The sequence below is a fragment of the Dyella telluris genome (assembly GCF_014297575.1).
Taxonomy (GTDB): domain Bacteria; phylum Pseudomonadota; class Gammaproteobacteria; order Xanthomonadales; family Rhodanobacteraceae; genus Dyella; species Dyella telluris.
Window position 1 is genome coordinate 853,434 of record NZ_CP060412.1, and the last position, 113,476, is coordinate 966,909.

Below are 113,476 nucleotides of genomic sequence, written 5' to 3' on the forward strand. Positions count from 1 at the left end.
TGCGTGCTGCTGGTGCATCTGCGTGGACGCACCCGGCTGCGCTTCGACCGCCAGCTGGTGGATCACTCGGCGGTATTCGCCCCGTACAACTTGCTGATGTACGCGTTCTCCGCCGTGCCGGCCCGGCCCATTCTGGACCGCCGCGGCTTTCCTCAGCTGGACCTGCTGCAGGCCAACTGGCAGGCCATCCGCGAAGAAGCGCTGCACCTGTTCGACGAGGGCTACATCCGTGCGGCGGAGAAGAACAACGACGCCAGCTTCAACAGTTTCTTCAAGCAGGGCTGGAAGCGCTTTTACCTGAAGTGGTACGGCGAACCACTGGCCTCCGCCGAAACGCTGTGCCCCAAGACGGTGGCCTTGCTCAACTCCATCCCCAGCGTGAAAGCGGCGATGTTTGCCCTGCTGCCGCCGGGCAGCAAGCTCAATCCGCACCGCGATCCGTTCGCCGGTTCGCTGCGCTACCACCTCGGCCTGATCACTCCCAATTCGGAAGACTGCCGCATCTTTGTCGATGGCGAGATCCACAGCTGGGGCGACGGCAAGGACGTGGTGTTCGACGAAACCTACGTGCACTGGGCGGAGAACCGCACCGACCAGACCCGCGTGATCCTGTTCGCCGACGTGGAGCGTCCGCTGCGCACGGGTTTCATGAACGCGATCAACCATCGCGTCGGCGCCTTCATGGGCAAGATCACCGCGTCGCCCAACACCGAATCGCCGGAAGAGAAGACCGGTTTCGTCAATCGCGTGTTCGCCCTGAACCAGCGCAGCCGCGAGCGCAACCGCGTGTTCAAGAAGAAGCACCCCAAGCTGTTCCGCGCGGTGAAATACGCCGGCATGCTGGTGCTGATCTGGATCATCTTCCTGGCGCCCTGGCCGTTCTTCCGCTGAGCTGTCACGAACCATGACGCTCGCGCGTCCATGAAGTATCCGTCCCACAGGAGTACGCCATGGACCGCGCCACCGCCACCTTCCAGCAACACCGCCCGCGCCTGCTGGGCCTGGCCTATCGCATGCTCGGTACCCAGGCCGATGCGGAAGACGTGCTGCATGACGCCTGGCTGCGCTGGCACCAGCAGGACACGGACACGCTGGACGACGCTGAGGCCTGGCTGGTCACGGTCACTACGCGCCTTTCGCTTGACCGCCTGCGACGAGCAAAGACCGAACGCCAGCACTACACCGGTCCGTGGCTGCCCGAGCCGCTGGTGGAAGAGGCGGAACAGCCCGAAGCCGAGCTGGAGCGCGTCGAAAGCCTCAGCCTTTCCTTTCTCGCCCTGCTCGAACGCCTGAGCCCGGAAGAACGCGCCGCGTTCCTGCTGGTCCAGGTGTTCGATTACAGCCACGCCGAAACGGCGGCCATGCTGCAGATTGCGGAGGACGCCTGCCGCCAGCGCGTGCACCGTGCGCGCCAACGCCTGCGTGAAGGCCGGCCACGCTTCACCCACTCCCCGGATGCGCAGCGCCGTTTGCTGGAGAAATTCCGCGACGCGCTGGAAAGCGCCAGCGTCGATTCGCTGCAGGCACTGTTCGCGGAAGACGCCGTCCATCTTGCCGATGGCGGTGGCAAGGCCACGGCCACGCTGCGGCCGCTGCACGGCGGCGAGCGACTGGTGCGCCTCTACGGCATCATCGCCCAGCGCTACCGCCAGTGGCCCATCGTGCATCGCATCCTGTGGATCAACGGTGCCCCCGCCCTGCTTACCTGGGTGGATACCAGGCTGGCCACCGTGGCGTGGATCGAAACCGACGGCGAGCGCATCACCAGCATCCACTCGCTGCGCAACCCGGAAAAACTCGCCCGGCTGGAAGCTGTCACGAATCCGCAGGCTGGCACGTCCTTGTACTGAAACGGCCACTGTGGCCGGCACTCAAGGAACCGTCATGTCCAAGCGCCTCTCTTTCATGAAGTCCCCCAAGGCCATCAAGCCGCTGTTCGACTTCAGCCAGGCCATGCACCAGTGCGGGCTCGAGCGTCCGCTGATCGAACTCGTGCTGATGCGCGCCTCGCAGCTCAACGGCTGTGCGTACTGCATGGACATGCACAGCAAGGATGCGCGTGCCGGCGGCGAAACCGAGCAGCGCCTGTACATGCTGCCAGGCTGGCGCGAAGCGCCGTCCATCTACAGCGAGCGCGAAAGCGCCGCGCTGGGCTGGACCGAAGCCGTCACCCGACTGGGCGAGCACGGCGTGTCCGATGAGATCTACGACCGCGCCCGCGCTTCCTTCAGCGAGGAAGAACTGGTCAGCCTTACGGTGACGATTGGCCTGATCAACACCTGGAACCGCATCAACGTGGCGTTCCAGACGCCGGCCGGCAGCTACAAGCCGGCGGCCCAGCAGGCCGCCTGACCGCGGCGATCAGGCACCGCGCTTTTTTGGGGCGGCCAGCCACGTGCAAAAAAAAAGCCCCTCTCGCAGAGAGGGGCTTTCGGGGTCTTGCTACGCTCAGGCCTTGACGCGCTTGACGATGGCGTCGCCAAAGCTGGACGTGGTGCCCTTGCCACCGATATCCGGCGTAACGCTGTCGCGGTCGTTGGTCATCACGTCGCGGATGGCCTGGCGAACCTTGTCGCCCTTGTCGACCATGCCCAGGTGATCGAGCATGTCGGCCGCGGCGAGCAGCAGCGCGCACGGGTTGGCGATGCCCTTGCCGGCGATGTCCGGTGCCGAACCGTGCACGGCTTCGAAAATGGCCGCCTCGGTACCAATGTTGTCGCCCGGGGCCAGACCCAGGCCGCCGACGAGACCGGCGCACAGGTCGGACAGGATGTCGCCGAACAGGTTGGTGGTGACGATGACGTCGAACTGCTCCGGCTTCATCACCAGCTGCATGCAGGCGTTGTCAACGATCATCTCGTTGAACTCGATCTGCGGGTATTCCTTGGCGATTTCGCGCGCCACATTGAGGAACAGGCCCGACGCGGTCTTGATGATGTTGGCCTTGTGCACGGCCGTCACCTTCTTGCGGCCCTTCTTCACGGCCAGTTCGAAGGCGTAGCGCACGATGCGGCTGGAGCCCTTGCGGGTGTTGCGCACCATCGAGATGGCGGTTTCGCCGTCTTCCGACACCGACTGTCCTTCGGACAGGTAGGCACCTTCGGTGTTCTCGCGCACCGTGATGATGTCGATGTTCTCGAAGCGCGCCTTGGTGCCCGGGAAGCTGATCGCCGGACGCACGTTGGCGTACAGGTCGAAGTGGCGACGCAGGGTGACGTTGATCGAGGTGAAGCCGCCGCCCACCGGAGTGGTCAGCGGGCCCTTCAGGGCCACCTTGTGCTTGGCGATGGCGTCGAGCGTGGGCTGCGGCAGCAGGTCACCGCTCTTTTCCAGCGCGACCATGCCGGCATCGACGAATTCGTAGGACAGGCCACAGTCCAGGGCATCGAGCACGCGCACGGTGGCGTTCATGATCTCGGGGCCGATACCGTCGCCCGGAATCACGGCAATGGTCTTGCTCATGGGGACACTCCTTGGGGATAAGAATCGAGCAACCCTGAGGTGGGGAACGACAGGGTTATAAATCCCGTCAATTATCCCCGATGAGCTGCAACGCGGCCATAGCAGAAGGCCGGACCGGCGTTGCAAATCCTCGCATGCAGCATTGAATAAACTCGCACGCGTCAACGGGACGGCAAGGAGTACCGCCCCGTTGCCCGGGTTCAGACGTGGCTGGCGTGGTCCGCCTCGGGCGTGGCGCCCTCGCCCGACTCCAGCTGGTCGAGGAAATCGACCGCGCGGCGCAGGTGCGGAATCACGATGGAACCGCCCACCACCAGGCCGACGCTGAAGGTTTCGAAAAATTCTTCGCGCGTGACGCCCGCTTCCTTGCACTGGGCCACGTGGTAGCTGATGCAGTCGTCGCAGCGCAGCACCATGGAGGCCACCAGACCGAGCAGCTCCTTGGTCTTCACGTCCAGGGCGCCGGGCTTGTAGGTCTGCGTATCGAGCGCGAAAAAGCGGCGGACGACCTGGTTGTCCTCCGAAAGGATGCGTTCGTTCATGCGCTGGCGGAAGGCGGTGAACTCGGCGATGCGGTCCTTGCTGCCCTGATCCTTGGTGTCGCTCATGCGTTGGTCTCCAGCAGTTCGGCCAGCTTGCCGCTGCGATCGGCGGCGACCAGGTCGTCGAAACCGCCCACGTGATGGTCGTTGATGAAAATCTGCGGCACGGTGCGACGACCGCCGCTACGGGCCAGCATCAGCTCACGCTGCGACGGGTCGGTATCGATGCGCACCTCGTTCCACTCCAGCCCCTTGGACTTGAGCAGGTTCTTGGCGGAAACGCAGTACGGACACACCGCAGTGGAATAGACCTCAATCTTGGGCACGACACACTCCGAAAAACGGGAAACCCTACGCGATCCCTACATGGGGGCCGCCGCGGGTGTAAACAACGGTGAAGACGGGTGAACCGACACCGTAAGCCGGTGTCAGTAATGGTATTGTCGCTGACCTGGGCATCCGGTTCCACGCCCCGCTCCGGGACAGATCGTTTCCCGCGATGGCGGCCGGGGGCCGCCCGCCCGGGTGGACCCACGAAAGCGAATCACATGACCAAAGCAACGTCTGCCGGCAGGAAGCCCATGAGTCGTTTCACCCCCACCCGCCTGCTGACGGCGCTGGTCTGCGCCGGTCTCACCTTCGGTGCGGCAGCGCAGGACAAGGACGTGCGCCTGCCTGACCTGGGCAGCTCCGCCAACGCCCTGATCTCGCCCCAGGAAGCCCAGGACTACGGCGCCGCCATGCTGCGCCAGATGCGCGCGCTGGACATGGTGCTGGACGACCCCATGCTGGACGACTACATCAACGACCTCGGCTATCGCCTGGTGTCGGGCAGCGAGAAGCCCAAGGACCACTTCTCGTTCTTCATCGTCCGTGAAAACGTGATCAACGCCTTCGCCGCCCCCGGCGGCTATATCGCGGTGAACTCCGGCCTGATCATCATCACCAACAACGAGAGCGAACTGGCCGGCGTGATCGCCCACGAAATCGGGCACATCACGCAGAACCACCTGCAGCGCGCCTTCGAGGCCTCCAAGAAGGACACGCCACTGATGGCGCTGGTCCTGCTCGGCGCGATCCTGGCCGGCGCGGGGGCGGGTGCGGGTGATGCGGCGGGCGCCATCCTGGCCGGCGGCCAGGGCCTGCTGATGCAGCGCCAGATCAACTTCACCCGCAAGGACGAGATCGAGGCCGACCGGGCCGGCATCCAGACGCTGGCCAATGCCGGTTTCGACCCCAATGCCATGGCCTCGTTCTTCGGCCGCATGGAAGACACCCTGCGCGTGGGTTCCGGCGGCGATATCGGCGACGTGCCATCGTTCCTGCAGGACCACCCGGTCACCCTGGACCGCATCAGCGATGCCAAGGCCCGCGCCGGCACGCTGATAGCGCGGCAGAAGCAGCGGCCGGATGGTTCCACACTGGACAAGGCTCAGTGGGAAAAAAGCACCGCGCCCATCGCCTTCGTGAAGGACGCCACCTCCATCGCATCGCGCGATGGCAAGGGTGGGCTGGATACCTACCTGTTGATGCGCGAACGGGTGCGCGTACTGTCCGGCGACGCGGGCCAGCTGGCTACCTACTACGCCAACAATCTGCAAACCGAACACGGCTTCGATACGCCCTCCAACCGCTATGGCTACGCACTGGCGCTGACCCGCAGCAATCGCGGCGCCAAGGCCATCGACGAACTGCAGCCCATGCTCACGGCGCACCCGGACAGCCAGATCGTCCGCCTGGCCATGGCCGATGCCAAGCTGCAGGCAGGTCACCGCGCCGAAGCGCTGGCCCTGTATGCCGAGCTCAACGGGCAATCCCCGCGCAATCGCGCCATCGCCATGGGCTATGCCAAGGCCCTGACCGACGGCGGCACGCAGGACGAAGCCAAGCAGGCGGCGGTGATGGTGATGCCCCTGCTGGACAACAACGACGAGCCGGAGCTCTATCGCACCTTCGCCCATGCCGCCGACAAGGCCGGCGACCCGATCCGCGCGGGCGAAGCCTATGCGGACGCCTCCTACCTCTCGGGCCGCCCGTTCGATGCCATGGAACAGCTCAAGCGGCTGCAGCAGCGCCCGGACCTGGACTACTACGCCCGTGCCCGCATCCAGGCCCGCATCAACGACCTGACCCCGCTGGTGATGGAGCTGCGCAAGCGCCACGTCCAGACCGACGACAACCCGGACGGCCGCACCCAGCAGCTGCAGAACCGGGAAAACTGCCAGGGTCGGCTGTGCTTCAGCGGCACCAATAACGCGCGCTGATTTCGCCCTACGACGAGACCGCCGGCACGCCGTCATGTTGTGACGGCGTGAAATGTCATCTGCGCGTAACATTAGACCGTTGCAATAATTGCGTCATAGCCCTCCCCCAGCGGACTTATACGCGTGCACAAGCGCATCCTGATTGTCGAAGACGAAGCATCGATCCGCGACATGGTCGCCTTCGCCCTGCGCAAGGCCGGCATGGACGCCATCCACGCCGCTGACGCGCGCGCGGCCCAACTGGCCATTGCCGAACAGGTCCCGGACCTCATCCTGCTTGACTGGATGCTGCCGGGCACCAGCGGCCTCGACCTTGCGCGCCGCCTGCGCAAGGAAGAGCTGAGCCGCGAAGTACCCATCATCATGCTCACCGCCCGCGGCGAAGAGATGGACCGCGTGAACGGCCTGGAAGCCGGCGTGGACGACTACGTCGTCAAGCCGTTCTCCACCCGTGAGCTGGTGGCCCGCATCAAGGCCGTGCTTCGCCGCAGCCAGGGCGACGACGGCTCGGGCATGGTGGAACTCGGCGGCCTGCGCATCGACGGCCCGGCGCACCGTGTGTTCGCAGGCGAAGACCCGGTGACCATCGGGCCGACGGAATACCGCCTGCTGTATTTCTTCATGACGCACCCCGAGCGCGTGTACTCGCGCGCGCAACTGCTCGACCATGTGTGGGGTGGCAGCGTGTACGTCGAGGAACGCACGGTGGACGTCCATATCCGTCGCCTGCGCAAGACGCTCGAACCGTGGAAGCTGGACGACATGGTGCAGACGGTGCGCGGCGCGGGTTACCGCTTCTCCGCCAGCGTCTGAGTGCCTGGCCGGCGTTCCTGAGGGATATGCCGGCCGGACTTCAAGTTCCTATTGCGGGAACGCAGGCTTTTGCCGATGCTGGCGCACCGCTGGCCCGGCAACTCAAGCGAATCTCCCATGCCAAACACCTTCGACCGCTCCTGGAAGCTGCCGGCCGCACTGGTCGCCGGACTGCTTGCGGGCGCGCTCGCCGGCTGGCTCGCGGGAGGCTTGTCGGCCATCGGTATTGCGCTGGTCGCCGTCGTTGAAATCGTCTTTCTACTGACCCGAATCCGTCATCAAGCAACGTTCATGATGACGCAGGATTCGTCGCCGACCACTCTCAAGTATGACCGCTTCATGACGCGTTCCCGCCGCATCGCTTCCAGTCTGCGCGACCTTCGCAGCGCCGCCGGCACCCTGCCGGATGCCGTGGTACTGCTTGATAACGAGCAGCACGTCCGCTGGTTCAACCATGCCGCCGAAGACCTGCTCGGGTTGCGTCGCCCGCAGGATCGCGGCGCGCACCTGGACGAACGCCTCAGCACCACCGAGCTCGCCACGTGGCTGAAGGAAGGTGCGCGCGAGCCGCTCAACGACGTGGCCGCGCCGGGTCATCCGAACCGCCACATCAACGTGACGCTGCTGCCGTTCGGCCGTCGCCAGCGCCTGCTATTGGCGCGCGACATCAGCCACCTCACCCGGCTGGAACAGATTCGCCGTGACTTCGTGGCCAACGTATCGCACGAGTTGCGCACGCCGCTCACCGTCATCCACGGCTACCTCGAACTGATCGATCCGGAAGACGTGCCGGAACTCGCACCGGTACTCAACGAGATGCGTGCACAGTCCAAGCGCATGGGCCAGATCGTCGAGGACCTGCTCACGCTGTCGCGTCTTGAAACGCAGGAGCACGTGCAGGACGAACGCGTGCAGATGACGCCGCTGCTCGCCACCATCCGCAAGGAGGCCGAAGCGCTGAGCCAGGGCCGCCACCAGGTCACGGTGGAGAGCAACGCCGAAGCCGACCTGCTCGGCTCGGTGAAGGACCTGCACAGCGCGTTCTCCAACCTGGTGAGCAACGCCGTGCGCTACACCCCCACGGGCGGGCGCATCACCATCCGCTGGCGTCGCACGTCCGAAGGCGCGGTCTACTCCGTCTCCGATACCGGCTACGGAATCCCGGCCACCCACCTTGCCCGCCTGACCGAGCGCTTCTATCGCGTATCGTCCAGCCGTTCGCGCGAAAGCGGCGGCACGGGCCTGGGGCTGTCCATCGTCAAGCACGTGCTGAACCTGCATCAGGCCCGCCTGGATATCCAGAGCGAGCCGGGCCAGGGCTCCACGTTCTCCTGCTGGTTCAGCAATGAACGCCTGCTCGCCCCCGGCACCGCCGACATCGAATGAGCACGATTGAAGCGCCCTTCGGGGTGCTTCCGGCAAGAAGCCTGAACGACCGTCACAGTACGCGGCAGTGCACCATGTAACAAATCGCGGTATCGGCCAGAATGCATGGATGCGTCGCAAGCCAGCCACCCCATCGCCCGTCCTCGACCGTGCCGCCCCCGAGCTCTACCTCAGCCGTGAGCTGGCGGCGCTCGAGTTCAATTTCCGCGTACTGGCGCAGGCTCGCGACCTGCGCATCCCGCTGCTGGAACGCCTGCGCTTCCTGAGCATCGTGGCGAACAACCTCGACGAGTTCTTCGAGGTTCGCGTAGCCATGCTCAAGCACCACCACATGTTCGGCTCCGCCGCACCCGGACCCGACGGGCTGTCGTCCGGCGATTTGCTCACGCGCATCCGCAAGCGCGTGCTGGACCTGGTCGACCAGCAGTACGACACCTGGCAGCACGAACTGCGCCCTGCTCTGGATGCCGAGAACATCCACTTCCTCACGCGCGACGACTGGACGCCGCTCCAGAAGCGCTGGCTGCAGGGCTATTTCGAAAACGAAGTGCTGCCCGTGCTGTCGCCGCTGGGACTGGACCCGGCGCACCCCTTCCCGCGCATCCTCAACAAGACACTGAACCTGGCCGTGGTGCTGAAGGGCCGCGATGCTTTCGGGCGCGAAGGCCACATGGCGCTGGTGCGTGCTCCGCGCTCGCTGCCACGCATCATCCGCTTGCCGGACGAGGTGTGCGACGGCGGTGATCACTACATCTTCCTGGCCGAGCTGCTGCAGGGCTTCGTCGACCTGATGTTCCCCGGCTTCAAGGTGGCCGGCTCGTACCAGTTCCGCGTCACGCGCAACAGCGAGCTAATGGTGGAAGAAGCCGAAGTGGACAACCTTGCCCGTGCGCTCAGCGAAGAGCTGATCGGCCGCGGCTACGCGCGCCCGGTGCGGCTGGAGATCGGCAACGATTGCCCCAAGGCCATCGTCGCCATGCTGATCGCCAACTTCGAGCTGGAAGAAACGGACGTCTATCGCTGCGACGGCCCGGTGAACATCATCCGCGCCGGCACCATTTATGACGGCCTGGATCGCCCGGAGCTGAAGTTCCCCCGTTTCATCCCGCAGCTACCGGCAGCCTTCAACGGCACTCTCTGCAAATTCGACGTGCTGCGCCAGCGCGACGTGCTGCTGCACCACCCCTACGAATCCTTTGCCGCGGTGATCGACCTGCTGCGCCAGGCCTCGCAGGACCCGGCCGTACTTGCCATCAAGCAGACGCTTTACCGGGCCGGCGTGGACACGCCATTGGTGGACCTGCTGGTGGAAGCCGCCCGCAACGGCAAGGACGTCACGGTGGTGATCGAGCTGCGCGCGCGGTTCGACGAAGAGGCGAACATCCGGCTGGCCACCCGCCTGCAGGAAGCCGGCGTACAGGTGGTCTATGGCGTGGTCGGCTACAAGACACACGCCAAAATGCTGCTGATCGTGCGCCGCGAAGACGAGGTGCTGCGCCGCTACGTGCATCTGTCCACCGGCAACTACCACCAGTCGAACAGCCGCAGCTACACCGATATCGGCCTGATGACCTCAAACCCTGGCGTGGGCGAGGACCTGCACAAGATCTTCCAGCAGCTCTCGGGCCTGGGCCCGGTGATCGAGCTGAAACACCTGTTGCATTCGCCCTTCACCCTCTATCGCGGGGTGCTGGAAAAGATCGAGCGCGAGACCGCGCACGCGGAAGCGGGCCGGCCTGCGCGCATCGTCGCCAAGCTCAATGCGCTCAACGAGGCGCAGGTGATCCAGGCCCTGTACCGCGCCTCGCAGGCCGGTGTGGAGATCGACCTGATCGTGCGCGGCGCATGCACGCTGCGCCCGGGTGTGCCCGGGGTATCCGATCGCATCCGCGTGCGCTCCATCGTGGGGCGCTTCCTCGAGCACAGCCGCGTCTACTGGTTCGGCAACGATGGCGCGCCCGAGCTGTACTGCGCCAGCGCGGACTGGATGGAGCGCAACCTGAAGCGCCGTATCGAGGTGGCCTTTCCCATCCTCGATGAGGCACTTGCCGCGCGCGTCTACGAGGAAACGCTGGCCAATTACCTGGCCGACAACACCGAAGCCTGGCTGCTGGACGACAGCGGCCACTACACCCGCGCCGAGCCCGGTGAACAGCCACCGCACAGCGCGCAGCAGTGGCTGCTGGCGAAACTGATACCCAGCGTGGTGTAGCCACGCTGCAAATCCGCGCTACTCGCCCCCGTCCTCGCGTGAGAGAATCCACGTCTAGCAGCCCGGAACGAGCCCCCGCATGAGCCAAGGCGATCAGATCCAGATCAAGGACGGCGAACTGATTGCTGCCGTCGACATGGGCTCCAACAGCTACCACATGGTGGTGGCCCGCGTAGAACACGGCGAACCCCGCGTGATCGACCGCCTGCGCGAAACCGTGCGCATGGCCGCGGGCCTGCGTGCCGACGGCACGCTGGATGCGGAGCATCGCGCCCGCGCGCTCAACTGCCTGGCCCGTTTCGGGCAGCGCATTGCCGGCGTGCCCTCCATCCGCGTGCGCGCCGTGGCCACCAACACCGTGCGCCGACTGGCCTCGCCACAGACCTTCCTCACCGCCGCAGAAACCGCGCTGGGCCACCCGGTGGAAATCGTCTCCGGCCGCGAAGAAGGCCGACTGATCTTCCTCGGCGCCTCGCACGACCTGCCCGCCTCGCGCGAAAGCCGCCTGGTGATCGACGTGGGCGGTGGCAGTACCGAGTTCATCATCGGCCGCGGTTTCGCGCCGATGCACACGGAAAGCGTGCAGGCCGGCTGCATTGCCTCCACGCTGCGCTTCTTCCCCGGCGGCAAGCTCAACCGCAAGCGCTGGCAGCGCGCCAACAACGAAATCGGCGTGCTGCTGCAACAGTTTTCCGAGGACTACCGCGAATCGGGCTGGATGGAGGCCTACGGCTCCTCCGGCACGGCCAAGGCCATCGGCTCGGTGGTGCAGGCCATGAAGCTTTCCGACGATGGCATTACGCCCGCGTCGCTGGCAGCGCTGCGCGATGCGCTGCTGGCCCAGGGACAGATCAATGCCCTGAAGCTCCCCGGCCTGGGTGAAGACCGTGCACCGGTGATTGCCGGCGGCGTGGCCATTTTCGAAGCCGCTTTCGAAGCGCTGGGCATCGAACGCCTTCGCGTGTGCGCCAGCTCGATGCGCGAAGGCCTGCTGTGGGATCTGCTTGGTCGTGCCGGCGGCAGCGATCCGCGCACCGCCAGCATCGACGCACTGGCCAACCGCTATGGCGTGGATCGCGCCCAGGCACGTCGCGTGGAATCGACCGCGCTGATGTTCTTCGACCAGATCGCCCGCATCTGGAAGCTGGACGCCGAGGCGCGCGAATGGCTCTCCTGGTCGGCTCGCGTGCACGAAATCGGCCTGGCCATCGCCCACAGCCAGCACCATCACCACGGCGCCTACATCCTGCGCCATGCCGACCTGGCCGGCTTCTCGCGGCAGGAACAGCAGCTGCTGGCAGCCATCGTGGAGTCACACCGGCGCAAGCCGGACAAGGCCACCTTCCTGGCGCTGCCGCAGCGCTATCGCCTGCTGGCCCGCTACATCACCGCCCTGCTCCGCCTGGCCGTACTGTTCCGTCGCGCGCGTCGCGCCGAATCGCTGCCACCGATGCAGCTGGCCGCCACCAGCCAGCGCATGCGCCTGACGGTGCCCTCGTCCTGGCTGGACCAGCACCCGCTCAGCGAGGCCGACCTGGAACAGGAGCAGGCCCCCATGAACGAGCTGGGGCTGCTGCTGGAAGTCCATCCTTCCTGACCTTCACCGGTACGGCCGCCGTGCCGCCCCGGCCAAGAAACCGCTATGCCGCGTATGATGTCCTGATGCCACACGCCGCCCGACCTGCCATGACCCGACTCCTGCTCGCCGCGCTCCTCCTGCTGCCATCGTCCGCCCTGCTCGCCCAGGCCAAGCCTGCCGCGACGACACCCGCTGCCACGGCACACCCGGAGGTCGTGCTGCATACCTCGCAGGGCGACATCACGCTGGAGCTGTATCCGGACAAGGCGCCCAAGAGCGTCGCCAACTTCCTGCAGTACGTACGCGACGGTTTCTACAGCGGCACGGTGTTCCATCGCGCCATTCCCGGGTACCTCGTGCAGGGCGGCCTTTACACCCGCGACCTGCAGGCCAAGCGCACGCGCTCGGCCATTCCCAGCGAAGCGGACAACGGCCTCTCCAACCTGCGCGGCACCGTCGCCGTGGCGCGCGGCGCGGATCCCAATTCCGGCACGGCGCAGTTCTTCTTCAACCTGGTCGACAACCGCCGCCTCGATTTCGTGGGCAACCAGAGCGGCCTGACCTGGGGTTATGCCGTGTTCGGCAAGGTCATCAAGGGCATGGACGTGGTCGACAAGATGGCCGCGCTGCCCACGCGCGGCCTCGGTCCGTTCGCCGGTGACGTACCCAATCCGCTGGTGGTGATCGACAGCGCCACCGTCGTGGGCGAAGAGCCCGCGGCCGCACCGGCTGCCGCTCCGCAGCAGCCGACCGCCGAACCGGCCAAGAAGGCTGGCGGCAAGAAGGGCTGAGGCACGATGGCAACGCTGTTCATTTCCGACCTGCACCTGGACGACAGTCGTCCCGGCATCACGCAGCTGTTCGAGGCGTTCCTTGCCAGCGACGAAGCGCGCGCCGCCGATGCCGTGTACATCCTCGGTGACCTGGTGGAAGCATGGGTCGGCGACGATGACGACGCCGAACTGCCGGGCCGCATCGCACACGCCACCCGGGCGCTCGGCGAACACGGGGTGCCGGTGTATTTCATCGTGGGCAACCGCGACTTCCTGATCGGCAAGGCTTTCGCCGAACGCGCCGGCCTGACCCTGCTCGACGACGGCACCGTGCACGAGCTGTACGGCCGCCCGACCCTGCTGATGCACGGCGACGTGCTGTGCACCGATGATGTCGCCTATCAGGCGCTGCGCACGCAGGTGCGCTCGCCCGCGTGGCAGGCGCAGGTGCTGGCTCTTCCGCTGGAAGCCCGTCGCGCGCTCGCCGCCAAGGCACGCGCGGAGAGCAAGGCCCACACCAGCAGCACCATGGAAACCATCATGGACGTCAACGCCGCAGCCGTGGCCGACGCCATGCACAAGGCCGGCGTCACGCGACTGATTCATGGCCACACCCATCGCCCGGCCATCCACCGGTTCGAGCTGGATGGACAGCCCGCCGAACGCATCGTGCTGGGCGACTGGTACGAACAGGGCTCGGTGTTGCGCGTCACGCCGGATGGCGTGGAGCTGCAGGGCCTTGCCCTGTCTTGATGGACGTCGATCACCCGCCGCGTGCGACGGGTGATCTTAGGCAGACGCGATCAGTGTGACTGCAGCGCGTTGTGGAAACCCTGGCTGTTGAGCAGGCTGTTGCTCAGCTTCAACACGGCATTGGACAAGGTCTCGTAGTAGTTGTCCGCCTTGTACGACCGACCGAAATTGGTCGCACCGCCACCCGCTACGCCCTGCCACAACACCTTGCCCGCCTTGTCGGTCATCGTCACGTAGACGGTGATGTTGCCGACGTACTGGTCGGTCTCGTTGACGAAGAAGTCGCGGATCTCGCCGGACACGACGACATCACCGCCCGTGTCGACCACGTCGAGGCCCGCCTTGCCGAAGGTTTCCTTCACGTGATCGGTCAGGAACGCCGCCACGTTGTCCTTCGTGGTGACCTGGCGCACCGGATCCTTCTCGTGGTTCTCGGCAATCAGTGCGGGATTCTTGCGGGCATCCGTGAACCCGTTGAACTGCACTTTCACGTTGCCGATGCCGTTGAGGTCGATGGCACCGAACTCGGCGAAACTCTGCGTCGGCGACCACACCAGCGGAATGTCACTCAGGCTCTTGGAAGCCATGGCACTGCCGGACGCGGCCAGCAGCGCTGCGAACACAAGACGCTTCAACATCGATCTCCCCCTTTCCATGTTTCGATGATGGTGCAGGCGGATGCGCCTGCATCCGCGCGGCCCGTAACCGGGCTGCCGGGCATTCTAGTCGAGGACGTGGCGCCACCGCCCCAGAAAAAACCGGCTGCACAAGGTGCAGCCGGCGTTCTTCCTTGCAAGCGCCCGATGGAAGCGATCAGCGGTGTTCGTCGGGCCCGCTGTGATGCGGCGCCTGTGCGTGCGGCTGAGGCTGCGCATGCTGCTGGGGCTGCGGATGCGGTGCCGGCGCCGGGCGAGGTGCCTGTTGCGCGTGATACTGCGGAGCCTGTGCGTGGTACTGCGGCGTCGGCGCGCGGTTCTGGGGCGCCTGGACAGCCCGCGATTCGTGCGCGGCGTAGGACGGCTGCGGCGCACTTTCCGCGCGATAGCCGCCGCCCGGAGTGGGCGTTTCACGCGTATAACCGGCATGGCCTGCCGACGGCGCACCTTCATTCGGGCGCCCGCCATTCGGGCCATGGGAAGCCCCGTTCGCGTGCGGCGCGAAACCCGACGAATGCAGGGCCATGTTGTCGCGCGGCTGCTGCACCGGCGCATTGGCGCGCTGGGCATTCATCGCCGCGGGCGTCGGCTGGCCCGTCGCGCCGCGCGTCGGGCCTTCGCCCGCGCCATTGAACGCACCGGCACGCGGTGTGGCCGCCACCGCCGGCGCGCCGTGATTGAACGACGCGCGCATGCCCTGATTCTGGCTGGCCATGGTGCGCTGCTGCTCCTGCGCCGCCACCGGACCGGCGTGGCGCTCGCGCGCGAAGCCCTGCTCCTGCGCCGTCGGTCGCGCGGCAATGCCGCCCTGTCCGCCGTTGAAGCTCGTGCGGTTGACGTTGACGTTGTTCACCACCGTGCGGTTGTAGACGTTGGTGATGTGCACGTTCTCGATGTGGTTCACCGAGCGGTTGTAGTAGAACGAACCGCCGCGCCAGTAACCGCCTGCATAGCCGACACCGCCATAGCCGTAGCCGTAGTTGATGCCGCCGTAGAAGCCCACGTGCGCACCCCAGTAGCCGCCATGGAACACATACACGCCACCGGCCCAGCCCCAGTAACCCGGGGTCCACAGCGCGCCGACGTAGGGCGGCATCACCCAGGTGCCCGGAACCCAATAATAGCCGTCACCATCCCAGGCCCAGTAGCCCGGCACCCAGATGTAGCCCGGCGCGGGAATCGCAGGCTGCGCGTATACCGGCAGCGGCGGCGGTGCGATGCCCACCGAGATGCCGACGGACACGCTGGCGTTTGCACTCCACGGAAACGCCGCCGTGGTAGCCAGCGCCATCGCGACGACCATGGAGCGCAGCAGGCCGCGATGCAGCAAAGCCCCGCGGCGATCAGATTGGATCCTCACCATAACGCCTCTCCCGTGAAGTGGGTCCTCGGTCAAGGTAACGCGGGAGTTGCCTTGCCGTCGTACGCCATGGAGCGCCACGGGTTCGGCGGGATTCAGCAGCTTGGCTGGTGAGTGAATGGTTTCTTGCGTGGTTCTGTCGATGAAGTGCGCGTTATGACTTGGTATGGACCAGGCGTGAAGCGAATGCGTGGAGTCTGGTAAGCACCTGGCCCTTTGGGCGAATCGGGATTTGTGCACGCGAGAGCCGCCGTCGTGGGCCTCGCCGGAACGAGAAGCGCGAACCATTCCTCTCGCTCGCAAAGCCGTCATTCCGGCGCAGGACGGAATGACGGAGTTGAGCGTGCTGCCAGAACCGCACATCTCCACACCAGACGCGCAAAAAGCCCACTAGGGGCTTCGTTGAATGACGCTGTTTCGTGGAGGTCGGGATTGTTCGGCTCATCCATGAGCCTCACCCTTCCGCGCTTCGCGCTCCAGGGCCAGCCTGCGGCTGTCCAAATTTGCTCCAGGCAAAATTGTCGACTGCGGAGGCAGGATGCCGAAGCGAACATCGGCACCGCCGATGGCCCGAAGGGCGAGGTGCAGGATGCACCGAGTTACCAGAGGGTTCGTCCACACTTCTCTCTCCGCCAGATACGCAAAAAGCCCCACTAGGGGGCTTTTTGCGTATCTGGCGGAGAGAGAGGGATTCGAACCCTCGATAAGGCTTTTGACCCTATACTCCCTTAGCAGGGGAGCCCCTTCGGCCTCTCGGGCATCTCTCCGTTTTTTTGCCCGCATCTCTGCGGAGCCGGCAAGGATACTAACCGGCGCGCTCAAGGTAAAGCTTTTATCGCCTGTCAGTGTTCGCCAGTACCGCCGGAGGCGTCGCCATCCGGCTCGTGCTCGTTCTTGATCCGCTGATAGATCTCTTCACGATGCACGGCAACGTTCTTGGGTGCGTTAATGCCAATGCGCACCTGGTTGCCCTTGACGCCTAGAACGGTAACGGTCACCTCGTCACCGATCATCAAGGTTTCACCGACCCTGCGGGTCAGAATCAACATGTTTGCCACTCCATGAATACTTTGGTCACAGGCCCACAGACGGTTATGCCTCACCCCTGAGCTAACCGCCTGAACAGTTCGACGATTGTACCGCCGAAGGCCCTACCGCCTTCCCCGGTTTCATGCCACAGACTAGGCATCCCCTGTGATGCCATGTCGCGCGACACCGTCGCAACCATCGGTGCCGGCAGTGTCTGGGATACTAGCCGAGCGTCCGATGGCAGTGCAATGCGTAAACGCCAACGGAGTATGGTCGGTTGACCCGCCAGTCAGGAGGCCAGTCGCTGACCAATCCAGCCCGCCAGGCCATCCAGGATGCCGGGCAGTTCCGGGGTGTCTGAACCGCCGCCCTGAGCCATGTCCGGTCGGCCACCGCCCTTGCCGTCGATCTGGCTGGCCACATGGGCAACCACGTCACCGGCCTTCACCCGGCCCAGTGCCTTTCCGTTCACGCCGGCCACCAGGGACACGCGGCCGTCAGCCGCCCCTGCCAGCAGCACCACGCAATCGACGAGCTGCTGCTTGAGGTTGTCCATGCTGTCACGCAGGGCCTTGGCGTCCAGACCTTCCAGGCGGGCGGCGACGACCTTGATGCCGTCGACGTCCTGCGCCGTGCCGGCGAGGTCGGCCGTCGCCGAGCCGGCAGCCTTGGCGCGCAGCGATTCCAGCTCGCGCTCCAGCTTTTTCTGCTTGTCGAACAGCTGGCGAAGTTTCTCAACCGCCTCGTCACCATGGGACGAAAGCAGCTGCGCGAACTCACCCAGGCGACGTTCCTCGTCGGCCACGTAGGCCAGCGCACCAACACCGGTCACCGCTTCGATGCGGCGCACGCCCGAGGCCACGCCAGCCTCGCTGACAATCTTGAACAGGCCGATATCACCCGTGCGGCCCACGTGCGTGCCGCCACAAAGCTCGGTGGAAAACTCGCCCATCTTCAGCACGCGCACTTCGTCGCCGTACTTCTCGCCGAACAGCGCCATGGCGCCGAATTCGATCGCGTCGTTGTAACCCATGTGATGCACTTCGGCCGCTTCGTTGCGACGCACTTCGGCATTCACCAGGGCTTCGATCTCGCGCAGCTCTTCCGCGCTCATCGGCTTGAAGTGCGCAAAGTCGAAGCGCAGTCGCTCCGGCGCTACCTGCGAGCCCTTCTGGGTAACGTGCTCGCCCAGCACCTTGCGCAGGGCAGCGTGCAACAGGTGCGTGGCCGAGTGATTGAGCACGATGGCCTGGCGGCGCGTGCCGTCGACATTGGCCTCCACCACATCACCCACGCGCAAGGCCTGCTTGCCGTGCCACTGGCCGGCATGGCCAAAGAACACGCCACCCATCTTGAGCGCATCGCCCACGGTGAACGAACCTGCGGCAGACACCAGCGCACCGGTGTCGCCCACCTGTCCACCGGACTCGGCGTAGAACGGTGTACGGTCAAGGATGACAAGACCTTCCTCGCCATCGGTCAGCTGATCGAGCTGCTTGCCAGCACGCACAATGCCAACCACCTTGCTGCCCTGGCTGGTCAAAGCGTCGTAACCGAGGAAGACGGTCGGCGCCAGCTGGCTGGCCAGCTCGGCCGGCATCTGGCCCTTGGCTTCGAACTTGCCGCCTTCGCGGCTGCGCTCCTGCTGTTCCTTCATGGCCTGCTCGAAGCCGTCCATGTCCACCGTCAGGCCGCGCTCGCGCGCGATATCGGCGGTCAGGTCGATCGGGAAGCCATAGGTGTCGTACAGGCGGAAGGCGTCGGCGCCGGGAATGCTGTCGCTCGACCTGGCGGCCACGGCGTCGAACAGGCGCATGCCGTTCTCCAGTGTTTCGCCGAAGCGGCGCTCTTCCGTGCGCAGGGCGTCTTCGACGAAGGCCTGTTTCTGCGCCAGTTCCGGATAGGCCTCGCCCATCTCTTGCACCAGCGGCTTGACCATCTTCCAGAAGAAATCGCCACGCACGCCGAGCATCCAGCCGTGGCGCAAGGCGCGACGGATGATGCGGCGAAGCACATAGCCACGGCCTTCGTTGGAGGGCAGCACGCCGTCGACAATGAGGAACGAACAGGCGCGGATGTGATCGGCGATCACGCGCAGCGACTTGTTGGCCAGGTCCTTGGTGCTGGTCAGTTCGGCAGCCACCTGGATCAGGTGCTGGAACAGGTCGATTTCGTAGTTGGAGTGCACGTGCTGCAGCACGGCGGCCAGGCGCTCCAGGCCCATGCCGGTATCCACGCACGGTGCCGGCAGCGGCGACAACGTGCCATCGGGCGCGCGGTCGAACTGCATGAACACGAGGTTCCAGATTTCGATGTAGCGGTCGCCGTCTTCGTCCGGCGAGCCCGGCGGGCCACCCGCGATGCCTTCACCGTGATCGAAGAAGATTTCCGTACATGGACCGCACGGGCCGGTGTCCGCCATCTGCCAGAAATTGTCCGACGCGAATGGCGCGCCCTTGTTGTCGCCGATGCGCACGATGCGCTCCGCCGGCACGCCCACTTCCTTGTTCCAGATGTCGAAGGCTTCGTCATCGGTGTGATACACCGTGACCCACAGCTTGTCCTTCGGCAGCTTGAAGACGCCGGTCAGCAGCTCCCACGCGTAGGTAATGGCGTCGCGCTTGAAGTAGTCGCCAAACGACCAGTTGCCCAGCATTTCGAAGAAGGTGTGGTGGCGCGCGGTATAGCCCACCGCATCCAGGTCGTTGTGCTTGCCGCCGGCACGCAGGCAGCGCTGCACGTCGGCCGCGCGCACGTACGACAGCTTTTCGCTGCCCAGGAACACGTTCTTGAACTGCACCATGCCCGAGTTGGTGAACAGCAGCGTCGGGTCGCTGGCCGGCACCAGCGAGCTGGACGGCACGATGGTGTGGCCCTTCGAGCGAAAATAGTCGAGGAAGGTCGAGCGGATTTCGGCGGTTTTCATGCGGCTGGGGAAGACCTGGCGGAATGAGGCCACGTCCGGGGAGCGGCACCGAAGCGACGCCTATCCGCCCCACCAGCGGGGAGCTCAGGCGTCGTCGTCGGCTGCGTCGTCCACGTCGGCGTGGGTAACACTCCGTACTGTGGCGGCGGGAAAGCCCCGACGCAAGAGAAATTGCGCCCTGCGGGCCTTTTCGTCGCGATCCGGCGCCGATCCGGCGCCAAAACGCCGCCTCAGCTGGGCCAGCGCGCTGGCCTCCCAGTCCACCTCGGCCTCGTCCAGCACGGCCCGGATCCGGGCCTCGGACAGGCCGTGGCTTTTCAGCTCGGCCCGTACCCGCATGGGGCCGTAGCCCTGCGAGACCCGGCTGCGCACCAGTACCCCGGCGAAACGATCGTCGTCCTGGTAGTGCTGCTCGCCGAGGCGGTCGATCGCCGCGCCAGCTTCTTCACCTTCGTAGCCCTTCTGCCGCAGCTTGAGCTTCAGCTCCCGCCGCGAATGCTCGCGGCGCGCAAGCATGCCCAGCGCCTTGTTGTAGGCACTGGGCTTGCCGGGCTTGTCATTGCGATCGCTGGCCATGGTTCCAGCCTGCCCCGGGGCAGGCGATCAGACCGGGGCGGCAAGCTTGGGGGCGGCATGCGACTCGCCTGCCCCATCCGGCACGCCCCGGGCGCCGATCAGGCTTCTTCGGTTTCCACCGCCGGCAGCGGCGAGGAACCGTTGCTCACCAGCAGGCGGGCACGCAGTTCGGCGTCCACTTCGTTGGCGATGGCCGGGTTGTCGCGCAGGAACTGGCGGACGTTTTCCTTGCCCTGGCCGATGCGGTCGCCCTTGTAGCTGTACCAGGCACCGGACTTGTCGATCAGGTTCTGCGCCACGCCCAGCTCGATGATCTCGCCTTCGCGCGAGGTGCCCTCGCCGTAGAGGATCTCGAACTCGGCCTGGCGGAATGGCGGCGCCACCTTGTTCTTGACCACCTTGACGCGGGTTTCCGAACCGATGACTTCCTCACCCTTCTTCACCGCGCCGATGCGGCGGATATCCAGGCGCACCGAAGCATAGAACTTCAGCGCGTTGCCGCCGGTGGTGGTTTCCGGGCTGCCGAACATCACGCCGATCTTCATGCGGATCTGGTTGATGAAGACCACCAGGCAGTTCGACTTCTTGATGTTGGCGGTGAGCTTGCGCAGGGCCTGGCTCATCAGGCGGGCGTGCAGGCCCACGTGAGAGTCACCCATTTCGCCTTCGATTTCAGCCTTGGGCGTAAGCGCGGCGACGGAGTCGACCACCACCACGTCCACCGCGCCGGAGCGCACCAGCATGTCGGCGATTTCAAGCGCCTGTTCGCCGGTGTCGGGCTGGGAGACCAGCAGGTCTTCCACGTTCACGCCCAGCTTGGCGGCGTAGGACGGGTCCAGTGCGTGCTCGGCGTCGACGAAGGCCGCCGTGCCGCCGTTCTTCTGGCAGTTGGCGATGACCTGCAGGGTCAGCGTGGTCTTGCCCGACGATTCCGGACCGTAGATCTCGACGATGCGGCCGCGCGGCAGGCCGCCGACGCCCAGCGCGATGTCCAGGCCCAGCGAACCGGTCGAAACGGTCTCGATCGCTTCGTCGGAACGGTCGCCAAGGCGCATGACGGCACCCTTGCCGAACTGCTTTTCGATCTGGCCGAGGGCGGAGGTGAGCGCCTTGCGCTTGTTGTCATCCATCGTCTTGAATCCTGGAGGTTGGCAGTGAATGTGGAGGCATGATGCCCGCGGCTGGTCTCACGGGCTGCGATCTCAGGAGGGGAAGTATCCCATACCGGTCAACCCGGTCCCTGCCGTCGGCGCCCGTCAGTCCGTCAGCGTCTTGAGCACGCCGCTGAGCGCCGCGGCGACGGTCTGTCGGCGCACCGCCTCGCGGTCGCCGTCGAAATGGAACAACTGGGCATAGGCGTAGCCACCGCGCCGTTTCCAGCCGATCCAGACCGTGCCGACGGGCTTGTCCGGCGTGCCGCCGCTGGGCCCGGCAATGCCGGTCACGGCCACCGCGACGCCCGCGCCAAAGCGCGACAACGCACCGGAGACCATCTCCAGCGCGGTCTCCTCACTGACCGCCCCGGTACGTTCCAGCGTGCGGGGATTCACCCCCAACAGGGCTTCCTTGGCTTCGTAGCTGTAGGTAACCACGCCGGCATCGAACCAGGCCGAGCTGCCGGGCAGATCGGTCAGGGCCTTGGCGATCCAGCCGCCGGTGCAAGATTCGGCGGTCACCATCATCAGGCGCCGCTGCTGGGTCGCGCTGGCCACCTGTTCGGCCAGTGCCTGGAGTTCGGCATCGGAGGGTACGGACAACGTCATGGGGGATCCCTGGGGAGTGGGGGCAAGCTGGTCGTTCTACCGCGTGGGGGCGATCCCGCCAAGGGTTGGAGTGCCAAGCCCTTGATGGGAATGCCGACCGCCAACTTACCCTCAACGTCGCCCCCCTTCACCGTCATTCCCGCGAAAGCGGGAATCCAGCGCCTTTCTGGGGCGATCCGTACAAAGCCAAGTCACTGGATTCCCGCTTTCGCGGGAATGACGATGAGGGATAATGCGGCGTCGACAGGGCCCGCTGACGCTCAGCTCCCCCAGACGGTTTCGGCGTACTTGAGGAAATTCAGACCCAGGATCTTTTCGATGCGCCCGCCGGAATAGCCCTTCTGCGCAAGCAGCTGGGCCAGCTTGTGGAATTGCTGCGGGCCGCGCAGATCCACCACGAAGGGATAGGTATCCGGCCGCTCGCCCGCCGCACTGATGCCCGCGGCCTGACGCTCGGCAATCTCTTTCGCCAGCTGGGCCTGATAGGCCTTGAGGTCATCGATCTGCGTCACCGTGCCGTCGGTGCCGATGCCCACGTGGTCCTCGCCACACACGTTCACGGCGTGATCGATGTGCGCCACCACGTCCTCGGCGCGCGCGTGGCCGGACGCATTGACGAACGGCATGAAGTAGATACCGACAAAACCGCCCCGCTCCGCTACCAGGCGCAGTTCCGCGTCGGTCTTGTTGCGCGGCAGGTCGGTCACCGCACGGCAGCCGGTGTGGTTGATCGAGATCGGCGCCCTGGATACACGCGCGGCCTCCAGGCAGGTGTGCTCGCCACTGTGTGAAAGATCGACCATCACGCGGCAGGCGTTGAGCCGTTCCACCACGTCGCGCCCGAATGGGGTCAGGCCGCGATTCTCCGGCGCCATCGAACCATCGCCCAGCTGGTTCGCCGGGTTGTAGGTGAGCTGGAACACGCGCACGCCCAGGTTGGCGAAAACATCCACGCGCGTGGCGTCCTTGCCCATCATGGCGCCGTTCTGGAAGCCGTAGATCAGGCCGATCTTCTTCTCGTCGTGGGCACGGCGGATATCCGCGGCGGTAAGTACCTTCAGCACATCGCCCGCATGCCCGCGTACCAGCGCATCGGTGGCGGCGATGTCGCGCACGCTGGCCTCGAACGGGTCGTCCGGCCCGGATACATAACCCAGCGTCACGTTCACTGCCGTCAGGCCGGAGGCATGCGCCTCGGCCAGCACACGCGGCGTCATGCCCGGAACCAGCGAATCCGCGCCCTGGTTGGGATCACCCAGGCCGCCCAACGCATTGATGATGATGCCGCTGTCGGAAGTACCAACGCCCTTGGGCGAAGCGCCCAGCGTTTCCAACGGCAGCAGCGATGCCGCCGCCGCGCAGGTCATGCCGGTAAGGAACGTGCGTCGATCAATCGTCGTCGTCATGGCCCATTTCTTCCCGGGTAACCGGCTTGTAGTCGGCGCGCGGATACTCGTGCCCGCGCTTGACCGTCAGGCGGATGCTGTGGAGGTTGCCGATGTCCTTCAAGGGGTCGGCGGACAACACGGCGAAGTTCGCCAGCTTGCCCGCTTCGATCGAGCCCATGTCCTTCGCCTGTCCCGCGGCCTGCGCGCCCACCAGCGTGGCCGAGTGCAGGGCTTCCAGCGGAGGCATGCCCACATCGTGGGCAAGGAAGAAGATCTCGTCGTAAACGGACGGCCATACCTGATCCACGCCGCCATCGTTGTCGGTACCCGTGGAAACCGGCACGCCCGCTTTCCATGCCTGGCGAACCAGCCGCGTGGTGGTTGGCCCCGTGCAGCGCAGCGGCTTGCGATCGGGGTGCGCTTTGCGCTCGGCGTCATAGCGCACGAACAGGCTGCCGGTGGCATCGAGAATCGTGCCGTGCTTCAGCATGTCCTTGTAGAGCCCCGCGATCACGGGATCGTCGCCGCGTGGCGCGAGCAAGGCGTCGTGGAACGGCGTGTGGTCCTCGTAGGACTTCAGCATCACCGGTTCCAGCTGGTAAGCGAGATAACAGGCATGGCTCACCACATCGACACCGGCGTCGATGACATCGGCCGGACGCGTGGGAAACACCGCACTGTGCGCCCACACCATGATGTGCTGCCGGTGGGCTTCGGCGGTGATTCCCTTCACCAGCTCCGGCGGAAGATCCGCGTAGACCTTGATGGCGGTGGCGGACGTGCCGCGAGCCAGGGTCACCGCTTCGCGCAGGTCGGTCTTGTCGTTGATCTCCTGCATCCACGGGCTATGGCCCGGCGTCACGCCATAGCTGGCGGCGCCCACGCGGGGGTCGGCGAAGAAATCCGGGCCGGCCATCAGCGCGGCGTAGTAGATATCCGGTGCGGGAATCTCGCCGGCACGCGCCTCGCGCGCCAGCTCGCCCACCGAACGCAGGTCGTCGGCCATGTCCCGAACGGCAGTGACGCCCGCATACAGATTGCGACGCAGGATGGCCTGGGCGCGCTTCGCGTTCGGCGGCGTGGCCATGTGCACATGGCTGTCGATCAGGCCGGGAATGACGTAACCGCCATGCAGGTCCACCGTGTGCACGCCGGCCGCGCGCGCGCCTTCCAGCGTGCCGTGCGGCCCCACCGCCACGATGCGTTCGCCGCGCACCAGGATGTCCTGATTCGCCCGTGGCGCGGCGCCGGTGCCGTCAATCACCGTGCCCCCCGCATAGAGCGTCACGGCGTCGGTCGTCGAGGGGCTGACGCCATCGCTCCCCGCAGCAAAGGTGGCGGGAACGGACAGCGCAAGAAGCAGCGCCGCCATCAGGCGTGAAACCGGTCGTTGGTGGGTATGCATGAGCGGCGATGCTACACATCGCGTTTGCGGCATCACAAGCATGCCGAAGGTACGACCTGCATGCGGGTTACCGGGCGAGCGCGCCGATCAACGCCTGCGTCAGCGGTTTCAGGTAATAGCTGCCTTCCGGAACGGCCTGCACCGCCACGCCATGCCGCGCCAGCGACTCCACCACCAGCGGGCCCACGGCTGCCACCACCGTTTGCGACAGGGCCGCCTGCCAGGCACCCCGCTGCCCGAGCCGGTCGGCCAGGCGAAAGAGCCGCTCCACCTGCTGCAGGCTGGTGAAGGCCACCGCGTCGATGCCGCCCCCGGTCATGCGCTGCATCAGCGTGGTCACCGCTGCATCGTCAGAGGCATCGGCATAGCGATAGGGCGCGACCGGGCGCACGATGGCACCGGCCGCCGCCAGGAAGTCCATCAGCGGCGTGTTGGGATCGGTGCCGTACAACTGCACCCCTACGCGCCGGCCATGCAGGTCAAGCTGCTGTAGATACCCGATCATCCCCTGCGTGGTGGCGGGCTCGACCACCACGTCAGGACGCAGGCCCAGTTCGCGCAGCACGCGCCCCGGCTTGGGACCGCGAGCGATGATGCGCATCGCGGCAAGCTGCTCGACGAATGGCGTGCGCAACCCCGGCTCGTGGCGGTCGATCGCGCCCAGCAACCGATGCAGGCCCTCGCCCGTGAACACGAGCAGGTCATCGCAGGTACCCGCGTTGATCTCGCGTATCCATGCCAGCACCGGAGCGGGATCGGCGGCATTGCGGATATCCACCAGCGGGCAGCGCAGCACGCTGGCGCCACGACGCTCCAGCAACGCGGCAAACACGTCCAGCTCCCGCGATTCGGGAACGGCAATGCAACGGCCGCCCAGCGGCCCTTCCGTGCCCACAGCCTCATGCATGACCCTGCACCTCCGGGACTGATGGCCCGCCATGGCACCGCATGCAGCCCATCAAACCGCCTCCATCTCTACCGGCACCGTGCCAACCTCATGCCCGGCATCATCCACCAGTTCGCCGTACCACGCGTGCTGGCGTGCGAACGCCGCGACCTCGCCGATGATCAGCAGCGCCGGTGTCTTCAGCGCGTGGCGACGGGCCTGCGACGTCAGCGTGGCCAGTGTGGCGACCATCACGCGTTGTCGCGGCAGCGTCCCGTTCTCGATGATGGCGCAAGGGGTTGCCGCATCGCGCCCACGGGAGATCAGTTCTGTTGCCAGCGCTTCAAGCTTCTCCACACCCATGTAGATCGCCAGGGTCTGGCGGGGATGGCCGGACACCTGGTCGCCCAGCGTATCCGCCGCGTCCTTGCCGTGCGCCGTGAGCAGGCAAAGCGACTGTGCATGGTCGCGATGCGTAAGCGGTATGCCGGCGAATGCCGCACAAGCGACGGCCGCCGTGATGCCCGGCACCACGTCGCAGTCCACCCCATGCCGGCGCAGGTAGGCGAGTTCTTCGCCGCCGCGCCCGAACACAAAGGGATCGCCGCCTTTCAGGCGCACCACGCGGCGCCCTTCGCGCGCGTGGGCCAGCATCAGCCGATGGGTATGTTCCTGCGCCACCTGCCGACCACCGCATCGCTTGCCCACGTCAATGCATTCAGCATCGCGCCGTGCCATGGCCAGCACCTCGGGACTCACCAGCTGGTCATACAGGATTACATCCGCCTGCTGCAGCTCACGCAGCGCCTGCAGCGTCAGCAGGCCGGGGTGCCCCGGACCCGCCCCCACCAAGGCCACCGAACCCTTGCTGCCCGGCGGCCTTTCGTCCTCCAGCGCCTCCTGCAGGGCTTGCCCGGCCTGCCCCGGCTTAGCCTGCCGTAGCAGCGACAGCACCGGACCATCGTGCAGCCAGTCGTAGAAGCCTCGTCGTGCAGCGGTATCAGGGAAGCGACCCACGATGCGTGCACGGTGCTGCTGCGCCAGTGCCACCAGCGCCCCCAGCGAGTGGTCGAGCACGCGCTCCAACTGCTCGCGGATCCGGCGCCCGATCGCCGGCGCGGCGCCGGCCGTGGATATCGCCACCGTCAACGGTGCGCGATCCACCACGGCGGGCACATGGAATTGCGACAGCGCGGCATCGTCCACCACGTTGGCAAAGGTGCGTCGCTCTTTTGCCTGCGCCGCGATGCTTGCGTTGAGCGCGCGATCATCCGTAGCGGCGATGACCAGCCACATGCCGTCAAGCCAGGCCGGCTCGAACTCGCCATGCCTTCCCTGCACTTTGCCAGCCTCGATCCACGCGACCACTTCTGGCTCGAAACGCGGGGCTCCCACCCATACGTCGGCGCCGGCATCCAGCAAGGCCTTGGCCTTTCGCAGCGCCACGCTGCCACCGCCTACCACCAGCACGGGAAGACCGCTCACATCGGCAAACAAGGGATAGAGCTTCATGCTTCGCCTCCGTACTGTCGTCGGGTCATGTCATGCCTCGGTCGCCGCGCGCGATTCGGCGATCAGTCGTTGCAGCTCCGGCACGCACGAGCCGCAATTGCCACCCGCGCGCAGCGTCGCCGTGATCTTGGCGGTGGTATCCAGTCCTTCCTTGCGGATGGCCTCGCAGATCGTGTTCCTGCCTACGCCGAAGCACGAGCACACCACCGGGCCGGTATCAACGCCGGCCCCCGGCGGCTCGCCGATCAGCAGGCCGGCGCGATCGATATCCTCCAGGCGTTCACGCGCGAACAGGCTCGACAGCCATTGACGCGAAGGAAGATCCGGCCGCGATGAAAGAAACACGCAGGCATCGATGCGATCGTCCAGCACGTGCACCGCACGATAGACGCCGGTAGTGCGGTCCTCGTACTCCAGCCAGTCCGCATCCGGGTCGTTCACACCCAGCCAGGCCCTGGCCCAGGCACCGCAATCACCGGGGCGCTCGCGATGGGCCAGCTCGTAGCGGAAGAAGCGCTCGCCCTGGATAAGGGTCCAGTAGCTCAGTTCCGATGCCGGCAGGAAACGACGCCCGAATGCAAAGCCATACCAGCGCACGGGGAAGGGCTCGATGCGCACGGGCGTGTGCTTGAACTCCGGCTCACCGGATACCGGATCCACCACCGGGTTCACCACGCCCCCCACGCGCGCATCGGAGGCGAACTGATCGTTCCAGTGAATAGGCACGAAGACATGGCCGGCAAGCACATCGCCACCATGCCGCACACGCGCCACCATCGCGCCCCAGCGGGACTGCACCCGTGCAAGCTCACCTTCGCGCACGCCGCTGCGCAATGCATCGTGCGGATGCATGTCGATGTACGGCTCGCTGATATGCCCGGCCAGCCGGGGTGACTTCCCGGTGCGCGTCATGGTGTGCCAGTGATCGCGTACTCGCCCGGTGTTGAGTACCAGCGGGAACTCGGCATCCGGTGCATGCACGGGCGCACGGGCCTTCGTGGCGACAAAGCGAGCCCGGCCGTCAGGGTGCGCAAATCGGCCGTCCGAAAGTACGCGTTGCGTTCCCTCGCCATGCTCATTGACCGGCCACTGCACCGGTGCCAGGTTGGCGTAACCCTGCGGCGTGAGCGCCGACATGCTCCCGAGATTCAGCACCCGCGGTGCAGCAGGCAGTCCGTCGTCGCATGCCTCGTGATTGCGGAAGGAGGTAAGCCGCGCATGCTCCACGAAAATCTGCTGCGGCGTCTCGAACTCGAAACCTTCCACGAAACCAAGGCGCTTCGCGACGTCGCACACGATGCGCCAGTCAGCCCTCGCTTCACCCGGCGCCGGAAGAAACGGCCGCTGCCGGGAGATGCGCCGTTCCGAGCTGGTCACGGTGCCATCCTTTTCGCCCCAGCCCAGCGCCGGCAGCAACACATGGGCATGCACATTGGTGTCGGTGCGTTCGATGATGTCCGAGCACACCACGAATTCGCATGCATTCAGCGCGCGCTTCACACGGTCGGCGTCCGGCAGGCTTACCACCGGGTTGGTGCCCATGATCCACAGCGCCTTGACCTCACCCTCCAGCACGGCATCGAACAAGGCCACGGCCTTCAGGCCGGGTTGCGAGGCCATGCGTGGCGACGCCCAGAACGATTGCACGATGTCCCGGTGCACGGGATCGTGCAGCTCCATGTGCGCTGCCAGCATGTTTGCCAGCCCACCCACTTCGCGTCCGCCCATGGCGTTGGGTTGCCCGGTGATAGAGAACGGGCCAGCGCCTGGCTTGCCGATACGTCCTGTCAACAGGTGACAGTTGATCAGGCTGTTGACCTTGTCCGTGCCGCTGGACGACTGGTTCACACCTTGCGAGAACAGTGTCACGGTCTTCTCGCAACGCGCGAACAGGCGATAGAAGGCCAGCAGATCGGACAGCTGCACGCCACACGCCTTTGCCACCACGGCTGGCTCGGGCGCGTCGTTTTCGGCGGCAGCCAGCGCTTGTGCCAGCCCCAGGGTGTGCGCGTCCACGAAGCTCGCATCCATCACGCCATGCTGGAACAGGAAGCTGAGCAGGCCGTTGAACAACCACACGTCGGTGCCAGGCTTTACCGGCAAATGCAAATCCGCGGACTCGCACGTGGCGGTGAAGCGCGGATCGATCACCACGACGCGCGCACCCGCCTCCTTCGCCGCGGCGATGCGCTGGAACACGACCGGATGGCACCATGCCGTATTGGAACCCACCAGCACGATCAGCTCGGCACGGTCGATGTCCTCATAGCAGCCTGGCACCAGATCCTCGCCAAACGCGCGCTTGTGGCCTGCCACCGCCGACGACATGCACAGCCGCGAGTTGGTGTCGATGTTGGCCGTGCCGAGATAGCCCTTCGCCAGCTTGTTGACGACGTAATAGTCCTCCGTGAGCAACTGCCCGGAGACATAGAACGCCACGGCATCGGGCCCGTGCTGCTCGATGACACGGCGGAAGCCGTCGGCCACGCGGTCGAGTGCATCGTCCCAGCCGGTGCGGAAAAACGCCCCGTCCGGCCCGCGCAGCTTCGGGTGCAGCAAGCGCCCCTGCAGGTCCACCGTCTCCGCCAGTGCCGCGCCTTTCACACATAGTCGCCCATGGTTGGAACCATGCGAGGGATCACCCGCCACGCTCACCGTGCCCAGCGCATCTACACCTGCCAGCACACCGCAGCCCACGCCGCAGTACGGACAGGTGGTAGCAACGCGGGCGCTCAAGGCTGCCCTCCCGTTGCCTGGCAATAGGCCTGGCCGAACAACAGGCGATCACGCCAGCGCGCGACATCCGTGCGATGGTTGATCAGGTCGACGTACCAGCTTCCATCGCGCGCGTCGCCGTAAAGCACGGCGCCCACCAGTCGCGGGCCGTCGAGCACCAGCCGCTTGTAGATGCCGCGCCGGGGATCGCGCATCACCAGGTCCTCCGTGCCCGCACCGCCCATGAAGTCGCCGGCGGAGTAAAGGTCGATGCCGGTCACCTTCAGGCGCGTGGCGGTTTGCCCGGTGCGATAGCGACGATGGCCGAAGCGCGCGAGATGGGCCGCGCAGACGTTCGCCTGCTCCCACACCGGCGCAACCAGCCCGAAGGTCAACTGGCGATGCTGCACGCATTCACCCACGGCATAGATGCTGGGGTCGTAGGTCTGCAGCGTGTCATCCACCACGATGCCGCGCTCGCAATAGATGCCGCTTTCCTGCATCAGTGCGATATCCGGTTGCACGCCGATGGCGATCACCACCAGATCGGCCTCCACGCAGCTGCCGTCGGCCAGCCGCACCCGCTCGATGCGGTCCTTGCCCTCGAAGGCGGCGGTCTCCGCACCCAGCCGAAGGGCTAGCCCCCTGCCCTCCAGATTCCTTGCCAGCAGCTTTGCCGCATCGCCATCGAGCTGCTGATTGAGCAGCACGTGACTGCGATGGATCAACGTGACCTGCATGCCACGCCGTGACAGGCCGTTTGCAGCCTCGATGCCCAGCAACCCGCCACCGATGACCGCCGCGCGCCGGTGCCGGCCCGCCGAGGCGACCATGTGTTCGACATCGTCGATGTTGCGGAACGACACGATGCCGGGCAGCTCGTTGCCCGGCACCTTGAGCATGGCGGGACGCGAACCGGTGGCGATCAGCAATCGGTCGTAGGCACGCTCGATTCCGTCACGCGAACGCACGACACGTCGTGCGCGATCCACCGACACCACCGGGTCACCCCGATGCAGTTCGATGCCCCGCTCGGCGTACCAGGCCGGCTCGTTGAGCATGATCTCGTCGGCCTGCTTCTCGCCGCTGAGCAGCAGCGACAGCAGGATGCGGTTGTAGTTGCCGTAGGGCTCCGCACCGAACACGGTGATGTCGTAAAGATCCGGCGCAAGCTGCAACAACTCCTCGACCGTACGCATGCCGGCCATGCCATTGCCGATGACCACCAGGCGTGGACGCGGTCTATTCATGCATCCCCACGCCTGACCTGCACCGTGTCGCCCTCGCGCCGCACCTGCCATGCGTGCACGGCCAATGCCGGCGATTCCAGGCATTCGCCCGTGCACAGGTCGAAGTGCTGCTTGTGGATGGGCGAGGCGACCACCACATGCCCGCCCAGATCGCCGACCAGTCCACGCGACAGCACTGCCGCGCCGGTCGACGGATCGACATTGTCGATCGCATAAAGCTCGCCGCTGGCCATGTGGAACACCGCTACCTGTTCGCCGTCCACCAGGGCGCAAACGCCCGTATCGGGGACAATGTCGTCGATCGCGCAGACCGACATCCAACCGGCACAGTCTTTGGTCGCCATCACTCACTCCGTTTCCACGACGGCGGGGATACGCCCGCGGCGCGCCTGTTTTTCCGCTGCCGTCGCCGGGCGGATCTGCCCACGTTCGGGCACGAAGTCCACACGATCATCGCCGGCATCGCTGTTGACGAAATGCTTGAACCGTCGACGTACCAGTGGATCAGTGACGGCCCGCTTCCACTCGCATTCGTAGGTATCGACGACCTGTTTCATCTCCGCTTCGAGTTCCTCGCCGATGCCCAGGCTGTCGTGGATGATCACGTCGCGCAGGTAGTCCATGCCGCCATCCAGGTTGTCACGCCACACACTGGTGCGCTGCAGGCGATCGGCGGTGCGGATATAGAACATCAGGAAGCGGTCGATGTAGCGCACCAGCGTGTCGCCATCCAGATCGCCGGCCAGCAGCTCCGCGTGCCTCGGCTTCATGCCGCCATTGCCGCAGACGTAGAGGTTCCAGCCCTTTTCGGTGGCGATGATGCCGACGTCCTTGCTCTGCGCTTCCGCGCATTCGCGCGTGCAGCCCGACACGGCGAACTTCAGCTTGTGCGGCGAGCGCAGGCCCTTGTAGCGGTTCTCCAGATCGATGGCCTTGCCCACCGAATCCTGCACGCCATAGCGGCACCAGGTGGAGCCCACGCAGGATTTCACCGTGCGCAGCGACTTGCCGTAGGCGTGTCCGGATTCAAAGCCCGCGGCGATCAACTCCTCCCAGATCAGGGGAAGCTGTTCCACCCGGGCGCCGAACATGTCCACGCGTTGGCCACCGGTGAGCTTGGTGTAGAGGCCGTACTTGCGGGCGATCTGGCCGATGGCGATCAACCCGTCAGGCGTCACCTCGCCACCAGCCATGCGCGGCACCACCGAGTAGGTACCATCCTTCTGGATATTGGCGAGAAAATAGTCGTTGGAATCCTGCAGCGAAGCATGCTCACGCTGCAGCACGAACTCGTTCCAGCACGAGGCCAGAATGCTCGCCGCCACCGGCTTGCAGATATCGCAGCCCAGCCCATGGCCATGCCGCGCGAGCAACTCGTCGAAGCGATGGATCTGGCCCACGCGCACCAGGTGATAGAGCTCCTGTCGCGAATAGGGGAAGTGCTCGCACAGGTGGTTGTTCACCGCCATGCCCTGGCGCTTCATTTCCGCCTTCATGATCTGCGTGGCCAACGGCACGCAGCCACCGCAGGTAGTACCTGCGCGCGTGGCCTGCTTCAGCGCACCGATGGTGGTGGCTCCCGCTGCCACGGCCTCGCACAGCTGCGCCTTGCTTACGTTGTTGCACGAACAGATCTGCGCCGTCGCGGGCAAGGCATCCACCGCCAGCCCCGGTTTCGTCGTGCCCTCCACGAGCGGGAGCATCAGCGATCCCGGCGAATCGGGCAGATCCAACCCGTTGAGCATCATCTGCAGCCAGGCGCCATAGTCGGTGGCGTCGCCCACCAGAACGCCGCCGAGCAAACGCTTGCCATCGCCCGAGACGACCAGCTTCTTGTAGATCTGCCGGTGCTCGTCGCTGTATTGATACGAACGACTGCCCGGCGTCGCGCCGTGGGCGTCGCCGATGCTGGCCACGTCCACGCCCATCAGTTTGAGCTTGGTGGACATGTCCGCTCCGGCGAACTCCGGCAGGCTGGGCGCCTGGCTGCGCACCAGCAACGCGTGCAGGTGATTGGCGACCACGCGCGCCATGTCATAGCCGGGCGCCACCAGTCCGAACACCTTGCCACCCCATTGCGCGCACTCGCCGATGGCGTAAACGTCGCGATCGCGCGTGCGGCAGAAGTTGTCCACCATGATGCCGCCACGCTGGCCCACGCCCAGCTCGCTGCTGCGCGCCAGTTCATCGCGCGGACGAATGCCTGCCGAGAACACGATGAGATCGGTTTCCAGATGGCTGCCGTCAGCGAACGTCATGCGATGGCGCATCGCTTCGCCATCGGAGATCCCCAGCGTGTTCTTGCCGGTGTGTACCACCAGGCCGAGGTCTTCGATGGTCCGGCGCAGCACCTGGCCGCCGGCATCGTCCACCTGCACCGCCATCAGGCGCGTGGCGAATTCCACCACGTGCGTTTCCAGCCCCATGTCGCGCAGCGCCTTGGCGCATTCCAGCCCGAGCAGGCCGCCGCCGATCACCACGCCGTGCGTCGAACGCGTGCCCCAGTGGGCGAGCTCATCCAGATCGTCGAGCGTGCGATACACCAGGCAGCCCGGGCGATCATTGCCGGGAATGGGCGGCACGAACGGCGTCGAGCCGGTCGCGATCACCAGCTTGTCATAGGCAATGACGTCACCGTCGCTAGTGGTCACGCGCTTGATCGCGCGATCGATGCCCACGGCGCGAGTGCCAAGCCGCAGCGACATGCCGGCCTGCTCGAAGAACCCCGGCGTCACCAGCGAAAGATCATCGGCGCTCTTGCCGGCGAAGAATTCGGACAGGTGCACGCGGTCGTATGCCGGCCGGCTCTCCTCGCACAACACGGTGACTTCCAGCCCCGGCGGCTGCAACGACGCCAGTTCTTCGAGCAGCTTGTGGCCAACCATGCCGTTGCCCACGACGACCAGTTTCATTCCCATCCCGATGACCTCCGTGGATTCAGTCGATGGCCATGACTGGCCCGCCTGCCTGTTGCAATGCCTCCCGGTAAAGCCGCTCTTCGTCGGCCGTGTGCTCGCGGCTGAAGCGCACCGCCAGCGCGCACACGGAACCGGCGATCACGAAGCAGCCCAGCACCAGGAAGCTCTGTTGCACCGAGCCAGTGAATTTCTGCAGGAACCCCGCAGCCACTGCGCCCACGTTGCCGCCCGCGCCGACAATGCCTGCCACGCCGCCAAGCGCCCTGCGATCGATGAAGGGCACCAACGCATACGTGGCGCCGCAGGCCATGTGGGTGAACAGGCCGAACGAGAGCATCGCCGCGATGGCCTCGCCCGCGGCATGCGCACTGGAGAACCACAGCAAGCCAAGCCCTTCGCAGAGCATCAGCACGCACAACAGGCGCGCACGTGCGGAAAGTCCGCGCTGGCGCGCGAGCCGGTCAGACGCCAGTCCACCCAAGGCACGCGCAAACAAGGCGAGCAGGCCGAAACAGCCCACGGCCAGCCCCGCCCCGCCAAGACTCAAGCCGAAACGGTCGACGTAATACGCCGCCGCCACGCCGTGCACGAACAGCTCGATGCCGAAGCAACCGGCGTACGTCACGAACAGCATCCATACGCGGTAGTTGCCCGCAGCCTGCAGGAACGCCGACCACCCACCCCGCTTGCCGCTGCCCACCGCCACGCCACGCGCACGCAGTTCGCGGTAGTTGCCCTCGGGACAGTCCTGGGTGCAGCGCCAATACAGCACGCCGACAATCACCATCAGCGCGCCCGGCAACAGCATCGCCACGCGCCAGCCGGCGCCATGCGCCACGCCCAGTGCCACGACACCGGCCAGCACCATCGGCATCACCGCCTGCGCCGCGCCGCCGCCCGCATTACCCCAGCCCGCCGTCGTGGCATTGGCCGTACCCACCACATTGGGCGCGAACATCACCGACGTGTGGTACTGCGTGATCACAAAGCCGGCACCCACCATGCCGATGGCCAGCCGCGCCACCAGGAATGATGCATAGCCTTGCGACAACGCGATGCCGAACACGGGAATGGCACCGAGCAGCAGCAAGGCGGTGTAGGTCCGTCGCGGCCCGAAGCGATCGCACAACGGCCCCACCAGCAGGCGGCCGAACACGGTGACCGCGACGGCCGCGATGGTGATGTTGGCAATCTGGTCCTTGCCCAGCGCGAACTCGCTGCGCACCAGCGGCATCAACGGCGCGATCGCAAACCACGCGAAGAAGCACGCAAAAAAAGCCATCCAGCTCAAATGGAACGCCCGCATCTGCGGCGTGCGCCACTGGAACAATTCGATCCGCGTCGCCTTGCCCGACATACCACCCCCGCCCCGAAGATGATGGAATGCTCCCTGCCGGCCGCCATGGCGGCCGCAGCCCCTCCCCGGGGCCTCCTGCATGTTGCTATGCAACACATATGCCACCGGCAGGCAGCACGGAAAAACGGGGACTTAGGCGGAATGCCTCAGGAGAAAGCCCATCGCCCTGCACCAGCGAGCGCCCTGTACAGGGCCAGTTGCACCATTGCAGTGCAGCAATACCAAGCACACGGACAAACAGGGGCCAGCCCCGCCCCGCGGCAAGCTCAACAGGGCGCTCGCTTGATCAGTATCGCGGCGAGGCGGTGCTGCCCGTATCAGTTACATCGATGGCCAGGCGACAGCGGCCGGCCCATGACGATGTCGAAAGCCGCCTGCCCCATCGCCGCATAGCCCTGATCGTTCGGATGCAAGCCCGCATCGCCTGCACACACGGTGGCCATGCCGGGCGGCAAGGGGTGCTGTGCCGCCGCGAGGGGCGACGGCTGGTACCGACCCGTCAGCACGTCGGCAAAGGGCAGCACGCCGTCCAACTTGGCATCGTGTTCGATCCACCGGTTCACCTGCTGACGCACGGCTTCCTTCTCGGGCGTGAACCAGCCGGGGCTGGGAAGCCCGGCGAATGGCGGCACCGTGCCCACATAGACGCGCAGGCCGTGCTGATGGGCGACGTCCGTCAGCATGCGCAGCCCGGCGATGAGGTCGCCGGCCAGCACGCCGTTCGGCTGGCCGGCCCGGTCGATGCCACGGTTGATGTCATTGGATCCCAGCAGCACGAGCACGTCAGTGACGCCGGGCTGGTCGATCACGTCACGCTCGAATCGCTTCAGTCCGGACATGCCGGCTTTCGGGTTGCCGATCTGGTCGGTGGTGAGTTCGTCCGCGCTGATGCCCATGTTGGCCACAGCCATGGGCGCAGGCGTGCCGGCCACATTGGCCAGCGACGAAAGCACGCCAGGCCAGGTGGTGGCCGGCGTCGTGGCGAATGCACCATCGGTGATCGAATCGCCAAAGGCGACGATGCCTCGCGTCGACTGCGGCACCTGCACGTCGACACCGTTGAGCACATACACGTGCGGTGAGTTGTCGGCGTCGGGAAGATCAAACGGTTGGCGGCCGGCGAGCGTCAACGCATCCACTGCGTTCCCCGCCACGATCGTCGTGGTGGGACCGTGCTCCATCGGGTGCACGTCAGCCAGATGCGCACCCTCGGCGAAATGCAGGCTGACCACCACCGTGGACAAGGCAGGCACATCCAGTTCCACCGCATCGCTGGTCGACAGTCCACCCGCCGGAATGATCAGGCTGTCTTTGCCATCGAAGCGCAATGCCCGGTCGCTGGCCTTGACGATCTGCGTGAGATCGCTGGAACCCGGCGCACCCAGCGCGACATGTGCCGATGCCACGGTCAGCGGCGCGTCGCCAAAGTAGTTCGACAAGCGGATACGCAGCTTGCCGCCGCCCACGCTGGTCAGCACGGCCTGGCGCACGGTGAAGCCATCCCGCCCCTTGGCTGCGGCGGGCTCACTGCGCGTCTGCGCTCCGTTTTCATGCGCCTCGGACGACACATTGGAGGTCATCGCCTGCGCCCACGTCGCGACCCACTTCTGTGCAGCCGCCGGGGCCTCGGCGTGAATCGGCATGCCGGCGAATGACAAAAGCAGCAGGACCATGGCGGCAGGACGCCACCAGCGCATGCATGCATGAATGCCGTGCAGGGCGACTCGCATCGTTCGTGCTCTCCATCAGTGGTGGTCAGCCGCATCGTGGTCAACCGCGCGCAGCAGCGCGTCGCGGCCCGCATCCACGGTGCGTCCCGACCCGGAAGGGCCACCTTACCAGTCTCATGGGTGACATCACGGACATCGCCCGCGAGGGGCCCCAAGGGCAAATGCAGCATATCCATGCATTGGGGGGGACGAAGAGGGAGCGCAACCAGGGGGTATCAGGCGATACTTGTCGTTCCCGGATGGCGGAGCGGCCTGCGCGCCGGTGCCGCGCACATGGCCCGGAAGCATGCACGAGACCTGCCGCACGGGGCCCTGCATCACGCCCCCATCCACGGAAAAAGCGGGCATGATCGCCCTCATAACCAACTGAACAGCATTGAAAATGATGGAAAACACGACCTCGCAGAGCAGCAACGACATCCATGGCGAGACGGTCGCCAAAAGCGAGGCAATCCACACGCCGCTCATGCGCCAGTACCTGGGAGCCAAGGCGGAACACCCGGATGTGCTGCTGTTCTTCCGCATGGGCGATTTCTACGAGCTGTTCTACGACGATGCGCGCAAGGCCGCGCGCCTGCTCGACATCACGCTGACCCAGCGTGGCCAGTCCGCGGGCCAGCCCATTCCCATGGCAGGCGTGCCGTATCACGCCGTTGAAAACTATCTGGCGCGCCTGGTGCGCCTGGGCGAGTCCGTGGCCATCTGCGAGCAGATCGGCGACCCGGCCACGTCCAAGGGCCCGGTGGAACGCAAGGTGGTACGCATCGTCACGCCCGGCACCGTCACCGATGCCGCGCTGCTGGAAGAGCGTCGGGACAACCTGCTGATGTCCATTTCCGCCGGCGCGCACGGTGCCTACGGCCTGGCCTGGGTGGATCTGGCCAGCGGCCGCTTCCTGCTCAGCGAAGTGCCGAGCGCCGAAGCGCTGGCGTCGGAACTCGCACGCCTGCAGCCGGCCGAAACGCTGGTGGGCGAAGACGTGGCATGGCCGAAGTTCGTCAGCACCCTGCCCGGCCTGCGCCGTCGCCCACCGTGGCACTTCGACGGCGACGCGGCGAAGCGCGAACTCAATCGCTTCTTCGGCACGCGCGATCTGGGCGGCTTCGGCGTGGATCGCCTGCCGCTGGCCGTTGCTGCTGCCGGCTGCCTGCTGGGCTATGTGGAAGAAACGCAGAAGAGCGCGTTGCCGCACATGACCGGCATGTCGGTGGAAAGCGCCAGCGACACCATCGCGCTCGATGCCGCCACGCGCCGCAACCTGGAGCTGGATACGCACCCCAGCGGACGCACCGAGCACACCTTGCTCGGCGTGCTGGACGAAACCGTGACGCCGATGGGCGCGCGCCTCATGCGCCGCTGGCTCAACCGCCCGCTGCGTTCGCGCGACCTGCTGCGCGCACGCCACCAAGCCATCGGCACCCTGATCGATCACCGCCAGCACGAACCGCTGCGCGAACAGCTGCGCGGCATCGGCGACCTGGAGCGCATCCTTGCCCGCGTCGCGTTGCGTTCGGCACGCCCGCGCGACCTCTCCACGCTGCGCGATGGTCTGGCCGCCGCGCCCGCGCTGCGCGCGCTGATCGCCACGCTGGACAGCCCGCTGCTGCACGCACTGGTGGATCGCATCGGCGATCACGCCGACAACGCCGCCCTGCTGGCCCGCGCCGTGGTGGCGCAACCGCCGGTACTGCAGCGCGACGGCGGCGTGATTGCCGACGGCTACGACGCGGAACTTGACGAACTGCGTCGTCTCTCCACCCACGCCGACCAGTATCTGGTCGAGCTGGAAGAACGCGAGAAAGCCGCCAGCGGCATCAATACGCTGAAGGTCGGCTACAACCGCGTGCACGGTTATTACATCGAGATCAGCAAGGGCCAGGCGGACAAGGCGCCAACGCACTACACGCGCCGCCAGACCACCAAGAATGCCGAGCGCTACATCACCGAAGAACTGAAGGGCTTCGAAGACAAGGTGCTCTCGGCCAAGGAACGCTCGCTGATGCGCGAGCGCGCCCTGTATGAAGCCCTGCTCGACACGCTCACCGAACAGCTCGAGCCCCTCAAGAGTGCTGCCACCGCCATGGCCGAACTCGACGTGGTAGCCACGCTGACCGAGCGTGCGGTGACGCTGGACTGGGCCGCACCCGAGCTTACCGACGAGCCCGGCATTGCCATCGAACGTGGCCGCCATCCGGTGGTGGAGAAGGTGCGCGACGAGCCGTTCGAGCCGAACGACCTGCAGCTGGATGACGGCCGCCGCATGCTGGTGATCACCGGTCCCAACATGGGCGGTAAATCCACCTACATGCGCCAGAACGCGCTGATCGTGCTGCTCGCGCATATCGGCAGTTACGTGCCGGCATCGCGCGCGGTGATCGGCCCGATCGACCGCGTGTTCACCCGCATCGGCGCGGGCGACGACCTTTCGCGCGGCCAGTCCACCTTCATGGTGGAAATGAGCGAAACGGCCAACATCCTGCACAACGCCACCGAACACAGCCTGGTGCTGATGGACGAAGTGGGCCGTGGCACCAGCACCTACGACGGCCTGGCGCTCGCCCGCGCGGCGGCCGTGCACCTGGCCGCCGCCAGCCGCTCCTACACGTTGTTCGCCACGCACTACTTCGAGCTGACCGAGCTGGCCAACGAGTACGGCACCATCGCCAACGTGCATCTGGACGCCGTCGAGTACGGCGAGCAACTGGTGTTCATGCATGCCGTGAAGGAAGGCCCGGCCAACCGCAGCTTCGGCCTGCAGGTGGCCGCGCTCGCGGGCCTGCCCAAATCAGTGATTGCCGATGCGCGCCGCACGCTGGCCGAACTGGAGCGCGGCATGTACCAGCATGCGTCGGCCGCCAGCCCCGGCACGCCGGCGCAGGAGTCGCCGCAGATGGGCCTATTCGCCGCGGCGCCGTCGGTGGTGGAGCGCGCGCTGGAACACATCGATCCGGATGCCATGACCCCGCGCGAGGCACTGGAAGCGCTCTATCGGCTTAAGGCGCTCAACTAGGTGTAGACGAACGAGCGCGTCTGAAGTTTCAGACGCGCCTGATTCTGACGTCGGGAGGGTGTGCCTATGCTTCGCACTCGCCTCCGTGGAACGTCACGCCCGTGCCGAATCTCGACGAACATCTCTTGCTGAGGTCCGGCTGGCGCAACGCGCTGGCCTGGTGGGTCTGGCTGCAAGAGAATCTCTCGCTCGGCCACCTCTTGCTGTATGCCGCGGTGGGCGCCGTGCTGGGCCTGTCACTCGGTGTCATGACGGCGCTGGCCCTCAGACGGTTGGGCCTGTTGCGCCGCTCGCACGTGTTCTGGCGGGTGCTGACGGCTTGCTACTTTCTCTATATCCCGGCTGTCTTGTTCATCGCAGGCGCACAAGCAGGACTTTGCGTAGCAGGACATCGCGTCTTCAATGACCAGATGGAACGATATCGCAGCGACATCCAGCATTTTGCTGGCAACATGCTCGGCGACATCAGACAAAATCTGCAACACGCCCTGGGAGGGTCAGCCGACCTGAGCCAGGCTTCGCTCAACGATCTGATCGATCGCTCCGTCGACCAGGCGGTTGCAAAGGTGACTGCCAGCGAGCAACGCACGGGAGCGAGGGCAATGCTCAACCAGTTGATGCTCAGGGCAGTGAACGCACCGAGCGCTCGCGTCGCGCTACGTCATCGCGTGAAGGCCGCCATCGAATCGGTGGGCATGGACAGTGGCGAATCCGCAGCGTTGATGAACACACGCCTGGACGGACTGAGCAACGGCCAGTTTGTGGTCGATCTGATGGAGGCACGTATGCGTGGCTATCTCAGGAACTTCTACGTCGGCGTCGCCATCCATGCGTCGCTATGGCTGTTGCCGCCGGTGCTTGAGATCGCACTGGCCTGTGGGCTGATGCGGCGACGCACTTCGGCGCTGGCCCCCGAGGCCTGATCGTCAGAAACACCAAACTTCAATGCGGATATTCGGATCTGCGCGCGTTGCCGATGGCTTCCAGTACCGGCGTGGGCAGATGGTCCAGATTGAGCACGACCTTGCCCGAATGCACCGCGCGCACGGCAGTAAGCGGTATTTCGAAATCGCCGCCGTTCTCGATATAGACGACGAGCATGTTGCCGCCCGGGAGCACCCGGCGTACCGAACCGATGCCGTCTTCGCCATCGGCCACGAAGATCAGGTCGCCTTCTTCGATGCGTTCTGCCACGACGCCGTCTCCGCTACAGGAAAGTGGCGGCATCGTGGGCCAGATCTGGTCGCGCATGTGTGAAAGTGCCGGCCCGGCGTTCAGCGGGGCGTCGGCCATGGCCGATAGGTCACAACTATGGACCTCATCAAAACAATCGAATTCAACCTATGGGCGCACTGGCCTACAGTGCACGTCAGCCAGCCATCGCCAGCGAGCCTCTTGGGCAGGATGAAGGGTGGCGCCCATAGCGGCGCCGCCCTTTGTCTTTGGAAAGGCCGGCCTCAGGCGGCCAGTTCGGGAACGCCGATGGGCGCAGGTTCGTCCGAGGCATTGGCCAGCATCGCCGGGATGGTTTCCACCGGCACCGACACCGGCAGTGACACCACGTTCGCCGACTCGCGCAGGGCCAGGCGACCAAAGCCGACCAGGCGATCGATGCTGCGCGCCACTTCCATCTGCCCGAAAGGCTTGCGGATGAAGTCGTCGGCGCCGAAGCGCTGCACGTAGAACTGCTCGGTGGCCTGCTGGTTGCCGCTGATCATCACGATGGGCACGTGCTGGGTCACCGGATCGTGGCGCAGCGCACGCAACACGGCGAAGCCGTTCATGCCGGGCAGGACAATGTCCAGGAAGATCATGGCCGGTGGCTCGGCGCGGGCCATTTCCAGCGCGCTTTCGCCATCGGCGGCACGCACCACTTCATAGCCATCCACTTCCAGCATGCGGCCGAGCACGGCCCGGATGGTGGCCGAATCGTCCACCACCAGCACCCGCGCACCATGCGTGGTCTTGCGCCACGGCTCGTCCGCCTGCCCCGGCGTCGTACCCCCAAGCAGTCGCTTCAGGAATCCCATGCTCGCCATCGCTGTCCTCCCACTTCAAGTTCTTGGAAAAATCACGCGCCCGCGTGACTTTCCGTGAGGGACATGCTTACCCAGATCCACTATGCGTTCTGAGATGGGTGACTCACATGGAATCCTTAAGCCGTCGCAGTTCTCGACGTGCCTGCTTGTCCGGACGGCCCGGCGGAGCCATCGCACCTACAAGCTTGCGCTGAGCCTTCGCCGCGTCGCGCGCCGCGATACTGGCCTCGCTTTCGCGATAAAGCGCCTGCGCGACAGGGGCCGGACCGCGCTTGTCGGACAGCGCCAGCACCTCGACTTCCAGGCGTTCCTCGCCGCGGCCGATGCGGAACACATCGCCCACCTGCACGGCCTTGGGCGGCTTGCAGGAACCGTCGTTCAGGTCGATCTTGCCGCCGTCGATGGCCTGCTTGGCGAGGCTGCGGGTCTTGAAGAAACGGGCGGCCCAGAGCCAGACATCAGCGCGCACCGGCGCCTGCGGGGGAGTTTCGTGAGATGCCATGGCGCCATTGTCGCGCAAGCCCGCACTACATTTGTAGGAGCGCACCCTGTGCGCGATCGATCCTGCGTCGCACGATGAGGCAGCCCGGCTGTCTCTTCAGTTGGCTCACCTTGACGTAGTGCGACGGTCCCGCACAGGGTGCGCTCCTACAACAACGACGGCAGCGGCGTGCCCTGATGGAACTGCATCTGCCAGCGGCCATCGCGCAGACGCCAGATCGAACTGCGCAGCGAGTCGGCCCCAGGGCGCTGTGGCGTCGCCACGCGATAGCCGCGATAGGTCACCAGCGCCACGTCCTCGGCCAACAGGGTCAGCCGGAAATCGCTGACCTCGCGCGGCGAGAAGGATTCGCCGCGCAGCGCCTGGATCACGGCCTCCCGCGTCCACTGCGTGCCGGAAACGCCGAACTCGAAGAAATCCGGGGCAATCAGTCGGCGCAGGGCCTCTTCATCGGCACGTACTTCCTGCCGGTGCAGTTGCGTCTCCAGGTCGAACAAGTGCGCAGCGAGATCCATCACGGTTTCCTCAGCCACTCAGCAACAGATTGCCGATGGGAATGGTGACCAGCGACAACACGATGCCGGCGCCCAGAACGGTGTTCGCCAGCGTCGGCTCAAGATCGTATTCATCGGCCAGGATGGCGGCGGAAATCATCGGCGCCACCGCAGCCTGCAACACCCCCACCGTCAACGTAAGTCCGCCGACGCCGGTCGCCACGCCCAGACCCCAGGCGATCAGCGGGGCCAGCAACAGTTTCCAGCCCAGGCCGGCAAGCAGGGCGGGAAACTGCCCCTCGCCCAGCTGGAACTTGAACTGCATGCCCACGGAGAACAGCGCCAGCGGCGTCAACGTGGCGCCGATGGGCCCCAGGACACCGTCGACCAGGGAGGGCCAGCCACCCAGCACCCCCACGATGCCGCCGATCAGCAGCGCGAGGAAGGCCGGAAAGGTAAGGATGCGACGCGCAATGACCACCGGTTGCGCAGCGCGCCCGGCATACAGCGAGGCTACCGCCACGCCTGCCGAAGCCAGCAGGGGAAAACAGCCCAGCTGATCGGCCACCACGGCAAGGGCAAGTCCTTCCTTGCCGTGCAGGGCCATCATCATGGGATAGCCCATGAACGAGGTATTGCCCAGGCCGCACACCAACGTAAGCGCACCGATGCGCCCGCGCGACCAGCCGAGCAGCTTGCCCAGCGTGGCGAACAGCAGCCAGGCACCGAAGAACACGATCCACATCGCCGCCACGGGAAACCACAGCTGCCTGTCCACCTGCACCCTGGGCACCAGCGCCAGCACCAGCGCCGGCAACGCGATGTTGATCACCCACCAGTTGATGCCGTGCACGATGCCCGCCGGTGGACTGGCGAAACGCGCCACCAGCGCACCGAGCAGAAGGCAGGTGAACAGCAACAGCAGAGCGCTCATGGACGTCCCGGACAGCAAAACGGCCGCAGTATAGCGGCCGTTTCGCGGTGCTTCGTTTGAAACGTTTGGCGTCATGCCGCACGCTCCGGGCGCGGGACGGTCAGCCCACGATCAACCGATTCAAGCGCTGCACGAACGCTGCCGGATCCGGCAGCTGCGCGCCCGCGGCGATTTCCGCCTGGTCGAGCAGCAGGTTGGCGAGATCGGCTGCCTTGGCCGTGTCACTCTCACCTTCCAGGCGCTTGAGCAGGGGATGCTGCGGATTCACTTCCAGCGTCGGCTTTGCCTGCGGCACGTCATGCCCGGCTTCGCGCAACAGGCGTGCAAGATGCGGCGCCATCTCGTAGTCGGACAACGCCAGGCACGACGGCGAGTCGGTGAGGCGCGCCGACACGCGCACATCGCCCACGCGTTCGCCCAGCAGCTCCTTCAGCTTGTGCACCAGCGGCTCGGCCGCCTTGCTGGCCTCTTCCTGCTGCTTCTTGTCCGCCTCGTCCAGCGGCAGCTCGCCCTTGGCGACATTGCGGAGCTTCTTGCCGTTGTACTCGGTGAGGCTGTTGAGCATCCACTCGTCGACGCGGTCGGTCATCAGCAGCACTTCAATGCCCTTGGCCTTGAAGGCTTCCAGTTGCGGGCTGCCGGCGGCGGCGGCGTAGCTGTCGGCGGTGATGTACCAGATGGTGTCCTGGCCCATCGCCATGCGACCGATGTAGTCATCCAGCGATACCGTCGGCCCGGTGTCCCCGCTCGTCGTCGAGGCAAAGCGCAGCAGCTTGGCGATGCGCTCGCGGTTGGCATGGTCTTCGCCGATGCCTTCTTTCAATGTGTTGCCGAAGGCCTTGTAGAAGGTGGCGAACTTCTCCGGCTCGTCGCGTGCCAGCCTCTCCAGCAGGTCGAGCACGCGCTTCACGCAGGCGGCGCGGATGCGCTCCAGCTGACGGTTGTGCTGCAGGATCTCGCGGCTCACGTTGAGCGGCAGGTCATCCGCGTCCACCACGCCGCGCACGAAGCGCAGGTAGTTGGGCAGCAGTTCTTCCGCCGCATCCATGATGAAGACGCGCTTGATGTAGAGCTTGAGTCCCTTGCGCTCGTCGCGCCCGCCCATCATCAGGTCGAACGGCGGCTGCTCGGGGATGTACAGCAGCGTGGTGAAGCTCTGGTTGCCTTCCACGCGGTTGTGCGTCCACGCCAAGGCATCATTGAAGTCGTGGCCGAGCGACTTGTAGAAGCTCTGGTAATCCTCGTCGGAGATCTCGTTGCGCGGCTTGGCCCACAGCGCGGACGCGTCGTTGACGACCTCCCATTCGCTGCCCGGCTTGCCGTCTTCTTCTTTCGGCATGCGGATCGGGAACGCCACATGGTCGGAATACTTGCGGATCAGCGAGCGCAGCTCCCAGCCCTTGAGGAACTCGTCCTCGTCGGCCTTCAGGTGCAGGATCACCGCCGTACCGCGTTCGGGCAGGTCGACCTGGGCAAGGCTGTATTCGCCCTTGCCGTCGCTCTCCCACTGCACGCCTTCACTGGCCGGCAGATCGGCCCGGCGACTGAGCACGGTGACGCGGTCGGCCACCACGAAGGCCGAATAGAAGCCCACGCCGAACTGACCGATCAGGCGCGCATCGGTCTTCTGCTCGCTGCTCATCGCCTCCAGGAAGCGACGCGTGCCGGAGCTGGCGATGGTGCCGATGTTGGCCACCACCTCGTCGCGGTTCATGCCGATGCCGTTGTCGCGCACGGTGACGGTGCGCGCCTGCGGATCCCAGCTCACCTCGATCTGCAGTTCACCGTCGCCGGCCAGCAGGTCGGGGTTGGCAAGGGACTCGAAACGCAGCTTGTCGCAGGCGTCGGAGGCGTTGGAGATCAGCTCGCGCAGGAAGATTTCCTTGTGCGAGTACAGCGAGTGCGTGACCAGGTGCAGCACCTGGGCGACTTCGGCTTCGAATTTACGGGTTTCGGGCGCGGCGTGGGTCATACGGAAGGCTCGTTCGGTGAGTCGTCGAAGATCGGGTAAACAGGGAAGATACACAAACAGAAGGGCCGACGAGTCGGCCCCTCATGATGCCCGCCCCCTGTCGGAGGGCAGGTGAAGATCAGGTGTTGTTGCTTGCGTTCTGCAGGGCGGCAATGCGCTCTTCCAGCGGCGGGTGGCTCATGAACAGGCGCTTGAAGCCCGTGGCCAGGTGACCGGAGATGCCGAACGCGGCAATGGTCTGCGGTAGCGTGCTCTCGCCGTGCTGCACCTGCAGGCGCTGCAGGGCCGACACCATCGAGCCACGACCGGCCAGCTTGGCACCGGCGGCATCCGCGCGGAACTCGCGCCAGCGCGAGAAGGCCATCACGATCATCGAGGCGAACAGGCCGAACACCACCTGCAGCACCATCACCGTGATGAAATAACCGATGCCGCCGCCACCTTCGCGGTCACGGCCACCGGACAGCCAGCTGTCCACCAGGCGACCCACCACACGTGCAGCCACGATCACCAGCGTGTTCAACACGCCCTGGATCAGGGTCAGCGTGACCATGTCGCCGTTGGCGACGTGGCCGATCTCGTGGCCGAGCACGGCGGAAACCTGCTCGCGGTCCATCTGCTGCAGCAGGCCGGTGCTCACGGCCACCAGCGAGCTGTTCCTGGTCATGCCGGTGGCGAAGGCGTTCATTTCCGGCGCGTCGTAGATCGCCACCTCGGGCATGCCGATGCCGGCGTTCTGCGCGTGGCGGCGCACGGTTTCCACCAGCCAGCGCTCGCCTTCATTCTGCGGCTGCCCGATCACTCGGGCGCCGGTGGACATCTTGGCGGTCCACTTGGACATGGCCAGCGATATGAAGGCGCCGCCCATGCCGATGACGGCCGCATAGGCCAGCAGGTTGCCCAGGCCCTGGCCGCGGGCGGCTGCCCACTGGTCGATGCCAAACAACCGGCACACGATGGTGAGCAGGGCAAGAACGGCGATATTGGTAAGCAGGAACAATGCGATGCGACGCATGGCTGTCTCTCGGGCAGTCATGAAAGGGGATGTGGCCTTGGCCACCGCTTAAGGATCGTGGTGAATTCTTGCGGTTTCAAGGGGCGCTGATGGGGCTTTCCTGTGTAAGCGACCGAGGTTTCAACGTCGCGTCAGCCTGTCGGGTCCTGCCGGGGCCTTCGGTAAGCCCCACCAACGTACGACCCATCCGTAAAATGGGCCGATGAACTACCGCGGGCGATTCGCACCTTCTCCGACCGGCCATCTGCATTTCGGTTCCCTCGTGGCCGCGGTGGGCAGCTGGCTTTGCGCACGCCATGCTGGCGGGGCATGGCTGCTGCGCGTGGAGGATATCGACCCGCCCCGCGAAATGGCCGGTTCCGCCGAAAGCATCCTGGCCGCCCTGCCCGCCTTCGGCCTGGTGGCGGACGAACCGCCGCTGTTCCAGTCACGCCGCATCGCCGCCTACGACGCGGCCTTCGAACAACTCAGGGCTACCGACCAGATCTTTCCGTGCTGGTGCAGCCGCAACGACCTGGCCGGCGGACTGCATCTGGACGGACGCTGCCTGGCCGCACCGGTGGAAGGCCGCCCGCCGGCCTGGCGAGTACGCGTGCCGGACATCGACGTCGGCTTCGTGGACGCCCTGCAGGGCCCGCAGACCCAGAACCTGCGCCAGGCCGCCGGCGACTTCGTGATCCGCCGGGTGGAGGGCTATTACGCCTACCAGCTGGCCTGCGTGGTCGACGACGCGTACCAGGGCGTGACCGAAGTGGTGCGCGGCAATGACCTGCTGGATTCCACCCCGCGCCAGATCTTTCTGCAGCGGTGCCTGGGCCTGCCCACGCCTGGCTACCTGCACCTGCCACTGGCGCTCGATGGCGAGGGCCGCAAGCTGTCCAAGTCCGAACGGGCCCATCCGGTGGACCCCACCGCCCCGCTGCCGGCGTTGTGCCGGGCGCTGGAATTCCTTGATCTGCCGGTGCTCCCGGCGGCCCGCGATGCCCACGCGCTGCTGGCGCACGCCCTGGCGCATTTCTCGCCGGCCCGCCTGCCGCACTGCCGCGAGCGTGCGGCAGCCTAAACGGCCGTCGCGGCATTTCATGCCCAGACCACCTACGGACCCTGAAGACGGCGTACTCTCCGTAGACGTTTTGCCATGTTCCGCGTGATAGACATGGCGACGCCCCGGCCACACGACCGGGCGAACTGGACACAGGCATCTTTGGAGAACAGGCATGACGCAACGCACGGCATTGGTCACTGGCGGCACGGGCGGTATCGGCACGGCGATCATTCGCTACCTCGCGCGCCAGGGGCATCGGGTCGCCACCAACTACCGTGACCAGGCCAAGGCCGAAGCGGTGAAGGAAGCGATGGCCAAGGAAGGAATCGAAGTGCTGCTGGTGCCGGGCGACGTGAAAGATCCGGACTCCTGCGAAGCGATGGTCCGCATCATCGAAGGCGCCTTGGGCCCGGTGGAGATCCTGGTCAACAACGCCGGCATCACGCGCGACACCACCTTCCACAAGATGACCTATCCGCAGTGGATGGAAGTGGTTAACACCAACCTCAACGCCTGCTTCAACGTCACCCGTCCGGTGATCGAAGGCATGCGCCACCACAAGTGGGGCCGCATCGTGCAGATCAGCTCGATCAATGGCCAGAAGGGTCAGTACGGTCAGGCCAACTACGCCGCCGCCAAGGCCGGCATGCATGGCTTCACCATTTCGCTGGCCCAGGAAAATGCCAAGTTCGGCATTACGGTGAACACCGTGTCACCGGGTTACGTGGGCACCGACATGGTCATGGCCGTGCCCGACGACGTGCGCGAGAAGATCGTGGCGCAGATCCCGGTGGGCCGTCTGGGCAAGCCCGAGGAAATCGCGCACGCCGTGGCCTTCCTCACCGGCGAAGAGGCCGGCTGGATCACCGGCGCGAACCTGTCGATCAACGGCGGTCACTACATGGGTTGGTGACGAGGGCGAGAAGTGAGTGAAGAGGAGTGAGTAGTGAGAGAAGGCTGGCAAGCTCCTGGCTCTCTCTCACTACTCACTTCTTACTCTTCACTTCTTGCTTTCCAGCAGTCGCTCCAACACCTTGCCCACCGCCGCAAAGGCAAAGGCGCCGGTGACGTGCGTGGCGGCGCCCAGGCCGCCGCCGCAGGCCAGGTTCAGCGCTTCGGTGCCGTTCGCCACCGGCGGGCGCGTGCCGCACACGGTGCCGTCAGGCTGCGGGTACTGCACGTTCTGCAGTGAATACACCGCCGACACGCCGAAGTAGCGATCCGGATTGCGCGGGAAGTTGAAATCGGTGCGGAGCTTCTTGCGGATGAGGCTGAACATGGCGTCGTGCTCGGTACGCGAAAGGTCGCGCACGCGGACCTGGGTGGGGTCGGTACGGCCACCGGCCGAGCCCACGCTCACCATCGGCAGCTTGCGCCGGCGGCACCACGCAATGGCCTCCAGCTTCACGCGGAAAGCGTCGCAGGCATCCAGCACCACGTCGTAACCGCGGTCCAGCAACTCGTCGAGCGTGGACGTGGTGAGGAAACGCTCGATGGCGTCCACCTTGATCGCCGGATTGATCGCGCGCAGGCGCTCTTCGATCACCTTCACCTTGGACTTGCCGAACTGGCCGTCCAGCGCGTGCAGCTGTCGGTTGGTGTTGGACACGCAGATCTCGTCCGCGTCGATCAGCGTGAGGTGACCCACGCCACTGCGCGCCAGCGCTTCGGCGGCCCACGAGCCCACGCCACCAATGCCGATCACGCAGACATGCGCCTGCATCAGCCGGTCGAGGCTGCCCACGCCATAGAGCCGCTCCACGCCTGCAAAGCGTTCACGCGGAAACGCCACGCCCGTGTCTGCGTTGGGTTCGGTTTGTTCTTCCACCGTGGCGGCGTTTTCGATCTGCATCTGTGAAGCCATGACAACACCTTGAAGAAGCGCCATTTTATCGGGAACTGTCCACGCCTGCAGGCACCCCGCTATGCTTGGGGTTCAACCGTCACCCCCCAAGGGATTCCAGCGCATGCGTTCCGCCCTGTTGCTCGTGCTCGGCCTGGTCATCGGCATCGTCGGAACCGTGTTCGCAATGAATGCGCTGCAGGAACGCCAGCCATACTCACATTCCCTGATGGTCACCATGGCCCACCACGCCGGTGCGCTGAGCGCTGCGGTGAAGGCGCAGAAGTGCGATGCCGCCCAGTCGCAACAGCACCTCACCCGCCTGCTGGAAACCCAGGCAGACATAGGTGAGGCCTTCCCGGGCGTGGATCAACCGTTCAAGGACGAGGCTGCCAAGCTGCGCGAGAAGACCCAGGCAGCCATCCAGGCGGCACCGGCGGACTGTGCCGCACTGGCCGCGGCGATCAAGCCGATCGGTGAGACCTGCCAGTCCTGCCACCAGCAATACCGATAAAGGCAGCCCCTTCCCTGTTGGAGCGCCCTTGGGCGCGACCGGGATGCCGGAGGCGAAGCAAGCGTGGATGCCGCAGTCGCGCCCAAGGGCGCTCCTACACGGGCAGTCACCTCGTCAGAGCTTTACCTTGCCGCGCAGGATCTGCCAGTACATCACCCAGTCACCCATCAGGCTGTACAGCGGATGGGTGAAGGTGGCGGGTCGATTCTTCTCGAACACGTAGTGCCCGATCCAGGCAAAGCCGTAGCCCGCCACCGGCGCCAGCAGCAGCCACCAGGCATTGCCGGTAGCCAGCGCGGTAACGATCACGCCCAGCACCAGTGTGCTGCCGGCGAAGTGCATGCGCCGGCACTGACGATCGCTGTGCTCGCCCAGATAGAACGGATAGAACTCGCGAAAGCTGGCGTACTGCGACATGCGGGTCACCGTAGAGGGTTCTCCCGGAGGGTAATCCGCCGCGCCCGAACATGCATGCGCGGGCGCAACATGCCGGGCCTCAGGCTGGCAACGGGATGAACTCCTCCTCGTCGCCGATGACCTTGCCCATGCGCTGGGCCACCCAATCCGCCTTGGCCTGCTCGATGCGTTCGCGCGTGCTGGCCACAAAGTTCCACCACAGGTGGCGCTCGCCATCCAGCGGTGCGCCGCCAAACAGCATCACGCGGCTCTTGCGGCGCGCGCGCAGCGGCGGTGAGGCATCACCGACCTGCACGGCGGCGTGCATGGGCTGCACGGTGACACCGTCCCATTCCACTTCGCCATCCACCACGCACACGCCACGCTCCACGTGCTGCTCGGGCCACGGCAGCTCAGCGCCCTCTTCCAGCGTCGCCTCGACGAAGAACATCGGCGCGAACACCTTCACCGGCGACTCCTTGCCGTAGCCGGTGCCGGCAATGAGCACGAGCTCTGCGCCCGGCAGGGAAATCCTTGGCAGCTCATCGGCGCCGTGGTGATGGAACTCCGGTTCCACCTCGGCATCCTTTTGCGGCAACGCCACCCACACCTGGATGCCATGCGCGCGCAGGCCGCCACCGCGCGCTTCCGGCGGCGTGCGCTCGGAATGCACGATGCCGCGACCAGAGGTCATCCAGTTCACTTCACCCGGCCGGATGTCCGCGATGCTGCCCAGGCTGTCGCGATGGCGGATCACGCCTTCGAACAACCACGTCACCGTGGCCAGGCCGATGTGCGGATGCGGACGGACGTCCATGCCCTTGTCGTCGAGGAAGGTGACGGGCCCCATGTAGTCGAAGAACACGAACGGTCCCACGTGCCGTGCCTGCAGCACCGGCAGCAGCCGGCGCACGTTGAAGCCGTCGCCAAGGTCATGCACGCGGCCATCGATCAGGGTCGGTTGCTGTTCCATCATGTCTCCTCGTTTACCAGGCGCGCTGGTATTGCTCGGGCGCGTCAATCGCCACGCCCAGTTCCTGTGCGGCACGCCGCGGGAAATACGGATCGCGCAGGCTTTCGCGTGCGATCAGCACGACGTCGGCCGCTCCTTCGTCGATAATCCGCGCCGCATGTGTGGATTCGGTGATGAGCCCGACCGCGCCCGTGGCGATGCCTGCGTCATGACGCAGCCGCGCCGCGAACGGTACCTGGTAACCGGGCGACACGGGAATCTTCACGTGCGATACCAGGCCGCCACTGGATACGTCGATCAGGTCAACGCCCATCGACTTCACCATCTGCGCCAGCTGCACGCTCTGCTCGACGTCCCAGCCACCATCGCGCCAGTCGGTGGCGGAGATGCGCAGCCACAACGGCAGATGTTCCGGCCACACCTCGCGCACCGCCACGATCACCTCACGCACCAGTCGCGTGCGGTTTTCGAAGCTGCCGCCGTATTCGTCGGTACGTTCGTTGCTCAGCGGCGACAGGAACTGGTGCAGCAGATAGCCGTGGGCACCGTGCAGTTCGATCAGCTCGAAGCCTGCCCCCAGCGCGCGTTCGGCGGCCGCACGGAAATCCGCGATCACCTGGGCGATGCCCTGTTTGTCCAGCGCCTGCGGCACATGCCAGTGCTGGTCGAACGGAATGGCCGACGGCGCCACGGTAGGCCACGCACCCGCATCGGCAGCAAGCGGACCACCACCCTCCCAGGGACGCTGCGAGCTGGCCTTGCGCCCGGCGTGCGCGAGCTGCACGCCCGCCACCGCGCCGTTGGCCTTGATGAAACGGGTGATCGGCTGCCAGGCCGCCTGGTGCGCTTCACTCCACAGGCCGACATCGCCCGCGGAGATACGGCCTTCGGGCGAGACCGCCGTGGCCTCGGCGATGACCAGGCCGGCACCGCCCACGGCGCGGCTGCCCAGATGCACCAGATGCCAGTGATCGGGCATGCCGTTGGTGGCCGAGTACTGGCACATCGGCGCGATCACGATGCGGTTGCGCAGTGCAACGCTGCGTTGCTGGTAGGGAGTGAAGAGTTTCATCGGACCTGCTCCGGAAAGATCAGCCAGAGATGCCGGCTGCTCGCGCCGGGTTCAAGTACTCTTTTGGGTAGCTTGTGCATCGAGCCAGTCGGCAACGCGCGTCGCCACCGGCCCCGGCGTCTTCATCCAGCCGAAATGATCCGCCTTGTCAGCGCCAAGGTCGGCCGCCGTGACCACCTGCTGCACAGCTTCACCCTGTGGCATTTTCTCCAACAACCATGACAGCGATGTCTGCGGCGCCAGCCAGTCGTCCTGCAGGCGTAGCGCGAGCACGGGCAAACGCAGTTGCTGTAGCAGGGCTTCGACGTCGGCCGCCATGCCCATGGCGGCATAGCGACCGGTACGACCGGTGCGCGCCCAGTCATCGATCAGCCGGCGCGCTTCGTTGCCACCAAAGCCGATCCTGCGTCCCGGCAGATAACCGAACGCTCTTGCCAACCAGGGCGCCAGGGCATACGCCAGCCAGAGCAGTCGCCCCTGCGGAAACTGGCGCCAATAAGGCGCACCACTCGCCACGGCCAGCAGGCCGGCCGGTTCGCGTGGATGCAGGGCGGCGTACAACACGGCGATCTGCGCGCCCAGGCTGTGCCCGCCCAGATACAGCGGCGCCTGTGCCACGTGGGCGCGCGCAACGGCGATACCCGCCGGCAAGTCGTCCACAAGCAGCTCGCGGTAGCCCCAGTCCTGCCGACGGCTTGCACGCCTGTCGCTGGAACCGATCCCTCGCCATTCGTGGATGGCCACGGTCACCCCGCGTGCGGCCAGCGCCTGTGCCAGCGGCAGGTAATGCTTCGCGGCGACCCCCAGGGCCGGCACCCAATAGAGCAGACGCGTGGTCGCCTGTGCGGGACGCTGCAGCAGCACGTCGGCACGTGCTCCATCCGCAGCGACCGCAGGAATGGCCTCGCAGGGTGGCAGCTTGGCGGCAAGGGGAAACGTCGCGGGCATTCACGGCACGCCATGGCGGAAGAGCTCCGCAGGCTAGCGAATTCAGGCGCGGCCAAACAGTCGCGCAAAAGAAAAGGCCGGCATCAACCGGCCTTTTCTTCATACTGCGAGCGGGTTTCCCCTGATGACTTCAGGCGGGCGCCACTTCGTCGGCCTGCAGGCCCTTCTGGCCCTGCACCACCTTGAAGCTCACCTTCTGCCCTTCCTTCAGGCTGCGGAACCCCGATCCGCTGATGGCGCGGAAATGCACGAACACATCCGGGCCGCTCTCACGACTGATAAAGCCAAAGCCTTTGGCGTCGTTGAACCATTTGACAGTGCCAACTTCACGATCCGACATGACTCACTCCGATCAACTCGATGCTGAGACAAGTCAGCCTCCCCTTTGGCCGACGGCTTACTGGGCATGCAGGGATCGGGGTGAAGCGATGTGGACCCTTGCGAGTCGCGCACCGGGCACGCACGTGACCGAGCAACCACAGTGAATCCAGCATAACGGATTTCTTTAATGCAAGTGAATGGTCTTAATCATTAATTCTGATTTTCACATTTCAACGACATTTGCGAATAAAACAAAAAAGCCAGGCATTGCTGCCTGGCTTTTTCTTCAACGCTTGAAGGCGTTTATTACTGCGGCATCACTTCGTCGGCCTGCAGGCCCTTCTGGCCCTGCACAACCTTGAAGGAGACCTTCTGGCCTTCCTGCAGGCTCTTGAAGCCGTTGCCCTGGATCGCGCGGAAATGCACGAAGACATCCGGGCCGTTGTCACGGCTGATGAAGCCGAAGCCCTTGGCATCGTTGAACCACTTGACGGTACCGATCTGACGATCAGACATGTTAATCACTCCATAGGATTTTAGAGACTCAGCCTGCGCAACACGCGCTGGCCGGCTTACTGGTGTGCGGGAAACCCTAGGGGTGAGGCGATGTTGCTAGATCGAGATCAGGCGGCATCGGGTCACAAAACTCTGGTGACCCCAGCAAACACAGTAAGCGCATGATAGCCGCTCCGGGGTCGCAAGGCGAATAGGGAAATACCTATCGAAGCTGAATGAATAACCGTCAGTCCTTACAAATCGGATTTGATTTTCACGCCATCTTCGCATTTCATCCCTTTCCTTGATGGGCAGGTTTATTGCCCCCCCTAACCCCCGAACATCCCCTCCGGAGAAGCCTCATGAAGTTCCATCGCCATCGTCGTCTGGCCCTCCTTGCCCTTGTCGCAGGCGGCGTGATCCTGGCCGGATGCTCCAACAAGCCGGAAACCCGCCCGTCGACGACGACCCATGGCAGTACTACGGCCGCCAGCGGCTCGCACGCCGCCACCAGCGGCACCTCCGGCACCACCCGGACCCGCACCGGCACGGTGACCACCTCCGGCGGCAAGCCGCTGCCCAACAGCACCGGCATCCCCGCCTGCGACGACTACCTGGCGAGCTACGTGTCCTGCCATGCCGCCGCAGGGGTCTACCCGGCTGACCAGATCCAGTCGCGCTACGAGGACATGCGCACCAGCCTGTTGCAGGACTCGGTGGATCCCACCACCCGACCCCAGCTGGGCGCGCGCTGCGCTGCGCTGGCCAAGCAGCTGCGCGCCACGCTGCAGGGCAAGTCGTGTGGCCCTGCCAGCCCCGCCGCCGCCAGTGGCGGCTCGCACTGAGTTTCAGCGCAACAATGCACGCAGCGAGGCGGCCACAGGAGCCGGCCGGCTGCGTGCAAGCTTCACCTTGGGCGTGCCATGCCATTGCGCCGATGCGCGGATGGCATCGGCGATGTCTCCGAGCAGGCGAGGCGTAGCCTCGACCTCCGGCTCCAGATAGAGCACCTTGACCTCGAACACGCCTTCGCGACGATGTGCCTTCGCATCAAGACGACCTACCAAACGCCCCCGGTGAAGGATGGGCAGCACGTAGTAGCCATACTTCCGCTTGGGCGCGGGCACGTAGCATTCGATGGTGTATTCGAAACCGAACAGCACCTGCGCGCGCGCACGATCCCATACCACCGGATCGAATGGCGACAACAATGTGGTGTGCGTGGCACGCAGCTGGCCTGATGCCGCCTGCGCAAGCCAATCCGCGTGATCGCGATGCACGTAGGCAGGCACGCTCCAGTCCGCCACCTGCACCACCAACAGCTCGCCTTCGGCCACCAGCGGCGCCAGCTCCTTGTCGGTCACTGCGGGTTTCAACCGGTAATAGTCGGCAATCCAGCGCACCTGCGCGATGCCAAGTGCGCGCACGCTGTCGAGGATGAAGCGCCTGCGCAGTGCATCCGAATCCAGTTCCAGCAGCGCCCGGTCCATGGGCGGATCAAGTTTGGCCAGCACACGATCGGCCAGATCGTAGACGCGCTGGAAGCGTTCGCGACGCGTCACCATCAGCTCGCCGAGAGCGAACCACGCTTCCAGCCAGCGCTTTTCGGGTTTCCATGACCACCAGCCGCCCGCGCTGCGCGTTTCGCTCTCGAAGTCCGCCGCGCGTGCCGCACCGTTGTCGCGGATGCGCGCGAGCAGTGCATCCATGCCATCGCGATGCTCGCGATGCATGCGATCGGCGTGCTTGTACGCCCAGTGCATGGCACGCTGCCTGCGCCATGCCTGGTGCAACGGAAGATCCGCCGCGGGCACGAAGCACGCCTCATGCGCCCAGCTTTCCGCAATGCGCCCGGTATCGAGCACATCCTCCAGCCATTGCGGATCGTAGTCGCCGATACGCGAATGAAGCACCAGATAGGGGCTGCGCGCGACCACATGAATGCTGTCGATCTGCAGAAGGCGCATACGGGCCACGGTTGCGACGACATCGTCCTTGCACGCACGCGCCTTTGGCTTGTTGAGCACGCCCTGCGCCGCCAGATGCAGGCGCTGCGCCTGCGCCAGGCTCAACGAAACCGGTGGCGCAGATGAAGAAACCGACAACGATAACGATGACTTCACGTGATAACGATGCCTCTATTGAGGTGGCATTTAGCCGTGCTTTGCTAGGTTGAAGCCTGCGCGAAGGACATGCAGCGCGCCATATCGATCCACACTGCACTATCGCGCGTTTCCGCAGACGAGCCACTCATTCTGGCATGGAGTAACGACGATGAAACCCCGCACTCCCCTACTCGCTTTGGTGACCGCCGGTTCGATGATGCTCGCCGGCTCGCTGTTGGCACAGGATCAACCCATGCCAACGCCTCCTCCGCCGCAACCAACGACGCAGAACATGCCTGCATCACCACCGACGCAGACCATGCCGGCCGCGACACCCACGCCTCCGCCACCGCAGGGCGGCACGCAGGCGAACACGTCCGCCGCTGGCCAGCAGGTGACGATCAACTCCAGCGTTCCCCCGGTGAACGCGGGCCCGGCACCGAGTTTCGAACAGCTGTCCGGTGGCACCAAATACATTACGGAATCGCAGGCCTCGGCTTATCCGCTGCTTGCCAATGACTTCTCGTATGTAGACAAGGGTCACAGCGGCCACATCACCAAGGCGCAATACGAAGCCTGGGTGAGCCACAATCAGTAAGATGCAGCTCCACTGACGCGGGTCGCCGGCAACGGCGGCCCGCGTCGTCACATGCGATGCATGGCAGTGCTGCTATGGAACCCGATACCGGCGCCGCGCACTGACCGCACGCCCGACCAGGATGGAGCCTCACCATGCGACTCACCGCCCTGGCAGCTTCGCTGCTCACGCTTGGCCTGCCCCCGCTCGCTGCCTACGCACAGAATCCCGATCCGATGGATATCCGTGCCTGCACCGCCATCGAAACCGATTCACAGCGACTGGCCTGCTACGACCACGCCACCGGTCGCGACAACCTGCCCGCCGCGCAGAAGAAGAGCGACACCACGGAGCAGGCCGCCACCGCGACACCGCCGGCCAAGGCGTTCAGTCATGAGGCATCGCGCACCGCAAGCGCCGCGCCGCCCACCACCGCCACCACGACCGAGCCGGAAGCGGCACCGCTGTCGTTGCTCGACAGCCGCTGGGAACTGTCGCCCGAGAGCAAGCTGGGCACGTTCAACCTGCGTGGCTACAAGCCGATCGTGGTGTTGCCGTTCTTCGCCAGCAGCAACCAGAACCGGCAGCCCAGCAGCCCCAATCCGCTCAACACCGTGACCGATCGTGAGTACCTGGACAACATCGAGAGCAAGTTCCAGCTCAGCCTGAAGACCAAGGTATGGCAGGGCCTGTTCGGCGACGCGGGCGACGTGTGGGTGGCCTTTACCGAGTCCGCGCGCTGGCAGGTCTACAACCAGCCCGAATCGCGGCCCTTCCGCGAAACCAACTACGAGCCGGAAGTCATGCTCATGTTCAACACGAACTATGAGGTGCTCGGCTGGAACGGCCGTCTGCTTGGCGTTGCCTTCAACCACGAATCCAACGGCCAGTCCGACCCGCTGTCGCGCAGCTGGAACCGCGTGATGGGCTACATCGGTTTTGAACGCCCCAGCTGGACCATCATGTTGCGGCCGTGGTGGCGCGTCCCGGAAGGCGGCACGGACGACAACAACCCCGATATCAGCAATTACATGGGGCGCGCCGACATGCAGATCATCCACGAATGGAAAGGCCAGGAATTCGGCCTGATGCTGCGACATTCACTGCGCGGCGGCAGCGAAAGCCATGGCGCGGCGAAGTTCACCTGGTCGTTCCCGGTGGCCGGCAACCTGCGCGGCTACATGGAACTGTTCAAGGGTTACGGCGAAAGCATGATCGACTACAACCACAATGCCACCTACCTCGGCATTGGTGTGTCGCTGCTCGACTGGTATTGAGCGCTACCACCAGGTCCGTTTGGTGCCGGTGAGGATGCGCAGCATCTGCCCGCGTGCGATGGGCATTCGCCCCAGCGGACCGAAGACGCGATCGCGCACCGTGGCCAGGCTGTCGTGGTGCGACTGGAACAGCGGCGTCAACCAGCGGCTCAGGTACTGATAGATGCCCACATGCGTCCGGCGCGCGCGCCGATATCCATCGAGTGCCGAGGCGACATCGTCATTCGCCGCCAGCGCATCGGCCAACGCCTGCGCATCGAGCAGGGCCATGTTGACGCCCTGCCCCAGCTGCGGGCTCATGGCATGCGCGGCGTCGCCGATGAACGCGATGTTGTTCCACACGGACCGTCGCAACACGACATCCCGGTAGCGTGCGCGATGCAACTGGCTGGCTGCCCGGATGCCGTCCAGCATCGGCAGCGCATCGGGCCAGAGCTCGCCGACGCGCTGGCGCATGCGCACCAGTGCATCATCGTCGAAGGCATCGACCTGATCGCCGGGCAGGCTGTAGAAGAAGGTCAGCCAGCGGCTGTCCGTATCGTCGCGATGCCCCACCGGCATCAGGCCGATCATCTCGCGCGTTCCGGCATAGCGCTGGTGCAGGGTGTCCGCATGTGGCCAGTGCGCGGCCGGCAGCAGGCACCACATGGCGCCCCACGGATAAAGCGGTTCGCGCCGGGTCACGCCATGCTGATGCCGCAACACCGAATGCGCGCCGTCCGCGGCAACGATCAGGTCAAAGGGACCGTGACGCTCACCAACGGTATCGATCAGATGGCGGCCATCTTCCGACAGGTGGTCGATCCGTGTGCCGCTGCGAATTGTGCCGCGCGCGGGGTACGCACCGTCCAGCAGGGAAAACAGCGCGCCGCGCGTCATGCCCAGCCCAAAGCAACCGGGCGCGTGCTGGCCGTAACGCATGTCCATCACCATGCGGCCGGCGGCATTGCAGCCATAGAGGCGCTCGATGCGCTGGCCACGGGCCAGCGCCTGCTCGTGCAGCCCCAGCCTGGTGAGCACGGAAAGACCCGTGGGCTGCAACAGGAAGCCAGCACCCACGGGACCGGGCGCAGCGGCTTGCTCGAAAACGGTCAGCTCATGCCCGGCGGCACCCAGCAACAGGCAGCTTGCCTGCCCGGCCACGCCGTAACCCACCACGGCGATACGCAGCTTGTCTCGCATGACGCTCCTTGTCGGGCCGGACGCGAGGCCCGGCTTCTGGCAACGGCATCATGCCGTGCATCACGGACGTTGGCACGGTGGCCAACGTCCGTGCGGTACATCAGTGGTCGTGACCACCTGCGCCGTGCACGTGACCGTGCGAGAGCTCTTCCTCGCTGGCCGCACGCACGTCGGTCACTTCAACGTCGAAGTGCAGGGTCTGGCCGGCGAGCGGGTGGTTGCCGTCGATGTGCACCTTGCCGTCTTCGACCTTGGTCACGGTGACGTTGATGACGCCCTGCGGGCCGCGGCCCTGGAACTGCATGCCCGGCTGGATGTCTTCCACGCCCTGGAAAGCCTCGCGCGGCACTTCCTGGACGAGCTCGGCGTGGTGCACGCCGTAGCCTTCTTCCGGCGCCACGTCGACCTTGAACTGGTCGCCAACCTGGCGACCTTCCATCGCCTTTTCCAGACCCGGCACGATCTGGCCGACGCCCTGCAGGTACACGAGCGGCTCGCGACCCTGCGAGCTGTCGAGCACCTGGCCGTTGTCGTCGGTGAGGGTGTAATGGAAGGCAACCACGGAATTGTTGGCGATCTGCATGTTGTTCTCGACTGGGGAAGGAGCGCCAGCAGAAGCCGGCACGAATGTGAAAGCCTACCAGACCGCCTGTGAGGATGCCGGCCACGAAGATTCCGGAAGCCGCGCCGTATCCCTAGCCGGAGGGCGCCACGATTGGCGATACTCCGCCCATGATCGCCCCGTATCGCCTGCTATGCCGTTGTACTGCCGTGCTTTTCGGCATGGCCCTGGTCCTGCCATCGATGGCCGCACAGGCACCTGCAGCCGGCACAACCACCGTGGCCGCGCCAGCCCCGGCCAGCGCCCCGTCGTCGCTGGGCGAGCAGATCGACGGCCTGATCAGCCAGCCCCGTTTTGACGGCGCCGACTGGGGCATCGCGGTGATTTCGCTGAGCAGCGGCCGCACGGTCTACAGCCACCACGCGGACCAACTGTTCCAGCCCGCCTCCACCGCCAAGCTGTTCACCGCCGCCGTGACGCTGAGCGAGCTCGGAGCGGACTACCGCATCCCCACCCGCGTGCTGGCCGGCGGCGAGATCCGCAACGGCCGGCTGGACGGTTCGCTGATCCTCTATGGCATGGGCGACCCCACACTGGGCGCCGACCCCGCCACGGCGCACTGGCCCGACCAGCTGGCCGGGCAGTTGGAGGCCAAGGGCTTGCGCCATGTGCATGGCGACCTGATCGCCGACGCCACCTATTTCGCCAGCCCGATGATGGGCAGCGGCTGGGAGGCGACTGACCTGCAGAGCTGGTTTGCCGTGCCGGCAAGCGCGCTGAGCGTGGGCGAAAACCAGGTGGAGGTCACCGTCTCGCCGGGTGTCAGCGCGGGCGCACCGGCGGTGCTGCGCTTTGATCCGGCCGATGCGATCCCCGCCGTCACCAACGACTTGCTGACCAGCGCCCAGCGCACACGCAACGACGTGAACCTCTATCGCGCCCCCGGTGACGGCACGCTGTATGCGTTTGGCAACATAGCGGCCAAATCCGCCTCGCAGAATTACAAGCTCGCCCTGCCCGACCCGGCCCGGTTCGCCGGCGAGCAGTTGCGGGAAGCGCTGCTGCGCCATGGCATCCAGCTCGACGGCAAGGTCACCACGGTGCACTGGCCACGGCGCGACGCTTCACTGCCTGTCCAACCGGTGACGCTGGCCGAAGTGCTGTCGCCGCCGGTAAGCGAGATCCTCGGACGCGGCCTGAAGCGTTCGCAGAACCTCTATCTGCAGAACCTGCTGCTGCTCGCCGGCGTCAAGGCCCAGGCAAATACCGAGCAACGCGACGGCAGCGCGGGCTTCATCACCAGCGAACGCTGGGGCATCCGTGCCATGCGCGAACTGCTGGAACAGATCGGCATTGCGCCCACCGCCAGCATGATCGAGGAAGGGACGGGGCTCTCACGCCGCAACCTGGCCACACCCAGCGCCATGGCACGACTGCTCGCCTTCCTGGCCAGCCAGCCCTACGGGCCCACGCTGGTGGAGGCGCTGCCGATTGCCGGCGTGGATGGCACGCTGCAGTGGCGCATGCGCAACACGCCTGCGGAAAACAACGTGCACGCCAAGACCGGCAGCATGAGCTTCGTGCACTGTCTGGCCGGCTACGTCACCAGCGGCGATGGCGAACGGCTTGCATTCGCCATCATGCTCAACAACTACGATCCGCCGGCGGGTGCGCCCAGCGCCACCAAGGACATCGACCAGATCGCCGAGCTGCTCGCCGGGTCACGCACTGCGCCAAAGGCCGCCGTGGCCTCGCCCGCCGTAGCCGCTCACCCCGCCAACTGAGCCTTCAGGTCCTTGCCGATCTTCTCGGGCGTATCCGTGGGCGCGTAGCGCTTCACCACCTGCCCGTCGCGATCGACCAGGAACTTGGTGAAGTTCCACTTGATCGCCTCGCTGCCCAGCAAACCCTTGCCCTCGCTCTTGAGCCACTTGTAGAGCGGGTGCGTGCCTGCGCCGTTCACCTCGACCTTGGCGAACATCGGAAACGTCACGTCGTAACTGGTGGAGCAGAAGTTGCGGATCTCCGCTTCGTCGCCGGGCTCCTGGTGACCGAACTGGTCGCACGGGAAACCCAGCACCACCAGCCCCTGCTCGCGGTCGGCGCGCCACAGGGCTTCCAGGCCGGTGTATTGCGGGGTGAAGCCGCATTTGGAGGCCACGTTGACGATCAGCAGCGTCTTGCCGCGGTAATCGGCCAGCGAACGTTCGTTGCCGTCGATATCGCGCGCGGAAAAGTCATAGACAGAGGTCATGGCGTCGGTCCTCGTTGAAAGACAGTCAGTCTAGGACCTGTCGGCACCAGGGGCGTAGCCCCACGGAAGTCCCGCGTGCCGTATGCTTTGCACCGGCCGGCCCTGCCGGCGGCAGTCCCCACGCCCGCGCCTCCCCGGCTTCCGAAGGTACCCCGTGATCAGATTTCAGGATGTGCACAAGTCCTACCGTGTCGACGGCCGGGACATTCCTGCACTGCAACCTTTCAACCTCGACATCGCCGATGGCGAGGTGTTCGGCATCATCGGCCATTCGGGCGCGGGAAAATCGACGCTTATACGTCTGATCAACCTGCTCGAGCGCCCCAGCGGCGGGCGCATCCTGATCGGCGACACCGACATGACCGCGCTGGACGAGTCGGCCCTGCGCCACCAGCGCCAGCGCATCGGCATGATCTTCCAGCACTTCAACCTGCTGTCCTCGCAGACGGTGGCGCAGAACGTGGCCTTCCCGCTGCGCCTGGCCGGCGAACGCGACGAGGCGACCATCCGCCGGCGCGTGGATGAACTGCTGGCGCGGGTGGGCCTGACCGCCCATGCGGACAAGTACCCATCGCAGCTTTCCGGCGGCCAGAAACAGCGCGTGGGTATTGCCCGCGCACTGGCCAACCGGCCGTCGATCCTGTTGTGCGACGAAGCCACCAGTGCGCTCGATCCGCAGACCACCGCGGCGGTGCTGGACCTTCTTGCTGAAATCAATCGCGAACTCAAGCTCACCATCGTGCTGATCACGCACGAGATGGACGTGGTGCGCCGCGTGTGCGATCGCGTCGCCGTGCTCGATGCCGGCCGCATCGTGGAAAGCGGTGCCGTGGCGGACGTATTCCTTCACCCCCAGCACGCCACCACGCGCCGCTTCGTCAACGAAGCCCTGCCGGAGGAAGCCGCCGGCGAGCAGATGCCGTTCTTGCACGTGCCGGGCCGCATCCTGCGCCTGTCGTTCCGCGGCGAAACCACCTGGACGCCGGCGCTGGGGCGCGTGGCGCGCGAAACCAACGTTGATTTCAACATCCTCGCCGGACGCATCGACCGCATCAAGGACCTGCCCTACGGCCAGCTCACGCTCGCCATGCAGGGCGAACGCGTGGACGACGCGCTGGCCACGCTGCGCGAGGCCGGCATCGAAATCGAAGAACTCACCGTGTCGCCGGAGAACCGCGCATGAGCGCCCCGCTGCTGCAGAGCCTGTTCCCCAACATCGACGACTGGGCTGAAATCGGCAACGCCTGTATCGACACCCTGCTGATGCTGGGCGGTTCGCTGCTGCTCACCGTAGTGCTGGGGCTGCCGCTGGGCGTGCTGCTGTACCTCACCGGCAAGGGGCAGTTGCGCGCCATGCCGAAGCTCTACGCGGTGCTGTCGCTGGTGGTGAACATCCTGCGTTCGATTCCCTTCATCATCCTGATGATCGTGCTGATGCCGGTGACCTATGTGCTGGTCGGCACCAAGCTGGGCATCCGTGGCGCCATTCCGCCGCTTGTCATCGGCGCCGCGCCGTTCTTTGCGCGACTGGTGGAAACCGCCCTTCGCGAAGTGCAGCGCGGCGTCATCGAAGCCAGCCAGGCCATGGGCGCGACCACCTGGCAGATCGTGCGGCACGTGCTGTTGCCCGAGGCACGTGGCGGCCTGATCGCTGGCACCACCGTCACCGCCATTGCGCTGGTGGGCTACACGGCCATGGGTGGCGCCATTGGCGCGGGCGGTTTGGGCGACCTGGCCTACCGCTACGGCTACCTGAGTTACAAATCGGATTACATGGTGGTGACGGTGATCTTGCTGATCGTCCTGGTGCAATTGCTGCAGATGGCCGGCGACCGCATCGTAGCGCGGTATACACGGCACTGAGTCAGGAAAAAGGCCCGGCATTCCACCGGGCCTTTTTTGCATCCGGCGGTATGGACGGCTATTCTTGTGCGCCGCACAAGTTAACAACCTGATCCATATGACGAAGATGCATAAGTTCATAGCCATTTTCTCCGCCCTGCTCCTGCTGGCGGGCTGTTCTTCGTCGTCCAACGGCGGTGGCGATGCCGGCAGCCAGAAGCTGGTGGTGGCCGCCACGGCCGTGCCGCACGCGGAGATCCTCAAGCAGGTCAAGCCGATCCTGGCCAAGGAAGGCGTGGACCTGGAAATCAAGGTGTTCGCCGACTACGTGCAGCCGAACGTGCAGGTGCTGGAGAAGTCGGTCGACGCCAACTATTTCCAGACCAAGCCCTACCTCGATGCATTCAACCGCGAGCGCGGTACCAACCTGACCATCGTCACGGGCGTGCACATCGAGCCGTTCGGCGCTTACTCGCGCAAGATCAAGTCCATCGACCAGCTGCCCGACGGCGCCACGGTGACCTTGCCCAACGACCCCAGCAACAACAGCCGCGCACTGCTGCTGCTGGCCAAGCACGGCCTGATCACGCTGAAGGATCCGAGCAACGAGCTGTCCACGCAAAAGGACATCACGGCCAACCCGAAGCACCTCAAGCTGCGTGAACTGGAAGCCGCCATGCTGCCGCGCACGCTGGATGAAGTGGACCTGGCCCTGATCAACACCAACTATGCGCTCGCCGCCGGCCTCAGCCCGACCAAGGACGCACTGCTGATCGAAGACAAGGATTCACCGTACGTGAACTACCTGGTGGCACGTCCGGACAACAAGGACGATCCGCGCATCCAGAAGCTCGCCAAGGCGCTGACCAGCCCCGAGATCAAGGCGTTCATCGAGCAGAAGTACCAGGGCGCGGTGTTGCCGGCGTTCTAAGATCCTGCGCGGTCTTTCTGTAGGAGCGCACGGGTGCGCGACCGCGGCGTCCCGTCGTTACCTGGGCGCCATGATGGTCGCGCACCCGTGCGCTCCTACATTGCTTTTCAGCGGACCTGGTGGCTTCAGCAGGGCACCGCTTCAGGGTTGGCCGGAATCTCGAACACCTGGCGCAGGTAGGTTACGTAGGCGCTGTCCTCGCACATGTTCTTGCCTGGCGTATCGCTGATCTTGGCCACCGGCTGACCGTTGCAGCGGACCATCTTGATGACGATCTGCAGCGGCTCTGGCCCCACGTCGTTGGTGAGATTGGTGCCCACGCCGAACGCCACCTGGCAGCGACCGTGGAAGTGCTGGTAGAGCTGCATCACCTTGGGGATGTCCAGGCCATCGCTGAACACCAGCACCTTGCTGCGCGGATCCACGCGATTGGCCCGGTAGTGCGCAAGCACGCGCTCGCCCCATGCAAACGGGTCGCCCGAGTCGTGGCGGGTGCCGTCGAACAGCTTGCAGAAATACATGTCGAAATCGCGCAGGAAGGCGCTGAGTCCGTACACGTCGGACAGCGCGATACCCAGGTCGCCGCGGTACTCCCTTGCCCAGGTTTCCAGTGCCGCCACCTGCGAGTCGCGCAGCCGCGGCCCCAGCGCCTGATGCGCCTGCAGATATTCGTGCGCCAGCGTACCCAACGGCGTCAGGCCGAGCTTCCACGCCAGCCACACGTTGCTGGTACCCGCCAGCTGACGACCCAGGCCGTCGCGCAGCGTGGTGACAACTTCCTCATGCCACGCGCGCGAGAAGCGCCGGCGCGTGCCGTAGTCGGCGATCTTGCACTCCTGGAAGCCATCGGTGTCGCGCAACAGGGCAATCTTCTCGCGCAGGCGGCGCCGCCCTTCGGACAGGTCCAGGCCCGGCTGGGTATTGCGGAAATATACCTCGTTGACGATGGCCAGCAACGGCACCTCGAACAGGATGGTGTGCAGCCACGGGCCGCGGATGTGTATCTCGATTTCGCCAGGGCCATCCTGTGCAGGGATGATCTCCACGTATTTGGCGTTGAGCTGGAACAGCCCGAGGAAATCGACGAAATCGCTCTTGATGAAGCGCCAGCTGCGCAGGTAGTCCAGCTCCTCGTGGGTAAAGCGCAGGGAGCACAGGCCTTCCAGCTCTTTGCGGATCTCAGCGATATAGGGCACCAGATCCACGCCGGGATTGCGGCATTTGAACTTGTATTCGACCTGGGCCGCCGGATAGTGATGCAGCACGACCTGCATCATGGAGAACTTGTAGAGATCGGTGTCGAGCAGGGAAGTAACGATCATCGGTCGCTCACGCGCGCGGGGGATGGCCTGATTATCCCGCCACGCCTGCGCCACGGCGAGCCGCCGGCAAACGACAGGCAAATAAAAACCCCGGTAGCCAGGGGAGGGGCTAGCGGGGTTTTGTCAGGCCTGGTCCATAACAAAGAGGGGAAAAGGACCGGCCCCCCAGTGGCACGATGTGCTGAGCCACTTCTTGTCGCCATCACAGCGATACGATGACTTAGTGTGGCCGGAGCGGACCAAGTTCAAGCGCTCCGACGGTTTCGTTCAGCTTTTGGCAAGCTGGCCGCCACGCCTACAATTGGCGGACTCCCGGTCATGGAACGCCGCCCGATGATGCGCCCCCTTCGCCGCCTGTGCCTGCTTGTCCTGGCGCTTGCCCCGCCCCTGCATGCCGCCGATCTCACGGTCGATGTCGGCCATGGCCCCAAGACCTACACCACGGCCCAATTGCTGGCCCGCGGCGACGCCCGCGAGGTCGCCATTCCCGCCGACGTCGCCTTCAAGCGCGCCATGCGCTACCGGGCCGTGCCGCTGAAGTCCCTGCTGGAGGGCGTATCGGCGGACGACACCCTGCAGTTCGTGGCCTCGGACGGGTTCGCCGCCCAGATTCCCGCCGCCCTGATCGTGCAGGCGCAGGGCTCGGAGGCCTGGCTGGCCGTGGAAGACCCGGCCCATCCCTGGCCGACCCTGGCCGAGATCAAGGGCGATGCCGGCCCGTTCTATGTGGTCTGGACCCATCCGGAAGCCATGAAGGTCGGCCCGGAACAATGGCCGTTCCAGCTGGCGTCGATCCGCCGCCAGCCCTCGGTGGCCCAACGCTTCCCCGCCACCCTGCCCGACCCGTCGCAGAAGCCCGGCAGCCCGGTGCAGCGCGGTTTCCTGGTGTTCCAGCACACCTGCTTCGCCTGCCACACCCTCAATGGCCAGGGTGACGCCAAGCTGGGCCCCGACCTGAACGTGCCGCACAGCCCCACGGAATATCTGCGCGAGGACCTGTTCCGCGCCTATATCCGCGACCCGCAGTCACTGCGCCATTGGCCACAGGCGCGCATGCCGGGTTTCGATCGCAAGGCGCTGTCTGATCAGGACCTGGATGACCTGCTGGCGTACCTGCGGCACATGGCTGGGCGGAAGGCCGGGCCGTAAAACCCGACTGCAGAACTCCCTACGTCTCGGTCACCTCATCGCTGGCGATCACCTCGCCGCTACCGATCACCTCACCGTCATCCCCGCGAAAGCGGGACGAGCGCGTAGCGCGAAGAACACCCGAAGGGTGGCCCCGGAGGGGCGAGCAACGCGAGTAATCCAGTGCCTTTCAAGTGGTGAGGAAGACCGAAAGTCGCTGGATCCCCGCTTTCGCGGGGATGACGGTGAGGAGACGTGCGGGGGTACGGGGCCACGCAGGGTCCTGGAACCCCTAAGGCGCCGGCCCCACCGTCGGCCGGCTGGTCGAATCCAGCCACTGCTGCAACGATTTCTGCCGCTGCGCATAAGGCAGCTGCGCAAACTGCCGCACGCTGGCGTAGAACGCCGGCCACTGCCCTTCCGCATGACGGAACAGGGCGAGGAACACGGGCGTCCAGCGGTCATAGATGCCGAACGGCAACAACCGCGCGTTGTTGATCGGTGCGTTGACCCAGGCGTCGTAACGGTGGTCGTTCGGCCAGTCGAGGTCGCGCCACTGCACGTAACGCACGCGGAAATCATCGATCGCCTGCTTCTTGCCGGCCGCCATGGCCTGCTCGTCCACGCCGCTGGCGTAAAGCTTTTTCAGGCGGTCACGCAGATCCATCACCAGCCAGGTGAAGCCATCGTCCATGGTCTTCTCGTGGTCGTCTTGTGGCGCCAGGCCACGCGACTGCCGCCATTCGCGCAGGCCTTCTTCCTCCACGAAACTGGCAAACGATTCGTTGAAGGCACTGTCGTCCTTCACGTAGATCAGCTGATGGGCAAGCTCGTGGAAAATGGTGCCGGCCAGCTCGTCATCGTCCCAGCGCATCATGCTGCTCAGGATGGAGTCGGAGAACCAGCCCAGCGTGGAATACGCCGGCACGCCGCCGACATAGATGTCGTTGCCCTCCGCTTCCAGCCGCGCGGCCTCGGCGTTGGCCTTGTCCTTGGCGAAGTACCCGCGATAGGCCACGCAGCCGGCAAAGGGAAAGCAGTGCTGGATGGGTGATACCGAATAGCGCGGCGTGGCGAAGACATTCCACACCACGTACGGGCGGTCCAGCTTCACGTAGCTGGTATAGCTGCGGTTATCCGGCAGATCCAGGTGATCGGTGGCGTAGCGGCGCGCTTCCTGCGAGAGCGCCAGGCGCTTGCGGGTGGCCTCGTCGGTGGCGGGGTCGCGCAGCACGGCGCTGACATCGCGACGGCTCGTCACCAGCTCGCCCTGCCCCTTCGCCACGTGTGCGTAGTAGTCCACGGTGCTGCAGGCAGAAAGCATGAGGCCCATCGCCAATGCGGCAATGGGCCTTTGAAGTCGCAGGTGTCGGGGCACGAAGCTTGGCAACCACATGCCTCGATTGTGCCCTGATCCGGGCGGCTATGGCTCAGTGGCCGTGACCGCTCCAGCTGCCGTGACTGCCGCCACTCCAGCTACCGCGACCGCCACCATGGTAGGAACCGCCACCGTGGTAGGAACCGCCACCGTGATAGTAGCCACCGCCGCCATGGTAGTAGCCATGCCCGTAGTAGCCGCCGTGGTAGTAGCCACCATGCCCGTAGTAGCCCGAACCCCAGACTCCGCCAATGCCGATGCTCACCGCGGGGCCGTAGCAGCAGCCGTATCCGTAGTAGCCATAGCTGGGGTAGTAGTAGCCGGGAGCGGCGTAACCGCTGTAGACCACGCCGGTACCGTAATAGGCATCGCCACCGCCGGTGGCCACCGGGCGCACGTAGTTGTAACCGGGGTCGTAATAACAACCGGATAGCGCCGCCGTGACAACCGCCAGGGCGAGACCGGCAAGTACGCGTTTCATGACAAAAGGCCGTCTGGGGAAGACAGCACTACTGTGAACCTATTTCGCTAAGTGCGCACTGAATGCTCCTGGCATGGCCGGCAGACGGTGTTCTGCCGGCCATGCCGGAACCCGGAACGGCCGCCGGGTTCAGTTATCGCCGTTGCGTTCAGGCGGCTGGCGGATGTGGCCGTAGGTGGCTTCGCTCGAAACGCCACTGCTGCCTGTTCCCATGCCGACGCTGCCGTTGTCGCCTACGGGATGTTCGCCGGCGCCCGGCCAGGTCGGCCCTTGCCGCACGCGTTCCTGCTTGGCTTCCAGCAGGGCCTGGATCTTCTCTACCGCCTGCTGCGGCGTGATGTGCTTGCGCGCAGGACGCCGGGGGCGGGTGGCGGCGGGTGTCGCCCGGCTGCGCCGGACGGTGGACGCCTTTCGGGTGGCCACCTTCCCTGCCGCCTTGCGGGTTGCCGCGGCGGTCTTGCCGGCGATGCTGTGCTTCGTCGTGGCCTTGCGGGCCGTCTTGCTCGTCGCTTTACTGGCCGTTGCGCGTTTGCGTGCGGTCTTTTTCGCCGCGGCTTTCTTCACGGCCGTCTTCTTCACCGCCGTCTTGCGCGGTGCAGCCCGCTTTGCCACGGCCTTGCGGGCGGTGGTCTTGCGTGCCGTCGTCTTGCGGGCAGTGGACTTGCGTGTCGCAGTCTTGCGTGTCGCAGTCTTCTTGGCGGGCGACTTGCGGGCGGTGGTCTTCTTCGCTGCGACTTTTCGGGTTGCCGCCTTGCGGGCCGTGGTCTTCTTCGCTGCGACTTTTCGGGTTGCCGACTTGCGTGCGGCGGTCTTGCTGACAGCGCGGCGTGCCGGAGTGGTCGCGCGCTTGCGGGCGGTGCTTTTCTTGGCAGTGGATTTTCGGGTGGCGGTTTTCCTGGCCGAGGATTTCTTCGCGGCCGGCTTGCGCTTCGTTGCCATGCGTCTTCACTCCTGCGGTTGTCGAGATAGCCCGACGCCCCCTCACGCCAGGCTAAACCGAGAAGTAACACTGCAAAGATGTATCAGGGGTGAGCAAAACCCCTGTTTTTCAATATCGGTGATGCCTTCAGAACCTCGGATTCGAGAGTTCCGAGAGGAAATGCAAGAACACTTCCGGGCGGATCGCGAGGGTGAAAATGACGCCGAATGCAGCACCCCACAGGTGCGCGCTATGGTTGACGTTGCCTTGTCCGCGACGATCCATGTAGATGGAATACACCACGTAGAGCACGGCGTAGATGATGGCCGGCATCGGTATCACGAACACCACGATGCGCGACCACGGCGCCAGCAGGATGAAGGAAAACAGCACCGCCGAGACAGCACCCGACGCACCCAGGCTGCGGTAATTGGGGTTGCTCCGGTTCTTCAGGTAGGTCGGCAGGATCGAGACCACCAGCGCCACGATGTAGAACAGCGCGAACCCCATCACGCCCAGCTTGGCGGCGAAGAAGCCCTCCATCACGCGCCCGAAGAAATACAGCGTGATCATGTTGAACAGCAGGTGCCCGAAATCGGCGTGCACCACGCCATAAGTCACCAGTCGGTGGTATTCGCGGCTGCGCGTGATGGCGGGCGGCCACAGGATCAGATCGTTCATCAGGCGGGCGTTATTGAACGCCATGAAGGACACGACGGCGGTGATGGCGATGATGATCAGGGTGACCATGCAATGTTCCGTACAGGGCAAAAGGCGACGACAAAGAGTTCCCATCTTGGCGGCGCGAGGCGCGCTTGTCGACACCGGAAATCGCGGAAAAGCCCAAGCGCAGGGCGGCATTAGGGATTATCATGCGCGGCTTCCCCGCCTTTCCCCAGGCCCAGGCCCCACTCCATGTCGATCCGTTACCTGCATCTGGACGTCTTTGCCGCCACACCCGGCGGCGGCAACCACCTGGGCGTCGTCACCGACGCAACCGGCTGGACCGACGCCCGCATGCAAGCCTTCGCCCGCTGGACCAACCTCGTTGAAACGACCTTCCTGCTGCCGCCCAGCCAGCCCGGCGCCAGCTACCGCGTGCGTATCTTTACGCCGCACAAGGAAATTCCCTTCGCTGGTCACCCCAGTATCGGCAGCGCGCACGCCGTGCTGCTGTGCGGACTGGCCGAACCGGTGGATGGTGTGCTGTGGCAGGAATGCGGCGCCGGCGTGCTGCCCATCCGTGTGGAAAACAACGGCAGCGGAAAACAGTTGCTGTTGAAATCACCTCGTTCCGTCGTGGAGAAGACCGGGCGCGACGCGCACGCGCTGCTCGACGGTGCCTTGTCCGGCATCGGGCTCGGCACGCTGCCGCCGGCCTATGTGTCCGGCGGTCGCCACTGGTGGCTGGCCGAATGCGCGGACGAAGCCTCGCTGCGCCAATGGAAGCCCGACCACGCTGCCATCGGCGCGTTGGCCAAGGCCACCGACAGCATGGGCCTGTGCGTGTTCGCCCGCAGTTCGCATCCCGATTACCAGCTGGTGGTGCGCGCGCTGCCGGCGGGCGTGGGCCTGGTGGAAGATCCGGCCTCCGGCGCAGCCAACGGCCTGATTGCCGCCTACATCGCCCATGCCGAACCTCAGGGCCCGCTGGCACGCGGTTACGTGGTGAGCCAGGGCCGCGAAATTGGCCACGATGCCAGCCTCACGGTGCGTATCGACGGCGAGGACGTGTGGATCGGCGGCCACACCAACACCATCATCGACGGCACCCTGCAGTGGATCGGCAAGGATTGAGCTCCCGTCCGCAAATCTGGGTGGATGCGGACGCCTGCCCCGCCGCCATCAAGGAAGTGCTGTTCCGCGCGGCGGAACGCGAACAGGTGCAGGTCACCCTGGTGGCCAACCAGTGGCTGCGCACGCCGCCCTCGCGTTTCGTGCGCGCCATCCAGGTACCCGGTGGTTTCGACGTGGCGGATAACGAGATCGTCGATCGCGTGACCGCCGGCGACCTGGTGGTGACGCAGGACATCCCGCTCGCTGCCGCCGTGATCGCCAAGGGCGCCCTGGCCGTGCATCCGCGCGGCGAACTCTATACGCCCGACACCATTGCGCAGCGGCTTTCCATGCGCAATTTCATGGATGAACTGCGCGGCGCCGGCGTGGATACCGGTGGCCCGGCCGCCTTCCATGCACGTGACAAGCAGGCCTTCGCCAATCAGCTGGATCGCTGGCTGGTGAAGTTCCGGCAGACACGCTGAGGCGCCCTGCGCCATGCCATCCTTGCCTGCCCTTGTGGGAGCGCACCCTGTGCGCGACTTGCCTCATGGGTCACTACAGGGCAACCGGTGACGCAGCGCCGACCTCTGCATGCGATGCCCTCTGGCAACGAACCCACGCTGTGGCGGTTTTCAGCGCCGCGGTCGCGCACAGGGTGCGCTCCTACCATTCGCTGAATGGATCGATCAGAGCTTGCGCTCATCCAGATGGGCGCGGCGTGCAGCCACCTGCGCCATGATTGACCAGTCGACGTCCTCGTCACCCGCGGACAATGCCTCAAGCAGGCTGTCGCGCAGCAGACCGGCCATCGGCAGCGGTACGCGCGTTGCATCGGCGGCGGCCAGTGCAAGACCGATGTCCTTGTAGCCCAGCGGCAAGGCAAAGCCCGCTGGCGTATAGCGTGATTCCGCGATGAGCTTGCCGTAACCCTGGTACGCCGGCGCAGCAAACAGCGTGCTCGTCATCACCTCGAGGAAATCCGCTGCGCTCACGCCATGGGCGCGGGCGAGCGCCGATGCCTCGGCCATGCTTTCGATGGCCGCGCCAAGCATGAAGTTGCCCGCAATCTTTACTACGTTCGCGCGTTCCGGCGCGTCGCCCAGCGGCCAGATGCGGCTGCCCATGGCGTCGAGCAAGGGACGTACGCGTTCGATCACCTGCGGCTTGCCTGCGGCGAGGATGTTCAACTTGCCGGCGGCCGCCACGTCGGGACGACCGAACACCGGCGCGGCAAGGTAATCCAGGCCACGCTCGGCATGGGCCTGCACCAGTTCGCGCGCCAACGCCACCGAAATGGTCGCGTGATTGACGTGCACCGTGCCCTTGTCCATGCCGTCCAGCAGGCCGTCCTCGAACAAAACACTGCGCACCGCCTGATCGTTGGCCAGCATGCTGAACAACACGTCGCCCTGCGCGGCGCGATCGGCGGTCTTCACCACTTTCGCGCCCAGCGATGCCAGCGGCTCGGTCGGGCCCGGCGATCGATTCCACACCGTCACGTCATGACCGGCCTTGATCAGGTTGCTCGCCATGGCACTGCCCATGGAACCCAAACCGATGAAACCCACCTTCATGCCGCATCCTCCAGGCAAAACCATCAAGGCGTGTTAACACGCCACGCGTTCAATGAGTGCGAAATCACGCCACTTCACCCGCCGCGTGACCCGATGCCCACGCCCACTGGAAGTTGTAGCCGCCCAGCCAGCCGGTCACGTCGACCACTTCGCCGACAAAGAACAGGCCCGGCACGAGCTTCGATTGCATGGTGGATGAGGACACGCCATCGGTATCCACGCCACCAAGCGTCACCTCCGCCGTGCGATAACCTTCCGTGCCGCTGGCGACAATGGGCCAGTCGTGCAGCTGCTCACCGATGTTCTTCAGTTCCGCTTCGCGGTACTGGCGCATGGGCCTGCTCTCGAACCACAGCTCGCACAGGCGCTGGGCCAGCCTGCGCGGCAATGCATCGCCCAGCACGTTCTTCAGTTCCGCCGCAGGCCGCGCGGCGCGCTGCTCCTGCAGCCATTCGGCGAGATCCAGCCCCGGCGACAGGTCGATGCGCAGATCGTCGCCCGGCTGCCAGTACGAGGAAATCTGCAGCACGGCGGGGCCGCTGATGCCGCGATGCGTGAACAACATGCCCGCGCGGAACGCGTGCTTGCCGACGCGGGCTTCCACCATCGGCAAGGCCACGCCAGACAGGTCGTGATAGCGCTCCTGATGCTTGCCGCTGAGCGTCAACGGCACCAGCCCAGCACGCGTGGGCAGCACCGCGTGGCCGAACTGCCGAGCCAGCTCGTAGCCGAACCCGGTGGCGCCCATGGTGGGAATCGACAGGCCGCCGGTGGCGATCACCAGCGATTGCGCGTGCACCTCACCGTTGGCGGTGATCACGCTGAAGCCCTCCTCCGTCTTGCGCACGCGCTTGACGCCGCAGGAGGTCTCGATGCGTACGCCGGCCTGCGTGCACTCGTCCAGCAACATGCGCACGATCAGCTTGGAGGATTCGTCGCAGAACAGCTGGCCGAGTTCCTTCTCGTGATAGGCAATGCGGTGTTTTTCCACCATGGCGATGAAATCCCACGGCGTATAGCGCGCCAGCGCGGACTTGGCGAAATGGGGATTGGCCGACAGGTAGCAGGCCGGTGTGACGCCCATATTGGTGAAATTGCAGCGCCCGCCGCCCGACATCAGGATCTTCTTGCCGACCTTGTTGGCATGATCCACCACCAGCACGCTGCGCCCGCGCTGGCCGGCCACGATGGCGCACATCAGGCCGGCAGCGCCGGCGCCAATGACCAGTACATCCACTTTCACGCGCACACCGCCTTCATGACCACTCCTCGAGCCTGGCTGGGCATTATCGGTCAGGACGGGCCATATCGCTTAAACTGGCGCTTTCCTTTGCCCCGGAATCGCCACCATGCCCTCTTTTGACGTCATTTCCGAAGTCGACAAGCACGAACTGACCAACGCCGTGGACCAGGCCAACCGCGAGCTGGCCAGCCGCTTCGACTTCAAGGGCACCGACGCGAAATTCGAGCTGGACGCGTTCGTGATCACCCAGTCGGCGCCCAGCGAGTTCCAGCTGGAGCAGATGCTGGACATCCTGCGTGGCCGCCTGACCTCGCGGAAGATCGACATCCGCGCGCTGGAAGTGGGCGATGCCGAAACCAACCTCGGCGGTTCGCGCCAGAAGATCACCGTGAAGCAGGGCATCGAACAGCCTGTCGCCAAGAAGCTGGTGGCGTCGCTGAAAGAGGCCAAGCTGAAAGTCGAAGCGCAGATCAATGGCGACAAGCTGCGCGTGACCGGCAAGAAGCGCGACGACCTGCAGCTGGCGATGGCCGTGCTGCGCAAGGCGGACGTTGAACTGCCGCTGCAGTTCGATAATTTCAGGGATTGAGCCGGCACCACGCCACGCTTCCATGGAAACCCGCCACATGGCGGGTTTCCTGTCTCTGCCCGCCCCTTGTGGGAGCGCACCCTGTGCGCGACGAAAGTGCCGAACGGGTGATTACCTCCCACCACGCAACGAAGGTCGTCAACTGAGGAGCCACATGGCGCCGCGGCCGCGCACAGGGTGCGCTCCTACCTTGGTCACGCGGCTTGCTCAGCCCGCCAGCCCGGCCGCGATATTCACGCTGATCGCAATGATGAACACGTTGAAGAAGAACGCGATCACGCTGTGCAGCAAGGCCACGCGTCGCAGATAGCGGCTGCTGATCTGCACATCGGAGACCTGGAAGGTCATGCCTATCACGATGGCGAAATACATGAAGTCCCAGTAATCGGGCTGCTCGGTGCCGGGAAACTCCAGCCCTTCGTTCTTCTTGCCGAAGTCGCCATAGTAGCCGTGTGCGTAATGCATGCCGAACATCACGTTGAGGAACAGCCACGAAAGAACGATGGTCCCGGCGGCAATCACCAGCGCCTTGGCATCACCGCCCTTGGCGCCGCTCATTTCAGTGGTCAGCGCGAGTGCGACGAAGCCGGTCAGTATCAGCGCCGTCCACAGCACACCCCAGCGTCCGGTGTCCTGCTTGCGGGCCTGGCCACGCATCACGTCGGGTGAGGTCGTCGTGCAGAACAGCAGCGTGAGCTCGGCGAGATAGATCAGCACGCCCAGGTCGAATCCCAATAGCAAGGCCTTGGCCGGCTTCAGCGCCAGCCAGAACCACAACACCAGTCCGGCGGTGAGCGCCAGCGCGCCGGCAATCATCAGTCGTGGCCGCGCCCGCAGCACCCGGAAGGGAATGAAACCGCGGGCGTGCGGGCGGGTATCGTCCGGTGCGGTGCTCATGCGCGCACCCCGGCACCGTTCTGGCTGCTTGTCGTCACCACGATCTCTCCATGACCCGGAAGCGGGCATGGCGCATCTTAGTGCCAGCAGGTCAACTTCCCCTCATCCGCGCCGATCCGGCGCGAATGGCCGCCTCAGACGTGCAGGTCCTGATACTCGGGATGACGGGTCATCCAGATCTCGGAATAGGAACAGGCCGGATCGACCTTCCAGTGCTCCTCACGCGCCATGTCCAGCGCGGTGCGCACGAGGTTGGAGGCAATCCCGCGCCCGCCCACCGCGGACGGCACGATGGTGTGGGTAATGGTCATCACGCCGCTTTCGAGCGTGTAGTCCAGCACGCAGGGCACGCCATCCACCTTGGTTTCAAAACGGTGGGCCCTGGAATTGTGATTGATCTCGGCAAACATGAAACGCACCTCGAGCAGCAAGGCGCGGAGATTAAAGCAAGTGGCAGCGAACCACGCGTGAAGACCGGCGCCTTTCGCGTTCGCATTTCGTGCATGACTCTTTCGCCAGGCTTAGTGGACGCTGCCGCCACACCACGCCATGGGGATGTACGCGATGAAAAGGAAAGCTGCTGCCGTCTGGTCGGGCGGCCTGAAGGAAGGCACCGGTACGATATCCACTGGCACCGGCATCCTGCACGACGCGCCATACGGATTTCGCTCACGCTTTGAAGACGCCCCCGGCACCAACCCGGAAGAACTGCTCGGTGCGGCTCATGCGGGCTGCTACAGCATGGCGCTCGCTCTGGGCCTTGAGCAGGCCGGGCACCCGGCCAACCGCATCGAAACCCGCGCGGTGGTGAGCCTGGACAACGACGGCGATGGTTTCTCCATCACCACCATCGATCTCACCTGCCGTGCGAAAGTGCCGGGCATGGATGCGGCCACTTTCGACCGCATCGCCCGCGCCACGAAAGAAGGCTGCCCGGTTTCCAAGGTGCTCAAGGCCACCATCAACCTCGACGCGACACTGGAAGACTGACCGGCTCGCCGCGTCGACAGGATATTCACGCCTGTCATCCCCACGGCGATCCACGCGTTCGATGAATGGCTGCGCCGTGTGGCGCCCCGTGAGTGAGTTCAGGACGCGTAGTGAAGATCCACTGGAATCGACGGCAATTTCTGCAGATGTGCCTGGGCGGGTTCGCCGCCCTCCCCTTCGCCCGCATCGCACGCGCCTTGCCGGATGGACGTCCGGCCTGCCGCCTGAGCGCGGAACAGACCGAAGGTCCGTATTACCTGGATCGCGCGCTGCTGCGCCAGGACATCACCGAGGGCAAACCCGGCTCGCCGCTGGCATTGCATTTTGAAGTGCTCGACAGCCGCACCTGCCGGCCGTTGAGCGATACCGCGCTGGAAATCTGGCACTGCGATGCGCAGGGCCTGTATTCGGGCTTCACCGCGATGTCGCCGGGTGGCCCCGGCATGGGACCATCGCCGGGACCGCCACCCGGCGGCCGGCCACCCATGGGCATGCCGCCCGGTCCGCCGCCCGGCATGGCGGGTGGCCCGCACGGTGGGCCGCCGAAGAGCACGCCGTCCGATGAGCTGACCTTCCTGCGCGGCGTGCAGGTCGCCGATGCGCGAGGCATGGTGGCATTCCGCACGATCTTCCCCGGCTACTACGCCGGACGCTGCAACCACATCCACCTGAAGCTGCACGTGGGCGGTCGGATGCAGGATGGCCACTACCGTGGCGGCAAGGTCGTACACACGGGCCAACTGTTCTTTTCCGAAGCCACGTCGCTCGCCGCCATGGCCGGAACCGACTACCAGCGTCACGGCATTGAGCGCACCACGTTGTCAGAGGACAACGTCTACACCACCCAGAATGGCAGCCAGTCCATCGCTGCGATGTCCCGCAACGGCGACATGCAGGTGGCGACACTGACGCTGGCGGTCGACCCCAGCGCCATCAGCCACGAAAGCATGCCCTGAGCCGGCGGCTCAGCAACCCGACGCAACGCGCACGGTGCGTTGGGTTGGCTGTCGCGCGGCGCGGCGCTCACGCACGGCCTGCGCCAGCCGATCGAGCACGGCCACCGATGCCTCCCAGTCGATGCAGCCATCGGTGATGCTCTGGCCGTAGCGCAGCGGCTGCCCAGGCACCAGATCCTGCCGCCCGCCAACGAGATGGCTTTCCACCATCACGCCGACGATGCGTCGCTCGCCGGCAGCCAGCTGCGTGGCAATGTCGTCGATCACGCGCAGCTGGTTCTCCGGCTGCTTGAGGCTGTTGGCATGGCTGGCGTCGATCATCACGCGGGCCGCCTGTCCGCTGTTCGCAATGGCGACGCAGGCGGCGTCCACGCTGGCCGCGTCGTAATTGGGCGTCTTGCCGCCACGCAGGATCACGTGGCAATCCTCGTTGCCGGTGGTCGCGGCAATCGCGGTCTGGCCGTCCTTGGTGACCGCCATGAAATGATGCGGCTGCGACGCGGCGCTGACCGCGTCCACCGCGATTTTCACGTTGCCGTCGGTGCCGTTCTTGAAGCCCACCGGGCACGACAACCCCGATGCCAGCTCGCGGTGCACTTGGCTCTCGGTGGTGCGCGCACCAATGGCGCCCCATGCCACCAGGTCGGCGATGTACTGCGGCGTGATCATGTCGAGGAATTCGCAACCGGCCGGCATGCCAAGCTCGGCGATGTCGCGCAGCAGGCCGCGCGCTTGTCGCAGGCCCTTGTCGATGCGGAAGCTGCCGTCCAGATCGGGATCGTTGATGAGCCCCTTCCAGCCCACCGTGGTCCGCGGCTTTTCGAAGTACACCCGCATCACGATCTCCAGCTCGCCCGCGAGTTGCTGTCGCTGCGCCACGAGGCGCTCGGCGTATTCCAGCGCGGCTTTCGTGTCGTGGATGGAGCACGGGCCGATCACGACGGCAAGGCGGTCGTCCTTGCCCGCAAGAATGCGGTGCAGTGCCCGGCGTGAAGCGCTGACGGTATGTGCCGCATGCACGCTCGCAGCGCAATCGCGCATCACCTCCGCCGGCGGGCTGAGCGGCGTGATGGAACGGATGCGCAAATCATCGGTGGAAGGGTTCACGGTGTCTCCTTGGGGATCCACTCGCGGCCATGAAAAAGGCCGCCAGTGGTGGCTGGCGGCCTTTTTGGGAATGGTGTCTTGTCGTCAGGACAATCGAGACCAACCCTCCGCCAGCGGCATCGGATAGCCGTAAAACCAAAAATACTGGCGGGCGGTGTGGGAGGTCATGACGACAAGGAATAACACAGGCTTTTTGCGCATGCAAAGGGTGCATTTGAAACCAACGCGCTGCACGAACGGTACACTCGCCGCCATGTCTTCCCCCTGGACCCTGCTGACCCGCCCTGCCCGCGAACCCATCCGACGCTGGGTACTGGGCGCGTTTCCGCGCGGTGGCGGCGGGCACGTGGACTACGATCATCCGCCCGGCGACCCCGGGCTGTTCGGCGCGGACAGCGCCACGTGGCGCGTGCACGCGGACTTCCCCGGCATGCTCGCCGGCGGCCTGGCCGCACTGATGCTGCAGACCCTGCATCCGCTCGCGCTGGCCGGCGTGTGGGATCACTCCAACTTCCGCGACGATCTGGTCGGACGCCTGCGCCGCACCACCTCGTTTGTCAGCGGCACCACGTATGCGCCCGTGGACCAGGCGCAGATGCTGATCGAGCGGGTGAAGCACATCCACGCGCAGGTAAAGGGTGTTGGCGAAGATGGACGGCCATACGCCGCGGATGATCCGGACCTGCTGACCTGGGTGCACGTCACCGAGGCTTACAGCTTCCTGCAGGGTTACCGCCGTTACAGCCACATCACCCTGCCTGCGGGTGCGGCCGATCGTTACTACGACGAAGTGCGACGCGTGGCCGAAGCGCTCGGCGCCCGGGAGGTGCCGCGTTCGGAAGCACAGATCACGGCGTACTTCCGGCGCATGCGCCCCGAGCTGCACTTCACGGCCCGATCGCGTGAAGTACTCGATGTGCTGTATCGGGTACGACTCCCGGTGCCCGTAGCCGGCTTGTCGCGCGATGTGTTCCTGCAGGCCGGTGCAGCCCTGCTGCCGCCATGGGCAGATGCACTGCTGGAGCGCACGCCACTGCAACGCGCGCAGTCGCGACTGGCGGCGCGGGCACTCTGGTCGGTGGCACCGGTATTCCGCATGGCGCTGCACGATGGCATCGCCAGCCACGCCTGCGCGCGCGTCGGCGTGCCGGCGCAAACCCTGCTCCACTGGCGCTGATCGACCCGGGAGCCGGCCGAAAGCCCCATCCTGCCGGGGTTGTCGCGCGCACCACGAGATTGACACCCACCGCCGATCCGCTAACGTCGCCGGACCCGGACGCACCGCGCGAACCGACGGAACGGCTAGAGGCAGCATCCCAGTGGCGACGCTCATTCCATCCCGAAACAGCTGCCTGCCGCAGATGACCAGCGGCGAGAAGCGCTTCTCCGAGCGGCTGGAGCAGAAGCTCGAAGACGATTACCTGCTGTGGCACGACGTGGCCATCGGGCCGAAACAGCGTCGCCCCGACTTCATCGTGTTCCATCCGCGCCGCGGTTTGCTGGTGCTGGAGGTGAAGGACTGGAAGCACGACAGCATCCAGCAGGCGGACCGCACCCTGTTCACCATGATCACTGGCAGCAGCAGCGTGAAGGAGCACAACCCGCTGATGCAGGCTCGCGACGGTGCCAACGAGATCGCCAAGGTGCTCCAGCAGGACCCGGCGTTGTGCTATCCGCCCGGGCACGCCTACGAAGGCAAGCTGCAGATGCCGCTGGGCTACGGCGTGGTGCTCGCCAACATCAGCCGCAAGCACTACGAGGCCGGGCAGCTGGAGTCGGCGCTTCCCGCGCACCTCGTCATCTGCCAGGACGAGATGTACGAATCGGTGGAGTCGGAAGATTTCCAGGAACGCCTGTGGGCGATGTTCCCGCAGGTGTTCCCCACCGCGCTGACGCTGCCGCAGATCGACCGCGTGCGCTGGCATCTGTTCCCGGAAATCCGCGTGGAAGCGGGCGAAGGCCAGTTCGGCCTGTTCAGCACCGGCGCCCGTGGCAAGGTGAACAAGGTCGGCATACCCGATCTCATCCAGGTGATGGATGCCCAGCAGGAATCGCTGGCGCGCTCGCTGGGTGACGAGCATCGCATCATTCACGGCGTGGCCGGCTCGGGCAAGACCATGATCCTGGGCTTCCGCGCGATGGAACTGGCGCGCACGCTGTCCAAGCCCATCCTGGTGCTCTGCTACAACACGGCACTGGCGGCGCGACTGGAACAGCTCATGGGCGAGCGCGGCCTGAGCGACAAGGTGCAGGTGTACAACTTCCACAAGTGGTGCCGCAGCATGCTCACGGCCTACCACGTGCCGATGCCCGAAGAAGGCCCGCATGTGGCGGAGGAGCTGCCGCCGGCCGTCATCGCCGGCGTGGACAGCGGACAGATTCCGCGCTTCCAGTACGGCGCCGTGCTGATCGACGAAGGCCACGACTTCGAGCCCGAGTGGTACAAGCTGATCGTGCAGATGATCGACCCCAACACCAACTCCCTGCTGGTGTTGTACGACGATGCACAGAACATCTACGGCCAGGCCAACCGCAAGAAACTCAGCTGGAAGAGCCTGGGCGTGCAGGCACAGGGCCGCACCACCATCCTGAAACTCAACTACCGCAACACGCTGGAGATCCTCGCCGTGGCGCGCGGCTTTGCCAACGAGCTGTTGCTGGGTCGCGACGAAGACGAAGATGGCGTCCCGCTGGTGGAACCGCAGAGCGCGGGCCGTCGCGGCGCACTCCCCGAACTCATCCGCGTGGAACGGCAGAAAGATCAGCTGCCCGCGATCATCCAGCGCCTGCGCGACGAACAGGCGGGCGGACGCCGCCTGTCGGATATGGCAGTGATCTTCCGCAATGCCTGGGAAGGCGAAAAGCTGCACGAGGCACTGCAGCAGGCCGGCATCGCCAGCCAGCTCGCCGAAGGCAACGGCAGCAGCTCACTGTTCGTGGTCGACGACACGGTGAAACTCATCACCATGCACTCCAGCAAGGGCCTGGAGTTTCCGCTGGTGATCATCCCGGGACTCGGCTCCCTGCCCAAGCCGGGCAAGAACGAAGGCGAGGAAGCGCGCCTGCTCTATGTCGCGATGACGCGTGCGACGGAGCGACTGGTGATGATCCATCACGACGATTCCATCTTCAGCCAGCGCATCCGCAACTCCATCAACGAGGTACAGCAGCAACTCGCCAGCACGTGAAACCGCGCCCGCGCCGATGGCCGCTCCGCCCCCCTTTCCTTGTGGATGGGGTGGGGTTAAACAGTCAGGCACCACGGCCGCCGGTGATGTGCTCATGCGCGATCTGTTCGACGACTCCGTTCTTGCGCCACAACCGCTCGACTTCGCGCTGACCCTGCCCGCCCGCTTCTACACCGATCCGCGCATGCCCCAGCTGGACGCGCGCGCCATTTTCGCGCGCAGCTGGCAACTGGTCTGCCATCAGTCCCAGGTCGCCGACACGGGTGATCACGTAGTGACCGAGATCGCCGGCCTGCCCCTGCTCATCGTGCGCAGCGACGACGACACGATCCGCGCCTTCCACAACGTGTGCCGTCACCGCGCGGGACCCATCGCCAGTTGCGACGGTCGCGGTGCCAAGGCCTTGCGTTGCCGCTATCACGGCTGGACTTACGGGCTGGACGGCGTGCTGCGCGGCGCGCCCGAGATGGGTCGCACGCAGGATTTCGAGCCCTCCGACATCCGCCTCCCGGAAGTGCGCGTGCAGGTGTGGCAGGGGCTGGTATTCGTGGCCATCGGCGACGCGCCGCCGTTCCGCGAAGTGGTGGCCGGCATCGATGAACGTCTGGGTCCGGAACGCTCGCTGGGACACTACCAGTTCCACCATCGCGCCAGCTACGACGTGGCCTGCAACTGGAAGGTGTACGTGGACAATTACCTTGAGGGTTACCACGTTCCGCACATCCATCCGGGCCTCAACAGCCTGCTCGACTACCGCAGCTACATCACCGAGACGGCGCAGTGGTATTCGTTCCAGTACAGCCCGCTGGAAAGCGCCAGCGAGCTGTATGGCAGCGGTGAAGCGCTGTACTACTTCATCCACCCCAACACCATGCTCAACATCCTGCCGTCGCGCCTGCAGACCAACCGCGTGTTGCCGCTGGGCGTGGATCGTTGCCGGGTGGAGTTTGATTTCTACTACCCGGCCGACGACAGCGTAGAAGCGCACTCACGCCGCACACGCGATGTCGAGTTCAGCGACGAAGTGCAGGACGAGGATGTGACCATCTGCGAGGACGTACAGCGTGGCCTCGCTTCGGGCTCGTACGATGCCGGCCGGCTGAACCCGCTCAGGGAAAACGCCGTGCATCATTTCCATGAAATGGTGCGTCGCGCCTATCGCGAGTCGCTCGTCGACGCATGAATCCATCGACCAAGGTGATTGGCCAGTGGACGCTGGTCGCGCTGGTGATCGGCAACATCATCGGCTCGGGCATCTTCGTCCTGCCTGCCGCGATGGCGCCGTACGGCGCCGCCAGCCTGCTCGGCTGGGGCGTAACGCTGTGCGGCGCACTCGCACTGGCGCAGGTGTTTGCATGGCTGGCGCGCAGCATCCCCAACCACGGCGGACCTTACGCGTATGCGCGCAGCGCGTTTGGCGACACGGTCGGCTTCATGGTCGCGTGGAGTTACTGGATCTGCACGTGGTCGGCCAACGCGGCCATCGCCGTGGCCTTCACCGGCAGTCTTGGCGCGCTGTGGCCGGCGGTTGCGGCAACGCCGCTGCGCAGCGCGTTGTGTTCGCTCGCCGCGCTGTGGATCTGCACCGGCATCACGCTCTCGGGCGTGCGTGAAGCCGGCCGCGTCGCCGTGGTGACCACGCTGCTCAAGCTGATTCCACTGCTGGTGTTCGGCCTGATCGGGCTGGTCGCGCTGCACGCAGGTTCCTATCGGCCGTTCAATCCCGGCGGCCAGTCACTGACCGGCGTGGCGCTGTCCACCGCGACGCTGGCGTTGTGGGCGTTGCTGGGGCTGGAAACGGCCACGGTGCCCACTGGCGTGGTGAAAGACCCGCTGCGCACGGTGCCACGCGCCACCCTCATCGGCACGCTGGTCGCCGGTGTCGCCACCATGCTGGCCTGCACCGTGGTGATCGGCATGCTGCCCCGTGACCAGCTGGCCGCGTCCGCCGCACCGATGGCGGCAGCGGCCACGCACGCGTGGGGCACGCTGGCCGGCATCGGCGTGGCCATGGTGGCCGTGGTGTCCTGCTTCGGCACGCTCAATGGCTGGGTGCTGCTGGTGGCACAGACCACCATGGCCGCTGCGCAGGACGGCATGTTTCCGCGGGCGTTCGCACGCGTGGATCGCCGCGGCACGCCGTGGATCGGGCTGCTGGTCAGCAGCGTGCTCACCAGTGCGCTGATCACGGCCAACTTCACGCGTTCGCTCGTGGCCCTGTTCACCTTCATGATCCTGCTGTCCACCGCCACCACCCTGTTGCCGTATCTGGTGACCGCGCTGGCGTGGTGGCGACTGGAGGGAGGCGGCGCTTCCTGGCTGCGCAGGATCATTGCCGCCGTCGCCGTGTTGTTCTCGCTCTGGGCGCTTGCCGGCGCGGGCGCGGAGCCGTTGCTGTGGGGCGCGGTGCTGCTGCTTGCCGGCTTTCCGCTCTACCTGTGGCGACGCTTTGCCATGCGACGCGCGCCACTCGCGCCGGGTCCGTCAACAACATCCCATTGACGCTCTCTTCGCGGAAGAGACGGTTTTATCGGGACCTCTGTGCGGGAGAAGCAACGATGAAGCGCATGGTATGGACGGTGTTGCTGCTCTTCGGACTGGCCAGCCCCACCGCATTCGCGCAGGGCATGAACGGTGTAGTGACCGCCTACGTCGACCTTTATGCGGGCCCTGATGCTGGCTATCCCACCATTGCCCAGATGCCCGCCGGCACCTCCGTCGCGATCCAGGGCTGCACCGAAGGCTGGGGCTGGTGCGATGTGATCGCCATGGGTGTGCGCGGCTGGGTGGCCGGCACGTTCGTGCAGTACACCTACCAGAACCAGCCCGTCTACGTGACTGATTACGGCGCGCGCATCGGCATACCCATCGTCACGTTCTCGATTGCCGCCTACTGGGGCTCCTACTACGTGAATCGCCCGTTCTACCGGAACCGCGATTACTGGTATGGCCGCCCGTATGCGCCACGCCCGCCGCCGCGCCCGCCGGGCTGGCGTCCCGGCTACCGGCCGCCCGCACCAGGCTACCGGCCACCATCACAGGGCAACCGGCCGCCGCAAGGGAATCGCCCGCCGACGAACAACCGGCCCAATCCCAACCCGGGTACGCGTCCGCCCAACCAGAACCAGCGGCCGCCGCAGGGAAACAACCGGCCGCCGGGAAACCAGGGGAGCCATCGTCCCCCGCCGAGCCAGGGTAGCAATCGCCCGCCGTCGAACCCCGGTGGCAACCGGCCACCGTCGAATCAGGGCGGCAGCCGGCCGCCACAGGGACAGGGCAACCAGCGTCCGGCGCCAAAGCCACAGACGCGTCCCGCACCCGGCCCGCAAGGCGGCAAGCAGGCCGCCTGAACCACCCCATGGAGACCTGACGCAATCGCCACGCCGCGTCGCGTCGGTTTGTGCCGGCCTGTGTCTGCGCAGAGCCACGACGGTGAAGCAGCTGCCCGCAGATGACCGCGTTTCCCAGACGTTGTAGCGAAATCGCCGCACGCTTCGGATGGCACGACTGATGCTGTCTGCTACAGCAAGGAAACGGGTGACGGCAGGACGCCACCGGCTTATCCAGGCCCTGGACGGATCGACGTGCGGAACTGCTCGCCTGCAGACATGCGGGGGCGCATCATCCGTAATCGGCACGGCCATGCCGTTGCGACTGCAGGCTCTCGCATGGGTGTCAACGCACAAGACTGGTCAAGGCGACGGCTGTTTCCCGTCACGGTCCGGCTGCCACTGGCCGCCGCGAACGACAGCCGCCTGCACCGACGCCATTACGTGCCGGTGTGCCTGAAGTTCGTGCTGGCGCTGGTGCTGGCGCTGGCGTGGGCGGCGCTCGCCTGGGCCTACGTGGAGCACTGGAGCGCATCGCTGCGCTCCCCGGAGACACGACTGGCCGAGCTATGCCTGCTGCTTGCCATCGTGGTGCTGCCGGCTTTCATGAACACCTTCCTCTCCGCCTGCCTGCTGCTCGATCGGCGGCCGGCGCGTTCGCGTTTCGCCGACGCCGATTTCCCCGGCGTGACCATCCTGATCGCCGTGCACAACCACGCGGACACCATCCTCGACACGCTGGCCAGCATTGCGTCGCAACGTTACCCCGCGCCCATCGAGGTGATGGTGATCAACGACGGCTCCACCGACGCGACGCTCGACCGATTGCAGAGTGCCCAATACCCCTGGCTGGACGTGCTCGACCTCAAGAGCGCCGGTGGCAAAGCCAAAGCGCTCAATGCCGGGCTGCGCCTGGCCTCCTGGCCCATCACCGTTACGCTGGACGCCGACACCCACCTGCATCCGCAGGCACTACGGCAGCTGGTGACGCGCTACATGAGCGATCCGCCGAACACGGCCGCCGTGGCCGGCACCGTGCTGGTGCGCAATTCGCGGGACAGCGCCGTGGCACGCATGCAGGAGTGGGATTATTTCCACGGCATCGCGGCCGCACGCCGCGTGCAGAGCCTGTGCCAGGGCACGCTGGTCGCGCCCTCGGCGTTCTCGCTGTATCGCACCGACATCCTGCGGGTGATCGGTGGCTGGCCCGAGTGCGTAGGCGAAGACATCGTGCTCACCTGGGCGATCCTGAGTGACCATCATCGCGTGGGCTATGCCGAAGACGCCATCGCTTTCACGCGCGTGCCGGCGACACTCCCCGCTTTCATCGAACAGCGCAGGCGCTGGTCGCGCGGTGTCATCGAAGCACTGCGCGCGCGTGGCTCTCTGCTCTTCCGCCGCCGGTTGAGCACGTTCTTCGTGTGGTGGAAGCTGCTGGTGCCGACCACCGACGTGCTCTGTGCCGCCGCGCTGGTGCCCTGCCTGGTACTCGCCTGCATCGGCGTGTACTGGCCGGCCGCCGCCATGACGACCTTCGTGCTCCCCATGGCACTGCTCGCCACCGTGGTGATCCACACGGCGCAATCACGCATGTTCCGTCTGTTGGGGCTCACTGTCCGCCGCAATCCACTCGGCTGGCTGGGCTACGCCCTGGTCTACGGATGGCTGCTCAAGGCGGCGAGCCTCACGGGCTATCTTTCTGGCCTGCTTCCCCGGCACCGCCACGACGACGCCTGATACCCGCACTACCTTCACCCGGCCGGCCACGGCCACCAGCCAGCGCGTTGCTGTGCGTAACGATCGGCCGCACGCTCAAAGCGGTTGCCGGCACTGATGCCGCCGCACGCCGCATAGAACGGCAGGAACAAGGGCCCCAGCACCATGTACTGGAGCACGTGCGCGCGCTCATGATCGGCCAGCGAGATGCACGGTTCCACGCGATGGCCGGCGCGATGGGCATAGGTGAAGCACGGCGTATCCAGCCGCTCGCAGGAATACAGGATCACGTTGCCCAGCGTCAGCGCGCCGCCGGCACCGAAGTGCGGCATGCGGCGAAAGGCCAGCGCGTACTCGCCCTGCCGCAACTCGGGCCGGGCGCCCCATGGCATGCACAGCAGGCCGGCCAGCAGCCCCAGCAGACTGTTGGGCAGTGTCCACGCCATGCCCGCCGCCAGTGCGATGCATCGTCCGGCTACGGCTCCGGGTGTTCGCTCGCGCACCGCCACCTCCCTTGTTTCACGCCGCCGGGGACACCATCTGACGGCCCAATGAGTCTTGGTCATCGAGGCCTGCCATGTCCACCACGCTAACCATTCCCTGCCCCCACTGCTCGGCACTCAACCGCGTGCCCGAGGAACGGCTGGGTGAGCAACCGGTCTGCGGCCGCTGCAAGCACACACTGTTCGAAGGCAAACCAGTCGCGCTCACCGCCAACAACTTCGACGCCGTGGCGACGCGCGGCGACCTTCCGGTGGTGATCGATTTCTGGGCACCCTGGTGCGGCCCCTGCGTGAGCTTTGCGCCGGTGTTCGCCGAAGCGGCGTCGAGCCTGGAGCCGCAGCTGCGGCTGGCCAAGGTGGATACCGAAGCACAGCCCGCACTGGCCCAGCGTTTCGGCATCCGCAGCATTCCCACCCTGCTGGTGATGCGCGACGGCCGCGAGATCGCGCGCCAGGCCGGCGCGCTCAACGGCATGCAGCTGCGCCAGTTCCTCGCCAACACGCTGCGCTGACGCGCGGTCAGGAACTGCAGGAAAGCATCGAGCAACCCGCCTTGTGCGTGGCCCACTCGGGACGCTTGCGCGCATAGCGTTCGCGCCCCGGCTGGTCGTCATAAGGGCGACGCATCACATCCAGCAGTTCGTGGATGCCGCTGTAGTCGCCCTGGGTCGCCAGGTCGATGGCTTCCTGCGCGAGATAGTTGCGCAGGACATAGCGCGGATTGGCCGCGCGCATGCGCTCGCGACGCTGTTCGCCGGAAAGTTCGTCGCCGCGCACGCGCGCCGCATAGGCGTCGAGCCATGCCTGGAAGGCGGGCTCACTGGCAAGCCGTTTCGCTTCGTCATAGAACGACTCGTGCAGCGGCTCCAGCGACGGCCGCGCCGGATCCACATCGGCAAGCGCACGAAAGAACAGGGTCATGTCGACCTCCGCCTCGGCAAGCAGGGTATGGAGTTCGCGCATGCGCTCCACGTCGTCGTCGCCGCATGACGCCAGGCCCAGCTTGTGGGCAATGGTGAGGCGATCCGCCTGGGCATACACCGCTGCGTAGCGGTCCAGGCCAGCCTGCATCGGCTCGGTGCCGGAGAACAGCGGAGCAATGGCCATGGCCAGACGACTGAGATTCCACCATGCCACGTTGGGCTGCTGCCCGAAACGATAGCGGCGGCGACCTGCGTCCGTCGTGTTGGGTGTCCATTCGGGATCGAAGTTGTCGATCCAGCCATACGGACCGTAATCGATGGTGAGCCCAAGGATGGACATGTTGTCGGTGTTCATCACGCCATGCACGAAACCCACGCGCATCCAATGCGCCACCATGTGCGCCGTGCGTTCGCACACCTGCGCGAACCATGCGGCGTAGCGCGGCTCGCCCTCGCCTTGCAGTTCGGGAAAGTCGCGCGCGATGGTGAAGTCGACCAGCTGTTTCAGCAGCGTGACGTCGCCGCGCGCCGCGGGCAGCTCGAAATGTCCGAAGCGGATGAATGACGGCGCCACGCGGCACACGATGGCACCGGGCTCTTCCTGCGGATGCCCGTCGTAGAACATGTCACGCACCACGGCGTCACCCGTCACCACCAGGCTGAGCGCGCGCGTGGTCGGTACACCGAGGTGGTACATCGCCTCACTGCACAGGAATTCGCGGATGGACGAGCGCAGCACGGCGCGTCCGTCGGCACCTCGCGAGTACGGTGTGCGGCCGGCGCCCTTCAGCTGGAGTTCCCAGCGCACGCCGTCGCGCGTGAGCACCTCACCCAGCGAAATCGCCCGCCCATCCCCCAACTGGTCCGCCCACATGCCGAACTGGTGGCCGCCGTAGTTGGTGGCGAAGGGCTGCATGCCATCGAGCAAGGCGTTGCCACCCAGCACCTGCGCCAACACCGGGCTGTCCCTGTCCGCCTCATCCAGCCCAAGCGCCTGCGCCATCTCCGGCGACCACGCCACCACGCGCGGCGAGGCGACCGGGGTTGGCTCCACGCGTGAGTACATGGCACCGAGCACCTGACGGGGATGCCGGCCCTGCCCAGTATCGGCCGGCAGTTCACGGACAAAGGCGTTGTCGAATATCAGCGGGGACATGGCATGAGTCTTTGGTCGAACCTTCGATGGAAGTCACCGGGTTTCCCCGGCCCACTGCGCCACAAAACCACATTTTCCCAGGGGAAAAACGCAGAAGATTGCGCATTTCACTTTTGTGAAGACTGTCACATTCCTTGCTACGGACTTACGACGCCATTCAGTGCGGATTGGCATTTGTGCATCGCGCGTGAAGCTGCTTATATGTGCCCTGAACGACCGCACAGGGGCGGCCGGGAGCCCGAACATGCACATGCTTCACGCACGTTCCGCCTTTGAGCGCGGAATGCAGCTGGTAGCAGGGATGCTGAACCACAAGGACATGCAGGACGTCCGCAACAACCAAGGCCAGGGTCACAGCAACTTCCAGCTGGTCTCGTGGCAACCAGGCGCCCATTCGCGACGCGAAGACGAACTTGCGCGTCGCCGGGAAACGCCGTTCGGCTGACATACGCCCACCTCCCGCGCACATCAATCGTGCGCGGGTGCCTCAAAGATGCGCGCGATATCGCGTTCTTCAAGCGCGCGCCATTCACCGGGCTGCAGTTCACCCAGGGTCAGCGCGCCCACCGATACGCGAGTCAGCGCTTCCACGTGGTTGCCCACCGCGGCGAACATGCGCCGCACCTGGTGATAGCGTCCTTCGGTCAGGGTCAGACGCGCGCGACGCGGCTCCAGCACCTGGAGTTGCGCAGGCTCCAGCGGCGTCGTCTCCGACTCGAGCATCATCGTGCCACTGGCGAACAGCACGCCTTCGTCGCCGCGCAGATCGCTGGCCAGCGTGGCCTCGTACACCTTGGCCACCCGTGCCTTGGGCGAGATGATCCGGTGCAGCAGGCTGCCGTCGTCGGTGAACAGCAGCAGGCCAGAGGTGTCGCGATCGAGGCGACCCACGGTGGAAAGCGCCGGATCGCGCACGCGATAGCGTGGCGGGAGCAGGTCGTAGACGACGCGCCCGATGTCCTTGCGTGAGCAGGTAGCGCCCAGCGGCTTGTACATCATCAACGTCAGGCCCGCGGGCGGATCGAGCGGTTCGTCGTCGATGCGGATGTGTTCGTGCGGCACCTTGTCGTCGGCGTAAAGCACCTCGCCGTCGGGATCGGTGACGCGCCCTTCGCGGAACATCAGCGCGACGTCCTTGCGGCTGCCATAGCCCAGGTTGGCGATCAGCTTGACCAGTTTCATGCGCGAACCCCGCGTGCCTCGATCACCTTGAAGCCGTCTTGCGTTACCACCGTGCGTACCTCGTTGAAACGTGCGGCCAGAGTGGCCTCATAGGGAAGATGGCGATTGGCCACCAGCCAGAGCCGCCCGTGCGGCTGCAGGGCGTCGGCGGCGGTAGCGATGAAGGCGCGCCCGAGCTCCGGAAGATCGGCGCGCCCCTGATGGAATGGCGGATTGCTCACGACCACGTCATAGCGCCGCGGCAAGCCCTGCGTGACGTCGTGCCAGTGCACCGCAAACGCCACCTCCCGTCCGCTCTCGCGTTGCGCGCGTTCGACGTTGAGGCGCGCGGGTTCCAGCGCACGCGCTTCGGCTTCGTAGAGATCGATGGCCGAAACGCCCGGGCAACGCGCGATGACCTGCGTGGACAGGTATCCGTAACCGGCACCAAGATCCGCCACGCTTCCGGCGAGATCGCCGGGCAGGTGCGCGGCGAGCAAGGCCGAGGCTGTATCCACCCGATCCCATGCGAACAGGCCTGGCCGGCTGAGGTAACCCGCGTCATTGGCCCGCGGCGTGTCGAAGGCCTGCCAGGCGTCCAGCAGGCCGGCATCTACCTGCGCGCCCAGCGGCTGCGTCCAGAACACGCGGCATTTGTGCTTGGAGAGCTGCTGCAAGGGCCCCGCCAGGCTGGCCAGGTCGCCCTCGGCGGATCTGGCCCCTTCGGCGTTGGGCACGGCGGCGAGCACTACGCCACCGGGCAAGGCCCGGCGCACCGCCTGCGCAAACAACGCGCGCGCTTCTTCGCGCTGCCGCGGCGGCAACACCAGCACCAACGGGTAGCGATCATCACCACCCGGCGGGGCCACCGTCAGGCCACTGCGCTGCAGCGCCTCGGCGAAGGGCTTGAAGCCCTGTTCGCAGGCCCAGCCCTTCTTCGCCATCTCACGCAGCCGGAAACCGTCGCGCGCACGCAGGAACAGCACGCGTCCGTCGGCGGGCATGGTGAGGTCGCCGGTTTCAAACGGCACGAAGAGGGCCTCCAGCGCCACGTCTTGGACGACCGGAGAGAACGAGGCAGGCATCGGGTGGCGTGATGAGGGATCGGGCTGCCTATGTTACCAACCGCAGGCACCTCCCACGCCGGTCATGCCACCCCGGACAGCTCCAGCTCGCTGACAAACTCGCGGCGCAGGCCGCTGAGGGGATCGACGAAGGACAGCCGCCGCGCCAGCAGCTGCAGCGGGCGGGCATGGTCATCCGGACGGGGTTCGGGAAGTTCCGGGTAGAACGGGTCGTGCAGGATGGGCGCGCCCAGCGCAGCCATGTGCACACGCAGCTGGTGCTTCTTGCCGGTGAACGGCTGCAGGACGTAGCGCCAGTGGCTTGCGTGGCGTTCGAGCACGTCGATGTGGGTTTCGCTGTTGGGCTCGCCGGGCACTTCGTGCATGCGGAAGAACGGCTCGCCCGACGCGATGCGCGAACGCCTCACCAGCGGAAACGACTGCCCCGTCAGTGGCGGCGCCCAAGCCTCGTAGGCCTTCACGATGCTGCGCTGGCGGAACAGCGCCTGGTAGGCATCGCGGCTGTCGGGATGAGCGGAAAACATCACCAGCCCGGCGGTGTGACGGTCGATGCGGTGCAAGGGCACCAGGTGGTGGTTGTCCAGCGTCCGCGCCAGTCGCGCCAGTACCGTCTCCTCCACGAAACCGCCTGCCGGCGTCACCGGCAGGAAGTGCGGCTTGTCGACGACCACGAGGTGCGTATCCACGTGCAAGAGCGTTTCGTGGAACGGGATGGGGGTTTCCCGCGGCACTTCGCGGAAGTAATGCACGCGCAGCCCCGCACGATACGGCGCGTCGGCTGGCAGGGGCTGCCCTTGTGCATCCAGCACGCGCTGGCGGGCGAAGCGGCTTTCCCACTCGGCACGCTCGATACGGGGAAACAGCGCACACAGTCCATCCAGCACCGTGCTCCATGATCCCTGGGGCAGGTGCACCGTGCTGGCGGCGGGCGGACGTGACATCGGACAACTCCACGGCAATCGGGCACAGCTTAAACCGGAGCAGTCGCCCGTGGCGGACGCGGCGTTGCACCGGGTGCATCCGGGCGCCTTCGCTATGTCTTCCGGCGTACACCGTTCCAACGTCCGGGGCGTTGGATAAACTCGACCACCAACGGGTTTCGCACCCAGGGATGGCGCTACCCAAAGCGCTCACCAACCGACGAGGCAGCACATGGACAAGCCGGCAACTCCCGCACGGCAAGCGCTCTTTTTCACTCGCCGGCAGGCCTGGCAACGCGTGGCCTGGCTGACCGGCCTTGCCCTGGCGTCGGCTTCCCCGCTGCATGCCGCGACGATGGATCCCGCCGTGCTGCCGCGCGTGCAGGCCGCCACGTTCGAAGTGGTGATTCCCAAGCCGGAGAAAGATCCCATCACCTACGAAAAGCCGCTGCCGCTGGACCAGTTGCCTTATCAGGAGCGTACGGACAAGTACCACTCGGTCGGCACCGCGTTCGCCATCGGCGAGAACCGCTATGTCACCGCCGGCCATGTGCTGGCGCTGGGCATCGACAGCCTGATGGGCGAACCGGCCGTGCGCGACGCCGCCGGCCATGTGTACGCCATCGACAAGATCACCCGCTATTCGCTGCACGAGGATTTCGTCGAGTTCACGCTGAAGGATCCGCCCAAGGTCGCGCCGCTGGCGGTGAACACCCAGCCGGAAATGAACCAGGTGGTGTATGCGGTGGGCAACGCGCTGGGCACCGGCATCGTGATCCGCGACGGCCTGTACACCTCGCAGACGCCGGAGGACCAGGACGGCCGCTGGAAGTGGCTGCGCTTCTCCGCGGCGGCCTCGCCGGGCAACAGCGGTGGCCCGCTGCTGGACAAGGACGGCAAAGTCATCGGTGTGGTGGTGATGAAGTCGCCCGACGAGAACCTCAACTTCGCCTTGCCGATTGACCTGGTGCTCAAGGCACCGGCCAATCTTGGCGACATCGACGTGCGCGAGACCTATCAGCTGGACGCGATCGAGGACAAGCACACCGGCACTTTCAAGGCACAGTTCCCGCTGCCCAAGTCCTTCGCGGACTTCAGCGCGACCTATCAGAAACTGCACAACGCCGACGTCGACCAGAAGCTGCACGACCTGCTCACCGAGCAGGCCGGCACGATGTTCCCCAACGGCCCCGGTTCGAACCGCCTGCTGCACAGCACCTCCACCCTCGATCCGTTCCCCACCCTGCTCCACCGCGACAGCAACGGTGAATGGGTGATCGCCCGGGCCGGCGCGGGCAAGGCGCCCCTGCCCCACAACGGCTACCTCGCGCGGGCCATGGTGGGCCAGCAGGTGATGTTCCACCTGCGCAAGCCCGACGACGTCAGCAGCAAGCAGCTGTTCGGCGATTCGAAGATCTTCATGGATCTGGTGCTGAAGGCCGCGCCGTTGCAGCGGCGCGTCGGTTCCGAGCCGGTGAAGATCACCTCGCTGGGCCAGCCTTCGCTGCAACGCGACTTCACCGACAACTACCAGCGACGCTGGCAGATCCGCGAATGGCCGATGGCGTACGACAACGGCCTGATCATCGCCTTCCTGCTGCCGGTGCCGGACGGTTACGCGGCCATGCTGCGCATCACCAACAACCGCACCGAACATGAAGACATGTCGGACATGAAGCAGCTCGCCAACTATGTCTACGTGTCCTACAGCGGCACGCTGGGACAGTGGAAGGAGTTCCTCGCCAACAGCAGCCTGCTGCCCAGCGTACTGTCCGACATCGCCATCCATTTCGACTATGGCGATGCGTTCAAGTACCAGTCCAGCCGACTCGGCTTTGCTTACACGCCTTCGCTGCAGAAAATCGATGCGGAGAGCCAGCTGGTGCTGGGCATGTCCTACTTCCAGGACCGCGGCAAGACGGTGTGGGATGTGTCGCGCGTGGACGTGAAGTCCAACGTGGAGAACGCCGAGCACGTCAGCCTGAGCCGCCACGTGGCACCGTCGGATGATCTGGACGACGGCTTCCGCAACAGCTGGGGCAAGATCGTCAACCGCACCCACCCTGACGATGGCGTGCCGTACAGCGAGAACGACATGACGTACATCGGCACCGTCGGCGGCACGCAGGCCAACGCCAGCAGCAAGCCGGCCGTGCTCTACACGGCGTTCTACGGCGTGGATGGGCCGCGCCCGGACGACACCATGAAAGGCAAGCTCAACCTGCTGATGGAGAAGCTGCAGGTCAACGAGCACTGAGGGAGGCAACCACGCGCCTCTGCATCGCCCATCCGTCATTCCGGCGCAGGCCGGAATGACGGGGTGGACGGTTCGCTTCGGGCCGGGGAGACGGCGGCCTTGCGGAATGAAGTGAGCGACAACGGCAGTCCGTTGCCCCACTCTCGCAAGGCCGGCACCGCCCCAGCATGGCCTGCACCACGCTTGAGCCAGGCAAGCCGCGTGTCAGCGCGGCTCGGTGATCTCCGTCTGGCACTCCACCTCAACCTCGGCCGCCGCGGTATGCGGCACGCGCGGTTTGTCGGAGAGACGGCGATACCAGCGCCAGCCTGCCCAGCCGGCCAGGGTCAGTGCCGATGCGCCCAGGGCCAGGTACAGCATGTGCCCGGACAACATCGGCGACAGCACGCCAGCCACGATGGCGCACAGCATCAGGCTGCAGAACGCCTGCACCGACGAAGCGCCACCTCGGCGATGCGGGAAGCGATCGAGCAGCAGCAACGTGAGCGTGGGGAACGCCAGCTGCACGCCGATGCCATGGACCACCAGCGGCAGCATCGACCACGGCAGCACGGGCTCGCGGCTGACCAGCGCCATCAACAGGTGCAGTGCACACGCCAGCAGCATGGCGCCATAACCCAGGTTCACGGTGTAGACCACGCTGCGACGATTGGCCAGGCGACCGGACATCCAAGCGCCGATCATCAGACCCGCCACCGTCGGCAGGAACAGCCAAGGGAACCCCTGCGCCGACAGATGCAGCAGGTCACGAATGATGTGCGGGGCCGAGGCGATGTACAGGAACAGGCCGGCGAAGTTCACGGTGCACGACAGCAGCAACGGCCAGAACGGCCGATCCTTGCCGAAACTCACGTAGCCGCGCACCAGCGTGGTGGCGTTGAACGGCGTGCGCGCCGCCGGCGGATGGGTTTCCTCCAGGAACAGCATCAGCGCCACCGCCAACACCACGGTGAATCCCATCAGCACCCAGAAGATGCCGTGCCAGCCGTTGAGGAACAGCAACTGGGCGCCGACGATGGGTGCGATCACCGGCGCGACGCTGAAGATCATCATCACGCGTGACATCAGCTGCTGCGCTGCGGCGCCCTCCAGGCTGTCGCGCACGATGGCGCGCCCCACCACCAGGCCGGCGCCGGCACACACGCCCTGCAGCGAGCGGCACGTCAGCAGCATGGCGTAGGAGGTGGACATGGCCGCGCCCGCGGACGCCAGCGAATACACCAGCATGCCCGCCACGATCACCGGCTTGCGGCCGATGGCGTCGGAAATGGCGCCATGGAACAGGCTCATCACCGCATAGGTGACCAGGTACATGCTGATCATCTGCTGCAGGCCGGTGCTGTCCACGCCGAAGCGCTCGCCGATCAGCGGAAACGCCGGGAACACGGCGTCGATCGAAAACGGGCCGATCATCGACAGACCCGCCAGCAGCCACGACAGGCTGCGCCGGACGGGGCGCGGGGTGGAGGTCATGGGCGTGGCACGGCGGGCGAGAGGCGTCGAGTATAGCGGCGCGCCACCCTCGCCTGAGCCATGACGTTCGGCCGATCATCCGCTAGCATCAGCCCCGGGAAACCTGACGAACCTGGCCTTTTTGCTCGTCATTCGTGCGAAGGCGGGGATGACGGTTCCGGGAATCCCGGGAGATGGCATGCCTCCCGCTCAGCATGGAGCGAACCACCTTCGGGTTGATGATGCCTGCACCACCGGACACCCCGGGGCGCAGGCGCGTGCCTGTTTCCGGGAAGTCCTCCTGAAGTTCTTCTGCACTGGAGACGACAACGTGGGCTTTACCGGATTTCTCGCCGTGGGCATCGGCGGCGCACTGGGCTGCTGGCTGCGCTGGACGCTGGGCGTGCTGTTCAACCCGATCTTCCCCACCGTGCCGCTGGGCACACTGGCCGCCAATTTGATGGGTGGCCTGCTGATGGGCGCGGTGCTGGGCATCTTCGACCACTTCCAGACCCTGCCGCCCGAGCTGCGCCTGTTCGCCGCCACCGGCTTTCTCGGCGGGCTGACCACGTTCTCCACCTTTTCGGCCGAATCCACCACGTTGTTGCTGCGTCAGCAGTATCTTTGGTTTGGCGGCCACCTGGCCCTGCACCTGGTGGGCTCCATCGCGATGACCATCACCGGCATCGCCCTCACCCGCGCCGTGCTGCGCTAGGAGGAGCCATGAACGATCCGCAACAAGGCGTCCTGCTCAGCTTCTATACCCATTCGCGCGCGCGCCACGAGGGTAAGCTGGTGTTCGAATGGCTGCTGGAACATGCCAAGGCCCAGGGCATCGGCGGCGGCTCGGCGTTCCGCGCCGTCTGCGGATTCGGCCGCCACGGCGTGCTGCGCGAGGAACAGTTCTTCGAGCTGGCTGACGACCTGGCCATCAAGGTGGAGTTCCTGCTGACCGAGGCGCAAGCCCTGGCGCTGGTCCAGACCGTCGGCGACAGCGCTGTCGACGCGGTGTATGCAATCGCTTCCGCAAGCTTCGGTTCACTCGGCAAGAACCCGGGTACCGGCTGACCTGGCCCCGATCGTTCCTGCCCTGCGTCGCCACCACGCCCAACGAGGAATGCATGAGCCAGGACTCTCTCAAGGCACGCGCCGCCAGCCTGCTGGAACACGCCGGCATCCGCCTCGACGGCTCACGCCCCACCGACATGCACGTTCACGACGAGCGTGTTTATGCACGCGTGTTCGCCCACGGCTCGCTGGGCCTGGGGGAGAGCTACATGGACGGCTGGTGGGACAGCGAGGACCTGTCCGGCCTGTTCACCCGCATCCTGGGCGCAAGGCTCGACCGCGAGCTGAGAACCCTGGATACGCTGCTGGCCCACCTGAAGGCGCGCTTCATCAACATGCAGCGCGGCGACCACGCCTTCGAGATCGGCCGCGCTCACTACGACCTGGGCAACGACCTGTTCCAGGCCATGCTGGGCAAGTGGCTGATGTACTCCTGCGGCTACTGGGCCGAGGCCAACAACCTCGACGACGCACAGGAAGCCAAGCTCGACCTGATCTGCCGCAAGCTGCGCCTGCAACCCGGGCAGCGCGTGCTGGACATCGGCTGCGGCTGGGGCGTGGCACTGAAATTTGCCGCCGAGCGTTATGGCATCGAGGGCGTGGGCATCACCGTGTCGCAGGAGCAGGCCGCCTTTGCGCGCGAGCTGTGCGGCGACCTGCCGGTGGAGATCCGCCTGCAGGATTATCGAGAACTGGACGAGCCGTTCGACGCCGTGTTCTCCATCGGCATGTTCGAACACGTCGGCGCGCTGAACTACCGCAAATACTTCGAGGTGGCGCGACGCTGCCTGCGCGACCACGGGCTGTTCGTGCTCCACTGCATCGGCAGCAACGGCACCCCCGGCCAGCCGGACCCGTGGATCGAGAAATACATCTTTCCCAACTCGATGATTCCCGCCGCCAGCCAGGTGGCCGAGGCGGTGCAGAACCTGTTCGTGGTGGAGGACTGGCATAACTTCGGCGCCGACTACGACCTGACGCTGCAAGCCTGGCGCGCCAATGTCGATGCGGCGTGGCCGCAGCTGGCCGAGCACTACGACGACCGCTTCCGTCGCATGTGGCGTTTCTATCTTTCGGTGTCCGCCGCGGTGTTCCGCAGCCGCCGCGACCAGCTCTGGCAGATCACGCTCAGCCCCCACGGCGTGCCCGGCGGCTATCGCGTGCCACGCTGAGTGCGCGAATTCCCGCGGATTTCTGCTTGCAGCAGCACGCGCAGCGCACGATAGTGCGCACATCCGCAGGCCGGTGACGCCCGCCTGCCACGACACGTTGTCCGCCCCGATCCGGAAAGTCCCTTGAAGCTCTTTCGACGATTCGCCAGCGCGCTGGCCCTGAACCTGTTGCTCGTCACCGTGGCGGTGGCGCAGCCAGGGTTGTGGGTGGCTCGCAACGGCCAGGCCACGGTGTACCTGTTCGGCACCGTCCACCTGCTGCCCTCGGACACGCAGTGGAAGTCCGCCGCGCTGGACAAGGCGCTGGACGAGAGCCAGCGCCTGAGCATCGAAATCGTCGACGACGATTCGGCGTCCATGCAGACGCTGGTGACGCAGCACGGCCTGGATCTCACCGCACCGCTATCCAGCAAGCTCGACGACGCCGACCGCGGACAGCTGGCCAAGGCGGCTGAAACCGCCAACCTGCCCGGCGGCGCGGCCTCGCTCCAGTCGATGCGCCCCTGGCTGGCCGCGCTCACGCTCACCATGGCGCCGCTGATGCAGGCCGGCCTGGACCCCAACCAGGGCGTGGACAAGCTGCTCAAGGCCCGCATGCAGCAGGCCGGCAAACCGGTGGACGGACTGGAAACGGCCGAGAAACAGATCCTGATGCTGGCCGACCTGCCCGAAGCGATGCAGCTGGATTTCCTGCGCCAGTCGTTCAAGGACGTGGCCGACGGCCCCGGCAAGCTGCACGAGCTGATCGACGCCTGGCGCAATGGCGACACTGCCGCCATCGCGCGCATCGAAGACGAAGACCTGCGCAAGGACAGCCCCCTGCTCTACCAGCGCCTGATCGTGGAGCGCAACACGGCCTGGGCCAAATCCATCGCGGCACGCATGCAGCAGCCCGGCGTGAGCTTTGTTGCCGTGGGCGCGGGCCACCTGGCCGGCCCCGACAGCCTGCAGGAGCAGCTGCGCAAGCTGGGCGTGAAGACCGAGCGCGTGCAGAACTGACGACAGGAGAATCCGCCCCCTGTAGGAGCGCACCCTGTGCGCGACCGCAGACTGGCGGCAAGGCTCAGTAGCCGGCTTTCGCCATATCACCCACCCGGCTTCACCGTTCCATGGGTTGTCGCGCACAGGATGCGCTCCCACAGGGGGCCGCAGACCTGGCCTATGACCACCGCCCCCTCGCCCCCCGGCGCCCCTTTCTGGCACCATCCCCCGGTTAAGCGCGCCGCCCGCGCGCAGGCAAACGACGCAACCCCATGAATTTGCAAGCCAATTTCGAACAGATCCCGCTCAAGGAATACGCCGAGCGGGCTTACCTCGATTACTCGATGTACGTGGTGCTGGATCGCGCCCTGCCCTTCGTGGGCGACGGCCTGAAGCCGGTGCAGCGTCGCATCGTCTACGCGATGAGCGAGCTGGGCCTGGCCGCTTCGGCCAAGCCGAAGAAGTCCGCCCGCACCATCGGCGACGTGATCGGCAAGTTCCATCCGCACGGCGACACCTCGTGCTACGAGGCGATGGTGCTGATGGCCCAGCCGTTCTCGTACCGCTATCCGCTGGTGGACGGCCAGGGCAACTTCGGTTCCCCGGATGACCCGAAAAGCTTCGCCGCGATGCGCTACACCGAGTCGCGTCTCAGCCCCATCGCCGAAGCGCTGCTGGGCGAGCTGGGCCAGGGCACGGTGGACTGGGTGCCGAACTTCGACGGCACGCTGGAAGAGCCCAGCTGGCTGCCGGCGCGCGTGCCGCACGTGCTGCTCAACGGCTCCATGGGCATTGCCGTGGGCATGGCCACCGACATTCCGCCGCACAACCTGCGCGAAGTGGTGAGCGCCTGCATCCGCCTGCTCGATGACCCGGACGCCACCGTCGCCGACCTGTGCGAGCACATCCAGGGCCCGGATTACCCGACCGAAGCGGAAATCATCACGCCGCGCAACGACCTGCTGGCGATGTACCAGAACGGCACGGGTTCGGTGCGCGCGCGCGCCGTGTACCACGTGGACGAAGGCAACATCGTCATCACCGCCCTGCCGCACCAGGTGAGCCCGTCCAAGATCCTCGAGCAGATCGCCGCGCAGATGCGCGCCAAGAAGCTGCCGATGGTGGAAGACCTGCGCGACGAGTCCGACCACGAAAACCCGATCCGCCTGGTGGTGGTGCCGCGCTCCAACCGCGTCGACGCGGCCGAGGTGATGCAGCACCTGTTCGCCACCACGGACCTGGAAAAGAGCTTCCGCGTCAATCTCAACATGATCGGCCTGGACGGCCGCCCGCAGGTGAAGGATCTCAAGCGGATCCTCTCCGAGTGGCTGGCGTTCCGTACCGACACGGTCACGCGCCGCCTCAACCATCGCCTGGCCAAGGTCGAGCGCCGCCTGCACCTGTTGGAAGGCCTGCGCATCGCCTACCTCAACCTGGACGAGGTGATCCGCATCGTCCGCACCGAGGACGAGCCCAAGGCCGTGCTGATGGCCCGCTTCGGCCTCAGCGAAGAACAGACCGACTACATCCTCGAGACCAAGCTGCGCCAGCTCGCGCGCCTCGAGGAAATGAAGATCAACGCCGAGCGTGACCAGCTGGAAGAAGAGCGCGCACGCATCAACGTGCTGCTCAAGTCGCCGGCCAAGCTCAAGGGCCTGATCAAGGAAGAACTGCGCGCCGATGCCACCAAGTACGGCGACGACCGCCGCTCGCCGCTGGTGCAGCGTGAAGCCGCCCAGGCGCTGGACGAAAGCGCGCTGGTCGCCAGCGAACCGGTGACCGTGGTGCTGAGCCAGAAGGGCTGGATCCGCGCCGCCAAGGGCCACGACGTCGATGCCGACGGCCTGAACTACCGCGAAGGCGACAGCCTGCTCGCCGCCGTGAAGGCGCGCACCACGCAGCAGGTCGCCGTGATCGACTCCACCGGTCGCAGCTATTCCACGCCGGCGCACACGCTGCCTTCCGCACGCGGCAACGGCGATCCGCTCACCGGCCGCTTCAGCCCGCCGTCGGGCGCCAGCTTCGATGCGCTCATCGCTGGCGACAACGACACGCGCCTGATCCTGGCTACCGATCACGGCTACGGCTTCGTGACCCGCTTCGAGGCGCTCACCGGTCGCAACAAGGCCGGCAAGCAGATCATCACGCTGGGCGATGGCGCCAAGGTGCTGGCGCCGCAGGTCAGTGCCGATCCCGCGCGCGACCGCATCGTGGTGGTCACCACCGAAGGCCATCTGCTGATGTTCTCGGTGGCCGAGCTGCCGGAACTGGACAAGGGCAAGGGCAACAAGCTGATCGACGTGCCCAAGGCCAAGCTCGCCTCCGGCATCAAGGTGGTCGGCGTGGCCGTGGTCACCGAGGGCAAGGGCGAAGTGACGCTCTACGCCGGCCAGCGCAAGCTCACCCTTAAGTGGTCGAACCTGGTCGAGTACGGCGGCAACCGTGCCACCCGTGGCGGCCTGCTGCCGCAGGGCCTGCGCCGCGTGGAGCGCATCGAGACGACGGGCTGAGGCCGGTCTCTCCGTGACGTGTAGGAGCGCACCCTGTGCGCGACGGGCTCACTGCAACGCCGGTCGCGGACAGGGTGCGCTCCTACAGACAAGCGGGAACTTCACCACTTGCTGGGCAATCAGAAGGTACTGTGTGCACACCGGCGACGGTGGCGCGTTATAGGCCCCACGCCCTCGGAGTTTTGTTCATGAAGACCGCCCGCATCACCGTTTTCGTCGTCGCGACCCTGCTTGCCGCGACGGCCTGGGCCCAGAACAGCGACCAGCAGCTGAACCTGAAACTGCCGGCCAACCTCCCCGCGTCCAGCGCCAGTACCGCCGCCCCCACCACGAGCACGCCTACCGACGCCAGCAAGGCCACCCCGGCCGCCGCCAGCGGCCATGTCGCCGCGCAGGCAGGCGCCAGTGCCCAGGCCAATGCCAACCCCGCCAGCTACGCGAAGGACCCGCCGGGCACCTATTACGGCGACACCAGTGGCGCCCCGGGTGGCACCCAGGCCGCCGCCAGTGCCCAGCCGGCCGTCACCTGCGACGACGCCACCTACAACCAGCCGCAGATGCATGGTGCCGTCTCCACCGGCGTGGTCGCCGGCAACCACATGAGCGGCAGCTACGCCGGCGCAGGCGTCACACTCAGCCAGGCTTTCGGCAGCTGCGAGCACCCGACGGGTGGCGTGAGCATTTCCGTGGGCGGTAGCCAGGGGCATTACGGCCACTGAGTCGGGCACCCTTTCCCGGCGGCCGACCGGTGATCCGGCCCGGTACCGCCCTGCTCCAGGCGCCGGCCTGCAAGCCCTTGAGCCGGCGCTTTTATCAGACCTTTCTTGACCTTGGCTAAAAAAGGTCGAAAGTTCTTGGAAAGGGTGGGCCATCAGACTGCTCCCATGGTTTACGGTCCCTCTTCCCCGCGCGCCCCGCGCAGCCTCGCTCTTATCGCCAGCAGTACCGGAGCTCCCCAGTGATCCAGAATGTCGAGTTCCGCTACGAAGGCGGTCGCAGCGGTGTGCTGCTCATTCACGGCCTGACAGGCACCCCGACGGAGATGCGTCTCCTCGGCAAGGGCCTCAATCGCGCCGGCTATTCCGTGTACGGCATGCAGCTGGCGGGCCATTGCGGCAACGTCGACGACCTGCTGGCCACGGGCTGGAAGGACTGGTACGCCAGCGTGGAAGCCGCCGCTGAGAAGTACCGCCACGAGGTGGACCACCTGTTCGTGGCCGGCCTGTCGATGGGCGCCGTGCTGGCGCTGAAACTGGCTGCCGAGCACCCGGAATGGGTGAAGGGCGTGGGCGTGTACGGCGCCACGTTCCGTTATGACGGCTGGGCGATTCCGCGGATCGGCAAGTTCTCGTTCCTGCTGCCGCTCCTGCACAAGCTCGGGATCGGCAAGCACCGCATGGTGCACGAGGGCGAACCGTATGGCATCCGCGACGAGCGCCTGCGCGCGCAGATAAGCGGCGCCATGCTGAGCGGCGACAGTGCTGCGGCCGGCCTGCCGGGCAACCCGTGGCCGTCGCTGGCCGAGATGTACAACATGGCGGCCGCGGTGAAGCGCGACCTGCCGCGCGTGACCGCGCCCTGCCTGATCGCACATGCGACCGAGGACGACATCGCCAGCATCGAGAACGCCTATCTGGTGCAGCGCTCGGTGTCCGGCCCGGTGGAAACGCTGTGGCTGGAAGACAGCTACCACATGATCACGGTGGACCGGGAACGTCGCCTGCTGACCGACCGCTCGGCGGAATTCTTCCGCCAGATCGCCGCCAACTACGAACCCGCCGCGCGCGCCGCAGCCTGAGGACTCGCCATGAGTCCTCTGGTGGTTGCGTTGTGGCTGCTCAACGTCACGCTCGACACCGTCGGCCAGCTCGCCTTCAAGGCGGCGGCCGGCGATCCGCGTGCGGGTGACGGGCTGGCGCGCTGGAAGTACATGGCCGCGCGACCGTGGATCTGGATCGGCGTGTTCTCCTACGTGGCCGAATTCCTGGTGTGGATCGCCTTCCTGTCGCTGGTGGACCTGTCCGAAGGCGTGCTGCTGGGTTCGATCAACATCGTGGTGATCATGATCGCCGGCCGCATCCTGTTCAAAGAAAAGCTCACGCCGTTGCGCGTGACCGGCATGCTGCTGGTGACGGCGGGCGTGGCTATCGTTGGTTTTGCGGGAGGCTGAGATGCCGAAGAACCTGGTTCGCTTCTACGCCATCGGCTTCACCATCCTGGTGCTGTTCGACACGCTGGTGCAGCTGAGCTTCAAGTACGCCGGCGACCATGCCTTTCCGCCCGAAGCGAACTGGGCGTGGATCGTGCGCGTATTCGGCCATCCGTGGATCTACGTCGCGGTGATCGGCTACGTCGGCAACTTCTTCACCTGGATGACCCTGCTCAAGCACGCGCCGATCGGTCCGGCATTCGCGGTGACCCATCTGGAAGTGGTGAGCGTGATGCTGTTCTCCGTGTGGCTGTTTCATGAGCCGCTGACGGTGGGTCGCGTGATCGGTGCCGCCGCCATCGTGGCGGGCATCATCTGCCTGGCCTTCGCCGAAAGCGGTGCGCATCCGGAAGGCGACGCGCCGACCGAAGCGAAGGGTGCGCTGGGCGTCGCTGCAGGGGAATGACGTGTCGCGCGAGCTGCCGCCCACCGCCGGACTGCCGCTGCGCCTGACTGACCTGTGGCCCGGCCGCGCGCCCTTTGCCGAACGCGTGGCCGAATGGCTGGGCGTGGAACAACTGCAGCTCGAATGCTCCGGTACGGCCGCCATGGTGGTGGCGCTGCGTGCGATGCACCGGCTGCGACCACAGCGCGACGAAGTGATTGTTCCCGCGTGGACCTGCCCGCTGGTGGCGCTGGCCATCCATCGCGCCGGCCTGAAGCCGCGCCTGTGCGATCTGGCCCCGGGACATTTCGACATGGACTACGCCGGTTTGTGCACGCTCGCCGGTCCGCGCACGCTGGCCATCGTGCCAACGCATCTGGCCGGTCGCGTGGCGGACGTGAATGCGGCGCTGGATGTCGCCCATCGCGTGGGCGCCTATGTGCTCGAAGATGCCGCGCAGGCGCTGGGTGCCCAACACAATGGCCGCAGCGTCGGCCTGCTCGGTGATGCGGGCTTCTTCAGTCTGGCCGTGGGCAAGGGACTCACCCTGTTCGAAGGCGGGCTGCTGCTGACCCGCGACCCGGTGCTGCGCGATGCCTTCGCCGCCAGCCATGACACCACCATTCGCGCCGACCTGAAAATGGACTGGCAGCGCGCGCTGGAGCTGATCGGCTACACGCTGGCCTATCGTCCGTCGTTGCTGTCGCTCGCCTACGGCCGTCCGTTGCGCAAGGCGCTGGCGGCGAACGATCCCGTTGCCGCGGTGGGCGACGATTTCGGCCCGGATATCCCGCTGCATACGGTCAGCCCGTGGCGACAGGCCGTCGGCGCGCGCGCTCTGCCCCGCCTGCCCGCGTTTCTCGACGACACACGCCACCAGGCGCTGCGCCGAATAGAGCGCCTGCGCCGCATTCCCGGCGTCACCGTGTTCAGCGATACCCCGGGCACGCAGGGCGCGTGGCCGTTCCTGCTACTCACGCTGCCCGACGAAGCAACACGCGACGCGGCGCTGGGCACGCTGTGGACGGCCGGCCTGGGCGTCAGCCGCCTGTTCATCCATGTCCTGCCCGACTACGGCTACCTGCGCGACATCGTGACCGATGCACCGCTGCCCAACGCGCGCGACTTCGCCGCGCGTTCGCTCACCATCACCAACAGCCTTTGGCTGGATGAAGCCACCTTCGAGGCGATCTGCCTGCAACTGGAACGCTCGGTCGGCTGATCCGGGCGCTCAGTGCATTGCCGCGTCTTGACCGTTCGCGCGCGACCCCATCGACAGGAACAGCAGCAGGCCCACGGCCAGCCCAAGGCATGGCCCGGTGAGGCCCATGCCCATGCCGGTTGGCACGAACACGCCCATCATGACCACGGCATTGGAGGCTGCGTGCATCAGCACGCACAGCAGGATGCTCTGCGTGCGCGTGTACAGCCAGCCCAGCAACAGCGCGATGCCGAACTGGCCGGCCAGGAACAAGGCGAAGTTGCCGTGGTACTGCGCCACGCCGGGCAGGAAAAACAACGGCAGATGCCATAGCGCCCAGATCGGCGCGATCAGCAAGGCGGCACGCAAGGGCCCGATGCTGCGCGCCCATTCGTCCTGCGTGATGCCGCGCCAGCCGAACTCCTCCAGCCCGCCGCCCACGATGGTCATGAGCAGGTACAGGGGAAACAGGTACCAGGGCTTGAAGCTCACCGCGGCACCCAACGCGGGTTTCAACGCCACCGCGATACCGATGGCCATGAACCCCAGCGCCACCGGCAGGCCCAGCGCCAGCAAGTACCACACGGGACGCACGCGCCAGCGCAGCACGCGCCGGTTGAACTCGCTCATGGGCGCCTGTTCGGGCGTATGCCGCACGGCGATGTAGGCGGCAATGGTCGGCCCCAGCCCGCCCAGCACGTACAGCACCATGAAAGGCCACGTTCCGTATCGCGTGATCTGCCGCTGCGCCAGCGCCGCGAGTACGCCCCACGCCACCCACGTGATGCCGAAGGTGACGGCGAGATACACGAGTGCGCGACGGCTGGCGGGAAAGTGCTCGGTCATCGTTTGGCATCGCTTCGGACAGCGCCGGAACGAGCCGGCTCTCGACACGCTGGCGGTTCACCATGGCAGGCCCCGCCCGGGCACCCACACGACACCGACGGACGGTGCGTACGGGCGCTTACACGCTGCTTTCGGCAATCGCCGCCAGCAGGCGCGTATTGAACGCCCGCTGCTGCGCCTGCCATGCGTCCAGCTCGCTCTGCGGTATGGGTTCCTGCCCGTCCATGCCGCTCAGCAGGCGCTTCCACCACGTACGGTATTGGTAGGCGGACACTTCGCCATTGATGTCGCTGGCCACGATGCGCCCGCGCAAGGCTTCGATGATCGCCATGGCGTGTGTCTCTTCCAGGCGGCCCTGATCCCAGTTGGTGCGCGCGGTGTCGACGCTGAAGGCATCCTTGTCGATCGACAGGTACGTCGGCTGCGGTGCCTGCTTCAGCTGGCCCACGAACGCACAGGTGAGCGCATCGGGATCATCAAAACGACGGAACGCATCGCTGAGCCCCAGCTTCCCGGCCCAGTCCACGTTCACGTCCATGCACCAGTAGGTGAGCTTGCCGGCCTGCAGTGGGCGAAGGTAATTCTCCCACGCGTGCTTCGCGCCGATGTCGCCCGAGGTGATGCCCACCACGTGCACGTGCGTCACGAACGGCAGCATGGCCACGCGGCGCACCCACGAGCCGCAATGGATGCCCCAGGGAAAACGCATGTTGTCGGGATGGTTGTCGAACACCACCAGCTGGAACGGGCCGCGGGCACGCTGGCGCGCCACCAGCGGCCAGGTGAGATGGTGATAGTCACCCGACCCCATCAGTACCGTGCCGTAGTCGGCCGGCATGTGCTCTTCCAGGTAGTCGCGCAGGCGGCCGAAGGTGCGCAGCGTGCAGCCGAAGCGAATGGCTTCCTGCCAGTCTGACAGCGCAAGCGTGGTCGCGCCCGGGATCGGGCCGATCGAGCCGTCGAAATCCAGGATCAGCGGTTCACGCTTGTTCATTCGCCGCCCATTGGCTGTCACTCTCGAAGAATTTGCCCAGCTTGCGCGCAACCGCCCGCAACAGGGGGTTGCGCAGGTAGATCGCGTGCCGCGTCAGGGTGAATTGTGCACCCAGATAAGACTTCACCTTCGGATCGGTCCAGCCGGCCACGTAATGGGTAAGGCCCTGTTCACGCGCAAACGCCAGATTGTGGAACCAGCTGGTGAAATAAAGGTTCTGCTCGCGCGCCTGCGGATAGGCAAAGCCGACGTACTTGTCGATCAGCTTGCCCTCCACCACGAAGCAGAGGTTCCAGCCAATCATCTCGCCCTGGTGGCGATACACGAACACCACGCCGCCATTGGAGGCGTCACGCAACACGGCCGCGAAGAAAGCGCGACTGAGCTTGTCGAAGTGGATCTCGCTCTGCGCGAAGACGTGCTCGTACAGCGCGTAATAAGCGTCGACCACGGCGTCAGCGTCGAACACGGCGTCGCCGCACGGCACCGCCTCCACCGCCACATCGTCGCGCTTGCGCAGCTTGCGGCGGATGTCCTTGCGTCGACCTGAAGACAGCCGTGCGAGGTATTCGTCCTCGTTCTGGAAATCGATAGGCACGTAGGCCAGCGCCTGGCCTTCCAGCAGCAGGAAACCCGCGGCGGTGCAGGCATCCGCGAAACGCCGGCACCAGTCACCGTTGGCCGCATCGAACAGCGGCGAGGCCTGCGGAATGTCCTTCACGATCATCAGGCGCTGGCGCTTGCCCAGCTGGTCTCGCAGCGCCCGGGCCAGTGCGTCGGGCTGGGCGTTGCGCGGGAACAGCGCGTACTCGGACACGGTGGTGCCCACGAAGGCGGTGCGCCAGCGCAGCAGGCGTCCCCACCAGCCATACCCCGGCGCGCCCATGACCTTCTTGCGCACGTCGTCGTCGGCCGTGGTCAGCAGGTCGAAAGGCGCCACGAAGGCCGGGGTGTCCGCGACCTGAAGCACCTGGAAATCAATGGGGGGATGTTCGGCGAACCGGGCGACCAGGGCGTCCGGCTCGAGCTGATTGAGGTACCGCACGCCAAAGTCCCACGGGTCACAAGGCCATAGGATACGACGCCCCGCCCCGGCCAGACACGGGCAGCGGCCCTTCCGCCGGGGAAAAGACTGGCGAAAGGCGTGAGGGGGAGCATGGCTGACGCTGCTTAGTGAGGTGGCGTTCTGGACTTTGTCCTGACGGTTCGTCAGGCTTGATAAACGGCATCCGGGGGGATGCCGCTTGACCCGGCGCCATGGAAACCAGGAAAGCACACATGAGCAACGTTCAGCAGGAAACCTTCGACATCATCGCCAAGCAGGCCAAGATCGAGCTGGACACGATCAAGCCGGAGTCGACCCTGAAGGATCTGGGTATCGCCTCGCTGGATGCCATCGAAGTGATTTTCGACATCGAAGAACACTTCAACATCAACCTGCCCAACGAAGACACCGACTTCGACGGCGGCACGGTTGGCCAGCTCGTTGAAGCCATTGAGCGCCAGCTCGCCCTGAAAACCAGCGAATAAACCATGCGCCGTATCGTGATCACCGGCATGGGCGCCATTTGTGCGCTCGGCCACGACGCGCCTTCCGTGTGGAAGGCGATGACCGAAGGCCGCTCCGGGATCGGCCCGATCCACCATATCCAGCCGGGACAGCTGCGCAACGGCGGCATCGCGGCGGAGGTATCGGATTACGACCCCGCCAAGCATTTCGACGAAGCGCGCCGCACACTGCTGGATCCCTTCAGCGAGTACGCGCTCATTGCCGCCAACGAAGCGATCCGCCAGTCGGGGATCAGCTTCCAGGGCGAGGCGAGCGCACGCACGGCGGTGGTCATCGGTACGGGCGCCGGTGGCGAAACCACCCGCGACGACCTCTACGAACGCCTCTACGGCGAACACCAGGGCCGGTTCCACCCTCTGGGCATCGTGCGCATGATGATGAACGCGCCCGCCAGCCAGGTGAGCATGGTGCACGGCATCACCGGCCCTGCCTTTGTGGTGGCCAGCGCGTGCGCATCGTCCAACCACGCCTTCGCGCAGGCCGCCATGATGATCCGCTCCGGCATGGTGGACGCCGCCGTGGTGGGCGGCACCGAAGCCTGCATCACGCTGGGCACGCTGCGCGCCTGGGAAGCCATGCGCGTGCTCGCCCCGGATACCTGCCGCCCCTTCAGCAAGGGCCGTCGCGGCCTGGTGTTGGGCGAAGGCGCGGCCATGTATGTCCTCGAGACCCTCGAGTCGGCGCAGAAGCGTGGCGCGGAGATCATCTGCGAACTGGTGGGCACGGGCATGAGTTCGGATGCCGGCGATATTGCCGCGCCGTCGGACATCGGTGCGGCTGCCGCCATGAACATGGCACTGCGTGATGGCGGCCTGTCGCCGCAGGACGTGGACTATGTGAACGCGCATGGCACGGGCACGGTTGCCAACGACAGTACCGAGACGAAGGCCATCCATCGCGTCTTTGGCGAGCATGCACGCGAGATGCTGATTTCTTCCACCAAGTCGATGCACGGCCATGCGCTGGGTGCGGGTGGCGCGCTGGAATTGGTGGCGGCGATTGGCGCGATCCATGACGGCATCATTCCGCCGACCATCAACTACCTGGAGCCTGATCCGGCCTGCGATCTGGATTACGTGCCGAACGTGGCGCGTGAGAAGAAGGTTGACGCGGCGATCAGCAATTCGTTTGCGTTTGGTGGGTTGAATGCGGTGGTGGCGATCAGGCGCATGGGCTGATCGCAGTTTGCCTGTATGTCTCCCCCTCCCCTTGGGGAGAGGGTTGGGGTGAGGGGCCAACCTTGCCTCCCCGCTCCATCTGAGCCGTCCTCCCAGCGAGGCGCTTTTCAGCAGCCGAAGGGCTGGTCATCCATGACCCCAGTGGCTGGTCTTCGCCTCACCGTCAGTCCTGCAGAGGCAGGAATCCAGTGCCTTTGCTCTCTGCCTTCGGTAGTCACGCAGGCGCCAGGTTGCCGCTTACGCCGCGGAGGCGTTTCGACCTCCTGCCGGAGGCCGAGTCACTTTTCTTTTGCTGGCCCAAAAGAAAAGTAACCCAAAGAAAATGGCCTTAAAGGCTGGCAGCATGCCGATGGGATAAGCCCGAACGGCTGAGGAACGTTGCTGCTTGGCAACCTCCGCCTCTACACAGCGGGTACTTCCAAGCGCTTCGCAACGCGCCATCGCGCTGAGGACTTAACGCGGAGCGTCGTGCCTCTACGAGCCACATCCTTCCTTGCCACTCGGTGGTTCACGTTGAACATCACCTCTGGCTCGTCCTCTCCCGTTCGGGAGAGGACTGGGATGAGCACTGAGGCGAGAGAAAAACGGGCTTCACACGCTGCGAGACACCCCCTGTAGGAGCGCACCTTGTGCGCGACCGCAGCGTCCTGTCGATACCGCTCCGTCAGGTGGTCGCGCACAGGGTGCGCTCCTACAGACAAGCTGAGCCGCCACGCAATACGCCATCGCACTAGGCGACGCGATGTGCAGCGCAGCTGCACGAGCACTCTGCTGTTGACCTCCCCCCTCTCCCTCACGCGCTGGGGTGCCTTTTCTTTTGGCTACTTTTATTTACTCCGGGCATCCTGCCCTCCGCTCTTCGGGCCGGCTTCGCCGTTCGCACGGGCTCCTGCACGTGCGTGGGCAAGCAAAGAAAAGTGACCCGGCCTCCGGCAGGAGGTCAGAACGCCCGCTGCGTCCCACGGGGACTAGCTTCGCGTCGTAAGCGGCCAGGTCGCGGAAGCGCCACACGCGAAGACCCAACGCAAAGTCACTGGACCCCAGCCTACGCAGGGGTGACGGCTAAAGATTGAAGCGGTAAGGCGAGCACCCAACAATGCAACGCAGCACAGCGCAACGCACAAACAGTCGCTAAGACCCATTCCCAGGCGACGCCACCAAGAGCGGCAAAATAAACTCCCGACTCAACCGCGCAATCGGCAAATCCCCCAACATCGCCGGAACCACCCAGCACACACCCTCGATCTCCGCTTGCGCCACGAACGGCCCATTGGCCGTCACCTCGTAAACCTCAGCCTCCACCACATGCCCCGGCTCATTCGCCGCCGGCGCACTGAAGCGCCCCAGCCATCGCGCACCTTCGTGCTGCATGACGCAACCCAACTCCTCATGCAGCTCACGAGCCAGCGTATGCAGATCATCACGATCATCCGCGTCGCGCTTGCCGCCGGGTTGCTGCCACACGGCAGCACCACGCTTGCGCACCAGCAGCACTCTGCCCTGTCCGTCGCGAATCACGGCCGCAACGATGCGGATGGTTTTCGCGACGCTCACAGCCGCGAGAACGACCACGACTGCATGCGGCCGTCTTTATAGGGCATCACCCCGTGGAACGGTCGCGGGTCTTCATCAAACACCAGCGGCAGAAAGTGGCGATCGCCTTCCCACATCGGCAGGTCCATCAGGCGGTCCACCGGCACCCATTCCAGGGTGCCTTCGGGATTGGAGGTGAGCGGCGTACCGCTGTACCG

108 protein-coding genes, 1 tRNA gene and 1 riboswitch (2 of these 110 only partly in view) are annotated in these 113,476 nt (G+C 65.7%); of the genes, 49 read left to right on the top strand and 60 right to left on the bottom strand.

All coding sequences use genetic code 11. The features are described from left to right. The 3 genes in view from H8F01_RS03935 to H8F01_RS03945 are tightly spaced (at most 59 nt apart) and all read left to right on the top strand, a layout consistent with a single transcriptional unit that may run on beyond the window. Window positions 1-891, top strand: the 3' portion of a protein-coding gene (locus H8F01_RS03935; RefSeq protein ID WP_187059140.1) for an aspartyl/asparaginyl beta-hydroxylase domain-containing protein. The gene continues 54 nt to the left of window position 1, outside the view; 891 of the gene's 945 nt are visible here — the last part of the coding sequence; its start codon lies beyond the left edge, outside the window; its stop codon occupies window positions 889-891. 59 nt (window positions 892-950) lie between these two features. Further along, entirely contained in the window at window positions 951-1,850 is a 900-nt protein-coding gene (sigJ, locus tag H8F01_RS03940) for an RNA polymerase sigma factor SigJ (RefSeq protein ID WP_187057767.1), read from the top strand. 34 nt (window positions 1,851-1,884) lie between these two features. Then, window positions 1,885-2,352 (top strand): carboxymuconolactone decarboxylase family protein, encoded by a 468-nt coding sequence (locus H8F01_RS03945; protein ID WP_187057768.1) that lies wholly within the window; start codon window positions 1,885-1,887, stop codon window positions 2,350-2,352. 96 nt (window positions 2,353-2,448) lie between these two features. On the opposite strand, the gene H8F01_RS03950 is transcribed toward H8F01_RS03945, so the two are convergent. The 3 genes from H8F01_RS03950 to grxC all read right to left on the bottom strand — a co-directional run bounded on the left by H8F01_RS03950 (window position 2,449) and on the right by grxC (window position 4,330). Next, the gene (locus H8F01_RS03950) at window positions 2,449-3,462 is read right to left on the bottom strand and encodes an isocitrate dehydrogenase (protein ID WP_187057769.1); all 1,014 of its coding nucleotides are present in this window, start codon (window positions 3,460-3,462) and stop codon (window positions 2,449-2,451) included. A 200-nt stretch (window positions 3,463-3,662) separates the two neighbouring features. Beyond that, window positions 3,663-4,070 (bottom strand): carboxymuconolactone decarboxylase family protein, encoded by a 408-nt coding sequence (locus tag H8F01_RS03955; protein ID WP_187057770.1) that lies wholly within the window; start codon window positions 4,068-4,070, stop codon window positions 3,663-3,665. Further along, window positions 4,067-4,330 (bottom strand): glutaredoxin 3, encoded by a 264-nt coding sequence (gene grxC, locus H8F01_RS03960; protein ID WP_187057771.1) that lies wholly within the window; start codon window positions 4,328-4,330, stop codon window positions 4,067-4,069. The genes H8F01_RS03955 and grxC overlap by 4 nt, the downstream gene beginning before the upstream one ends. A 255-nt stretch (window positions 4,331-4,585) precedes the next feature. Here grxC and H8F01_RS03965 point away from each other — a divergent pair, with 255 nt between their 5' ends. The 7 genes from H8F01_RS03965 to lpxH all read left to right on the top strand — a co-directional run bounded on the left by H8F01_RS03965 (window position 4,586) and on the right by lpxH (window position 13,784). Next, on the top strand, window positions 4,586-6,268 hold the full coding sequence (locus tag H8F01_RS03965; protein WP_187057772.1) for a M48 family metalloprotease: 1,683 nt from the start codon (window positions 4,586-4,588) through the stop codon (window positions 6,266-6,268). A 123-nt stretch (window positions 6,269-6,391) separates the two neighbouring features. Beyond that, on the top strand, window positions 6,392-7,081 hold the full coding sequence (phoB, locus tag H8F01_RS03970) for a phosphate regulon transcriptional regulator PhoB (protein ID WP_187057773.1): 690 nt from the start codon (window positions 6,392-6,394) through the stop codon (window positions 7,079-7,081). Window positions 7,082-7,198: 117 nt separating this feature from the next. After that, window positions 7,199-8,467, top strand: a complete 1,269-nt coding sequence (gene phoR, locus H8F01_RS03975) for a phosphate regulon sensor histidine kinase PhoR (protein ID WP_187057774.1) — start codon at window positions 7,199-7,201, stop codon at window positions 8,465-8,467. Window positions 8,468-8,576: 109 nt separating this feature from the next. After that, window positions 8,577-10,679, top strand: a complete 2,103-nt coding sequence (gene ppk1, locus H8F01_RS03980; RefSeq protein WP_187057775.1) for a polyphosphate kinase 1 — start codon at window positions 8,577-8,579, stop codon at window positions 10,677-10,679. Window positions 10,680-10,758: 79 nt separating this feature from the next. Further along, window positions 10,759-12,276: a Ppx/GppA phosphatase family protein gene (locus tag H8F01_RS03985; protein ID WP_187057776.1), complete on the top strand. Its 1,518-nt coding sequence runs from the start codon at window positions 10,759-10,761 to the stop codon at window positions 12,274-12,276. 89 nt (window positions 12,277-12,365) lie between these two features. After that, window positions 12,366-13,049, top strand: coding sequence for a peptidylprolyl isomerase (locus H8F01_RS03990; protein WP_187057777.1), 684 nt, complete (start codon window positions 12,366-12,368; stop codon window positions 13,047-13,049). Window positions 13,050-13,055: 6 nt separating this feature from the next. Continuing rightward, window positions 13,056-13,784 carry a UDP-2,3-diacylglucosamine diphosphatase gene (lpxH, locus tag H8F01_RS03995; RefSeq protein ID WP_187057778.1) on the top strand — a complete coding sequence of 243 codons (729 nt, stop codon included), beginning with the start codon at window positions 13,056-13,058 and terminating at the stop codon, window positions 13,782-13,784. 50 nt (window positions 13,785-13,834) lie between these two features. On the opposite strand, the gene H8F01_RS04000 is transcribed toward lpxH, so the two are convergent. From H8F01_RS04000 to H8F01_RS04085, 18 genes are all read right to left on the bottom strand, one after another. Then, on the bottom strand, window positions 13,835-14,422 hold the full coding sequence (locus tag H8F01_RS04000; protein ID WP_187057779.1) for a hypothetical protein: 588 nt from the start codon (window positions 14,420-14,422) through the stop codon (window positions 13,835-13,837). Window positions 14,423-14,597: 175 nt separating this feature from the next. Further along, the gene (locus tag H8F01_RS04005; RefSeq protein ID WP_222615721.1) at window positions 14,598-15,803 is read right to left on the bottom strand and encodes a YXWGXW repeat-containing protein; all 1,206 of its coding nucleotides are present in this window, start codon (window positions 15,801-15,803) and stop codon (window positions 14,598-14,600) included. Window positions 15,804-16,474: 671 nt separating this feature from the next. Further along, window positions 16,475-16,567: transfer RNA gene (locus tag H8F01_RS04010), tRNA-Ser, on the bottom strand. Window positions 16,568-16,642: 75 nt separating this feature from the next. Continuing rightward, complete coding sequence (gene csrA / locus H8F01_RS04015; RefSeq protein ID WP_187057780.1) at window positions 16,643-16,849, bottom strand: carbon storage regulator CsrA; 207 nt, start codon at window positions 16,847-16,849, stop codon at window positions 16,643-16,645. Between the two features lie 269 nt (window positions 16,850-17,118). Then, window positions 17,119-19,755 (bottom strand): alanine--tRNA ligase, encoded by a 2,637-nt coding sequence (alaS, locus tag H8F01_RS04020; protein WP_187057781.1) that lies wholly within the window; start codon window positions 19,753-19,755, stop codon window positions 17,119-17,121. A gap of 84 nt (window positions 19,756-19,839) precedes the next feature. Next, complete coding sequence (locus H8F01_RS04025) at window positions 19,840-20,331, bottom strand: regulatory protein RecX (protein ID WP_187057782.1); 492 nt, start codon at window positions 20,329-20,331, stop codon at window positions 19,840-19,842. A gap of 98 nt (window positions 20,332-20,429) precedes the next feature. After that, a complete protein-coding gene (gene recA / locus H8F01_RS04030) occupies window positions 20,430-21,461 on the bottom strand; it encodes a recombinase RecA (protein WP_187057783.1) in 1,032 nt (343 codons plus the stop codon). 126 nt (window positions 21,462-21,587) lie between these two features. Beyond that, window positions 21,588-22,094: a CinA family protein gene (locus tag H8F01_RS04035; RefSeq protein WP_187057784.1), complete on the bottom strand. Its 507-nt coding sequence runs from the start codon at window positions 22,092-22,094 to the stop codon at window positions 21,588-21,590. Between the two features lie 260 nt (window positions 22,095-22,354). Beyond that, window positions 22,355-23,500 (bottom strand): dipeptidase, encoded by a 1,146-nt coding sequence (locus H8F01_RS04040; protein WP_238481143.1) that lies wholly within the window; start codon window positions 23,498-23,500, stop codon window positions 22,355-22,357. Then, a complete protein-coding gene (locus H8F01_RS04045; RefSeq protein ID WP_238481144.1) occupies window positions 23,484-24,887 on the bottom strand; it encodes an amidohydrolase family protein in 1,404 nt (467 codons plus the stop codon). The genes H8F01_RS04040 and H8F01_RS04045 overlap by 17 nt, the downstream gene beginning before the upstream one ends. A gap of 67 nt (window positions 24,888-24,954) precedes the next feature. Next, window positions 24,955-25,794 (bottom strand): uroporphyrinogen-III synthase, encoded by an 840-nt coding sequence (locus H8F01_RS04050; protein ID WP_187057785.1) that lies wholly within the window; start codon window positions 25,792-25,794, stop codon window positions 24,955-24,957. Window positions 25,795-25,845: 51 nt separating this feature from the next. Beyond that, the gene (gene cysG / locus H8F01_RS04055; RefSeq protein ID WP_187057786.1) at window positions 25,846-27,285 is read right to left on the bottom strand and encodes a siroheme synthase CysG; all 1,440 of its coding nucleotides are present in this window, start codon (window positions 27,283-27,285) and stop codon (window positions 25,846-25,848) included. 30 nt (window positions 27,286-27,315) lie between these two features. Continuing rightward, window positions 27,316-30,021 carry a nitrate reductase gene (locus H8F01_RS04060; protein ID WP_187057787.1) on the bottom strand — a complete coding sequence of 902 codons (2,706 nt, stop codon included), beginning with the start codon at window positions 30,019-30,021 and terminating at the stop codon, window positions 27,316-27,318. Next, a complete protein-coding gene (locus H8F01_RS04065) occupies window positions 30,018-31,250 on the bottom strand; it encodes an NAD(P)/FAD-dependent oxidoreductase (RefSeq protein WP_187057788.1) in 1,233 nt (410 codons plus the stop codon). Before H8F01_RS04065 ends, H8F01_RS04060 begins: the two co-directional genes overlap by 4 nt. Beyond that, window positions 31,247-31,594, bottom strand: a complete 348-nt coding sequence (gene nirD, locus H8F01_RS04070) for a nitrite reductase small subunit NirD (protein ID WP_187057789.1) — start codon at window positions 31,592-31,594, stop codon at window positions 31,247-31,249. The genes H8F01_RS04065 and nirD overlap by 4 nt, the downstream gene beginning before the upstream one ends. Window positions 31,595-31,597: 3 nt before the next feature. Further along, the gene (nirB, locus tag H8F01_RS04075; RefSeq protein WP_187057790.1) at window positions 31,598-34,162 is read right to left on the bottom strand and encodes a nitrite reductase large subunit NirB; all 2,565 of its coding nucleotides are present in this window, start codon (window positions 34,160-34,162) and stop codon (window positions 31,598-31,600) included. A gap of 25 nt (window positions 34,163-34,187) precedes the next feature. After that, window positions 34,188-35,525 (bottom strand): MFS transporter, encoded by a 1,338-nt coding sequence (locus tag H8F01_RS04080; protein ID WP_187057791.1) that lies wholly within the window; start codon window positions 35,523-35,525, stop codon window positions 34,188-34,190. Window positions 35,526-35,842: 317 nt separating this feature from the next. Continuing rightward, window positions 35,843-37,255 (bottom strand): GDSL-type esterase/lipase family protein, encoded by a 1,413-nt coding sequence (locus H8F01_RS04085; RefSeq protein WP_238481145.1) that lies wholly within the window; start codon window positions 37,253-37,255, stop codon window positions 35,843-35,845. Between the two features lie 385 nt (window positions 37,256-37,640). Here H8F01_RS04085 and mutS point away from each other — a divergent pair, with 385 nt between their 5' ends. Both mutS and H8F01_RS04095 read left to right on the top strand, forming a co-directional pair. Further along, entirely contained in the window at window positions 37,641-40,265 is a 2,625-nt protein-coding gene (mutS, locus tag H8F01_RS04090; RefSeq protein ID WP_425490107.1) for a DNA mismatch repair protein MutS, read from the top strand. A gap of 101 nt (window positions 40,266-40,366) precedes the next feature. Then, complete coding sequence (locus H8F01_RS04095; protein ID WP_187057792.1) at window positions 40,367-41,188, top strand: hypothetical protein; 822 nt, start codon at window positions 40,367-40,369, stop codon at window positions 41,186-41,188. Between the two features lie 19 nt (window positions 41,189-41,207). Here H8F01_RS04095 and H8F01_RS04100 read toward each other — a convergent pair whose 3' ends face one another. From H8F01_RS04100 to htpX, 7 genes are all read right to left on the bottom strand, one after another. After that, on the bottom strand, window positions 41,208-41,459 hold the full coding sequence (locus H8F01_RS04100) for a hypothetical protein (RefSeq protein ID WP_238481146.1): 252 nt from the start codon (window positions 41,457-41,459) through the stop codon (window positions 41,208-41,210). 263 nt (window positions 41,460-41,722) lie between these two features. Next, window positions 41,723-42,304 carry a response regulator gene (locus H8F01_RS04105; RefSeq protein ID WP_187057793.1) on the bottom strand — a complete coding sequence of 194 codons (582 nt, stop codon included), beginning with the start codon at window positions 42,302-42,304 and terminating at the stop codon, window positions 41,723-41,725. 103 nt (window positions 42,305-42,407) lie between these two features. Next, window positions 42,408-42,806 (bottom strand): RNA-binding S4 domain-containing protein, encoded by a 399-nt coding sequence (locus H8F01_RS04110; RefSeq protein WP_187057794.1) that lies wholly within the window; start codon window positions 42,804-42,806, stop codon window positions 42,408-42,410. Between the two features lie 146 nt (window positions 42,807-42,952). Continuing rightward, on the bottom strand, window positions 42,953-43,321 hold the full coding sequence (locus tag H8F01_RS04115; protein ID WP_187057795.1) for a nuclear transport factor 2 family protein: 369 nt from the start codon (window positions 43,319-43,321) through the stop codon (window positions 42,953-42,955). Window positions 43,322-43,331: 10 nt separating this feature from the next. Beyond that, window positions 43,332-44,234, bottom strand: coding sequence for an AEC family transporter (locus H8F01_RS04120; RefSeq protein WP_187057796.1), 903 nt, complete (start codon window positions 44,232-44,234; stop codon window positions 43,332-43,334). A 100-nt stretch (window positions 44,235-44,334) separates the two neighbouring features. Then, window positions 44,335-46,206, bottom strand: coding sequence for a molecular chaperone HtpG (htpG, locus tag H8F01_RS04125; protein WP_187057797.1), 1,872 nt, complete (start codon window positions 46,204-46,206; stop codon window positions 44,335-44,337). Between the two features lie 118 nt (window positions 46,207-46,324). After that, window positions 46,325-47,221: a protease HtpX gene (gene htpX, locus H8F01_RS04130; RefSeq protein ID WP_187057798.1), complete on the bottom strand. Its 897-nt coding sequence runs from the start codon at window positions 47,219-47,221 to the stop codon at window positions 46,325-46,327. 202 nt (window positions 47,222-47,423) lie between these two features. Between htpX and gluQRS the strand changes: the two genes are divergently transcribed. Together gluQRS and phbB are read left to right on the top strand one after the other, a co-directional pair. Continuing rightward, window positions 47,424-48,284 (top strand): tRNA glutamyl-Q(34) synthetase GluQRS, encoded by an 861-nt coding sequence (gluQRS, locus tag H8F01_RS04135; RefSeq protein ID WP_187057799.1) that lies wholly within the window; start codon window positions 47,424-47,426, stop codon window positions 48,282-48,284. Between the two features lie 154 nt (window positions 48,285-48,438). Continuing rightward, on the top strand, window positions 48,439-49,179 hold the full coding sequence (phbB, locus tag H8F01_RS04140; RefSeq protein WP_187057800.1) for an acetoacetyl-CoA reductase: 741 nt from the start codon (window positions 48,439-48,441) through the stop codon (window positions 49,177-49,179). 87 nt (window positions 49,180-49,266) lie between these two features. Here the strand turns inward: phbB and H8F01_RS04145 are convergent, their stop codons facing one another. After that, window positions 49,267-50,118 carry a tRNA threonylcarbamoyladenosine dehydratase gene (locus tag H8F01_RS04145; RefSeq protein ID WP_238481232.1) on the bottom strand — a complete coding sequence of 284 codons (852 nt, stop codon included), beginning with the start codon at window positions 50,116-50,118 and terminating at the stop codon, window positions 49,267-49,269. Between the two features lie 115 nt (window positions 50,119-50,233). Between H8F01_RS04145 and H8F01_RS04150 the strand changes: the two genes are divergently transcribed. Further along, window positions 50,234-50,623, top strand: coding sequence for a cytochrome c (locus tag H8F01_RS04150; RefSeq protein ID WP_187057801.1), 390 nt, complete (start codon window positions 50,234-50,236; stop codon window positions 50,621-50,623). Window positions 50,624-50,737: 114 nt separating this feature from the next. On the opposite strand, the gene H8F01_RS04155 is transcribed toward H8F01_RS04150, so the two are convergent. The 6 genes from H8F01_RS04155 to H8F01_RS04180 all read right to left on the bottom strand — a co-directional run bounded on the left by H8F01_RS04155 (window position 50,738) and on the right by H8F01_RS04180 (window position 54,849). Further along, window positions 50,738-51,040 carry an Mpo1-like protein gene (locus H8F01_RS04155; protein WP_187057802.1) on the bottom strand — a complete coding sequence of 101 codons (303 nt, stop codon included), beginning with the start codon at window positions 51,038-51,040 and terminating at the stop codon, window positions 50,738-50,740. A 79-nt stretch (window positions 51,041-51,119) separates the two neighbouring features. Next, entirely contained in the window at window positions 51,120-51,992 is an 873-nt protein-coding gene (locus H8F01_RS04160) for a pirin family protein (protein ID WP_187059148.1), read from the bottom strand. A 13-nt stretch (window positions 51,993-52,005) separates the two neighbouring features. Beyond that, window positions 52,006-53,064 carry an NADH:flavin oxidoreductase/NADH oxidase gene (locus H8F01_RS04165; RefSeq protein WP_187057803.1) on the bottom strand — a complete coding sequence of 353 codons (1,059 nt, stop codon included), beginning with the start codon at window positions 53,062-53,064 and terminating at the stop codon, window positions 52,006-52,008. Window positions 53,065-53,115: 51 nt separating this feature from the next. After that, on the bottom strand, window positions 53,116-54,012 hold the full coding sequence (locus H8F01_RS04170) for an alpha/beta hydrolase family protein (RefSeq protein ID WP_187057804.1): 897 nt from the start codon (window positions 54,010-54,012) through the stop codon (window positions 53,116-53,118). Window positions 54,013-54,142: 130 nt separating this feature from the next. Continuing rightward, window positions 54,143-54,352, bottom strand: coding sequence for a cold-shock protein (locus H8F01_RS04175; RefSeq protein WP_019465668.1), 210 nt, complete (start codon window positions 54,350-54,352; stop codon window positions 54,143-54,145). A 287-nt stretch (window positions 54,353-54,639) separates the two neighbouring features. Continuing rightward, window positions 54,640-54,849 carry a cold-shock protein gene (locus tag H8F01_RS04180; protein ID WP_130620318.1) on the bottom strand — a complete coding sequence of 70 codons (210 nt, stop codon included), beginning with the start codon at window positions 54,847-54,849 and terminating at the stop codon, window positions 54,640-54,642. A gap of 341 nt (window positions 54,850-55,190) precedes the next feature. On the opposite strand from H8F01_RS04180, the gene H8F01_RS04185 reads away from it, so the two are divergent. Then, window positions 55,191-55,673: a hypothetical protein gene (locus tag H8F01_RS04185; RefSeq protein WP_187057805.1), complete on the top strand. Its 483-nt coding sequence runs from the start codon at window positions 55,191-55,193 to the stop codon at window positions 55,671-55,673. 3 nt (window positions 55,674-55,676) lie between these two features. Here H8F01_RS04185 and H8F01_RS04190 read toward each other — a convergent pair whose 3' ends face one another. Beyond that, entirely contained in the window at window positions 55,677-56,951 is a 1,275-nt protein-coding gene (locus tag H8F01_RS04190; protein WP_274380582.1) for a winged helix-turn-helix domain-containing protein, read from the bottom strand. A 235-nt stretch (window positions 56,952-57,186) separates the two neighbouring features. Between H8F01_RS04190 and H8F01_RS04195 the strand changes: the two genes are divergently transcribed. Next, window positions 57,187-57,531 carry a hypothetical protein gene (locus tag H8F01_RS04195; protein WP_238481147.1) on the top strand — a complete coding sequence of 115 codons (345 nt, stop codon included), beginning with the start codon at window positions 57,187-57,189 and terminating at the stop codon, window positions 57,529-57,531. Between the two features lie 134 nt (window positions 57,532-57,665). Beyond that, complete coding sequence (locus tag H8F01_RS04200; RefSeq protein WP_187057807.1) at window positions 57,666-58,787, top strand: phospholipase A; 1,122 nt, start codon at window positions 57,666-57,668, stop codon at window positions 58,785-58,787. A gap of 3 nt (window positions 58,788-58,790) precedes the next feature. Here the strand turns inward: H8F01_RS04200 and H8F01_RS04205 are convergent, their stop codons facing one another. Beyond that, window positions 58,791-59,969: an FAD-dependent oxidoreductase gene (locus tag H8F01_RS04205; protein ID WP_187057808.1), complete on the bottom strand. Its 1,179-nt coding sequence runs from the start codon at window positions 59,967-59,969 to the stop codon at window positions 58,791-58,793. Window positions 59,970-60,069: 100 nt separating this feature from the next. Then, window positions 60,070-60,552, bottom strand: a complete 483-nt coding sequence (locus H8F01_RS04210; RefSeq protein ID WP_187057809.1) for an FKBP-type peptidyl-prolyl cis-trans isomerase — start codon at window positions 60,550-60,552, stop codon at window positions 60,070-60,072. A 149-nt stretch (window positions 60,553-60,701) separates the two neighbouring features. Between H8F01_RS04210 and dacB the strand changes: the two genes are divergently transcribed. Further along, complete coding sequence (gene dacB / locus H8F01_RS04215) at window positions 60,702-62,315, top strand: D-alanyl-D-alanine carboxypeptidase/D-alanyl-D-alanine endopeptidase (RefSeq protein WP_187057810.1); 1,614 nt, start codon at window positions 60,702-60,704, stop codon at window positions 62,313-62,315. Here the strand turns inward: dacB and H8F01_RS04220 are convergent. Further along, entirely contained in the window at window positions 62,300-62,785 is a 486-nt protein-coding gene (locus H8F01_RS04220) for a glutathione peroxidase (RefSeq protein ID WP_187057811.1), read from the bottom strand. The two genes, dacB and H8F01_RS04220, sit on opposite strands and share 16 nt — an antisense overlap. Window positions 62,786-62,939: 154 nt before the next feature. On the opposite strand from H8F01_RS04220, the gene H8F01_RS04225 reads away from it, so the two are divergent. The 3 genes from H8F01_RS04225 to H8F01_RS04235 all read left to right on the top strand — a co-directional run bounded on the left by H8F01_RS04225 (window position 62,940) and on the right by H8F01_RS04235 (window position 65,558). Continuing rightward, window positions 62,940-63,968, top strand: a complete 1,029-nt coding sequence (locus H8F01_RS04225) for a methionine ABC transporter ATP-binding protein (protein WP_187057812.1) — start codon at window positions 62,940-62,942, stop codon at window positions 63,966-63,968. Beyond that, a complete protein-coding gene (locus H8F01_RS04230) occupies window positions 63,965-64,648 on the top strand; it encodes a methionine ABC transporter permease (RefSeq protein ID WP_187057813.1) in 684 nt (227 codons plus the stop codon). The genes H8F01_RS04225 and H8F01_RS04230 overlap by 4 nt, the downstream gene beginning before the upstream one ends. A 97-nt stretch (window positions 64,649-64,745) precedes the next feature. Continuing rightward, on the top strand, window positions 64,746-65,558 hold the full coding sequence (locus H8F01_RS04235; protein WP_425490071.1) for a MetQ/NlpA family ABC transporter substrate-binding protein: 813 nt from the start codon (window positions 64,746-64,748) through the stop codon (window positions 65,556-65,558). A gap of 125 nt (window positions 65,559-65,683) precedes the next feature. Here the strand turns inward: H8F01_RS04235 and pncB are convergent, their stop codons facing one another. Then, window positions 65,684-66,880: a nicotinate phosphoribosyltransferase gene (gene pncB, locus H8F01_RS04240; RefSeq protein WP_187057814.1), complete on the bottom strand. Its 1,197-nt coding sequence runs from the start codon at window positions 66,878-66,880 to the stop codon at window positions 65,684-65,686. A gap of 333 nt (window positions 66,881-67,213) precedes the next feature. Here pncB and H8F01_RS04245 point away from each other — a divergent pair, with 333 nt between their 5' ends. Next, entirely contained in the window at window positions 67,214-68,029 is an 816-nt protein-coding gene (locus H8F01_RS04245) for a cytochrome c (protein ID WP_222615722.1), read from the top strand. 271 nt (window positions 68,030-68,300) lie between these two features. On the opposite strand, the gene H8F01_RS04250 is transcribed toward H8F01_RS04245, so the two are convergent. The 4 genes from H8F01_RS04250 to H8F01_RS04265 form a co-directional block, all read right to left on the bottom strand. Continuing rightward, window positions 68,301-69,332 carry an aminopeptidase gene (locus tag H8F01_RS04250; protein WP_425490072.1) on the bottom strand — a complete coding sequence of 344 codons (1,032 nt, stop codon included), beginning with the start codon at window positions 69,330-69,332 and terminating at the stop codon, window positions 68,301-68,303. 106 nt (window positions 69,333-69,438) lie between these two features. After that, a complete protein-coding gene (locus H8F01_RS04255) occupies window positions 69,439-69,867 on the bottom strand; it encodes a hypothetical protein (protein WP_187057816.1) in 429 nt (142 codons plus the stop codon). Between the two features lie 129 nt (window positions 69,868-69,996). Further along, window positions 69,997-70,806: a histone H1-like repetitive region-containing protein gene (locus tag H8F01_RS04260; RefSeq protein WP_187057817.1), complete on the bottom strand. Its 810-nt coding sequence runs from the start codon at window positions 70,804-70,806 to the stop codon at window positions 69,997-69,999. Window positions 70,807-70,933: 127 nt separating this feature from the next. Beyond that, on the bottom strand, window positions 70,934-71,536 hold the full coding sequence (locus H8F01_RS04265; protein ID WP_187057818.1) for a rhomboid family intramembrane serine protease: 603 nt from the start codon (window positions 71,534-71,536) through the stop codon (window positions 70,934-70,936). 165 nt (window positions 71,537-71,701) lie between these two features. On the opposite strand from H8F01_RS04265, the gene H8F01_RS04270 reads away from it, so the two are divergent. Together H8F01_RS04270 and H8F01_RS04275 are read left to right on the top strand one after the other, a co-directional pair. After that, window positions 71,702-72,583, top strand: coding sequence for a PhzF family phenazine biosynthesis protein (locus H8F01_RS04270; protein ID WP_187057819.1), 882 nt, complete (start codon window positions 71,702-71,704; stop codon window positions 72,581-72,583). After that, a complete protein-coding gene (locus tag H8F01_RS04275; RefSeq protein WP_187057820.1) occupies window positions 72,580-73,047 on the top strand; it encodes a YaiI/YqxD family protein in 468 nt (155 codons plus the stop codon). Before H8F01_RS04270 ends, H8F01_RS04275 begins: the two co-directional genes overlap by 4 nt. A 204-nt stretch (window positions 73,048-73,251) precedes the next feature. Here H8F01_RS04275 and H8F01_RS04280 read toward each other — a convergent pair whose 3' ends face one another. Next, window positions 73,252-74,139, bottom strand: coding sequence for an NAD(P)-dependent oxidoreductase (locus tag H8F01_RS04280; RefSeq protein WP_187057821.1), 888 nt, complete (start codon window positions 74,137-74,139; stop codon window positions 73,252-73,254). Between the two features lie 64 nt (window positions 74,140-74,203). Next, the gene (locus H8F01_RS04285) at window positions 74,204-75,382 is read right to left on the bottom strand and encodes a BaiN/RdsA family NAD(P)/FAD-dependent oxidoreductase (RefSeq protein ID WP_187057822.1); all 1,179 of its coding nucleotides are present in this window, start codon (window positions 75,380-75,382) and stop codon (window positions 74,204-74,206) included. Between the two features lie 106 nt (window positions 75,383-75,488). Here H8F01_RS04285 and H8F01_RS04290 point away from each other — a divergent pair, with 106 nt between their 5' ends. After that, window positions 75,489-75,971 (top strand): YajQ family cyclic di-GMP-binding protein, encoded by a 483-nt coding sequence (locus H8F01_RS04290; protein ID WP_187057823.1) that lies wholly within the window; start codon window positions 75,489-75,491, stop codon window positions 75,969-75,971. 207 nt (window positions 75,972-76,178) lie between these two features. Here H8F01_RS04290 and H8F01_RS04295 read toward each other — a convergent pair whose 3' ends face one another. Together H8F01_RS04295 and H8F01_RS04300 are read right to left on the bottom strand one after the other, a co-directional pair. Then, window positions 76,179-76,868, bottom strand: coding sequence for a DUF1345 domain-containing protein (locus H8F01_RS04295; protein ID WP_187057824.1), 690 nt, complete (start codon window positions 76,866-76,868; stop codon window positions 76,179-76,181). 134 nt (window positions 76,869-77,002) lie between these two features. Further along, window positions 77,003-77,278 carry a GNAT family N-acetyltransferase gene (locus tag H8F01_RS04300; protein ID WP_187057825.1) on the bottom strand — a complete coding sequence of 92 codons (276 nt, stop codon included), beginning with the start codon at window positions 77,276-77,278 and terminating at the stop codon, window positions 77,003-77,005. 154 nt (window positions 77,279-77,432) lie between these two features. Between H8F01_RS04300 and H8F01_RS04305 the strand changes: the two genes are divergently transcribed. Both H8F01_RS04305 and H8F01_RS04310 read left to right on the top strand, forming a co-directional pair. Continuing rightward, the gene (locus tag H8F01_RS04305; RefSeq protein WP_187057826.1) at window positions 77,433-77,858 is read left to right on the top strand and encodes an OsmC family protein; all 426 of its coding nucleotides are present in this window, start codon (window positions 77,433-77,435) and stop codon (window positions 77,856-77,858) included. Window positions 77,859-77,968: 110 nt separating this feature from the next. Then, window positions 77,969-78,814 carry an intradiol ring-cleavage dioxygenase gene (locus tag H8F01_RS04310; protein ID WP_187057827.1) on the top strand — a complete coding sequence of 282 codons (846 nt, stop codon included), beginning with the start codon at window positions 77,969-77,971 and terminating at the stop codon, window positions 78,812-78,814. A gap of 9 nt (window positions 78,815-78,823) precedes the next feature. Here H8F01_RS04310 and H8F01_RS04315 read toward each other — a convergent pair whose 3' ends face one another. Then, window positions 78,824-79,921, bottom strand: coding sequence for a 3-deoxy-7-phosphoheptulonate synthase (locus H8F01_RS04315; RefSeq protein ID WP_187057828.1), 1,098 nt, complete (start codon window positions 79,919-79,921; stop codon window positions 78,824-78,826). Between the two features lie 253 nt (window positions 79,922-80,174). On the opposite strand from H8F01_RS04315, the gene H8F01_RS04320 reads away from it, so the two are divergent. The 6 genes from H8F01_RS04320 to H8F01_RS04345 all read left to right on the top strand — a co-directional run bounded on the left by H8F01_RS04320 (window position 80,175) and on the right by H8F01_RS04345 (window position 88,175). Next, complete coding sequence (locus H8F01_RS04320) at window positions 80,175-81,098, top strand: oxygenase MpaB family protein (protein WP_187057829.1); 924 nt, start codon at window positions 80,175-80,177, stop codon at window positions 81,096-81,098. 184 nt (window positions 81,099-81,282) lie between these two features. Beyond that, entirely contained in the window at window positions 81,283-83,109 is a 1,827-nt protein-coding gene (locus tag H8F01_RS04325; protein ID WP_187059152.1) for a 3'-5' exonuclease, read from the top strand. A gap of 94 nt (window positions 83,110-83,203) precedes the next feature. Beyond that, window positions 83,204-84,292 (top strand): aromatic ring-hydroxylating oxygenase subunit alpha, encoded by a 1,089-nt coding sequence (locus H8F01_RS04330; protein ID WP_187057830.1) that lies wholly within the window; start codon window positions 83,204-83,206, stop codon window positions 84,290-84,292. After that, complete coding sequence (locus H8F01_RS04335) at window positions 84,289-85,611, top strand: amino acid permease (protein ID WP_187057831.1); 1,323 nt, start codon at window positions 84,289-84,291, stop codon at window positions 85,609-85,611. Before H8F01_RS04330 ends, H8F01_RS04335 begins: the two co-directional genes overlap by 4 nt. Before the next feature lie 56 nt (window positions 85,612-85,667). Further along, on the top strand, window positions 85,668-86,459 hold the full coding sequence (locus H8F01_RS04340; RefSeq protein WP_187057832.1) for an SH3 domain-containing protein: 792 nt from the start codon (window positions 85,668-85,670) through the stop codon (window positions 86,457-86,459). Window positions 86,460-86,777: 318 nt separating this feature from the next. Beyond that, a complete protein-coding gene (locus H8F01_RS04345; RefSeq protein ID WP_187057833.1) occupies window positions 86,778-88,175 on the top strand; it encodes a glycosyltransferase family 2 protein in 1,398 nt (465 codons plus the stop codon). Window positions 88,176-88,189: 14 nt separating this feature from the next. Here H8F01_RS04345 and H8F01_RS04350 read toward each other — a convergent pair whose 3' ends face one another. Further along, window positions 88,190-88,600 carry a hypothetical protein gene (locus H8F01_RS04350; protein WP_187057834.1) on the bottom strand — a complete coding sequence of 137 codons (411 nt, stop codon included), beginning with the start codon at window positions 88,598-88,600 and terminating at the stop codon, window positions 88,190-88,192. A gap of 131 nt (window positions 88,601-88,731) precedes the next feature. Here H8F01_RS04350 and trxC point away from each other — a divergent pair, with 131 nt between their 5' ends. Then, window positions 88,732-89,169 carry a thioredoxin TrxC gene (gene trxC / locus H8F01_RS04355; protein WP_187057835.1) on the top strand — a complete coding sequence of 146 codons (438 nt, stop codon included), beginning with the start codon at window positions 88,732-88,734 and terminating at the stop codon, window positions 89,167-89,169. Between the two features lie 7 nt (window positions 89,170-89,176). Here trxC and H8F01_RS04360 read toward each other — a convergent pair whose 3' ends face one another. Next, window positions 89,177-90,736: a protein adenylyltransferase SelO gene (locus H8F01_RS04360; RefSeq protein ID WP_187057836.1), complete on the bottom strand. Its 1,560-nt coding sequence runs from the start codon at window positions 90,734-90,736 to the stop codon at window positions 89,177-89,179. Window positions 90,737-90,980: 244 nt separating this feature from the next. Between H8F01_RS04360 and H8F01_RS04365 the strand changes: the two genes are divergently transcribed. Beyond that, a complete protein-coding gene (locus H8F01_RS04365) occupies window positions 90,981-91,181 on the top strand; it encodes a hypothetical protein (protein ID WP_187057837.1) in 201 nt (66 codons plus the stop codon). A gap of 23 nt (window positions 91,182-91,204) precedes the next feature. Here H8F01_RS04365 and H8F01_RS04370 read toward each other — a convergent pair whose 3' ends face one another. The 3 genes from H8F01_RS04370 to H8F01_RS04380 all read right to left on the bottom strand — a co-directional run bounded on the left by H8F01_RS04370 (window position 91,205) and on the right by H8F01_RS04380 (window position 93,923). Next, window positions 91,205-91,918: a pseudouridine synthase gene (locus tag H8F01_RS04370; RefSeq protein WP_187057838.1), complete on the bottom strand. Its 714-nt coding sequence runs from the start codon at window positions 91,916-91,918 to the stop codon at window positions 91,205-91,207. Beyond that, entirely contained in the window at window positions 91,915-92,982 is a 1,068-nt protein-coding gene (locus H8F01_RS04375; protein ID WP_187057839.1) for a class I SAM-dependent methyltransferase, read from the bottom strand. Before H8F01_RS04375 ends, H8F01_RS04370 begins: the two co-directional genes overlap by 4 nt. 62 nt (window positions 92,983-93,044) lie before the next feature. Beyond that, on the bottom strand, window positions 93,045-93,923 hold the full coding sequence (locus tag H8F01_RS04380; RefSeq protein WP_187057840.1) for a pseudouridine synthase: 879 nt from the start codon (window positions 93,921-93,923) through the stop codon (window positions 93,045-93,047). 211 nt (window positions 93,924-94,134) lie between these two features. Between H8F01_RS04380 and H8F01_RS04385 the strand changes: the two genes are divergently transcribed. Beyond that, on the top strand, window positions 94,135-96,159 hold the full coding sequence (locus tag H8F01_RS04385) for a S1 family peptidase (RefSeq protein ID WP_187057841.1): 2,025 nt from the start codon (window positions 94,135-94,137) through the stop codon (window positions 96,157-96,159). A gap of 204 nt (window positions 96,160-96,363) precedes the next feature. Here the strand turns inward: H8F01_RS04385 and H8F01_RS04390 are convergent, their stop codons facing one another. Next, window positions 96,364-97,632 carry a multidrug effflux MFS transporter gene (locus H8F01_RS04390; RefSeq protein ID WP_187057842.1) on the bottom strand — a complete coding sequence of 423 codons (1,269 nt, stop codon included), beginning with the start codon at window positions 97,630-97,632 and terminating at the stop codon, window positions 96,364-96,366. Between the two features lie 160 nt (window positions 97,633-97,792). Then, a riboswitch (Fluoride riboswitch) is annotated at window positions 97,793-97,867 on the top strand. A 75-nt stretch (window positions 97,868-97,942) separates the two neighbouring features. Here H8F01_RS04390 and crcB point away from each other — a divergent pair. From crcB to H8F01_RS04440, 10 genes are all read left to right on the top strand, one after another. After that, window positions 97,943-98,326, top strand: coding sequence for a fluoride efflux transporter CrcB (gene crcB / locus H8F01_RS04395; RefSeq protein ID WP_187057843.1), 384 nt, complete (start codon window positions 97,943-97,945; stop codon window positions 98,324-98,326). A gap of 8 nt (window positions 98,327-98,334) precedes the next feature. Continuing rightward, window positions 98,335-98,679, top strand: coding sequence for a DUF190 domain-containing protein (locus H8F01_RS04400; protein WP_187057844.1), 345 nt, complete (start codon window positions 98,335-98,337; stop codon window positions 98,677-98,679). 53 nt (window positions 98,680-98,732) lie between these two features. Then, complete coding sequence (gene cfa / locus H8F01_RS04405) at window positions 98,733-99,851, top strand: cyclopropane fatty acyl phospholipid synthase (protein WP_187057845.1); 1,119 nt, start codon at window positions 98,733-98,735, stop codon at window positions 99,849-99,851. Window positions 99,852-99,974: 123 nt separating this feature from the next. Then, window positions 99,975-100,850: a TraB/GumN family protein gene (locus H8F01_RS04410; protein WP_187057846.1), complete on the top strand. Its 876-nt coding sequence runs from the start codon at window positions 99,975-99,977 to the stop codon at window positions 100,848-100,850. 254 nt (window positions 100,851-101,104) lie between these two features. Then, complete coding sequence (gene parC / locus H8F01_RS04415) at window positions 101,105-103,342, top strand: DNA topoisomerase IV subunit A (RefSeq protein WP_187057847.1); 2,238 nt, start codon at window positions 101,105-101,107, stop codon at window positions 103,340-103,342. Between the two features lie 188 nt (window positions 103,343-103,530). Continuing rightward, window positions 103,531-104,061: a hypothetical protein gene (locus H8F01_RS04420; RefSeq protein ID WP_187057848.1), complete on the top strand. Its 531-nt coding sequence runs from the start codon at window positions 103,531-103,533 to the stop codon at window positions 104,059-104,061. Window positions 104,062-104,300: 239 nt separating this feature from the next. Then, entirely contained in the window at window positions 104,301-105,140 is an 840-nt protein-coding gene (locus tag H8F01_RS04425; protein ID WP_187057849.1) for an alpha/beta hydrolase, read from the top strand. A 9-nt stretch (window positions 105,141-105,149) separates the two neighbouring features. Continuing rightward, the gene (locus tag H8F01_RS04430; protein WP_187057850.1) at window positions 105,150-105,512 is read left to right on the top strand and encodes an EamA family transporter; all 363 of its coding nucleotides are present in this window, start codon (window positions 105,150-105,152) and stop codon (window positions 105,510-105,512) included. 1 nt (window position 105,513) lies between these two features. Beyond that, the gene (locus tag H8F01_RS04435; protein ID WP_425490073.1) at window positions 105,514-105,957 is read left to right on the top strand and encodes a DMT family transporter; all 444 of its coding nucleotides are present in this window, start codon (window positions 105,514-105,516) and stop codon (window positions 105,955-105,957) included. 1 nt (window position 105,958) lies between these two features. Continuing rightward, window positions 105,959-107,158 (top strand): DegT/DnrJ/EryC1/StrS family aminotransferase, encoded by a 1,200-nt coding sequence (locus tag H8F01_RS04440; protein ID WP_187057851.1) that lies wholly within the window; start codon window positions 105,959-105,961, stop codon window positions 107,156-107,158. A 9-nt stretch (window positions 107,159-107,167) separates the two neighbouring features. Here H8F01_RS04440 and H8F01_RS04445 read toward each other — a convergent pair whose 3' ends face one another. The 3 genes from H8F01_RS04445 to H8F01_RS04455 form a co-directional block, all read right to left on the bottom strand. Beyond that, window positions 107,168-107,983 carry a type II CAAX endopeptidase family protein gene (locus tag H8F01_RS04445; RefSeq protein ID WP_187057852.1) on the bottom strand — a complete coding sequence of 272 codons (816 nt, stop codon included), beginning with the start codon at window positions 107,981-107,983 and terminating at the stop codon, window positions 107,168-107,170. 118 nt (window positions 107,984-108,101) lie between these two features. After that, complete coding sequence (locus H8F01_RS04450; RefSeq protein WP_187057853.1) at window positions 108,102-108,977, bottom strand: arginase family protein; 876 nt, start codon at window positions 108,975-108,977, stop codon at window positions 108,102-108,104. Beyond that, window positions 108,964-110,022 (bottom strand): GNAT family N-acetyltransferase, encoded by a 1,059-nt coding sequence (locus H8F01_RS04455; RefSeq protein WP_187057854.1) that lies wholly within the window; start codon window positions 110,020-110,022, stop codon window positions 108,964-108,966. The genes H8F01_RS04450 and H8F01_RS04455 overlap by 14 nt, the downstream gene beginning before the upstream one ends. A gap of 233 nt (window positions 110,023-110,255) precedes the next feature. Between H8F01_RS04455 and H8F01_RS04460 the strand changes: the two genes are divergently transcribed. Both H8F01_RS04460 and H8F01_RS04465 read left to right on the top strand, forming a co-directional pair. Further along, the gene (locus tag H8F01_RS04460; protein ID WP_187057855.1) at window positions 110,256-110,507 is read left to right on the top strand and encodes an acyl carrier protein; all 252 of its coding nucleotides are present in this window, start codon (window positions 110,256-110,258) and stop codon (window positions 110,505-110,507) included. Between the two features lie 3 nt (window positions 110,508-110,510). Next, entirely contained in the window at window positions 110,511-111,725 is a 1,215-nt protein-coding gene (locus H8F01_RS04465) for a beta-ketoacyl-[acyl-carrier-protein] synthase family protein (RefSeq protein ID WP_187057856.1), read from the top strand. Between the two features lie 1,131 nt (window positions 111,726-112,856). Here the strand turns inward: H8F01_RS04465 and H8F01_RS04470 are convergent. Together H8F01_RS04470 and H8F01_RS04475 are read right to left on the bottom strand one after the other, a co-directional pair. Further along, a complete protein-coding gene (locus tag H8F01_RS04470; protein WP_238481148.1) occupies window positions 112,857-113,297 on the bottom strand; it encodes an NUDIX hydrolase in 441 nt (146 codons plus the stop codon). After that, a protein-coding gene (locus H8F01_RS04475) for an NUDIX hydrolase (protein ID WP_187057857.1) crosses the window boundary here: on the bottom strand, window positions 113,276-113,476 show its 3' portion. 288 nt of this gene lie beyond the right edge of the window; 201 of the gene's 489 nt are visible here — the last part of the coding sequence; the start codon falls outside the window, past its right edge — the gene reads right to left on this strand; its stop codon occupies window positions 113,276-113,278. Before H8F01_RS04475 ends, H8F01_RS04470 begins: the two co-directional genes overlap by 22 nt.

Excerpts from the sequence above, each read along its gene's own strand:
- H8F01_RS04000 (WP_187057779.1), bottom strand. The coding sequence starts at position 14,422 with ATGTTGAAGCGTCTTGTGTTCGCAGCGCTGCTGGCCGCGTCCGGCAGT.
- H8F01_RS04150 (WP_187057801.1), top strand. The coding sequence starts at position 50,234 with ATGCGTTCCGCCCTGTTGCTCGTGCTCGGCCTGGTCATCGGCATCGTC.
- H8F01_RS04280 (WP_187057821.1), bottom strand. The coding sequence starts at position 74,139 with ATGAAGGTGGGTTTCATCGGTTTGGGTTCCATGGGCAGTGCCATGGCG.
- trxC (WP_187057835.1), top strand. The coding sequence starts at position 88,732 with ATGTCCACCACGCTAACCATTCCCTGCCCCCACTGCTCGGCACTCAAC.
- H8F01_RS04420 (WP_187057848.1), top strand. The coding sequence starts at position 103,531 with ATGAAGACCGCCCGCATCACCGTTTTCGTCGTCGCGACCCTGCTTGCC.
- htpX (WP_187057798.1), bottom strand. The coding sequence starts at position 47,221 with ATGCGTCGCATCGCATTGTTCCTGCTTACCAATATCGCCGTTCTTGCC.
- sigJ (WP_187057767.1), top strand. The coding sequence starts at position 951 with ATGGACCGCGCCACCGCCACCTTCCAGCAACACCGCCCGCGCCTGCTG.
- H8F01_RS04200 (WP_187057807.1), top strand. The coding sequence starts at position 57,666 with ATGCGACTCACCGCCCTGGCAGCTTCGCTGCTCACGCTTGGCCTGCCC.
- H8F01_RS04305 (WP_187057826.1), top strand. The coding sequence starts at position 77,433 with ATGAAAAGGAAAGCTGCTGCCGTCTGGTCGGGCGGCCTGAAGGAAGGC.
- H8F01_RS04300 (WP_187057825.1), bottom strand. The coding sequence starts at position 77,278 with ATGTTTGCCGAGATCAATCACAATTCCAGGGCCCACCGTTTTGAAACC.
- H8F01_RS04035 (WP_187057784.1), bottom strand. The coding sequence starts at position 22,094 with ATGACGTTGTCCGTACCCTCCGATGCCGAACTCCAGGCACTGGCCGAA.
- H8F01_RS04110 (WP_187057794.1), bottom strand. The coding sequence starts at position 42,806 with ATGGCATCTCACGAAACTCCCCCGCAGGCGCCGGTGCGCGCTGATGTC.
- H8F01_RS04350 (WP_187057834.1), bottom strand. The coding sequence starts at position 88,600 with ATGGCGTGGACACTGCCCAACAGTCTGCTGGGGCTGCTGGCCGGCCTG.
- H8F01_RS04040 (WP_238481143.1), bottom strand. The coding sequence starts at position 23,500 with ATGACGACGACGATTGATCGACGCACGTTCCTTACCGGCATGACCTGC.
- H8F01_RS04340 (WP_187057832.1), top strand. The coding sequence starts at position 85,668 with ATGAAGCGCATGGTATGGACGGTGTTGCTGCTCTTCGGACTGGCCAGC.
- H8F01_RS04230 (WP_187057813.1), top strand. The coding sequence starts at position 63,965 with ATGAGCGCCCCGCTGCTGCAGAGCCTGTTCCCCAACATCGACGACTGG.
- H8F01_RS04265 (WP_187057818.1), bottom strand. The coding sequence starts at position 71,536 with ATGGTCACCCTGATCATCATCGCCATCACCGCCGTCGTGTCCTTCATG.
- pncB (WP_187057814.1), bottom strand. The coding sequence starts at position 66,880 with ATGATCGTTACTTCCCTGCTCGACACCGATCTCTACAAGTTCTCCATG.
- H8F01_RS04115 (WP_187057795.1), bottom strand. The coding sequence starts at position 43,321 with ATGGATCTCGCTGCGCACTTGTTCGACCTGGAGACGCAACTGCACCGG.
- H8F01_RS04025 (WP_187057782.1), bottom strand. The coding sequence starts at position 20,331 with ATGGCCAGCGATCGCAATGACAAGCCCGGCAAGCCCAGTGCCTACAAC.
- H8F01_RS04195 (WP_238481147.1), top strand. The coding sequence starts at position 57,187 with ATGCCAACGCCTCCTCCGCCGCAACCAACGACGCAGAACATGCCTGCA.
- ppk1 (WP_187057775.1), top strand. The coding sequence starts at position 8,577 with ATGCGTCGCAAGCCAGCCACCCCATCGCCCGTCCTCGACCGTGCCGCC.
- H8F01_RS04270 (WP_187057819.1), top strand. The coding sequence starts at position 71,702 with ATGTCGATCCGTTACCTGCATCTGGACGTCTTTGCCGCCACACCCGGC.
- H8F01_RS04255 (WP_187057816.1), bottom strand. The coding sequence starts at position 69,867 with ATGAAACGCGTACTTGCCGGTCTCGCCCTGGCGGTTGTCACGGCGGCG.
- cfa (WP_187057845.1), top strand. The coding sequence starts at position 98,733 with ATGAGCCAGGACTCTCTCAAGGCACGCGCCGCCAGCCTGCTGGAACAC.
- H8F01_RS04435 (WP_425490073.1), top strand. The coding sequence starts at position 105,514 with ATGCCGAAGAACCTGGTTCGCTTCTACGCCATCGGCTTCACCATCCTG.
- H8F01_RS04450 (WP_187057853.1), bottom strand. The coding sequence starts at position 108,977 with ATGAACAAGCGTGAACCGCTGATCCTGGATTTCGACGGCTCGATCGGC.
- H8F01_RS03945 (WP_187057768.1), top strand. The coding sequence starts at position 1,885 with ATGTCCAAGCGCCTCTCTTTCATGAAGTCCCCCAAGGCCATCAAGCCG.
- H8F01_RS04220 (WP_187057811.1), bottom strand. The coding sequence starts at position 62,785 with ATGACCTCTGTCTATGACTTTTCCGCGCGCGATATCGACGGCAACGAA.
- csrA (WP_187057780.1), bottom strand. The coding sequence starts at position 16,849 with ATGTTGATTCTGACCCGCAGGGTCGGTGAAACCTTGATGATCGGTGAC.
- H8F01_RS03955 (WP_187057770.1), bottom strand. The coding sequence starts at position 4,070 with ATGAGCGACACCAAGGATCAGGGCAGCAAGGACCGCATCGCCGAGTTC.
- H8F01_RS04080 (WP_187057791.1), bottom strand. The coding sequence starts at position 35,525 with ATGTCGGGCAAGGCGACGCGGATCGAATTGTTCCAGTGGCGCACGCCG.
- nirD (WP_187057789.1), bottom strand. The coding sequence starts at position 31,594 with ATGGCGACCAAAGACTGTGCCGGTTGGATGTCGGTCTGCGCGATCGAC.
- cysG (WP_187057786.1), bottom strand. The coding sequence starts at position 27,285 with ATGAAGCTCTATCCCTTGTTTGCCGATGTGAGCGGTCTTCCCGTGCTG.
- H8F01_RS04185 (WP_187057805.1), top strand. The coding sequence starts at position 55,191 with ATGAAGTTCCATCGCCATCGTCGTCTGGCCCTCCTTGCCCTTGTCGCA.
- H8F01_RS04390 (WP_187057842.1), bottom strand. The coding sequence starts at position 97,632 with ATGACCTCCACCCCGCGCCCCGTCCGGCGCAGCCTGTCGTGGCTGCTG.
- H8F01_RS04380 (WP_187057840.1), bottom strand. The coding sequence starts at position 93,923 with ATGTCACGTCCGCCCGCCGCCAGCACGGTGCACCTGCCCCAGGGATCA.
- parC (WP_187057847.1), top strand. The coding sequence starts at position 101,105 with ATGAATTTGCAAGCCAATTTCGAACAGATCCCGCTCAAGGAATACGCC.
- H8F01_RS04205 (WP_187057808.1), bottom strand. The coding sequence starts at position 59,969 with ATGCGAGACAAGCTGCGTATCGCCGTGGTGGGTTACGGCGTGGCCGGG.
- H8F01_RS04335 (WP_187057831.1), top strand. The coding sequence starts at position 84,289 with ATGAATCCATCGACCAAGGTGATTGGCCAGTGGACGCTGGTCGCGCTG.
- nirB (WP_187057790.1), bottom strand. The coding sequence starts at position 34,162 with ATGAAACTGGTCGTCGTGGGCAACGGCATGGTTGGCCACAAGCTGCTC.
- htpG (WP_187057797.1), bottom strand. The coding sequence starts at position 46,206 with ATGACCCACGCCGCGCCCGAAACCCGTAAATTCGAAGCCGAAGTCGCC.
- H8F01_RS04245 (WP_222615722.1), top strand. The coding sequence starts at position 67,214 with ATGATGCGCCCCCTTCGCCGCCTGTGCCTGCTTGTCCTGGCGCTTGCC.
- H8F01_RS04345 (WP_187057833.1), top strand. The coding sequence starts at position 86,778 with ATGGGTGTCAACGCACAAGACTGGTCAAGGCGACGGCTGTTTCCCGTC.
- H8F01_RS04235 (WP_425490071.1), top strand. The coding sequence starts at position 64,746 with ATGACGAAGATGCATAAGTTCATAGCCATTTTCTCCGCCCTGCTCCTG.
- H8F01_RS04365 (WP_187057837.1), top strand. The coding sequence starts at position 90,981 with ATGCACATGCTTCACGCACGTTCCGCCTTTGAGCGCGGAATGCAGCTG.
- H8F01_RS03950 (WP_187057769.1), bottom strand. The coding sequence starts at position 3,462 with ATGAGCAAGACCATTGCCGTGATTCCGGGCGACGGTATCGGCCCCGAG.
- alaS (WP_187057781.1), bottom strand. The coding sequence starts at position 19,755 with ATGAAAACCGCCGAAATCCGCTCGACCTTCCTCGACTATTTTCGCTCG.
- H8F01_RS04105 (WP_187057793.1), bottom strand. The coding sequence starts at position 42,304 with ATGGCGAGCATGGGATTCCTGAAGCGACTGCTTGGGGGTACGACGCCG.
- H8F01_RS04250 (WP_425490072.1), bottom strand. The coding sequence starts at position 69,332 with ATGCTTTCTGCCTGCAGCACCGTGGACTACTACGCACACGTGGCGAAG.
- H8F01_RS04430 (WP_187057850.1), top strand. The coding sequence starts at position 105,150 with ATGAGTCCTCTGGTGGTTGCGTTGTGGCTGCTCAACGTCACGCTCGAC.
- H8F01_RS04180 (WP_130620318.1), bottom strand. The coding sequence starts at position 54,849 with ATGTCTGATCGTCAGATCGGTACCGTCAAGTGGTTCAACGATGCCAAG.
- H8F01_RS04460 (WP_187057855.1), top strand. The coding sequence starts at position 110,256 with ATGAGCAACGTTCAGCAGGAAACCTTCGACATCATCGCCAAGCAGGCC.
- H8F01_RS04325 (WP_187059152.1), top strand. The coding sequence starts at position 81,283 with ATGACCAGCGGCGAGAAGCGCTTCTCCGAGCGGCTGGAGCAGAAGCTC.
- H8F01_RS04445 (WP_187057852.1), bottom strand. The coding sequence starts at position 107,983 with ATGACCGAGCACTTTCCCGCCAGCCGTCGCGCACTCGTGTATCTCGCC.
- H8F01_RS04005 (WP_222615721.1), bottom strand. The coding sequence starts at position 15,803 with ATGGTGAGGATCCAATCTGATCGCCGCGGGGCTTTGCTGCATCGCGGC.
- H8F01_RS04295 (WP_187057824.1), bottom strand. The coding sequence starts at position 76,868 with ATGAGCACCGCACCGGACGATACCCGCCCGCACGCCCGCGGTTTCATT.
- H8F01_RS04145 (WP_238481232.1), bottom strand. The coding sequence starts at position 50,118 with ATGCAGATCGAAAACGCCGCCACGGTGGAAGAACAAACCGAACCCAAC.
- H8F01_RS04170 (WP_187057804.1), bottom strand. The coding sequence starts at position 54,012 with ATGCCCGCGACGTTTCCCCTTGCCGCCAAGCTGCCACCCTGCGAGGCC.
- H8F01_RS04065 (WP_187057788.1), bottom strand. The coding sequence starts at position 31,250 with ATGAATAGACCGCGTCCACGCCTGGTGGTCATCGGCAATGGCATGGCC.
- lpxH (WP_187057778.1), top strand. The coding sequence starts at position 13,056 with ATGGCAACGCTGTTCATTTCCGACCTGCACCTGGACGACAGTCGTCCC.
- H8F01_RS04120 (WP_187057796.1), bottom strand. The coding sequence starts at position 44,234 with ATGAGCGCTCTGCTGTTGCTGTTCACCTGCCTTCTGCTCGGTGCGCTG.
- H8F01_RS04370 (WP_187057838.1), bottom strand. The coding sequence starts at position 91,918 with ATGAAACTGGTCAAGCTGATCGCCAACCTGGGCTATGGCAGCCGCAAG.
- H8F01_RS04165 (WP_187057803.1), bottom strand. The coding sequence starts at position 53,064 with ATGAAACTCTTCACTCCCTACCAGCAACGCAGCGTTGCACTGCGCAAC.
- H8F01_RS04320 (WP_187057829.1), top strand. The coding sequence starts at position 80,175 with ATGTCTTCCCCCTGGACCCTGCTGACCCGCCCTGCCCGCGAACCCATC.
- mutS (WP_425490107.1), top strand. The coding sequence starts at position 37,641 with ATGGAAAACACGACCTCGCAGAGCAGCAACGACATCCATGGCGAGACG.
- H8F01_RS03990 (WP_187057777.1), top strand. The coding sequence starts at position 12,366 with ATGACCCGACTCCTGCTCGCCGCGCTCCTCCTGCTGCCATCGTCCGCC.
- H8F01_RS04375 (WP_187057839.1), bottom strand. The coding sequence starts at position 92,982 with ATGCCTGCCTCGTTCTCTCCGGTCGTCCAAGACGTGGCGCTGGAGGCC.
- H8F01_RS04400 (WP_187057844.1), top strand. The coding sequence starts at position 98,335 with ATGAACGATCCGCAACAAGGCGTCCTGCTCAGCTTCTATACCCATTCG.
- H8F01_RS04330 (WP_187057830.1), top strand. The coding sequence starts at position 83,204 with ATGCGCGATCTGTTCGACGACTCCGTTCTTGCGCCACAACCGCTCGAC.
- H8F01_RS04085 (WP_238481145.1), bottom strand. The coding sequence starts at position 37,255 with ATGCGAGTCGCCCTGCACGGCATTCATGCATGCATGCGCTGGTGGCGT.
- H8F01_RS04050 (WP_187057785.1), bottom strand. The coding sequence starts at position 25,794 with ATGCATGAGGCTGTGGGCACGGAAGGGCCGCTGGGCGGCCGTTGCATT.
- H8F01_RS04385 (WP_187057841.1), top strand. The coding sequence starts at position 94,135 with ATGGACAAGCCGGCAACTCCCGCACGGCAAGCGCTCTTTTTCACTCGC.
- H8F01_RS03965 (WP_187057772.1), top strand. The coding sequence starts at position 4,586 with ATGAGTCGTTTCACCCCCACCCGCCTGCTGACGGCGCTGGTCTGCGCC.
- H8F01_RS04155 (WP_187057802.1), bottom strand. The coding sequence starts at position 51,040 with ATGTCGCAGTACGCCAGCTTTCGCGAGTTCTATCCGTTCTATCTGGGC.
- H8F01_RS04175 (WP_019465668.1), bottom strand. The coding sequence starts at position 54,352 with ATGTCGGATCGTGAAGTTGGCACTGTCAAATGGTTCAACGACGCCAAA.
- recA (WP_187057783.1), bottom strand. The coding sequence starts at position 21,461 with ATGGATGACAACAAGCGCAAGGCGCTCACCTCCGCCCTCGGCCAGATC.
- H8F01_RS04465 (WP_187057856.1), top strand. The coding sequence starts at position 110,511 with ATGCGCCGTATCGTGATCACCGGCATGGGCGCCATTTGTGCGCTCGGC.
- H8F01_RS04360 (WP_187057836.1), bottom strand. The coding sequence starts at position 90,736 with ATGTCCCCGCTGATATTCGACAACGCCTTTGTCCGTGAACTGCCGGCC.
- H8F01_RS04290 (WP_187057823.1), top strand. The coding sequence starts at position 75,489 with ATGCCCTCTTTTGACGTCATTTCCGAAGTCGACAAGCACGAACTGACC.
- H8F01_RS03985 (WP_187057776.1), top strand. The coding sequence starts at position 10,759 with ATGAGCCAAGGCGATCAGATCCAGATCAAGGACGGCGAACTGATTGCT.
- H8F01_RS04045 (WP_238481144.1), bottom strand. The coding sequence starts at position 24,887 with ATGCATACCCACCAACGACCGGTTTCACGCCTGATGGCGGCGCTGCTT.
- H8F01_RS04260 (WP_187057817.1), bottom strand. The coding sequence starts at position 70,806 with ATGGCAACGAAGCGCAAGCCGGCCGCGAAGAAATCCTCGGCCAGGAAA.
- H8F01_RS04210 (WP_187057809.1), bottom strand. The coding sequence starts at position 60,552 with ATGCAGATCGCCAACAATTCCGTGGTTGCCTTCCATTACACCCTCACC.
- dacB (WP_187057810.1), top strand. The coding sequence starts at position 60,702 with ATGATCGCCCCGTATCGCCTGCTATGCCGTTGTACTGCCGTGCTTTTC.
- gluQRS (WP_187057799.1), top strand. The coding sequence starts at position 47,424 with ATGAACTACCGCGGGCGATTCGCACCTTCTCCGACCGGCCATCTGCAT.
- phbB (WP_187057800.1), top strand. The coding sequence starts at position 48,439 with ATGACGCAACGCACGGCATTGGTCACTGGCGGCACGGGCGGTATCGGC.
- H8F01_RS04160 (WP_187059148.1), bottom strand. The coding sequence starts at position 51,992 with ATGGAACAGCAACCGACCCTGATCGATGGCCGCGTGCATGACCTTGGC.
- phoR (WP_187057774.1), top strand. The coding sequence starts at position 7,199 with ATGCCAAACACCTTCGACCGCTCCTGGAAGCTGCCGGCCGCACTGGTC.